Raw genomic sequence first — 115,343 nt, 5'->3', positions numbered from 1 at the left:
CTGGGCCTCCGGCACCGCGGTCATGCCGATGATGTCCGCCCCCCACTGGCGCCACACCCGGCTCTCCGCCTTCGTGGAGAACCTCGGCCCCTCGATGGTGATGAACGTCCCCCCCTTATGCACGGTGCCCCCCACCGCCTTCACGGCCTGATAGACGTATTCGCTCAGGTGGGGGCAGAAGGGGTCGGCCATCGAGATGTGGACCACCAGGCCGTTGCCGAAGAAGGAGTAGGCGCGCTTGCCCTTGGTGGCGTCGATGAGCTGATCGGGCACCACGACGTGGCCGGGGGCGAACTCCTCGCGCAGGCTCCCGCAGGCGCTGACGGCGACGATCCGCTCCACCCCGAGGGTTTTCAGGGCGTAGATGTTGGCGCGGCTGTTGATCTCGCTGGGGGAGATCCGATGGCCGCGCCCATGCCGGGGGAGGAAAGCCACCCGCCGCCCCTCCAGCGTCCCGACGATGATGGCGTCGCTGGGATCCCCGAAGGGCGTCGAGATCCGCACCTCCTCCACGTCCCGCAGGGCTTCCATTTCATAGAGGCCGCTGCCCCCGATGATGGCCAGCTTCACCGGCTCCCGCGCCATGGGTCCTCCCTTTGTGCAGGGTGAGCGCCTTTTATGGTAACGGGAAACCATCCTCCATGCAACCTGCGCCTCCATTCCAACCCGGACAGGGCTTGCGCAGGCGCTCCAGTCGGATGATCGCTTTCGGCCACGGAACGGCAGGGCAGCGGTTTCGCCGTCGCCCCGCCCACGCATTCGATTCGAACATAACCCCTCGATCTCCCTGTAAGGGAGCGCTTGTCTTTGATAACGATCGCCGGGGGTGTGTCCCAAGATCGCAGGACAGCTGCTCGCAGTTGTCCGACTCGCCGGGCAGGAGGCGTCCCCCTTGCCCGCCCGTCCTGCTCGTGTTAGTCTTCTTAACAAGTTCTCTCCCGGATCCATCCGCACGCGCGGAGGATTCCGTCCACCGCGAGAGGGGCGGATCCGCAAATCCTGAAGTGCGAAGCTGCAGGAGGCGCCCATGGTTGGAAAGCGCATGCCTCGTGCTTTGCCCTGGCTGGGCCTGGCGGCGCTGGTGGCCCTGACCGCGTGCCGCCCCACGCGCTCCCGCTCCGGCCCCGTGCCCACGGCAACCCCTCCGGGGTTGCTCTTCGGCGCGCCGACGGCGACCGCGACGGTCGCGCCCGCGATGCCGCCCACGCCGACGCTCCTGCCGGTCACCCCCATCATGCCCGAAGGCGCCCCCACGCCCACGCCCTTCTTCTCCCCGCTTCCTCCTCCCACGCCGGTCGCTCCGGCCCCCACCGCCGCGCCGCCCGCCCAGGTGACCCACGTGGTCCAGCCGGGGGAGACGTTGTTCCGCATCGCCCTCCGCTACGGGACCACGGTGGAGGCCATCGCCCGGGCGAACAACCTGATCAACCCGGACTTCATCGTGCCCGGGCAGCGGCTGGTGATCCCGGTCTCCGCGCCGGCCACCGGGACGCCCACCGGGGGCGAGCGGGTTTACATCGTCCAGCCCGGGGATAACCTGTTCCGCATCGGGCTGAAGTTCAACATGCTGTGGACGGTGATCGCCGCCCGGAACGGGATCACCAACCCCAACGCGATCTACCCCGGCCAGCGGCTGATCATCCCCAGCCCATAAACCATGGGGACGTCTCCGGAACGCATGGATCCGATCGCTGCCGAGGTCCCCCTGGAGAGTCGGAGGATCTACGAGGGCCGGATCCTCAACCTGCGGGTGGACCAGGTCCGCCTGCCCTCCGGGGGAACGACGCTGCGGGAGGTGGTGGAGCATCGCGGCGCCGTCGCCATCGTGCCGGTCCTGGACGACGAGCGCGTGGTCCTGGTCCGCCAGTTCCGTTACGCCGTGGGTCAGGTCTCGCTGGAGATCCCCGCCGGCACCCTGGAGCCGGGGGAAGATCCGCTGACGTGCGCCCGTCGGGAGCTGGCGGAGGAGACCGGCTATCAGGCCGCCCGCTGGGAGCGGCTGGGGACCATCTGGCCCACGCCCGGCTACAGCACCGAGGAGATCGTCCTCTTCCTCGCCCGCGATCTGACGCCGGGTCCCGCTCATCCGGAGTTCGATGAAGCGCTTCGGGTGGTCCCCTTGCGCTGGGCGGATCTGTGGGAGGCCATCGAGGATGGACGCCTGCGGGACGCCAAGAGCATCGTGGCCCTGACCTGGGCGGCCCGCCGGCTGGGGAGGATCTGAGATGGCCGAGCAGGCGGCCTCCGTTCGGACCCCACGCGCCTTCCCGATCTTCCCGGCCGCCGTCCTCCTGCTGATCCTCGGGCTGGGGCTGGTGACGGCGGGGGCGCTGGAGTGGATCTACGCCGGGCGGATCTGGCCCGGGGTGTTCATCGGCGCCGTGCCGGTGGGTGGGCTCACCGAAGCGGAGGCGCAGGCGCGCTGGCAGGCCACCCTGCCGGACCCCCAGCGTCCTTTCCTGACCCTCCAGGGCCCTGGGCTCCAGCGGACCCTCTCGCTGACGGACCTGGGCGCCTCTGTGGACATCCCGGGCACCCTGGAAGAGGCGATGCGGGCCGGCCGCGGCCGCGGATGGCTCGACGTCTGGGATCGCCTGTGGATCTGGTGGGCCGGATATGGGGTGGCCCCACGGGTGGTGGTGGAGCTCGAACGCCTGGAGGCGCAGATCGAGGCCCTGGCCACCGCCATCGATCGCCCCCCGCAGGACGCCGCCCTGGAGATCCGGGAGGGGGAGGTCCGGGTGATCCCCGCGCGGGCGGGGATCCGGCTGGACCGCAGCGCCACGCGGGCGCGCCTGCTGGAGGCCCTCTCGGCCTTGCAACCCGTGACGCTTGCCCTCCCGGTGGAGACCGTGCCCCCCTCTCTGACGGAGGTCGAGCCGGCGCGGACGCAGCTGGCGCAATGGCTGGAGGGGCCGATCCATCTCTTCGTTGCGACGGACACGTTAACGGTCACGCTGCCCCTGAGCGCCACCGGCCCGTGGGAGCTCTCCCCCGCCGCGCTGGGCCGCATGATCGCCCTGGAGCGGGTGGAGGCGCCTACGCCCCATCTGGAAGCCCGGCTGGAGGAGGAGCGCCTGCAGGAGTGGCTCTCGCCCATCGTGCAGACCCTGCAGGCGGATCCCGTGGACGCCCGCTTCGTTTTCGATGAAGGCTCGCGCCGCCTGATCCCCATCGCGCCCTCCCGCTGGGGCTATCGGGTGGACCTCCCGACCACGATCGCCCGCATCCGGGAGAGCCTCCGCGGGCCCACCCGGGAGGTCCCCATCGCCCTCACCCTGATCCCCCCGCGCTATCCGGAGACCGTGACCGCGGAGGATCTGGGGATCACCGGGCGGATCGCGCAGGCTGTGACGAACTTCAAGGGCTCTCCGCCGTCCCGGGTGCGGAACATCACCCTGGGCGCCGCCCGGATGCACGGCGTCATCGTCCCCCCGGGGGAGGTGTTCTCCTTCAACGCCCACCTGGGGGATGTGAGCGTGGATACCGGCTTCGAGGAAGCCCTGATCATCTACAACGGGCGGACGATCCGAGGCGTGGGCGGGGGGCTCTGTCAGGTTTCCACCACTCTGTTCCGCGCCGCCTTCTTCGGGGGCTTCCCCATCGTGGAGCGCTGGCCTCACGCCTATCGGGTCGGCTGGTATGAGCGGACCTTCGGGCCCGGGCTGGACGCGGCCATCTTCAGCCCCTATGCCGATTTCAAGTTCCGCAACGATCGGGAGACCCCCATCCTGATCACGGCGAAGGTGGACCCCGAGGCGGGGATCCTCACCTTCACGATCTACGGGGCGGACGACGGCCGCCGAGTGTCCATTGAGGGCCCTTTTGTCTCCAACATCGTCCCCCACGGGCCGGACATCTACGAGGAGGACCCCACCCTGCCGAAGGGCCACGTCGTTCAGGTGGATTGGGCGGTGGACGGGGCCGACGTGCTGGTGAAGCGCCGGGTGGAGCGGAACGGCCAGATCCTCTATGAGGACCGGGTGTTCACCCGCTACCAGCCCTGGCGGGCGGTCTTCAAGGTCGGCACCGGGGAGCCGTGAAGGCCCCTCACGGGCGGACGATCAGCTCGCTGATCAGGAGGCTGTTGTTCACCGCGCTGGAGTAGCCCGGGCTGAGGACGATGACGCGGGCCGCCGGGTTGCCCTCCGGGTAAAGCCCGGTGCGCAGCTGATAGGTCCCGGGCGGGGCGTTCCCCGGGATGGGCAGGGCCAGGGGGTCGCGGACGATCTGCCCGGGCTGCCAGGCGGGGATCGGCGGGTTGGGCTGGGCGTCCCGCTGGGCGACGATCTGGCCGTTCGGGCCGATGAGGTGGACGAAGATCACCAGGGGCTGATCCACCCGCTGCAGGGAGCGCCACTCCAGCGTCGCCGCCACCACCTCTCCAGGCCGGAACGTCCGCTGCGGCAGGTCCGCGGCGTCTAACATCACCCAGTTGGCGAAGTTGGCCCCGATCTCCACCCGCGTCCCGGCGCTGACGGTGAGGGTGAGGGGCTGGCCCACCCCCAGCAAGGCCCCCGGCGGCGGCGTCTGCTCCAGGATCCGCCCGGGCGGCTCCGGGCTCCACACCCGCTCCACCCGCACGTCCCATCCGTAAGAGCGCAGGCCGTTCAGGATGTTGTCGTCCAGCGTGTAGCCGATCACGTTGACCACCGGGAAGACCGGGCCGCCCCGGTTGACGGTGACCCGGATGGGCTCCCCGGGGTGAAGGACGGCCCCCGGCGGAGGGTCCTGCTCGATCACCGCGCCGGCGGGCTGCTGGGGATCCTCCACCTCCCGGACGACGGTGAACCCCAGGCCGAGCCCGGCGGCGCGGGCCTGGGCCTCCGCCACGGCCAGCCCCCGCAGGTCGGGGACCTGGACCGTGGGGACGATGGTGGGGGGCGGGGTGGGCGTGGGAAGGCCGGAGGGGCCGCCCAGGTAGGCCCGATAGACCATGATCCAGAGGGGGATCAGGCCCAGCAGGGCCAGGGCCGCCAGCACGCCGAGGAGCCAGAGCACCCAGTCTCGCTCCTCCGGCAAGGCGGGCGCCGGGGAGATCGGCCGGGTGGTCGCCTCCCGGGCCGGCTCCGGCGGAGGGGCCGGCGTGGCGGCCGGATGACGGCGGAGGAGCACCTGGGCCAGCTGGTCGGCGTTGCGGTAGCGACGGGCGGGCTCCTTCTCCAGGCACGTCAGGATGATCGCGGCCACGTCCTCCGGCAGGGAGGGGTTGAAGCGCCGGGGGGAAGGCGGCCGCTGCGTCAGATGGGCCTGGATCAGCTCCGCCGGCGTGCCGGCCTCGAAGGGAAGGCGGCCGGTGAGCATCTCATAGAGGATGAGCCCCAGGCTATACACGTCGGAGGCCGGCGTGGGGGGGCTGCCGGCCGCCTGCTCCGGCGAGAGATACTGCGGGGTCGCCCAGGTGGTGCGATCGGGATCCCGGGACCACAGGACCGCGGCGATCCCGAAGTCCGCCACTTTCACCTCCCCGGAGCGGGAGACCAGGATGTTTTGGGGCTTGAGGTCGCCGTGGACGATCTGGTTGCGGTGGGCGTAGCCCACGGCGGCGCAGATCTGCAGGAACAGCTCCAGGGCGCGGTCGAGGGCCAGGGGCGCCCCGTGCCGGATGAGGGTCTTGAGGTCCCATCCGTCCACGTATTCCATCACGAAGTAGGGCTGCTCGTTCTCCCATCCGAAGTCGTAGACGGTCACCAGGTTGGGATGGGAGAGGTTGGCCAGGAGGCGGGCTTCCGCCTCCAGCTGACGGCGCAGCTCCGGATCCCGGAGGCGATCGTCGCGGAGCACTTTCACGGCCACCGGGCGCTGGAGGACGGTGTCGAAGGCGCGGTAGACCACCGCGAACCCGCCGCGGCCCAGCGTGCCCAGGATGCGATACCTTCCGGCGAACAGGTTCTCCGCCATCTTCACCTCGATGAAGACGGAGGATATCTCAGCGGCGGGCCGCTGACCCCGGGCCCGTCCCGGATCCCATTATATGCTCGGACGTTCGAAAGGCACGGGGATCACTCCGGCCTCGGGGGAGGGGCTTCCTGGGGGATCACCGTGAACACGCGGAGCTGGTTGTGGCGCAGCACGTGAACCGCGAGGGGCTGCCCGGGAGGCCAGTGGGCCAGGAAGCGATGGAGCTCCCCCAGGCTCCTCACCGGCTGGTCCCCCACCCGGACCAGGATGTCGCCTTCCTGGAGGCCGGCCCGGGCCGCGGGACCCCTTCGATCCACCTCCACGATCTCCAGCCCCGCGGCCTCCGGAGGCCAGGGGATCGGGCGGACCTGGACCACCAGCCCCAGGTAAGCGCGGCGGATCCGTCCCTCTTTGATGAGCAGCGCCGCCACCCATTCCGCGGTGTGGCTGGGGATGGCGAAGGCGATGTTCTCCGCTCCGAGAAGGGTGGCCACGCAGACGCCGATGACCTGGCCCCGGCTGTCCACCAGCGGGCCGCCGGAGTTGCCGGGGTTGAGGGCCGCGTCGGTCTGGATGATGTCCTCGATGATCCGCCCGCCGGGACCCTGGAGCGCCCGGCCCAGGCCGCTGATGATCCCGGCGGACACCGTGAACTGAAAGCCCAGGGGGTTGCCGATGGCGACCACCAGCTGCCCCAGCCGCAGGCGCGAGGAATCCCCCAGCCGGGCCGCCGGGAACGTCCCCTCGTGCTCCACCCGCAACACGGCCAGATCCGTGACGGGGTCCTCCCCGATCACCCGCGCCGGGAACGTGCGGCCATCGATGAGGGTGATCTCCGGATGGCGGATGGGGCGGATCACGTGGCTGTTGGTCAGGAGATAGCCGTCCGGGGTGATGAAGAAGCCGGAGCCCATCAGCTCGACCGCCGGGCGGCGCCGGGGCGATTCCGCCGGCCGGATGCTCACCACCGCCGGGCCCACCTGCTCCACCACCCGGATCACCGTCCGCGAGTAAGCGTCCAGCTCTTCCTCTTCGGGCGTTGTCATTTGGCCTCACCTCAACCTTCCCGCGCTCCGCGCTTCCCGGATTCCCGGATGGCGCGAGGGGATCGGCTTTCAAAATCAATCCGGACGCCCGAGAACACAGGGCCTTCCGGATTTTCTAAGCAGGTGGATATGTGGGGCAACTGCGAGCAGTTGCCCTACATGCGGAAAAACTGGAAAACCCCGCCGAGAACGGGCGAGGCCTCGGCACCGGACGGGATGACGGTCGAAATGAATGGCTTTCGCCCCGGGCCCTCCGTCTTCGATGATGCAAGGGTCGCGGCGGAAGCCGTTCCTACGAAAGACGGTTTTTGTAGGAGGATCTTTCGCCCCGAACCTTCCGCCTTCGATGACGCAAGGGTCACAACGGACACCACCCCGACAACCCCAAACCCCTGGCTCTCGATGACGCAAAGGTCGCGGCTAAAGCCGCTCCTACCAAAAGACGATTTTTGTAGGAGGGGCTTTAGCCCCGAATCTGTCTTCGAGGCCGCAAAGGGTCCTGGTGAAGGCCATCCCTGCAACCCTGAACCTCCGTCTTCGATGACGCGAAGGTCGCGGCGAAAGCCGCTCCTACCAAAAGACGATTTTTGTAGGAGGGGCTTTAGCCCCGAACCTGTCTTCGAGGCCGCAAAGGGTCCTGGTGAAGGCCGTCCCTGCAACCCCGAATCTCCGTCTTCGATGACGCAATGGTCGCGGCGAAAGCCGCTCCTACCAAAAGACGATTTTTGTAGGAGGGGCTTTAGCCCCGAACCTCCGTCTTCGATGATGAGATGGTCGGAATGGAAGCCGCCTCGACAACTCCGGACCTCCAGTTTTCGATGACACAAAGGGTCGCGGCTGAAGCCGCTCCTACCGTTCGAACCCTGTCTTCCCGATCCCGCAAAGGTCGCCGCGAAAGCCGCTCCTACAAACATGGATGCCGAAATGAATTTCGGATTACGGAGGGGGCTTTCGCCCCGAACCCTTCGGCTTCGACGGCGCAGGGGTCGCGGCGGAAGCCGTTCCTGCGAAAACCGGTTCGGCTCCCGGCCTCTTCCCGCCTGTCCCAGCTCAGGTTTGAACCTCAGAGCGATTGCCACCCCTCAAATTAATCGTGGGCCGAACGGCTGTCAATGCCGGCGCCGGGAACCATGAGGGCGCCTGGTCCTGGGCCCCGGAGCGGGCCGGCGGGTCCGCGAACACGAGATGTGTGGTGCCCTTCCAGGAGCTCAACGCGCGCCTGGATGAATACCTGGCCCGGGAAGGCTGGCGCCCCGAGGAAGTGCGCCGCTCGTGGATGACCGATCTGATCTTCGGCCGGGATCCGGCGGAGGCGCGGCGAAAGCGCGCAGGGCGCCCGGAGGAAGCGCTGCGCGCTCGAGGGATCCGGATCGGCACCCCCGCTGCGCTTCAGGAACAAGCGGAGCGGCTGGGGGAGGCCGGGGTCTACCGGGTGATGCTTCAGTGACTCGAGCCGGACGATCCGGAGGGACCGGAGCGGCTGGCGCGCGCCCTCCTGGGGGAGTAAGATCATCATGCCAGGCACCGTTGATCGGCGCGTCGAGCTCAGGAGGTGATGGCGGATGCGCCTGTGGGATGTGCGCGCAGGTCTCCAGGCGCTCCAGACGCTGGGGCGGCTGGCCGAACAGACCAAAGCGGCCCTCGCCCGACGGATCCAGGGAGAGCCGCTCCCTGAAAACGCCCAGGCCACCCTGCACCACGCCCTGGACCACCTCTCCGAAGTGCGGGAGGGGTTCATCCTCAGCTTGCGGACCTCCGCGGTCCCTTCCTTCGCCGAGCTGCGCGCCCTGGTGGAGCGGGTGATGATGGACTGGTCCGCCTGGGAGGCCGCCGGGTTCCGGTTCATGCCGGCCTTCCAGCTGGCCCGGCCCGGAGATCAGGTCTTCTTCTTCCACCACGCTTACATCGCCATGGGGATCCTGCCCCGGCTCCCCGATTACGCGGTGACCTTCCCTCACCAGCGCCGGCCCACCTACGCGGACATCCCGGTGCCGGGCACGCCCGGGGAGGTCCTGGACCGCATCGAGGAGATGGAGCACGTGGTCTGGGTGGCGGAGAACGCCGATCTGGAGTCGGCCCCTGCGGATTCCGTCCGCCGCACCTACGCCTTCTTCGAGGCCAGCGCCTGGCTGGTCGCCACGGAGCTCTCCCGGTGGATGGGCCGGCGGGGATGGCCCGGCCTCCGGCCGGAAGGGTAAGGGGAGGAGGGGAGGATCCCCTCACTCCGGGACGCCGGGCTCCCGCAGCCGCCGCTCCAGCTCCTCCACCCCCGGGATCGTCGTCGCGCCCGTCCAGACGTGAACCAGACGGCCCTGGGCATCGAACAGAGCGAGGGAGGGGGTGAGCCGCAACCCCCACCGCTGGCCGAAGGCCCGCCCGGCCGGGCTCAGCGCCTCCACGTAGAGCACCTTTCCACCCTGCCACTCCCGCTCGAGCCTGCGCACGGCAGGCTGGATGGAGAGGCACCCCAGTCAGTAGTTCGAGAACCAGTAGACCAGGACCGGCCGTCCGCTCCGCCAGGCGGCTGCGATCTCCTCCTCCGAGAAGAAGGGCGCGGACGGCTGCGCCCGTCGGGACAGCCCGAAGGCGATTAGGGCGATCAGGAGCAGGAGCCAGATCCCCCAGCCGATCCCGCCCGCGCGTCGCAGCCCCAGCACGACGGCCAGCCCGAGCAGGGCCGCTCCCCCGAGAACCAGGAACGAATAACGGTTCACCACCTCCAGAGGCCCCATCCTTCCCCTCCCGGAGAGGCTATCGCACGATGATCCGTCGCCGCACCAGGGTATACCATCCGGTGATCCCATCCAGGCGGTCCGCCGGGGTGTTCAATAACGCCCCCACCTGGATCCCGGAGATCCGCTCGTCCACCGCGAACGTGTAAACCGGATAGTAGAGCAGGATGGCCGGCGCCTTCTTCTGGAAGAGCTCCTGAAAGCGCCAGTAAAGCTCCCGCCGGCGGGCGATGTCAAAGACCCGGCGGGCCTCCTCGATCACCTCGCTGATGTCCCGATCCCGGAACCCCCCGTAGTTCTGCCCGGTTTCCACCTGCGTCTCGTGCCAGAGCGGGTAAGGGTCCGGATCCCCGGGGACCATGATCTCCACCAGGGCCGCGTCGAACTGGCGAGGGGCCAGCACCTGTCCCACCAGATCCCCGGGGATGGGATCGACGTCCACCTTCACCCCGATCTCCTCCCATTGTCGAGCGATCTCCTGGGCCAGCACCTCATGGAAGCCATCCGCGCTCGCGGCGAGGCGGAACCGGAGCACCTGATCCCCCTTCTGCCGGATCGTCCCGCCCTCCGGGATCACCCATCCCCGTGCTTCCAGAAGGGCTCGGGCCTTCGCCGGATCATAAGGGACCGGCGGGAGCGCGGGATGGCGCGCCCAGTTCCCCGGCGGGATCGGGCTGTCCGCCACCACGCCCTGGCCGGCCAGGAACCGATCGATCAGCCGCTGGCGATCCAGGGCCAGCCAGAGGGCCTGCCGCACCTCGGCCTCTCGGAAGAGGGGAGAAGCGTGGTTCAGCAGGATGGCCTCGTAACCGGAGAGCACGGCGGAGAACAGGTTCAGCGAGGGCAGGGCGCGGACCTGATCCAAATCCGTGGGGAAGATCCGGGCGATGCCCTGCACCTCCCCCGCCCGGTAAGCCTGAAGGGCCGTGCGGGTGTCCGGGAAGATCCGGAACTCGAGGCGCTCGAGCAGCGGCGGACCCCGGAAATACTGCGGGTTGGCGGAGAGGACGATCTGCTGGATCCGCCCCTCCTCGACGCGGACGGCCTCCACCCGATACGGCCCGGTGCCGATGGGGTTCAGGTGGAAGGGATGGGTGTTCAGCTGGGCCGGCGGGACGTCGCGGAGGCGATGGGCCGGCAGGATCCCGAAGGTCAGCAGATCGGGGAAAAGCGCCAGGGGCTCCGGCAACCGGAACTGCACCGTCAGGCTGTTGACCGGGACGACCTCGATGGATCGCCAGAGACGGGCCCGTTCCGGCGGACCGGGCAGCTCCTCGGACTGGAGCAGGCGCACCGTGAAGAGCACGTCCTCCACCGTGAAAGGAGCCCCGTCGTGCCAGCGGACGTTCGGGCGCAGGTAGAACGTGTAGCGCAGGCCGTCCTCGGAGACCTCCCAGCGCTGGGCCAGGTCGCCCACCGGAAGCCCCTGCTCGTCCAGCCGAACCAGGCCGTTGAAGATCAGGCGCGTGAGCTCTCCCTCGGGATCCCCAGGCTGGACCTGGAGGGGATTCAGGGTGGTGATCGGACCCACGATCGCCTCCGTGTAATGTCCCCCGCGGGCCGGGACCGTCTCCACGCCCGCCCGCAGGATGAGGGAGAGCATCATCGTCCCCAGGCCGAGGGCGGTGAGGGTCAGGAGGATCAGGGGGAAGTAGAGCCCGCGCGCCAGGGTGGGATCACGTGGACGGGTGGCCATCGCCTTCCTTCAGCCGGTGGGGGTGCCGGTCACGATCACGTTCACCACCGCCAGGACCAGGAAGAGGACGGCCAGGAAGATCGTGAGGTTGAAGACGGTGCGCTCCAGGCCCCGCCGTTTCCGGGGCACTCCCACATCCCCCAGGCCGAACACCCCTCCCAGCTGCGAGGAGCCGGCCTGCAGCAGGATGATGGCGATCAGGGCGATCGCCAGCAGGATCTGCGCGATGTTCAACGCCGTAGCCACCGCTTTCCTCCCTCGAAAGGTTCCCGCTCCCGACCGGAGCCCCTCCATTATAACCTGATCCCCGCCTCCACGACAGATCCCCTCCCCCCACCGGACAACACCCCCGCCCCCCACCGCTCCCATTTCTCTGTTTGAACTTTGTAATATCGCGCGAAAGCGCTCATATTCGGCGTATTTCTCGCGAATGTTTCAGCGAAAATTTCGATATAGTGCAATATATACGCAAAACAATTCGGGAATATTGGCCTCGTGGATCCACTGGGCTCTTACGGAATTCTGAGGCGCGTGTGGTAGGATGGGGATGGATCTCCTCTGGAGCGCCTCGGGGAAGCTCCGGCAGGGCTTTTCCTCGTTTCGCGGGCTGGTCGTTTCCGGGTGAGCCGTTGGGTCCTGCGCGCCGCGAACCGCTGGAGGCGTGAGCGTCTCGGATGTCCTCTCGGCCTCATCCCTGCCCGACCCCCTGGGGGGTCGGGCCTCCGGAGGGAAGCGGAGATGCGCGGGCTTCGACATTTCGACCGGAACGTTCGTCTCTTCCTGATCGCCCTGGCCCTGCATGGGTTCAGCAGCGCCATCTATGGTCTCTGGTTCAACCTGCATGTGCTGGAGGGGGGCGGATCCCGGGAGCTCCTGGGTCTGCTGAACGCCCTGCCCTCCGCCCTGGCTTTGGGGATCGGCCTGCCGGCGGGCCGGTGGATCGATCGGATCGGCCGTCGGCCGGCGATGCTCCTGGGCGTCCTCCTGATGGGCCTGGGCACCATCGGGGTGGGCCTGGGGACGGGCCCCTTGCCCCTCGGGCTGGGCGTGGGCTTGATCGGGGTGGGATACAACCTGTTCGTGATCGCCCACGCGCCGTTCCTGGCGGAGAACGCCTCTGAGGCGGAACGGGCGGCCCTCTTCGCCCTCTCCTCGGCGGTCCTGTTCTGGGCCGGCTTCGCAGGCGAGCTGGCAGGGGGCGCGTTGCCGGATCTTTTCCGGGTGCTCGGGTCGGTGGGGCCGACGCCCTACGCCGGTCCCATCCTGTTCACCGCCCTCATCGACTTCGCCTCCCTGGGGCCGCTGCTCGCCATCCGGGAGGCCCCTCGCGCTCCGATGACCGCCAGGCCGATGCGCGGCCAGGGGCGACCCCTGCGGGCACCGGTTTTCCACATGGCGGTCCCGAACCTCCTGATGGGGATCGGGGCGGCCCTCAGCATCCCCTTCCTGAACGTCTATTTCCACGAGCGTTACGGGCTGCCGGATGAGATCCTGGGCGCGCTCTTCGCCCTGGCCTCCGCCCTTACCGGGCTGGCCACGTTGCTGGCCCCGGCCCTGGCTCGTGGGATCGGGCGCATCCCGACCGTGGCCCTCACCCAGGGGCTGTCGGTGGTCTTCCTGATCGGGATGGCCCTTGCGGATCAGGCCCCGCTGGCCGCCCTGGCCATGATCCTGCGCGGGGCGCTGATGAACATGGCTTCTCCGCTCTTCACCGAGTTTTGCATGGAGCAGACCCCTCCGGCCGAGCGGGCGACGGTGAGCAGCATCCTGAACCTGACCTGGGAGGCCGGCTGGATGATCGGGGCCGCCCTCTCCGGGCTCCTGCAGGCCCGCTACGGCCTGACCGCGATGCTCCTCGGCACCGCCGCGCTGTATGGGCTGGGGACCCTCCATCAGTATCTGGCCTTCGCCCCCCGGGATCGCGCCCTGGCTCCCCAACCCGCTCCGGCCCTGCGGCGCCCGGCCGGGTGAGGGCCTGCCCCGCCCCGGAAGGGACCGTCCATGAATCCGGTCCGGAGGCCCCGCATGCCCGCGTTCGCAGACGGCCTTTCCCTGTATGGACAGATCCGCCTCCACCGGGGTAGAATAGGAGCGAGAGGGCCCGGGGGCAGGCGGAGGATCCCTCCGAAGGGGGGAGTATGGTTCTGGATCAATTCGGCCGTCACATCCGATATCTCCGGATCTCCCTGACCGACCGCTGCAACCTCCGCTGCGTCTATTGCATGCCGGAGCAGATGGTCTTCCTCCCCCGGGAGGAGCTCCTCACCGATGACGAGCTGATCCGTCTGGCCCGCCTCTTCGCCGAGCTGGGCTTCGACAAGATCCGCCTCACCGGCGGGGAGCCCACCGTCCGTCCCCATCTGGTGGAGCTGGTCGCCCGGATGGCTGCCCTCCCCGGGATCCGGGAGATCTCCATGACCACCAACGGCCTGCGCCTCAAGGCCCTGGCCGAGCCCCTGGCCCGCGCCGGCCTGAAACGGGTCAACGTCAGCCTGGACACCCTGGACCCCGAGAAGTTCCGCCGCATCACCCGGTGGGGCCGGCTGGAGGATGTGTGGGAAGGCATCCTGGCCGCCGAGGCCGCCGGGCTCACCCCCATCAAGCTGAACGCCGTGGTGGTTCGGGGCTATAACGATTCAGACGTCATCGACCTGGCCGCCCTCACCCTGAGCCGCCCCTGGCAGGTCCGCTTCATCGAGGTGATGCCCTTCGCCGACGTCGCCCCCTTCGCCCAGCAGGCGGTGGTTTCCACCGCCGAGATGATCCGCGTCCTGGAGGGCGAATTCGGGCCGCTGGAGCCGGTCGGCGACGGCCGTCTGGACGGCGAGGCCCGGGTGTATCGCATCCGGGGGGCGGTGGGGACGGTGGGGTTCATCAGCCCGGTCAGCGAGCCTTTCTGCGCCCAGTGCAACCGGGTCCGCCTGACGGCGGAGGGACGGCTCCGCCTGTGTCTCTTGCGGGATGATGAGGTGGACCTGCGGACGCCGCTTCGCAGCGGCGCCGATGATGAGGAGCTGAAGGCCCTGATCCGGGCCGCCATCTGGCGCAAGCCCTGGGGCCACGGCCTCCCCGAAGGCGTCATCCCCACCGCGCGCGTGATGAGCCAGATCGGCGGGTAGAAGCGGCCTGGCTGAACGGCCACGCTGGACGACCGATGGGAAGGGAACATCCCCGCGCGCCCGTTCAGGGCCTCACTTCCACCATCCCCACCGTCTGCCCGCTCTCCTCCCCGACGGCGACCTCCAGGGGATAACGCCCCGGGGCGCAGGGCACCGGCACCGGATACCGGACCCGCCATCGCTCCCCCGGTTGCCAGATCGCCTCGGGTTGCGCCGGGTTCCACGGCCAGACCCCCTCGGCCTCCCCGAGGCGAACCCGCACCCAGGCCGCCGGAGGCGGCCCCTCCACCCGCCACCAGAGGGCGATGGTGAGCGTCCGGCACGCGCGGGGCTCTCCTTCGAGATCCACGTGGGTCAGGGCCAGGCCCGGCCATCGGGCCCGCGGCGGCTCCGCCCACCGGGGATCCTCATAGGGACGCGACGGGGCCGCTCGGACCACCGGGTTCAGCCGGGCGTCCAGCCAGACCTCCCCGCCCCGGTAGACCACCAGGCGCGGCCGATACCGCCCGGGGGGCGTCCCCACCTGGGCCATCACCTCATAGCGGGCCAGGATGGTGCGCGGATACGGCCACCGGGCCGTGTCCCACGTCTCGCCCCCCAGCGCCCCGTCCCACTGCCCCCACACCGTGCCGTCCTCCCGCTCCAGCCGGAGAGAAGTCCGCAACCCGGACGGGAGGGGCCCGGTCGTTCGCCATCCCACGATCACCGGAAGGGGGCGATCGATGGGGAGCTCCCCTCCCGGGAGGCCGTAACCCAGCCAGCGCAGGTTCGACCCGATGGGCTGGCCCGCGTGACCGAAGAGGGCCTCCGGCTCCGCAGGCAGCGGCCGAAAGCTTCCCCAGAGGAACCGTCGCACCCGGATCCCCCCGCTGAAGGTCCACGTCTCCACCTCATCCCCCACCCAGTCCAGGGCTGCCGCCGCGACCTGGGCAGGGTCGTTGATCTCATCCCCCCACTGCACCAGCCACGCTCCCGAGGTCCCGGAGAGGACGGCGTTCAGCGTTGGGGTGACTGTCTCATAGTCCAGCACGTGGCGCACATCGGCCACGGGATCCGCGGGGAGCGGGACCGGGATGGTGGACCGGGCGTAGACCTGATAGGCCGGGAGGGCGAACCCGCTCACCAGCACCACCGCTTCCCCCGGCCCTCGCCGGGCCTCCACCGTTCGCACCGCCCCTCGCCAGTCGTCCTTGGTCTGCTCCGCGTGGCCCAGCGCCCAGAGGAGCGCCGGCCCGACGAAGAGGCCCCAGGCCAGCCATCCGGGCAGGAGGGCCCAGCGGGCGCGCCGGGTCCCTTCCGCCCAGCCCAGGGCCACCGCCAGATAGAAGGCCACCGTCACGCCGATGAAATAATGCGGGTGGAACTTGGGGCTGCGGTAGAGCAGGCCCAGCCCGATGGCGAGGGGGAGGAGGCTGAGCCAGACCCATCGAACCCGTATCGCCCGCGAGCGGATCCCCATCAGGAGGCCGGCGACGAGGAGGAGGGCTCCGGCGATCAGGCCCGGAAGCCACGGGGAGCCCGGTGGTGGAAGAAGGCCTGCCATCCGGGCCTGCAACGCCTGGGCCTGCCCGAGGGTCCCCAGGGCCCGGATCAGATCCAGCCGTCCCGGCCAGAAGGCCCCCTGGGTTTGACCCACCCACAGGGCGTGGAGGGCCCCTGGAGCCGCCCCCAGGGCGATGATCAGCGCCCACGGCCAGCGAGCCCGCCCGCGCGCCCCGAGGAGGAACAGCCACCCGGGCACCATCCAGAGCATCGCGTAATGGGTGTAGACCCCGGCCAGGACCGCGAGGGCGGTCCCCCCCAGCCAGCCCCGGAGTTCCATCCACAGCGCCAGGGCCGTCCACATCCCCAGGGCCGAATACATGCGGACCTCGCGGGACTCCCAGATCCAGAAGGGGAGGGTGGCCGCCAGGGCCAGCCCGAGGAGCCCTGCCCATGGGGATCGCCCGAGGCGGGCCGCCGCCGCCCCGAAGAGGGCCACGGTCAACACCCCCACGCCCACCGAAAGGAAGCGGGCGCTGAACTCGGAGGAGCCCGCGAGAGCCATCCAGAGCCGGAGGATGAGATAGAAGAGGGGAGGATGCGCTTCCAGGGGCTGCCAGACCCCGGAGCGGGCCAGGGCGATGCTGAAGGCCTCGTCATACCACAGGCTCGGGCCGTCCAGACGGTAGACCCGCAGCCCGAAGGCCAGCGCGAGCAGGAGCAACGCGGCTCCGGGCCATGCCAGCCATCGGCTCCGATGCATCGGCTCCTCCTCCTCAACGAGCGCGCAGCGCCCGGAAGACTTCCTCCACCTGCGCGGCGATACGCTCCCAGGCGAAGATTTCGGCCAGCCGTCGCGCCCCCTCCTCCAAACGGGCGCGCGTCTCCGGCTCCGCCAGCACCCGGCCCAGGGCCCGCGCCAGGGCCGCCGGATCCTCCGGGGGAATCAGGAGGATGTTCTCCCCCTCCCGCAGCTCGGGGATCGGGACCCGGGGGAAGGTGCTCACCACCGCCCGCCCGTGGGCCAGGGCGGCCATCAGGGTGCCGCGGCGGAAGGAGACCCCGTCCCGATAGGGCAGGGCGCAGACCTCCACCGCGGCGAAGGCCAGGGAGATCTCCTCAGGCGGACGGTAGCCGGTCTCCCACACCGCATCCTCCAGCCCCAGCTCCCGGATCCGCTGGCGACAGGCCGCCGCGTAACCCCGCTGGCTGGGATCGCTGGGCGCCACAGAGGCCCCGATGTGGACCAGGCCGATCGCCATCCCCTCCTGGCGGAGCCTGGCGATGGCCTCCAGCAACACATCGAAACCTTTCGATGGATGGAGAAAGCCGAAGAAGCCCACCAGCGGCCGGTCAACGGGAAGCCCCAGCCGCCGCCGGGCCTCCGGGGGATCCGGGAGGTCGGGAGGAGGCTGGATGTTGCTGCCGATGGGGATCCGCCAGAGGGCCCGGAGGCCCTGGGCGCGCAGCCGGAGCTCGTCCTCGTGGTTGGTGACGATCACCCCATCGGCGGCGCGGGCCAGGAAGCGCATGCTCCACTCCCGGAGCGGGCCCGCCTTCGGGAAGAGATAGGGGACCCGGAGGTCGTGAAAGGTGACCACGAGGGGCGCGTCACCGATCCAGCGTCGGGCGAGGGCCGGCCACAGGTTCATCGCCCCGCCCAGCCCGTAGGCGGCGGCCTGATACTGCAGCAACACCCCCTCCGGCCGCCAGGTCCGCAGGGAGCGCCCCAGCGCCCACCAGGCGGTGAGGTCCCACCGGCGCACCACCCGATGGACCGGCACCGGGGAGCCGGCCTCCCCCATGCCCCGCCGGTCCGTCCACACCGCCACCGTGTGCCCCCGGGCCTGCAGGGCCCGGGCCAGCTCGCGGGTGTAGTCCCCCACGCCGCCGGGGAGCGGCGGATATTCGCCGGTGATCAGCGCCAGCCGCAAGGAGACCTCCCTTCTCTCCGGCTCATCCTGGATCGCATCTATGGTATAAATGAGGCGAAGAATCCAGAACAGGGGGAAGGGCGGTGCGCCTTTCGGTGATCATACCCGTTTACAATGAACGGGCCACCATCCGGGAGATCCTGAGACAGGTGCGGGCGGTGGGCCTGGCGGACGAGATCATCGTGGTGGACGATGGCTCCACCGACGGGACGCGGGAGATCCTCCAGGAGGAAGCCCGCAACGGGGACATCCGGGTGATCTTCCACGAGCGGAACATGGGGAAAGGGGCGGCGGTGCGGACCGGCATCGCCCACGCCACCGGGGACATCCTCCTGATCCAGGACGCCGATCTGGAGTATGATCCGCGAGACTACCCCCAGCTGATCCGCCCGATTCAGGAGGGACGGGCGGCGGTGGTCTACGGCTCCCGCTTCCTGGGCCCGCGCAAGGCCATGCTCTTCTGGCACATGATCGGCAACAAGTTCCTCACCATGGTGACCAACCTGCTCTACGACGCCATCCTGAGCGATATGGAGACCGGCTACAAGGTGTTCCGCGCCGACGTGATCCGGAACATCCCCCTGCGGGCCCGGGGGTTCGAGTTCGAGCCGGAGATCACCGCCAAGGTCCTCAAGCGAGGCTACCGCATCTTCGAGGTCCCCATCTCCTACTACGGGCGGGAGTTCAAAGAGGGCAAGAAGATCCGCCCCCTGCGCGACGGCCTGAAGGCCCTGTGGACCCTTATCAAATACCGGTTCACGGATTAGGCGAACGCAGGCACGATGAGCGCCTCCCTCCCTCCTTCCGAAGAAGGCCGGCTGATCGAGGCCGCCCGGTCCGGCGACCTGGAGGCCTTCAACGCCCTCATCCGGGCCTATCAGGACCGTCTTTACAACGTGGCCTTCCGGATCATGGGCGATCACGATTCCGCCTGGGACGCGGTGCAGGAGGCCTTGATCTCGGCCTTCCGGGGGATCCAGGGGTTCCGCGGGGGATCCTTCCTCGCCTGGCTGATGCGCATCGTCACCCACGCCTGCTACGATGAGCTACGCCGCCGGCGCCGCCGGCCTCAGGCTTCCCTGGAGGCGCTGTTCGTAGCGGACCAGACCCCGGAGACGGAGATGACCCTGCCCCCGGTGGAGGGGCCGGAGTTCTACGCGGAGCGTCGGGAGCTGGCGGAGCTCCTCCACCGGGCGATCCAGACCCTCCCGGAGGATCAACGCATCGTCCTGGTGCTCTCCGACGTCGAAGGATACTCCTACGAGGAGATCGCAGAGATCCTGAGGGTGCCCCTGGGGACCGTCAAATCGCGCCTGAGCCGGGCCCGGATGCGGGTGCGGGATTTCCTGCTCGCCCACCGGGAACTTTTGCCCGGCCGGGCTCGTCCTTAAATAAGGGGAAAACCTCGATGCCCGTTCGATTCCGGTTCGATGAACATCAGTGGGTCCGGGAGCGGCTCTCGCTCTATCTGGACGGCCGCCTGGATCCCGAGGCGCGGGCGCGGGTGGAGCGCCACCTGGCCGCATGCGCCGCGTGCGCCCGGTCATGGGAGACCCTGCGATGGACGGTGCAGGCCCTCCGGGCCATGCCGCGGGTCCCGGCGCCCCGTCCTCTCGCGCTGCGGCCGGAAGACATCGCCCCGGCTCCCCGTCCGGTCGGGTGGCTCCGCCGGGCCGCGTGGGCCATGGCGGCGGTGTTCCTCCTCGTGCTGGGCCTGGATCTCGCGCGGACGCTGGGGCAGGCCACCGCTCCGCTCCCCACGGCCCTGGCCCCCATGGCTCCCGCGGAGGCCCCGGCGCTGCGTGCCCCGAAAGCGGAGGAGGCCACTCCCGCGCCGCTGTTCGGCCTGGCCGTTCCCTCCGAAACCCCCGTGGCGTCCCCGACGCCGATTCCCCCGGCGCCCGCGCCTTCTCCCTCCGCGCCGCCCTTCTGGCCCTCGCCGTGGCGGCTGATCGAGGCCCTTCTGTTGCTGGGGATCCTGGGGGCCCTGGCCCTGGACCGCTGGGGACGGCGCCCTCGATAGCGCTCCCGGATTCCGGGCAAGAGGTGCGTTCGAGTAGAATCCTGGAGGAAGGTCACCTCGTGCGCTTCGGCGGAGGCGGACGGTGGGCCGCAGGCCCGCGGTGACCTCAGTCGTCGATGTGAGGGAAAATCCGGGAAAGCGGGGAACGTTCGGCGATGGGGACGCCGTTGCGGATCGCCATTGATGGGCCGGCCGCTTCGGGGAAGAGCACCCTGGCCCAGCGGCTGGCGGCCCATCTCGGCTACACCTACATCGACACCGGGGTGATGTATCGGGCGGTCACCTGGGCTGCCCTGCGCTGGGGGATCTCCCCAGAGGACGCGGAGGCCCTGGCCCGTCTGGCGGAGACCCTGGAGCTGGACATCCAGCCCCCCACCGTGGCGGATGGCCGTCCTTACACCGTGATCGTGGAGGGCGAGGATGTCACGTGGGAGTTGCGGCGGCCGGAGGTGGACGCCGCCGTCTCCCAGGTCTCCGCCCATGCCGGCGTCCGCCAGGCCTTGAGCCGGCGGCAACGCCAGCTGGGGTTGCGGGGGCGGGTGGTGATGGTCGGCCGGGACATCGGCACCGTCGTTCTCCCGGAGGCGGACCTGAAGATCTACCTGGACGCGGATCTGGAGACCCGGGCGCGACGGCGATATCAGGAGCTCCGGGAACGGGGGCAGGCGGTTTCCTTCGAGGAGGTCCTGGAAGCCATGCGGCAGCGGGACGCGCTGGATCAGGGGCGGGAGGTGGCGCCCCTCCGTCCGGCCCCCGACGCGGTCGTCCTGGACACCACCGCCCTGGACATCGAGGAGGTGTTCCGGAAGGTGGTGGCGCTCATCGAGGCCCGATGCCGGGAGGACTCCCGTGTGGCGCGTTGAGCTGCACGCCCACACCCGTTACTCCCCGGACAGCCTGCTGGAGCTGGAGGAGTTCCTGGAGATCTGCCGGCGCCGCGGGCTGGATCGGGTGGCGGTGACGGATCACAACACCATCGAGGGGGCATTGCGGCTGAAGGAGAAGGCGCCGGAGCGGATCATCATTGGGGAGGAAATCCGGACCCGGGAAGGCGAGGTGCTGGCTTACTTCATCGAACGGGAGATCCCTAAGGGCCTCCCCCTGCTGGAGACCATCGAGCGGATCCGGGAGCAGGGCGGGGTGGTGGCCCTCCCCCATCCATGCGATCGGGCCCGGGGCTCAGCGGTGGGCCGGCGGACGGCGGAGGCCATCCTTCCCCTGGTCGATGCGGTGGAGGTCTTCAACGCGCGGTGCCTTTTCCCCGGCGACAACGCCTGCGCGGCGGCGCTGGCGGCCCGCTTCGGCAAGCCGGGGTTCTCCGGGAGCGACGCCCACACCGCCTGGGAGCTCGGGCGGGCGTGGACGGCGCTGCCGCCCTTTGAGGACGCGGAGGGTTTCCGGCAGGCCCTGTCGCACGCGCGCCTCACCCGCCGCCTCAGCCCTCCCTGGGTGCATCTGCTCTCCACGTGGGCGAAGTGGCGGCGCCGTTTATAGCGCCGGCCAGATCAGCCAGCCGGCCTCCGGATGACGTTCCACCCGCATCGGGATCCCGTAGGCAGCTTCCAGCAGCGCGGGCTGGAGCACCGCCTCGGGCGGACCCCCGGCGAGGGCCCGGCCCTCCCGGAGCAGAAGCAGCTGGTCGCAGAACCGCGCCGCCAGATGCAGATCGTGGATCGCCAGCACTCCCGCCATCCCTTCTTCCTGCAGCAGGCGGCGGATCATGCGCAGCAGGCGGACCTGATACTTCAGGTCCAGGTGAGCGAAGGCCTCGTCCAGCAACAGGATACGGGGGGTCTGGGCGAAGGCCCGGGCGAGCAGAAGGCGCTGCCGCTCCCCTCCCGAGAGGGTCTCCACCCGGCGCTCCGCGAAGGCCTGTGTGTCGGTGCGGATCATCGCCCGGGCGATCGGGAGATGATCCGGATCCGCGAGGGGGCCCCGCCAGGGATGATAGGGGGTTCGCCCGAAGGCGACGACCTCCTCGCCGGTGAAGGCCTCCGGCAACGTCGCCCCCTGGGGGACCACCGCCACCCAGCGGGCGCGTTGCTCCGGCGGCAGGGCGTGGAGGGGCACCGTCTCCCAGAAGATCGTCCCGCCCTGAAGCGGGAGCACGCCGCTTAAGGCCCGGATCACCGTGGTCTTGCCGGCCCCGTTGGGGCCGATCAACCCCAGGGCCTGCCCCGGCGCCACCGTGAAGCTCAACCCCGGGATCACCACTCGCTCCCCATACGCCACCCGGAGGCCCTCGACGCGCAGCATCCTCTCCCCTCCCGGAGCGATTCGGAGACTCAGTTTACCCGCGCCGGCCTCCCCTTCGCAACCCCCACCGGATCCCCCGGGGACCTTTTATCATCGAAAACGACCATATTGTGAAAAATATCACTTGACAAGTTGAGTTGAAGGGATTAACATGAGGATGCTAACACGTGTTACCAGTGATCGGATTCCCGCGGCAGAGGGGATAAGATGGGGAAGCCTCGGCGGGCTCCGACGGCGGAGGATGTGGCCCGTCTGGCGGGGGTCTCCCGCACCACGGTCTCGCTGGTGCTCAACGGGGTGGTGGGCGTTCGGATCCCGGAGGAGACCCGGCGGCGGGTGCGGGAGGCGGCGGCGCGCTTGGGCTATCGCCCGCACGCGGCGGCCCGGCATCTGGTGCGCGGGCGCGCGGAGGTGATCGCCCTGGTGTTGCGGCAGACCCCCGATCAGGTCTTCGCCGATGCCTTCCTCCCCGAGGTCCTCCGCGGCCTGAGCCGCGTGCTGCGAAAGGCGGGCTTTCATCTGTTGATCTTCCCCCTCTCCCCGGATCACCCCCCGGAGGAGACGGTGGCGTTGCTTCAGGAGCGCCGGGTGGATGGGCTGATCCTCTCCGGGCCTCGCTTTGAGGATCGGGAGTGGCTGGCGCGCTGGAGCCAGGAGACCCCCGTCGTCCTCCTGGGCCGCCTGAGCGACACCCCGATCCCCTCCGTGGACGTGGACAACGTTCAGGCCGCGGCGGAGGCGGTTCGCCATTTAATCCGCCTGGGCCACCGGCGCATCGGGCTGATCACCAACGCCCCCCTCTCTTACACGGCGAGTTACGAGCGCTGGCTGGGTTATCGCCAGGCCCTGGAGGAGGCCGGTCTGCCCTACGAGGAGGCATGGGTCGCCTTCGGCGCCTTCACCCCGGCCAGCGGCGCGGCGGCTATGGAGCAGCTGCTCCGGCTCCCGCATCCCCCCACAGCCGTCTTCGTGGCCAGCGACGTGGTGGCCTTCGGAGCCCTGCAGGCCATCCGGCGCCGCGGCCTGCGCATCCCCCAGGACATCGCCATCGTGGGCTTCGACGATGTTCCCCTCTCCGCTTATGTGGATCCCCCGTTGACCACCGTGCACCTGCCGGCGGAGGAGCTGGGGCTCCACGCAGGCCACCTGCTCCTCCGGTGGATCGAGGAGGGAAGGCCTCCCACGCAGGAGATCCGGCTGGCCACCGGGCTGATCATCCGTCAATCCTGTGGCGCAGGAGGTGGAGCATGAAGCGCATCGGTCTGGCCCTCGTGGTCCTGATGCTCGCGCTGAGCGCATGCGTGCCGGCGGCCACCCCCACCCCCGAACGCATCGTGGAAACCCGGGTGGTGGAGCGGACGGTGGAGAAAACCGTCGAGGTCACCAAGGTGATCCCCACCCTGACGGTCATCGGCCCGTGGGCGGGGGCGGAGATGGACCAGTTCCTCCCGGTCCTCAAGGCTGCGGAGGAGAAGCTGGGCGTGAAGATCCAGTATCGGATCTACCGCGCGGAGGACCTCTCCCAGGTCCTGCCGCCCCAATTCGAGGCGAAGCAGGCCCCGGGCGATGTGATCTTCATGTGGGAGTGGTGGGTCCGGGAGAACAAGGACCACGCGGTGGATCTCACGGACCTGTGGCAGAAGGAGGCGAACCAGTTTGTCCTCCAGCCCACCACCGTGGACGGCCGGGTTTACGCCGTCCCATATGTCCTGTGGGTGAAGCCGGGCTTCTGGTATAAGAAGTCCTTCTTCCAGAAGCACAACCTGCAGCCGCCGACCACCTGGGAGGAGTTCCTGGCTCTCCTGGACAAGATCTCGGCGATCCCTGGGATCAAGAAGGCGATCATCACCGGCGACGGCGTGGGCTGGCCGGTGGGGGACATCGTGGAGCACTTCCTGATCACCTTCGGCGGGCCGGAGCTCCAGCAGAACCTCATCGCCGGCAAGGTCCGCTTCACCGACCCCCAGGTCCGATCCATTTTCGCCGAGCGGCTGGTGCCCCTCCTCGGCAAATACTTCAGCGATCCGGTGGAGTGGACCCAGGCCATCGACCTCTGGTGGAATGAGGAATACGGCCTGTTCTTCATGGGGAACTGGCTGACCGGCATGGTGAAGGATCCCAACGATCTGGGGGTCTTCACCCTGCCCGGAGCCCGCGGCGTGGTGGGCGGGACGGACTGGGCCTTCATCCCCAAATACAGCGAGAACGTGGAGGCGGCCAAGCAGCTGATCGCCTTCATGATCAGCAAGGAGGGGATGGAGGTCCGGGCCAAACAGGGTGGCAAGCTGGCCGGCCGCAAGGACATCTCCCCGGACGTCTACCCGCCGGCGGACCGCGCCCTGGCGGAGGCGCTGGCCAAAGTGGAGCAGCCGACGGTGCCGGACCTGGATGACGCCGTGGGTGGCGACTGGCAACGTCTGTTCTGGGATCAGATGAAGCTCCTCTGGGTCCGCCCCCAGGCCCTGGACAGCGTGCTCCGGCAGCTGGACGCCAAGTTCCCCACGAAGTGAGAGCAGGCGAGGGGAGGGCCTGAGCGGGCCCTCCCCTCCTGGATCCGGCGGGCCGCCCGAGAGGGGAGGGGAGCGAATGAGGCTCCATCGCGTTCGATGGGAGCGCATACGGCGCTGGGGGGCGTTCCTGGCGTTCACCGCCCCCGCCCTTGCCCTGATCTCCCTGCTGATCGTCCTGCCCGCGATGCAGACGGTCGCCCTCAGCTTTACGGACAAGCGGGGCGCTTTCGTCGGCCTGAGGAACTTCATCGAGGTTCTCTCCGATTCGGACACCCTGAACCTCGCCGGTTTCCCCCCCGGGCCGCCGCCCTGGGGTTCCCTGGTGCACAACGCCGTCTGGATCCTGCTCCATCTCCCCCTTACCGTGGGGCTGGGCCTGATCCTGGCGGTGCTGCTGGAGCGGGCCCGGGGGGCCACCTTCCTGAAGTCGGTCATCTTCCTGGGAATGGTCACCCCGATGATCGTGGGCGGGGTGATCATCCGCTTCCTGTTCGATGAGAACGCGGGGGTGGTGACGGCGATCATGCGGGCGGTGGGGCTGACGGCGCTGGGACGGAGCTGGACCGCCTATCCGGAGACCGCGCTCCCCGCCCTCATCCTCGGATCGGTCTGGCTCTGGGCCGGCTTCAGCATGATCCTCTACAGCGCCGGCCTGGCCACGATCCCCCGGGATTACTACGAGGCCGCCGCGGTGGACGGGGCCGGCCCCCTCCAACAGTTCTGGTATATCACGGTCCCCAGCCTCCGACCGGTCACCATGGTCATCGTGGCCATGACCATCCTCTGGGAGCTGAAGATCTTCGACATCGTCTACACGGCAACCCTGGGCGGGCCGGGCGGGGCCACCATGGTGCTTGCCCTCCAGATGTATTTCTACGCCTTCCGCGCCCTGGAGTTCCCGCGGGCGGCGGCGGTGGCGACCATGCTCAGCCTCTTCACCCTGATCGTCGGCCTCTGGTTCGTGCGGACCCTGAGGTCCTCGGAGTGAGCGGCCATGCGGCGATGGGGACGGGAGCTGTTGATCAACGCCCTGGCCTGGGGGATCGGGCTGGCCTGGATCGTCCCCTTCCTCGGGATCCTGATGAGCGCCCTGCGCCCCCAGAGCGAACTGATCCACGGCTGGTGGCAGTTCTCTTCCTTCACCATCTCTCTGGACAACTTCGTCAAAGCCTGGAACCATCCCACCGCGCCGATGAGCCAGGGGATCCGCAACTCATTGCTGGTGGTGATTCCTTCCACGATCCTGCCTCTCTTCATCGGGGCCATGGCCGCTTACGCCATGCTGCGCTTCCCCTTCCCGCTTCGGGATCCGCTCTTTTTGGTCATCGTGTTGCTGATGGCCATCCCCCAGCAGATGGTGGCTGTTCCTCTGTTCCGGTTCCTGCGGGATCTGGGGCTGATCAACCATTACGCGGGATTGATCCTGGTGCACACCGCGTGGGCCCTGCCCTGGGTGACCCTTTTCCTGCGCAACTATTTCTCCACCCTGCCTCCGGAGATCGAAGAGGCGGCCAGCCTGGACGGGGCCAGCCGGTTCCAGATCTTCACCCGAATCGTGTTGCCCCTGAGCCTCCCCGGCCTGGCCTCGGCGGCCGCCCTGCAACTGACCTGGGCCTGGAACGACTTCTTCATGGCCCTGATCCTGATCTACGATCCGGAGAAGCTGGTGGCCACCCAGCGCATCCCGCTGTTGCGAGGGCAATATCACATCGACTGGGGGGTGCTCACCGCCGCCTCCATCCTGACCATGAGCGTGCCCATCCTGGTCTTCGCCCTGCTCCAGCGCTACTACATCCGCGGCCTGATCGGATGGACGCTGAAATGAGCCCGGGGCAGGGCCCGCAGGCGCCTCCCAGGCCTTATCCCCTGCAAGGAGAGCCCGCGATGCACGAGCCGGTGTCTGTGACGCCCCGCTCCCTGGACGCGCTGCGTCCGGTGGTGGGAGAGGAGGAGGTCGAAGCGCTGCGGGAGCTGGCCGCGCCGCTGCGCGGCATGCGCGTGCTGCATGTGAACGCCACCGCCTTCGGCGGCGGCGTGGCGGAGATCCTGAGCACCCACATCCCCTTGTTGCGTGATCTGGGCCTGGAGGCGGAATGGCGGGTGATCCATGGCGACGAGGCCTTCTTCCGGGTCACCAAGGCCATGCATAACGGCCTGCAAGGGATGGAGCTTCCCTTCCCTCCCGAGATGCAGGAGATCTGGCGGGAGGGGAACCGGCGCAACGCCGCGCAGCTGGAAGGAGCTTACGACGTGATCTTCATCCACGACCCCCAGCCGGCCGGCATCCCGGCGTTCCGGGAGCGGCGGGGGGCCCGGCTCTGGATCTGGCGCTGTCACATCGACACCCGGACCCCACATCCGCCCTTCTGGTCTTTCCTGCTCCCCTATCTCTCCATCTACGACGCGGCGATCTTCACCATGGCCGAATACGTGGGGCCGGATTTCCCGGTCCGCCGGGTGGCCTTCATCCCGCCGACCATCGATCCCCTCTCCCCAAAGAACGCCCCGATGAAGGAGAATGAAGCTCGCGCCATCGTCGCCCGCTTCGGGGTGGACCCCCAGCGGCCCCTCCTCCTCCAGGTCTCCCGCTTTGATCCGTGGAAGGATCCCATCGGGGTGATCGATGCCTATCGCCTGGTGAAACGGGAGCGGCCGGAGGTCCAGCTGGCCCTGGTGGGTTCCATGGCCCACGACGACCCGGAGGGCTGGTGGTATTACGACCGCACGCTCCGGCACGCGGGGGAGGATCCGGACCTCCACGTGCTGCACAACTTCCATGGGGTGGGGGCTTGGGAGGTGAACGCCTTCCAGCGGGCAGCCGCGGTGGTGATCCAGAAATCTCTGCGGGAGGGGTTCGGGCTGACGGTGACCGAAGCCCTGTGGAAGGGCAAACCGGTCATCGGAGGCCGGACCGGCGGGATCCCTCTGCAGATCCGCGATGGGGAGACGGGATTCCTGGTGGACAGCGTTGCGGCGTGCGCGGAGAAGGCCCTCTATCTCCTCTCCCATCCGGAGGAGGGGCAGGCGATGGGGGCGCGCGGGCGGGAGCATGTGCGACGCCACTTCCTCTGCACCCGGGGCCTCCGGGACGAGCTCGCCCTCCTGCGGGAGCTGATAGCCGGGTAAGGGATGGGCTTCCCCTTCCGGCGGGCTTCGGCTAAGATGAAAACCCCTACCTTCCGCTGGAGGTCCGGTGATGAAAGCGGTGATCCCGGTGGCCGGGTTCGGGACCCGGCTGCGGCCGCACACCTACAGCAAGCCGAAGCCCCTCATCAACGTGGCCGGCAAGCCCTTCCTGGGCTACATCCTGGAGAAGCTGGCCGCCCTCAACCCGGAGGAATACATCTTCATCGTGGGCTACCTGGGCGAGCAGATCCAGCAGTATGTGGACAGCACCTATCGCCTCCCCGCCCGCTACGTGGAGCAGAAGGAGCTCCTCGGCCAGGCCCACGCCCTCTGGCTGGCCCGGGACTACATCGACGGCCCCATCGTGATCATCTTCGCCGACACCCTCTTCGAGGCGGACCTTCGGGACCTGGATCCGAAAGATGCGGATGGGATCGCCTTCGTGAAGGAGGTGGAGGATCCCCGCCGCTTCGGGGTGGTGGAGCTCGACGCCCGGGGCTATGTCACCCGCTTCGTGGAGAAGCCGGCCAGCCTGGAGAACCGCCTGGCGGTGATCGGGATGTATTACATCCGCAACGGCCCCCTGCTGGTGAAAGCCTGCGAGGAGCTGATGGCCCGAGGGATCCGCACCCGGGGCGAGTATTTCCTGACGGACGCCCTGAACATCTTCCTGGAATACGGCCAGCGGCTGCGGGTGCGCGAGGTGAACGTCTGGGTGGATTGCGGGACGCCGGAGGCGGTGCTGGAGACCAACCGCTACCTGCTCGCCCACGGCCACGACAACTCCCGGGAGGCCCAGCGCGAGGGGGTGGTGATCATCCCACCCGTCTTCATCTCCCCCACCGCCCACGTCCGCCACGCGGTCATCGGCCCCTACGCCACCATCGCGGACGGCTGCTTCATCGAGAACGCCATCATCCGCGACTCCATCGTCGACAGCGGGGCGCGCATCGTGAACGCCATCCTGGAAGGATCCCTCATCGGCCGCGACGCCTACGTGGGCGGACGGTTCCGCCGCTTCAACGTGGGGGACTCCTCCAGCATCGATTTCACGTAGCGGAGGCGCCCTCCTTCGCCCCATCCAGGGGCGGGAGGTCCTCCAGGGAACGCAGCCCGAAATGCTGGAGGAAGAGGAAGGTGGTCCCGTAAAGGATGGGGCGGCCCGGCCCTTCCGACCGCCCGACCTCCTCGATCAGCCCGCGGGCGAGGAGGGTGCGCAGCACCCCATCGCAGTTCACCCCGCGGATGGCCTCGATCTCCGCGCGGGTGATGGGCTGGCGGTAAGCGATGATGGCCAGCGTCTCCAGGGCGGCGGGGGAAAGCCGCGGGCCTGCGGTCAGGCCCAGGAAGCGGCGCACGTCCTCCGCCGCCTCCGGCGCGGTCACCAGCTGCACCCGATCCCCCTTCCGCTGCAGCCGGAGCCCCCGATCCTTCAGGCGCTCCGCCAGCCCCCGCAGCGCCTCCTCCACCGCTTCCGGGGTGGCCTCCAGAGCCCGGGCCAGCTGAGCGACGGAAGGAGGCTCCTCCGCGACAAACAGCAACGCCTCCACCCGCGCCTCCAGGGAGAGCTCCCCGTTGGGCTGGATCAGCGGCCGGGGGAACCATTCCCGCTCCGGCTCGGTCACGGCTCCCGACCTCCCGAACTCCATCCGATTTCCATCCATAAGACCCTCACGCCGCCGATCAGGCCGAGGCCGGCGGGCGCCGCTCCCCCCGTGGATAGGGAGCATGGCGGATGCGGACCACCGGCTGGCCCCGCAGGCGCAGGCCCATCTTCTCCTCCACCACCACCCGCGCGATCTGCAGGATCTCCTCCGCCTTGCGGGGAACGTCCACCTCGGGCGCGGTGAGGACATCCAGCTCGACCTGCAGCCCGTCCCGGTGCGGGATCACCCGGGGCCGCACCTCGATCACATCGGCCAGCTGATCCAGATGATACCGCAGCCGCTCCCGGATGGAATCCACGGCCACGGCCACCGTCGCCCCGCTCACCCCCGGGACCCGGATGATCCGCCGCGGGGGCCGGACCTCCAGCACCAGCCACAGGAGGAGCAGGGCGTCCACCACCAGGGCCAGCAGGATCCCCACCCCATAGCGGATCTCAGGGCGGATCTGGCTGAGACTCTCCGCCAGATTCCCCAGGCCGGCCTGGAGCAGGCGGGCCAGCTCCACCGGCGTGATGAGGACCACGCTGCAGAGCGGGATGGCCAGCAGGATCATCAACACCACCAGGACGCGGTTCAGCGTGTTCATCGCTTGCCTCCGCAGGGAGATCCGGAAGCGGTCATGCCGCGCTACTCCGCCTCGATGGGAACGGGCGGCGCCATCGCCTCCAGCAACGCGCGGGCCCGCTCGACGTCCCGATGGATCTGCGCGACCAGGTCCGCGACCGACGGGAACCGGCGCTCCTCCCGCAGGCGTTCGATAAAGTGCAGCGTCACCCGCCGGCCGTAGAGATCGCCGTGCCAGTCCAGCAGATGGGCCTCGACGATGCGCTCCTGGCTCTGATCGAAGGTGGGCCGGACCCCGATGTTGACCACCGCCATGCGGCGGATCCCTTCCGGCAGATCCGCCCAGCACGCATACACCCCGTCCGCCGGGAGGGCGTGCTCCGGCCAGATGGCGAGGTTGGCGGTGGGGAAGCCCAGGCGCTGCCCCCGGCCGGCCCCGGCGATGACCTCTCCGCTGACCGCGAAGGGACGCCCCAGGCACTCCGCAGCGGCGCGCACGTCCCCCTGCCGCAGCGCCTCACGGATCCGGCTGCTGCGCACCGGGCGACCGCCCAGATGGAACTCCATGGCGACGTGAACCGTGTAGCCGTGCTGGCGGCCCAGCGCCTCCAGGACGGGCAGGGTCCCCTCCCGCCGATAGCCCAGGGCGAAATCCGGGCCGGCCCAGAGGGCCCGCATGCCGATGCGGACCAGCTGCTCCACGAACGCCGCGGCCCGGATGCGGGCCGTCTCCGGCGTGAAGGGGAGCTGGACCAGCAGGTCCACCCCCAGGCGGGCGATGTAGCGCCGCTTCTCCTCGGGGGACGTGAGGTAGAACGGCGTCTCCCCGCGCAGGACCACGGCGGGGTGCGGGAAGAAAGTGACCACCACGGCGCGCCCGCCTGTCGCCCGGGCCATGGCCACGACCTGGGCGATGAGGGCCTGATGACCCAGGTGCACGCCGTCGAAGGCGCCCACCGTCACCACGGAAGGGAACGGCTCCACCTCCTCCAGATCCTGGACGAAACGCATCCGCGGCTCCTTTCCCACCGGTTCCCTGCTCATGGATCCTCCGGAAACACCCGCACGGGCTGCCAGCGGTCCCCCCGCCGCTCCAGCAGGGCGATCAGCTCCCCGTCCGGCCCGTGGACCCGGAGGCGGGGGCCGGGATGGGGGAGCGCGGCCGCCGGGAGGGCCTGGCCGTGGCGCAGCCGGACGAGGAGCGCCTCGCCCGGGGTCACCGGGGGCCAGTCCGGCAATGCCTCCCCCACCGGGCGCAGGTAAGCCGTCCAGGATCCCGCCCGGGCGGCGGCCTCGAAGGCCTCCCAGGGGACCGCGTCGGCCAGGGTGAAGGGCCCGCTGGCCAGGCGCCGCAGCGCCGTCAGATGGGCTCCGCATCCCAGGCGCTCCCCGATGTCCCGGGCCAGGGCGCGGATATACGTGCCCGCGGAGCAGTCCACCTCCAGGACCGCCCATGGAGGGTTCCACTCCACCAGCCGCAGGGCGTCGATGCGCACCCGGCGCGGCGGGGGAGACACCGGCTCGCCCCGGCGGGCCTTCTCATACAGCCGCTCCCCGCCCATCCGGATGGCGGAGAAGGCGGGGGGGATCTGATCGATCTCCCCGATGAAAGCCTGCAGGACCTCCTCGAAGGCCTCCCGCGAGATCGCCACCGGCCGCTCGAACAGGACCCGTCCTTCCGCGTCTCCCGTGTCGGTGGCGATCCCCAGGCGGAGGGTGGCCCGGTAACGCTTGTCGTGCCGGAGCAGGAACTCCGCCAGCCGGGTGGCCGGCCCGATCAGCATCACCAGCACCCCGGTCGCCAGGGGATCCAGGGTCCCGGCGTGGCCCACACGCCGGACGCGGGTCAACCGCCGGACCCGCTCCACAACGTCGTGGGAGGTCCAGCCCTGGGGTTTGTCCAGCACCAGCAGGCCTGCGGGCCCTTTCATCGCCGGGCTCCTCAACGGCGTCCTTTGCGCTCCCGGGGGAGGGCGTAGCCCAGGCGGCGCAGCTGCTCCGGATCCCGCCGCCAGTTCTTGCGGACCTTCACCCAGAGCTCGAGGTAAACGGCGTGGCCCAGGAGGGCCTCGATCTCCTGACGGGCCGCCGCCCCGATGCGCTTGAGCATCTGCCCGTTCTCGCCGATGACGATGGGCTTGTGGGTCTCTTTCTCCACATAGATCGTGGCGGCGATGTAGGTGAGGTTCGGGTTGCGATCCACCCAATCGGTGATCTCCACCGCGATCCCGTGGGGGACTTCCTCCCGCAGCAGGAGCAGGGCTTTCTCCCGGATGAGCTCCGCCACGATCATCTGCATCGGCTGGTCCGTCAGCATCTCCGGGTCGTAATAGCGGGGCCCCTCCGGGAGATGGGCGATGATCCGTTCCAGCAGCTGATCCAGGTTATCCCCTCGGATGGCGGAGATCTGGACTTCCTCCCAGGGGAAAGGGGGTTCGGCGTCCGGCGGGGTAGGGGCCAGGGCCCGGTAGGCAGCCAAGTGGGCCTCCCGGTCGGATTTCAGAAGATCGATCTTGTTCAGGGCGAGGATCACAGGCTTATCCGCCGCCTGCTCCTTCAGCAGCTCGGCGATCATGCGATCCTCCTCATCCGGCCACTGGGAGGCGTCCACCAGGAAGACCACCACATCGGCGTCCGGGATGGCCCGGCGGGCCACCTCCACCATATACTCCCCCAGCTTGTGGAAGGGCTGATGGATCCCCGGGGTGTCCATGAAGATCACCTGGGCGTCGGGCCGGGTCAGCACGCCCAGGATGCGATGGCGGGTGGTCTGGGGCTTCGGGGAAACGATGGCGATCTTGGTCCCCAGGTAGGCGTTGAGCAGGGTGGACTTGCCCACGTTGGGCTTGCCGATGATGGCCACGAAGCCGGCCTTATGGCCCGGGGGGACCTCCTCGTATTCCGGGATCCCCGGGATCGAGGGCTCGGGCTCCTGGGATGGATGGACGTTCACAGCGCTCACGCCTCCGGTTCGCTGAGATCGGCCTGTCGGCCAGGGTCCGGAAAGGACGCCATTTATTTATGTTACCCCAGGTTGTGCTCAAAGAGGAGACTTCACCGGCGCTGGGGTGTGTCTAAAATCGCAGGACAACTCCACCCCCGGCCGCGGCCCCGCTCTGGAGATCGCTTCTCTTCGGAATTTGTCGGCTCATTCCATGCGGAACCGTTCGGCGGCCATGGCGTAGAGGCGGCGCCAGACCAGGCGGTTGATGGCCGCGACGGTGAGGATCATCGTGAGGGTGGCGGCGAACAGCATGGGGTAATCCCCCTGGCCGGTGGCCTGAGCGATGAGGGCCCCCAGGCCCAGGGTGGCGTGGGCCCGGCCGGCGAACTCCACATACTCCGCCACGATGGTGGCGTTCCACGCCCCGCCGCTGGCGGTGATCAGACCGGTGATCAGGTAGGGGAAGATCGCCGGCAGGATCAGCACCCGCCAGCGCTCCAGGCCCCGGAGCCCCAGGATCTCCGTGGTGAAGATCAGATCCCGGGGGATGGCGGAGGCCCCGGCGATGACGTTGAACAGCAGATACCACTGCGTGCCCATCAACATCAGCAGCACGGCGGCGATCTCGATCCCCAGCGGGAGCCGGAGCACGAAGAGCAGGATCACCGGGAAGAGGGCGGTGGCCGGGATGGAGGCCACGACCTGGACGATGGGTTGCAGCCGTGCCGCCAGCGAGCGGTTCATGCCGATCCACACCCCCACCGGCACCGTCCAGGCCAGGGCGATGATCTGGGCAGACAGGACGCGGGCCATGGAGGCCAGGGTGGCCAGGCCGAGGAGGGGCAGGGCCGAGGCGGGCAGCGCGCTGAGCAGGTGATAGGCCTGCACGACGCCATAGCCCAGGCCGAGGAGGGCCAGGGCTGCGAAGGGCAACCCCACCAGCCAGGGCGGGATGGGGTTCAGCGCCGGCCGGACGGCCAGCTGCTCGCTCAGGCGGCCCAGCGCCGCATCCACGCGCTCCACCAGGGGCTCCCAGACCCGTTGCAGGAACCACTCAGACAGCGCGGCGCGCTGCCACAGGTCATAAAGCCAGGAGGAGGGCGCCTCGTCGCTTTCCACCATCTCCACGCGGAACTTGTCCGCCCAGGCCAGCAGGGGGCGCCAGATCAGCTGATCCATCCCCACGATCACCGCGATCAGGGCGAGCAACCCCCACCCCAGGGCCTGCAGATCTCCCTGTTCCGCCGCCATCTGCAGGTAGGTCCCCAGACCGAGCAGCCGGAAGTCCCGGGCGCCGACCGTGAAGGTCTCCGCCGCCATCAGGAAGAACCAGCCCCCGGCCCAGCTCATCATGCTGTTCCAGATCAAAGGGATGGCGGCGTGAGGCAGCTCCAGATGTCGGAAGCGGAGCCAGGGGTTCAGCCGGAAGATGCGAGCCGCCTCTCGAAGATCCCCCGGGATGGTGATCAACGACTGGTAGAAGCTGAAGGTCATGTTCCAGACCTGGCTGGTGAAGATGAGGACGATGGAGGCCAGCTCCACCGCCACGCCCTCGGGGAGGATGGCCGTCAGGGAGAGGGCGACCACAGGAAGGAAGGAGAGGATCGGCACCGACTGGAGGACGTCCAGGATGGGGAGGATGACCGCGCTGGCCCAGCGCCGGGTCGCCGCGAGGTAGCCCACCGTCAGGGAGAACAGGAGGGAGAGGATATAGGCCATTGCCATGCGCAGGAGGGAGCGCAGGGCGTAATACGGCAGGAGCTCCGGGGCCAGCTTCACCGCTGGCCCGGAGATCGCGGCCGGGGCCTGAACCGCCAGGGCCATCCCCAGCACCAGAAGCGCCCCCAGCAGCAGCAGGATGACCAGATCCGCGCCGCTCAGGGCCACACGGATCGGGATGAAGGCACCGAAGAAACGCCGCATCCCCCATGGCTCCGTCCGGGATCCCTCACAAAGGCCGGAACCATTTTACCGCCAAAGGCAGAGGGTCCCGGTCCCCGTTCAACCGGCAGGCCATTTCGGGGAAGCCGCTTTGACACAAAAGCCCATCGCTCCCATAATCCACTGGAGGTTTGAAGGCATCCCTTGCGGCGCCCCGGAGCCCGGCGGTCGTGAAGCGCCCGGCCGCGAGGGCGTGAAGGATTTCCCACCTGTGGGTTCAAACTCGGCCGGAGGGTGGACGGTGAAGGCTCGCACCGCAGATCGCGTAACGCATTTCACCGAATCCGTCATCCGGGAGATGACCCGGTGGGCGCATCAGTTCGGAGCCATCAACCTGGCTCAGGGGTTCCCGGATTTCCCGGCCCCGGAGGCTCTGAAGGAGGCGGCCGCCCGGGCCATCCTCGAGGACCACAACCAGTATGCCATCACGTGGGGGAGCCCCCGCCTGCGGGCCGCCATCGCCGAAAAGTATCGCCGCTTTTACGGCATGGAGCTGGACCCGGAGCGGCATATCACCGTGTGCTGTGGGGCCACGGAGTGCATGATCGCCACCCTGCTCGCCCTGCTCAACCCGGGCGACGAGGTGATCATCTTCGAGCCCTTCTACGAGAACTACGGACCGGACACCTGGATCAGCGGGGCGAAGCCGGTCTACGTCCCCCTGCATCCGCCCGACTGGACCTTCGACCCGGACGCGTTGCGGCGGGCCTTCTCCCCCCGCACCCGGGCCATCATCCTCAACACGCCGCACAACCCCACCGGCCACGTGTTCTCAGAGGAGGAGTTGCGCTTCATCGCCGAGCTGTGCCAGCGCTACGATGCCTACGCCATCACGGATGAGATCTACGAGCACATCCTCTACGATGGCCACCGCCACATCCCCATCGCCACCCTGCCCGGGATGTGGGAGCGCACGGTCACCATCAGCGGGATGTCGAAGTCCTACGCGGTGACCGGATGGCGCATCGGCTGGTGCATCGCCCCGGAGGACCTCACCGGCGCGATCCGCAAGGTCCACGACTTCCTCACGGTGGGCGCGCCGGCCCCCCTCCAGGAGGCGAGCGCGGTGGCCCTGCGGTTCCCGCCCGCCTATTACGAGGCGCTGCGGGCGGATTACGACCGCCGGCGGCGGCTGCTGGTGGACGCCCTGGAGGAGCTGGGGTTCGAGGTCTGGCGGCCTCAAGGAGCTTATTACGTGATGACGGACTTCCGGGCCTTCGGCTTCGAGGACGACACCGCCTTCGCCATGCACCTGGTCCGGGAGATCGGCGTGGCCGTGGTCCCCGGCTCCAGCTTCTACGCCCACCCGGAGCGAGGGCGCAGCCAGGTCCGCTTCGCCTTCTGCAAGCGGGAGGAGACCCTGCGGGAGGCGGTGACGCGTCTCAGCCGGTTGCGGGCGCGCCGGGCGGCGTCGGGGGCTGCCTGAGAACTCCCCTCACTCGGATCCCGAGGCCGGGCGAGGGCGCGCCGGCACCCCGTAGACCAGCGTCTCCGGCGGGACGTCGCGGGTCACCACAGACCCGGCGCCGGTTTTGGCTCCGCGTCCCACCCGCACCGGGGCCACCAGCATCGTGTCGCTGCCGATGAAGGCCCCGTCCTCGATCACTGTGGGATGCTTGCGCACCCCGTCGTAGTTGCAGGTCACCGTCCCCGCCCCGATGTTCACATCGGCGCCCACCGTGGCGTCCCCCAGGTAGCCGAAATGGTGCATCCGGGTCCGCGGGCCGACGACGCTGTTCTTGATCTCGGCGAAGTTCCCCACCCGCACCTCCTCCGCCAGCCGCGTCCCCGGGCGGAGATGGGCGAAGGGCCCCACGTGGACGCGATCCGCCAGCACGGCGCCCTCCACGACCGACGCCTCCACCACGCAATCATCCCCGATCACCGCGTCCCGCAGGATGGTATTGGGCCCGATGCGACAGCGGCGGCCGATCCGCGTCTCCCCCTCGATGTAGGTGTCGGGGTAGATCACCGTGTCCGGGCCGATGACCGCGTCCATCCCGATGTAGACACGCTCGGGGTCGATCAGGGTGACCCCCTCCAGCATCCAGCGGGTGTTGATCCGCCGGCGCAGGATCCGCTCGGCCTCAGCGAGCTGAACCCGGGTGTTGACCCCTAAGGCTTCCTCCGGATCCTCCAGGAGCACCGCCTCCACCGGCTCGCCGTCCGCCGTGGCCAGGGCGACGAGATCCGTGAGGTAGAGCTCGCCCTTCACCGGGCTGGGCTGCAGCCGGGCCAGGGCGGGCCAGAGCCAGGCCGCCCGCACCGCGTAGACCCCCACGTTGATCTCCGAGAGGTGTTGCTCCTCCGGGCTCGCCTCGGCCTGCTCCACCACCCGCACCACCCGCCCGGCTTCATCCCGGACCACCCGGCCGTAGCCGGTGGGATCCGGGAGTCGGGCGGTGAGGAGGGTGAGCGTGGCTCCCTGCGCCCGGTGAGCCTCCATCAGGTGCCGGTAGGTTTCGGGACGCACCAGCGGGAGATCCGCATAGGTGATCAGGAGGTCGGAGGCCTCCTCCCGCAGGAGCGGCTCGGCCCACCGGACGGCGTCGCCGGTGCCCCGGGGGACCGGCTGCAGGACGAAGCGCACCCCCGGGCCGGCCGCCTCCCGGACCAGGTCCGCAGCCGGTCCGATGACCACCACGGGAGGATGGGGCGATCCGGCCGCCCGCAGGGCCTCGATGCTGTGCCGGATCATCGGGCGGCCGGCCAGGGGATGGATCACCTTCGGCCGCTCGGAGCGGAAGCGGGTGCTGAACCCCGCCGCCAGGATCACTCCCGTCCACGTCATCGCCAGATCCTTTCGGTTTGCTTTCAGGGGGACATCCTCCTCGCCACCGCGTTCCCGGTTGCGGCGCACCGGCGCGGGTCCGTTCTCCCCGGATGCCTCACCGCGGCCGGGCGCGCCGCTGGCCGACCCAGTAGCCGATCGCGCCCCCGGCCAGCAGCAGCGCGAGGAACCCGGCGGCGAGCAGCAGCGCCTCCCCCAGGCGGGTGAGATCGAGGCCGGAGGCGCTCGCCGCGGCAGGGGCCGGCGAAGGGGTGGGGGCCGGGGACGCGGCAGCCGGGCGGAGCCCGAAGAGCAGGGTCACTTCCGCGTTCCATGGCAACCAGACCTCCCGTCGCGGGGAGCCGGAGGCCTGGTAGCCGGCCGGATCGTCCAGGGCGAGGAGATAGTAACCCGGCTCCAGATCCCGGGCGCAGGCCGGCTGGCCGGCCTGGGAGATCAGAGTCTGCTGAAAGCCGCGCCCGTTCACCAGGGCGATGCGCACCCCCGCGATCCAGGGCTCCCCCTCTTCCTTCTGGTCGTTCCCGTTCCGATCCTCGAAGGCCCCGGTGCACAGCGCCCCCGGCTGGCGCGCCACCGGCGCGGGCGTCGGCGAAGGAGCGGCCGGGGCAGCCTGCGGCGGCCGGATCAGGAGCTCCTGGCCGACGATCAGCAGGTCCGAGTCCAGCCCGTTCAGGGCCCGGATCTCGTCTACGGTGGTGCCGTAGAGCAGGGCGAGGCCGAAGAGGGTGTCTCCCTCCTGCACGGTGTGGACGATCGAGCCATCGGGGCGCGGGGTGGCGGTGACCGCCGCCTGGGCCAGGGCCCGGGGTCCGGAGCCGGCCAGACCGGCCACTGTGAGGCCCATCAGGGCGAGCCCGATCCATGCCGCGAGCAGCCAGCCAGCGGTTCGACGCATCGATCTTCCCTCACCTTGGGCTGAAGAAAGGGTGCAGCGGGGGCATTTTAGCAGAAGCCGGAACGGGGGGAAAATCCATGGAGGATTCCGGCGTTGCCTGCGCAGCGGGGAGCCTTTCGATGGACGGAGGCGCCATGCACTGGTCGATGGTGGAGGGGACGCCGCTGGGGACGCTGTGGGTGGTGGCGGGGGCGCGGGGCGTGCGGCGGGTGATCTTCGGGGAGGACGCCGCTTCAGAGTGGGCGGCCCTTCAGGCGGCCCACCCCGAGCTGATCCGATGGGACGAAGGCTTGGCCGCCCAGGCCATCGCCCAGATCCTGGAGTATTTGCGGGGGAAACGGAAAACGTTCACCGTCCCCCTGGATCCGGAGGGCACGGCCTTTCAGCAAGCAGTCTGGCGGGAGACGCTGCGCATCCCGTATGGGCAGACGATCTCGTATGCGGAGCTGGCGCGGCGCATCGGGCGGCCGGGGGCGACCCGGGCCGTGGGCCAGGCCCTCGGGGCGAACCCCCTCCCGATCCTCATCCCCTGCCACCGGGTGGTCGCCTCGGACGGGAGCCTGGGGGGCTACACCGGGGGGCTCTCCCTCAAGCGATGGCTCCTCCTGCTGGAGGGGAGTGCAGGAGCCCTCCCCGCGCAGAAGCGCTGACACCTCCGTCCCGGGGGTCCGGGCAGGCGCCCCCTTGGGGCGTTTCCATGCTGCTCCCCCGCGGCCGGGAGAGGCGAGCCTCCGGGCCGCCCCTCCCGGCCGAAGTTCCCCGGGTTTATCCTTGCGGCGGGCGATTCGAGGACCCGTTGTTCCCACCCGCGACGGCCTGCCGGACCTGGTGATAGAGCTCCTCCAGCCGCTTGGGCAGCTCCCGGGGCGGGATCGGGCCCAGCCAGCAGGCATCGGCCTCCACCTCCTGGCTCCGCCGCCGGATCAGGCCGTCCATGTAGTAAACCGCGATGGCCACCACGATGTCCCGGGTCTCCGGGTTCGACTTGATCCGGGCGCAGAGCTCGAAGGGATCGCCATCCGGCAGCTCCTCGCCGATCAGCACGATGTCCGGATGGCGCGCCGTCACCTGCTCCAGGGCATCCGCCATCGTGCCCGCCTCCAGGATCTCCCACGGCACGTTGCGCAGGCCGATGCGGTAGAGCAGCCGCATATCCGGGTTTTGTTCCACAATCAGGAGTCTCATCGCCCACCTACGCGAACAGGTAATCGGGGAAAGGGGTCTCGTCCCGGGCCGCCCGATGCTCCAGCCACCGGGCCGCCGCCGCGGCGAAGCCGGTCAGGTCCTTCGCCCGCACCCGGAGCAGCCACTGGCGCTCCTCCTCAGTGAGGTCGTAGCGGGCCAGCACCTCCGCCCGGCGGGGGCCCAGCAGCTCCTCGCGGATCCGCTCGTCGATCAGGGCCCAGCCCACCAGCTCGTCGATCGCCGCCGCCGACATGGTCATCGCTCCTTATCGAGGAATCTCTGCAGGACCGGGAATCACGAAGGACTGTCGCCACCCGCCGGCGGGTTGGCCAGCCGGAAGACGGCCCCGACCAGCCAGACCGCGAGCAGGGCCAGGCGGAACGCCTGGGGATGGGTCATCAGCCAGGTCGCCAGCGCGAGCCCACGGGCCTTCATGGCGCTTCCTCCCGAAAGGATTCTGGCTCCATCGTAACGAGGGCCTCTCACGGAACTCTCACGGGGATGGGCAGGGATTTCTGACGAATCAAGGGCGCGGTTAAGGGATTCTGTCAGGGGTTCGGGGCTCAAACGGGGGGCGCCCGCGCCGGCGGGCGAGGAGAGGGCGGCGCGATGGGCCAGGCCCTTCGATCCCGCACCGGTCGATCCCCCTCGCCGCGTCCGGGGGCCGCCTCCGGGGGAAGGGCGGATCACGGGCGGCCGGTCGGGCTCCGGGCGCGGCGGATGGACTCATACAGGGCCTGGGCCTCCGGGGAGGGCCGCAGGCCCAGCTCCCGCTCCAGGCGGGCCGCATACTGCCGGTAGAGATCCAGGGCGGCGCCGGGCTGGTCCAGGGCGAGGTAACAGCGGAGGGCCCCCAGGCAGGCGGCCTCCAGGTAAGGGTCGGCCTGCAGGGCCTGCTGGAACCAGGCCAGGGCCGCCGCCGGCTCCCCCGCCGTCAGGGTCGCCTCCGCCAGGGTGAGGAGGGCCTCCAGATACTGGGCCCGCAGCCGCTCCCGGCGCTCCACCGCCCACTCGGCGTTCCAGCCGCTCAGGTAGTCCCCCCGGTAAAGCTCCACGGCCGCCCGCAGATGGGAGAGGGCCTCGGGGGTCCCCCGGGCGGCCCGGGCCTGCCGGAGGTGGGCCTCGAAGATCTCCACGTCATACCAGTGGGGCTGGCGGCGGTCGAAGGCGTAGCGGCCCTCCCGGAAGACCAGGACCTCCCGCTTCAGGATCCGCTTGAGGCGCCACTTGGCCGAGTGGAACTGACCGGTGAGGCGGGCCGGGTCGGCGTCGGGCCAGAGGGCCGCCCCGATCTCCTCCCGGGTCGCCGAGCCCACCGAGAGCATGAAGAAGAACAGCTCCCAGGCCTTGCGGCCCTCGGGCCAGGCCACGCGCTGGCCCTCGATCCACACCTCCCCGGGGCCGAAGGCCCGGATCTCCATAGGGGGCGAGGCGGCCCGGGCGGAGGCCCGGCGGGACCGCCCAAGCCGGCGCAGGGGGTCCCAGATGCGGGGCCACTCCACCCCCCGCCGCCCGGCCACGCGGAAGAGCCGGTCGGCCCGCCGGAGCTCCGGGAGCAGGGGGGCGACGAGGAGGTCCGGCCCGTTGAGCCGGGCCGCCTCGGCGAGCTGCTGGAGGGCGTCCCGCTGGCGGTGGGCCAGGAAGTAGGCCCGGGCCATCAGGAAGTGCCCCCACACCCGGGTGGGCAGGTCCGCCCCCTGCAGGCGCTCCAGGGCCGGGGCCATGCGGGAGAGGCCGTCCAGGGCCTGCCCGGCCTCCACCTCGGCCATCCCCCGGGAGAGGGCGGCCACCGCGGCCAGGGTCTGCACCCCCAGGCGGGTCGCCATCTCCGCCGCCTCCCGCAGGGGGGCGAGGGCCTGGCGGGGCTGCCCCTTCAGCCGCAGGGCCCGCCCCAATCCCTCCAGGCCGTAGGCGGTGAGGTAGGCGTTGCGGATCTCCCGGGCGATCTCCAGGGCCGCCCGGTAGGCCGCCATGGCCTCCTCCAGCCGCTCCTCGTCCCGGGCCAGGTCCGCCAGGCCGATGAGGAGGAAAGCCTCCATCCGCCGGTTCCCCACCTGGCGGGCCAGCCCCAGGCCCTCCTCGTAGTAGCGCCGGGCGGCCTCGAACTGGCACCGGGCGTAGGCCGTGTAGCCCAGGTTGTTCAGCAACACGATGAGAGGACGGGGGTTCTCTAAGGACCGGGCCAGGGCCAGGGCCTCCTGGAGGTAGAGGTCCATCTCCACCAGCCGGTCCTGGGCCCGCAGGGCCTCGGCGAGCTCGATGAGGGTGTTCACGAGGTCATAAGGGGCCTCCAGGGAGCGGAACAGGGCCATGGCCTGGCGGAGGTCCTGCTCGGCCTCCCGGGGGCGGCCCTGGGCGAGGCGGGCGAAGCCCCGCGGCCGGTGGGCGGCGGCCAGGGGGTGGGTCCACTCCGGCCGGCAGGCGGCGAGGGCGGCCTCGGCGGCGGCGAGGGCCTCGGCGTGCCGGCCCATCAGGTTCAGGGTGGAGGCCCGCTGGATCTCGATCTCCACCCGGACTTGGTCGTCCCCCGGCCCGCAGGCCGCCGCGGCCTGGTCCAGGAGGTGGAGGGCGGCCTCCGGCCGGCCGGTATCGGCGAGCATCTTGGCCTGGTAAAGCAACAGGCGCGGGGCCTGCCGGAGGCGGGCGGGGGGCAGGGCCCGGAACCACCGGCCCAGGGTCTCCAGGCGCCCGGCGGCGAAGACGCTGCGCACCGCCCCCTCCATGGCCTCGACGGCGGCCTCCAGGTCCCCGGCCTCTAAGAAGTGAGCGACGGCGGCCTCGGCGTCGCCGCGGTCGGCGAACCACCGGCCCGCCCGCTGATGGAGGACCCGGTAACGGGCGGGGTCCCAGGAGCGCAGGCGGAGGTTGAGGAACTCCCGGAAGAGATGGTGATAGCGATACCAGGGGCCCTCCGCGGTGGTCTCGACCTGGATCAGGAAGAGCTGGCGGCGGTCGGCCTCCTCGATCCAGCGGGCGGAGTCGTCCCGGGCGCGCACGGCGTTGCAGGCGGCGACGTTGAAGAGGGGGAGGATGGCGGTCTCCAGGAGGAAGTCCTGGAGCTCGGGGGGCTGGCGGCGCAGGACCTCCTCCTCGAGATACCGGTAGAGGGCGCCGGGCTCGCCGGGCCGCAGGGGGCGGTAGGCCCCGGTCTCCCGCAGGTGCTCCACCAGGAGGAGGATGGCGGTGATCCACCCCTCGGTCTCCTGGGCCAGGGCCCGGGCTTCCTCCTCGGAGAGCTCCATGGCGTAGTGGCGGGCGAAGAGGGTGCGGACCTCCTCAGGGGTGAAGGCGAGGTGGCGGGCGCCCAGGCCGGTGGCCTGCTGGCGGGCGACCAGGGGGGTCATCGGGAGGCCGTAGGGGCCGCGGCTGGCCAGCAGGATGTGAAGGTGCTCGGGGGCGCGCTCCAGCAGGTGGCGCATCAGGATCTGGATGCCAGGGTGCTCGGCCACCATATGGTAGTCGTCGAGGATCAGGGCGAAGTAGTCGGGGATGTTCTCGAGCATATCGTTGATCATGGCGGTGGCCACCGTCTCCGGAGGGGCGCCGGCCCGCAACACCCCCAGGGTGAGGCGGCCGAAGGCAGGGAACCGCTCCCGGAGGGACGCCACCAGGTGCTCCACGAAGCGGTGGAGGTTCCGGTCCGTCTCATCCAGGCTATACCAGGCGACGGGGAGGTCGGTGTCGTGATAGAACTGGATGAGGAGGGCGGTCTTTCCGTAACCGGCCGGTGCGGAGAGCAGGATGAGGGTCTTATCGATGTTCTCGTGCAGGAAGTTGAGCAAGCGAGGACGCTCCAGCAGCGGCCCGCGCCGCACCGGCGGGTAGATCTTGGTTCTGGCAATGGGGAGCTCCGCAATCATGGCACCCCCCTGCGCTCCGGCAGGCGGAGCCCAGCGGCTTCCCCCAACCCCCGCCGGGCCCCGCCCGGAAGACCCCTCTCCCGCGCCCCCTCCCGGGCAGCAGCCTCCCGTCCCATAAAGTTGGAGCGATGTTGGTGCTTGAAGTATAACCGGGAGCTCGCGGATCGGCAAGGTGGGTGGCCTGCGGGCCGGCGCTCAGCGGGTGACGCAGGCGCGGACGTGGTTGCTCTCGGTCTCGTTGCCGGCCTTGTCGTAGGCCTTCACCCAGAACTCGTGGCAGCCCAGCAGGCGCTCCCGCTCCACCCGGTTGAAATACCACTTCGCGTTGAAGGGCGGCGCATCGCGCACGGCGAAGGGCTGCCCGTCGGCGTAGAACTCCACGCGGTCCATGGCGTAGTTGTCCGAGACCTCGGTGACCACGCTGATCCATTCCTCCGAAAGCTTATACGTCTCCCCCTCCCGCGGATACACCACCCGCACCGTGGGTGGGGTGCGGTCCACGGTCACCGGGACCACGGCGGTGTGCACGCTCCCGTCGTGGCGGACCACGGTGAGCTGCAGGGTGTAGAGGCCGTCGGCGAAGCCGGAGGTGTCCCAGTTCTCCAGGAGCCCGTTGTCCACGGCGTTGCCGTGCTCCGGGCCGATGGGGATCCAGGCGGTGGGGTTCAGGCCGGCCCCCACGGCCAGCCGGTAGAAGGCCACATCCCCCCGGGCGTTGCCGAGGATGGGGACGATCCCGCGGACGTAGGCGTAGGGGGCGGGGTTGAGGATGGCGACGTCGCCGGCCGGCTGAGCGAACTGGGTGTCGTATTCCGTGGGCGGCTGGGGGATGCCGGCCTCCCGGGCCCAGCCCAGGGCCTCCGGCGGGACCACCAGGAAGACCTTCTCCTCCACCTTGTCTGGAGGCGTGCTGGCGGTGGCCAGCTTGCCGGTCTCCCGGTTGATACGGAAGGCCTGGTGCAGGTCGCAGATCTCTTGAGGTTCCGTCCCCGGGATGAACAGCTCCTTCACCGTCGGGCAGTAGGGGCCGGGGAGCTTCCCGGAGACGGCGCAGATGGTCTTCTCGATCAGGCCGGGGGGCCGCTGGAAGGGCTCCACCGGGAGGTCCCGGTGGGCGTATTCCATCACGTCGTGCCAGATGGGGGCCGCCCCAGCGATCCCGGAGACGTTCCGCATCGGGCTGTTGTCGGTGTTCCCCACCCACACGCCCACCGCCAGCTGCGGGGTGTAGCCGATGGTCCAGTTGTCCCGGAAGTCGTTGGTGGTCCCCGTCTTCACCGCCGCGGGCCGGGAGAGCTCCAGGACGTTGCCGCGCCCGAAGGCCTCCCAGCGGGCGGCCTTGTCCGAGAGGATGCTGGTGATCAGGTAGGCCACCCGCGGGTCCAGGATGGCCTGGACCTCCGGCTGGCGGTATTCCCAGAGGACCTTCCCGTCGGGGGTCTCCACCCGGAGCACGGGGACCGGGTCCAGCTCCCGGTAGCCGGGCCGGCGGCGGTCTTCGGGGACGGGGGCGCCGGCCATGAAGCCGTTGTTGGCGAAGACGCTGAAGGCGTAGACCATGTCGATCAGGCGCACCTCGCCGCCGCCCAGGGTGAGGGCCAGGCCGTAGTAATCCAGGCCTTTATCCAGGGTGGTGAGTCCCATGCGGTGGGCGAGGCGGATGACGTTGGCGATCCCGGCCATCTGCAGGGCCTCCACGGCCGGGATGTTGTAGCTGCGGGCCAGGGCTAGCCGCATCCGCTGGGGGCCATGGAACTTGCGGTCGTAGTTCTCCGGGGCGTAAGGCGGCATCCCCGGCCCCTGATCGAAGGTCTTGGGGACATCCCAGAACAGGTGGGAGGCCGGCACGCCCTGGCTGAGCAGGGTGGCGTAGGTGAAGGGCTTGAAGGCGGAGCCCGGCTGCCGCAGGCCGTCCACGGCCACGTTGAAACGGCCGTCGATGGATTCGTCCCAGTAATCCACGCTGCCGACCATGGCCAGGATCTCGCCGGTCTTCGGCCGGATGGCCACCAGGGCCCCGTTGGTCACATTGCGCTTTTCCGCCTTCAGCTTCTCGACGTGGCGGCGGACGGCCTGCTCGGCGTATTGCTGGAGGTCCCAGTCCAGGGTGGTGTAGACCCGGAGCCCGCCACGGTGGACCAGTTCGGGTCCGAAGCGCTCCTCCAGCCAGCGGCGGACGTAAAGGGAGAAGTGGGGGGCTTTGATGTCGAAACGCGCGGCGGGCTGGCGTCGGATCTGGAGGGGCTGGGCCTTGGCGGCCGCGGCCGCCTCGGGGGAGATGTAGCCCTCCCGCACCATCGCGTCCAGCACGATCTCCTGACGGCGCTTGGCCTCCTGGGGGGCGTCGATGGGGTTCAGGCTGGGGAACTGGGGGATGGCGGCCAGCATGGCGGACTCCGCCAGGTTCAGCTCCCACACGTGCTTGCCGAAGTAGATCTGGGAGGCGGCCTCCACCCCGTAGGCCAGGTTCCCGTAGAAGTTCGTGTTCAGATACATTTCCAGGATCTGATCCTTCGAGTAGCGGCGGGAGAGCTCCAGGGCCAGCAGGATCTCCTTGAGCTTGCGGGTGTAGGAGCGCTGGTAGCGCTCCTGGGGATCGATCAGGGTGTTCTTCACCAGCTGCTGGGTGATGGAGGAGCCGCCCTGGACGACCTCGCCGCCGGTGCGCAGGTTGATCCAGAAGGCCCGCAACAGGCCGCGAGGGTTGATCCCCGGGTTCTCGTAGAAGGAGCGATCCTCGATGGCGATGGTGGCCTGGCGCAGGGCCAGGGGGATCCGCTCCAGGGGCACCCAGGTGCGGTCGCCCCAGGTGGGGTCGATCACCTCGTAGAGGAGCACGCGGCCGGTGCGGTCGTAGATCTTGGTGGTCTCGAAGGCTCTGGCGCTGGCCTCGATGCGGGCGGGGTCGGCCTGGCGGATCAGGCTGACGTAAAGGGCGGCAGCCCCGGCCGCGCCGGCCGCGCCGAACAATCCCATCCCGGTGAGGCCGAAGATCCCCAGCGCCAGCGCCAGGCGGACCCATCGGGCGGCCCCCTGGTGGCGGCGGGCCCGCCGCATCCGTCGTCGCTCCAGCAGCCAGCTGAAGTCCCCGGGTCGAAGGGCCATCGCATCCCATCCTCTCTCGCAAAATGCGGGAACGCTTCCGCTCAGAACACCCATCAGGGGCTTCCGGGTTTCTGCATCCCGCTCCCCTCGCATGGATCATTCTACCGCACAGGCGAACGGATGCCCCATCCGGTTCCGGCCAGTTCCGGCCAGGGCCGGCGGGGTCCCGGCCGCGCTATAATGAAAGCGGGGCCTCGGCCCGCGCTCCGCATCGGTGCGGACCTCCGGGCCCGCTGGATGTTCACCACCTTTCCAGAGGGGGAAGGCCATGAGCGGCCGCTATGCGTTCTTCAAAGGTCGCATCGTGCCCATCGAGGAGGCGGTGATCAGCGTGCGCACCCACGCCTTCAACTACGGCACCGGCGTCTTCGAAGGGATACGGGCCTACTGGAACGAGGAAGAGCAGCAGCTCTTCATCTTCCGGCCCCGTGAGCACTACGAGCGACTCCTCGCCTCCGCCCGCATGCTCCTGATGAGCTTCCCCTACACCCCCGACGACCTCACCCGCATCACCGTCGAGCTGCTTCAGAAAGAGGGCTACCGGGAGGACGTCTACATCCGCCCCATCGCCTACAAGGCGGACGAGGTCATCGGGGTCCGTCTGCACAACCTCAAGGAGGAGCTGACCATCTGGACCACCCCCTTCGGCCACTACATCGAGCGGGAGGCGGCCCACGTGATGGTCTCCTCCTGGCGGCGGATCAACGACAACGCCATCCCCGCCCGCTCCAAGATCACCGGGGCCTACGTGAACTCCGCCCTGGCCAAGAGCGAGGCCATGCTCAACGGCTTCGACGAGGCCATCGTGCTGACCGAGGACGGCCACGTGGCCGAGGGGAGCGCCGAGAACCTCTTCATCATCCGGAACGGCGTCCTGATCACCCCGCCGGTGACCGATGAGATCCTGGAGGGGATCACCCGGCGCACCATCATCGAGCTGGCCCACAACGAGCTGGGGATCCCGACGGTGGAGCGCCACATCGATCGCACCGAGCTGTATTACGCCGACGAGATGTTCCTGTGCGGCACCGGCGTCCAGCTCGTCCCGGTGGTCTCAGTGGACCGGCGGCCGGTGGGCAACGGGGAGATCGGGCCGATCACCCGGCGGCTCCATGATCTCTACTTCGATGTGGTGCGGGGGAAGGTGCCGAAGTATCGGAGCTGGTGCGTCCCGGTCTATGTGCCGGAGCCGGTAGGGGCCGCCCGCGGATAGGCGCGGGCTCGGGCAACCAGGGCCGGAGGGCGCCCGGGAGCCCCTCCGGCCCTTGATTTTCTCTCTTCTAAGGAAAGGGCTGCTCCTCGGCGGGCCCTATGGCCGAGGATCCTCCAGGTAGCGCACCAGCAGCCGCACCCCGAATCCGGTCCCTCCCTTGGGTATGTAACCCCGGGCCTTCTCCGCCATATCCATCGGGGCGATGTCCAGATGGGCCCAGGGGACGCCCTCGGGGGCGAACTGCTTGAGGAACATGGCGGAGGTCCCCAGCCCACCGTAGCGACCCCCGCTGTTCTTGACGTCGGCGACGTCGCTCTTGATCCGCTCCAGGTAATCCTCCCACAGGGGCATGCGCCAGAGCCGCTCGCCGGTGGCCTCGGCGGCCCGCAGCAGCGCAGCGGCCAGCTCCTCGTGGTCCGAGAACAGGGCGGCGGCCACATCCTGGCCCAGGGCGATGATGGCTGCCCCGGTCAGGGTGGCCACGTCGATCACCGCGCGGGGCGCGTAGCGGGCGGCGTAAGAGAGGGCATCCGCCAGGATCAGCCGTCCCTCGGCATCGGTGTTCACGATCTCGATGGTTTTGCCGTTGAGGGCCCGCAGGATATCCCCGGGCTTGTAGGATTTGCCGGAGGGCATGTTCTCGCAGGCGGGGGCGAGGGCCACCACCGGGACCGGCAGCCCCAGCGCGGCGGCGGCCAGGGTCGCCCCGAGCACCGCGGCCGCGCCGGCCATATCCCCCTTCATCGTGAGCATGCCTTCCTCGCTCTTGAGGTTGAGCCCGCCGCTGTCGAAGGTGATCCCCTTCCCCACCAGGACCACTGGCCGCTCCAGGCGGCCCTCCGGCGCGTATTCCAGGATGATGAAGCGGGGAGGCTCCTCGCTGCCGCGGGCCACCGCCGTGAGGGCTCCCATCCCCAGGGCGGTGATCTGGTGCTCATCCAGGACCTGGACCCGCACGCCGACCTCGGCGGCCAGCCCGCGGACCTCCTCGGCCAGCCGGCGAGGCGTCATATCGGAGCCCGGCTCGTTCACCCAGTCCCGCACCCGGTTCACGAAGCGGGCGAGGGTCTCGGCGCGGCGGGCGCCTGCGGCGATGGCCGCTTCCTTGGCGGCGTCGAACTCCACCAGCAGAAGGGTCTCCGGCCCTGATCCTCCGGCGTTCTCCTTCTTTCGCTGGTAAGTGTAAAGGCCCAGCAGGACCCCCTCCACGGTGGCCTGGGCGGCTTCCTCCGGGGAGAGCCCGCCCCGGCCCGCTCCGTGGACCACCGTCGCCAGGGTCCGCACCCGCAGGTCCCGGGCGCGCTGGGCCGCGGCGGCGGCCGCGTGGCGGACTTTTTCGGCGTTAAAAGAAGCCTCCGGGCCCAGCCCGACCAGGATCACCCGGGGCGCGGGGATGCGCCCGTCGGTGTAGAGGACCAGGGTCTCTCCCAGACGGCCCCGAAAGTCCCCGGCGGCGAGCACCCGCGAGATCCGACCCTCCAGGGCGCGATCCACGGCCGCCGTGGCCCCGCCCGGCGTCGTCACGCCCTCGAACAGGTTCACCACCACCGCATCCGCCTCCACCTCCTGAACGGCTCCGATCCGAACTTCCACGCGCATGGGCATCCCTCCCGTGTATGCCAGGTTCGGAGGGAATTATAGTGCGGGAGGAGGAGACCCCTATCGTGCCAGCTGCGCCTTGAACATCCTGAAGACCCGAGGCTTTTTGGTTTTTGAGAGCCATGAGCGGATCCGCAGACGGAAGCCCCGGTCGGCCCTGGGGCTCATCCCCAGAACCCCTTAATTCTGAACCGATCCCCCAACGCCCTTATCCGGTTCCGTAGATCCCGGGTTCAAGCCATCATTCGCGGCTAAAGCCGCTCCTACCGGATAGGCTTTGGGCTCGACTGGGGTATTACCGGTAACGAGGCCGGAACTCCTGCCCCGAGCGCCGTTTGAACGTGGAAAACCTGTAAGTCTCTCCTACCGGAAGTCGGCTGGGGCCAGGCGGGCCCGGAGGGCCCGAATTTGGGCTTCCACGGCCGCCCGGGCCGTCCCCCCCACGGCGGCCCGTCGCTCCACCGCGGCCTCGGGGTCCAGGGCGGCGAAGACGTCCGCTTCGAAAGCCGGGTGATGCCGGCGCATCCGCTCCAGGGGAAGGGCGCTCAGGGCCTCCCCCTCCCGAAGGGCCTCCTGCACCAGCGCGCTCACCGCCCGATGGGCTTCCCGGAAGGGCACGCCTTTGCGCACCAGGTAGTCGGCGAGCTCCGTGGCCAGCATGGCCTCCTCCAGGGCCGCGCGCATGCGTTCCGGCCGCGGCCGCATGGTCGCGATCAGGCCGGGCATCACGGCCAGCACCGCCCGCAGCGTGTCCACCGCATCGAAGACCGGCTCCTTGTCCTCCTGGAGGTCCTTGTTATAGCCGGAGGGCAGGCCCTTGAGCACCGTGAGGAAACCGGTGAGATGCCCGATGAGCCGGCCGGCCTTCGCCCGGGCCAGCTCCAGGGCGTCGGGGTTGCGCTTCTGGGGCATCAGGCTGGAGCCGGTGGTGTAGGCGGGATCCAGCTCGATGAACCCGAACTCCGCGCTGGCGAACAGGACGAGGTCCTCGGCCAGGCGGCTGAGATGAACCCCGATCATAGCAGCGATGAAGAGGAATTCGGCGACGAAGTCCCGATCGGAGACCGCGTCCAGGCTGTTGGGGGAGACCTGACGGAAGCCCAGCTCCCGGGCCAGGGCCTCCCGGTCGATGGGGAAGGGCGTGCCGGCGAGGGCGCCGCTGCCCAGGGGGAGGGTAGCCAGGCGGGGGAAGGCCTCCTGCAGCCGCTCCCGGTCCCGTTCGAAAGCCCAGGCGTGGGCCAGGCACCACTGGGCGTAGCGGATGGGCTGGGCCCGCTGCAGATGCGTGTAGCCCGGCATCAGGAGATCCGGGTGCGCCTCCGCCTGCCGCACCAGGGATTCCTCCAGCGCGCGCAGCCTGCCCTCCAGCTCCGGCCACTCGTCCATCAGGAAAAGCCGGAGGTCCGTCGCCACCTGGTCGTTCCGGCTGCGCCCGGTGTGGAGCTTGCCGGCGGCCGGGCCGATGAGCTCCGTGAGCCGCCGTTCGACCGCTGTGTGGATGTCCTCATCGGTGGGCCGGAAGAGGAAGAGGCCGGCGTCCAGCTCCTCCCGAACCCGTTGCAAGCCCTCCTCGATGGCCTGCTGCTCCTCGGGGCTCAGGATCCCGGCCCGGGCCAGGGCCCGGGCCCAGGCGATGGAGCCCCGGATGTCCTGGGGATACAGGCGACGGTCGAACGGCAGCGAAGCGTTGAGCCGCTCGAAGGCCGGATCCAGCGGCAGGTTCTCCGCGGTCCCCCAGAGGCGCATCCTCGCTCCTTTCTCGACCCGGATTTCGCGGGTGTGGGGTCCGCAGGGCGCGGACCCCACACTGAGGGGTTCGAAGATCGGGCTTCGTGCCGATCCGAAAACCGGTGGGGCCAGCCTCCCGGCCCGTGGGGGGCCTCAATCCCGCTCTTCGGGAGCGCGGGGAGCCCCGCGCAGCCCGCGGCGGACCAGGCCGTGCACTTTGAGCGGGAGCCCGAACAGCCGGATGAAGCCGGCGGCGTCCTTGTGGTCGTAGGCCCCCACGGTATCGAAGGAGACGATGTCCTCCCGGTAGAGGCTGTAGGGCGAGCGCCGGCCCACCACCCACACGTTCCCCTTATACAGTTTGAGGCGGACTTCCCCGGTCACGTTCCGCATCACGACCTTCACGAAGGCGTCCATAGCCTCGCGCAGAGGGCTGAACCACCAGCCGTAGTAGACCAGCTCCGCGTAGCGCAGGGCCAGGGCCTGCTTGAAGTGCATGGTCTCGCGGTCCAGGCACAGGGTCTCCAGGGCCCGCAGGGCCTCCACCAGGATGGTGCCACCCGGTGTCTCGTAAACGCCGCGGGACTTCATCCCCACCAGCCGGTTCTCCACCAGATCCACCCGTCCGATGCCGTGCTTGGCCCCCAGGGCGTTGAGGGCCTCCATCAGGGGCACCAGGCCCATCGGCTGGCCGTTGAGGGCCACCGGGACCCCCTGCTCGAAGGCCAGGGTGATGGTCTCAGGGGTCTCCGGGGCGCGGGTGGGATCCGTGGTCCAGAGGAAGACGTCCTCCTCGGGCTCCCAGTCCGGGTCCTCCAGGGGGCCGCCCTCGTGGGAGACGTGCCAGAGGTTCCGATCGCGGCTGTAGCGGCTGGTGCTCCACTCGATGGGCACCCCGTGGGCGCGGGCGTATTCATAGGCCTCGCGGCGGGAGGTGATGGACCACTCCCGCCATGGGGCGATCACCCGCAGATGGGGCGCCAGGGCCTGGTAGGCCAGCTCGAAGCGGACCTGGTCGTTGCCCTTGCCGGTGGCTCCATGGGCCACGGCGTCCGCTCCCTCCTCCAGGGCGATCTGGACCTGATGTTTGGCGATCAGGGGGCGGGCCATCGCCGTCCCCAGCAGGTATTTGCCCTCATAGACGGCGCCGGCCTGCACCGTGGGCAGCACGTAGTCCCGCAGGAACTCCTCGCGCAGGTCGCGGAGGATCACCTTGGACGCCCCGCCGGCGTAGGCCCGCTCCTCCACCCCGCGCAACTCCTCCTCCCCCTGGCCGATGTCAGCGCAGAAGGCGATCACCTCGCACCCATACGTCTCCCGCAGCCACGGGATGATGGTGGAGGTGTCCAGTCCGCCGGAATACGCCAGCACCACCTTGCGAACCATAGGAGCCTCCTCGGAAATTCACGTGGGGTTCCGGGATCCAGGGTTCCGCTGTTGGCCTTCCGCTCCGGCCTCATCCTCCGGGAAGGCGTAGACCACCGCCACTTCGTCGCAGCGCTCCCGCAGGGGGCAGCGCACGCAGTCCCGCCAGACCTTCTCGGGGAAACGTTCCCGCTCCGTCACCGCGAAGCCCAGGCGCTCGAAGAAGGGGACGGCCCGGGTGAGGGCGAACACGACCCGGGCCCCGGCCGCCCGGGCGCGCCGGACCAACGCCTGGACGATGGCGCCCCCCGCGCCGTTGCCTTGATAATCCTCGGCCACGGCCAGGGAGCGGATCTCCACCAGGGTCGGGCTCATCCAGACCAGGGAGCCGCATCCCACCATCCGGCCCTCCGCCTCCGCCACGATCCAATCCGACAGGGTGGCCACGATCTCCTCTTCGGATCGTGGCAGCAACAATCCCCGCCGGGCGTAAGCGTCCACCAGGGCGAACAGGGCGGGGATGTCCTCCGGTCGGGCCGGTCGGATCCGCACCATCGGATGCCTCCGGTTCAGGCGTTAGGAAGGGCGGGAGGGAAGAGCCGCCCGCATGGCCTCCTCCAGGATCCCCAGGGCCTCGTCGATGTGGGCCCGCTCGACGATCAGCGGGGGGACCAGGCGCACCACCGTGTCGCCGGCGGTGGTGATCAGCAGGCCCCGCTCCAGGGCGGCGGCGACCACGGCCCGGGCGTCCCCCTCGATCTCGATCCCCACCAGCAGGCCCCGGCCCCGGATCTCCTTCACGCCGGGGAGCGCCAGAGCCTGCAGGCGCGCCATCAGGTATTCCCCCACCTCCCGCACGTGGGCCAGGAAGGCGGGATCGCACAGCCGTCGGAACACGTGGAGGGCCACCGCCGTCACCAGGGGTCCGCCGGCGAAGGTGCTGCCGTGATCCCCGGGCTGGAGGGCCGTGGCCACCGCCTCCCGCATCAGGACGGCCCCGATGGGCAGCCCGTTGGCCAGGGGCTTGGCGACCGTCAGCAAATCCGGCTCCACCCCATATGCCTCGTAGGCCCACAAAGTCCCCGTGCGTCCCAGGCCGCACTGCACCTCGTCGAAGATGAGCAGCGCGCCGACCTCATCGCAGCGCGCCCGCAGAGCCCGGAGGAACTCCGGGGTGGCCACGTTCACCCCGCCCTCTCCCTGGATCGGCTCCACGATCACCGCGCAGGTCGCCTCCGTGATGGAGGCCCGGGCCGCCTCCACGTCGTTGAAGGGGACGAAGGTCACCCCGGGGATTAAGGGGGCGAAGGGCTCGCGGTAAGCGGGCTTCTCGGTCACGGAGAGGGCGCCCATCGTGCGGCCGTGGAAGCTGTGGGTGAAGGCGACGAAGCCGGTCTTGTGGGGGCCGAAGCGGAGCCGGGCGAACTTGCGGGCGAACTTCAGGGCCGCCTCGGCGGCCTCAGCGCCGGAGTTGCAGAAGAAGACGCGGTCGGCGAAGCTGTGGGCGACCAGGGCCTCCGCCAGGCGCAGGTGGGGCTCGGTGTGGTAGAGGTTGCTCAGGTGGACCAGCCGCCGGGCTTGCTCGGCGACCACCTGGGCCACCCCGGGATCCGCGTGGCCCAGGGCGCAGACAGCGATGCCGGCCACGAAGTCCAGGTAGCGCCGGCCGTTCGCGTCGTAAACATACATCCCCTCGCCGTGGGTGAAGAGCACGGGAGGGCGCCGGTAGGTGGGCGCCAGCACCCGTTCCGCCAGGGCGATCAGGGCCTCTGCCTCCATCGCTATGCCTCCGCGAGGATCTCGGTGCCGCCGGCCTCCAGGCCGCTCAGGTTCGTGATGCGAACCCGTCGGACGCCGGCGGCGAGGGCTTCCAGGGCCGAGCGCACTTTGGGGATCATGCCGTCGCGGATGACGCCGGCGGCGATCAGCGCCTCCGCCTCCCGGGCGCGGAGGGAAGGCCGGACCATCCCTTCCGCTTGCACCCCCGGGACGTCGGTCAGGAAGACCAGCTCCTCGGCGGGGAGGGCCGCGGCGATGGCCGCCGCCATCTGGTCGGCGTTGACGTTGTAGAGGCCGCCGGGCCCCAGGCCGATGGGGGCGATCACCGGCAGCAGCCCCTCCGCCAGCCAATGCCGGAGGCGCTCCGCATCCACCGCCGACGGTTTCCCCACCCATCCCAGCTCCGGCAGGGGCTCCACCCGCACCAGGGCCAGGTCGGCCCCGCACAGGCCCAGGGCGGGGAGGCCGGCCTGGGTCAGGGCCGCCACCAGGGACTTGTTGGTCAGCCCCGCCAGGGTCATCACCGCCAGCTCCCGGGTCTCGTCGTCAGTCACCCGCAGCCCGCCGATGTAGCGCGGGGTGAGCCCCACCCGTTGCTGCCAGGCGCTCACCGCCTTCCCCCCGCCGTGGACCAGGAGGGGCAGCGGTCGCATCCGGCGCAGGGCGGCGATCAGGCCCTCCAGGAAAGAGGGCTGGTCCAGCTCGTGGCCGCCGATCTTGATCACTCGCATCGTCTCTCCCCTCCTCACCGCCGCGCGCTCACAGAAGGCCCGCCGTCTCCTCGATCCCGAACATCACGTTGAAGTTCTGGACCGCCTGTCCGGCGGCGCCCTTGATCAGGTTGTCGATGGAAGACGTCACGATGACCATGCCGGCCTCCGGCACGCCGGTCACCGAGAGCACGCAGAAGTTCGTCCCCACGCTGTGGCGGAGCGTCGCCAGCGTCCCGCGAGGCAACACCTTCACGAAGGGCTCGCGCCCATACACCTCGGTCAGCAGCTCGTGGACCATCGCCTCGGTCCAGCCGGGGGCGAGGGGGACGTAGATCGTGGCCAGGATGCCCCGGGCCACCGGGAGCAGCTGGGGGGAGAACACCAGGGGGCCGAGGCCGCCGTGAACGGCCTGCAGCATCTGTTCCATCTCCGGCAGATGGCGGTGAGCCCGGCCGATGCTGTAGGGGCTGAGGTTCTCATCCACCTCCACGAAGTGGGTGGTGAGGGAGGGCTTGCGGCCAGCCCCGGAGACCCCGGACTTCGCGTCCACCACGATGGGGCCGGGCCCCACGGCCCCGGCCTGGGCCAGGGGGAGCAGGGCCAGGAGGGTGGCGGTGGGGTAGCAGCCGGGGTTGGCGATCAGCGTCGCCTCCCGGATGGCCGCCCGGTTCCATTCCGTCAGGCCGTAGACCGCCTCAGGCAACAGCTCGGGGACGGGATGCTCTTCCCGATACCATCGGGCATAGGTCGCAGGGTCCTTCAGGCGGAAGTCGGCGGAGAGGTCGATGACGCGCACGCCGGCGGCGTGGGCCTGGCGGGCCACCGAAGCGGAGATCCCGTGGGGCAACGCCAGGAACACCGCGTCCACCTGATCCAGGGGGGCTTCCGCGAAGCCCACCACCGGGAAGTCCTCCGTAGTGGGGAAGAGCTGGGAGAGGACGTTGCCGGCGCCGCTCTCCGAGGCGGCGAAGACGATCTCCACCGCCGGGTGTCGCCGCAGCAGGCGGAAGACCTCGAACCCGGCGTAGCCGGTCACCCCGTAGATTCCCACACGCCACATCCCTGCGCCTCCGGATCCAGAGCGTTCGGGAAAACAAAAACCCCCCGGACATCGAGTCCGGGGGGTTTGCGCGATCCTTGGGAGGATTCGATCAAGGGCCAATCACCCGCCTCCCCGCACCGGACCCGATGCCCGGCAGGGTCTCCAGACGACGGATGCGTGGGAAGCGGATGAAAGCCACCGTCATGCGGATCCTCATCCCAGGATTTGGCCTTAATCATAATCAGGTCGCTGGGATCTGTCAAGATAGGGGCTCTGGCTTGACGCCCCTGCCCGGGCCCTATACAATCCCTTCGGCAAGGAGGTGGGGGCGGTGGGGTGATGTGCGCTCGCCCCCCGACGGCGGCCTGTCCTGTCGGCCCGAGGGCGCTCCCCTGCGGCGCGGGAGGTCCCATCGGATCTAAACCTGAGGTCCGAGGATGTCGGAGGCCGAACCTCGAAGGCCGGAAGCCCTGAGCGCGGAGTCGATCGCGCTCTCCAGAGCCCAGGTGGGATCCCTGATCGCTAACACGGCCACGTGCCAGGAGGCGGCCATCTCCCACCTTGCGGCCAACCAGGTCCACGCCCAGCGCGCGGCCTTCGGAACAGCGCGGGGCGTGCGCATGGAATTTCGGGAAAGCGCGGTCGGGCTGGCCTCCTCCCGGGAGGCGGAGCTCCACGAGAGCTGGGCCGGCCTGGTGCTCGCCCGCAACCTCCGGATGCACGGCGGGCGGGCCGGGTTGATCCTCGCCCGCTCCGTGGAGGGAACGCCCGCCGGCCCGCAGGCCTCATGGATCGGCCTGCTCCTCGGCCTCCTCCTGGGCACGCTCCTGGGCTGGACCCTGAGCCGCCGGGTCCGTGCGATGAAATCCAGGTCTGGGGGATGAGGACGGCCCCCAGGATCCGCAGGTTTTTCCAATCCTTCTTTGAGGTGAGAGGCGATGGCCGAGCTGGTGCTGAACGCGAAACCTCGAAACGTGATCGGGAAAGCCGTGAAAGCCCTCCGCCGCCAGGGATGGATCCCGGCAGTGCTTTACGGGCGCCACATCTCGCCCCTCCCCATCCAGGTCGAGGGCCGGGAGCTGCAACGGGTTCTCTCCCAGGCCCGGGGCGGCGCCCGGCTGATCACCCTCCAGGTGGACGGCGAGACTCACCTGGCGCTGATCCGCGAGGTGCAGCGCGAGCCCATCCGCCGGGAGATCCTCCACGTCGATTTCCAGGCCATCGAGATGACGGAGAAGATCCGGGTGGAGGTCCCGGTGATCTTCAAGGGCGCCTCCCCGGCGGTGGAGCGGGGCGAGGGCGTCCTGGTGCACGGCCTGACCCACGTGGAGATCGAATGTCTTCCCAAGGACCTCATCGAGGCCATCACCGTGGATCTGAGCGTCCTGGATCGGGTGGATGCGGCGATCTACGTGCGGGATCTTCAGGCGCCGCCGGGGGTCACCATCGTGAGCGATCCGGACGAGCTGATCGCGCTGGTGACCGCGCCCGCGGCGGAGGCCATCGAGGAAGTCCCGCTGCCCGCGGAAGCTCCCGAGGTCGAGGTCATCGGACGCGGGAAGAAGGTCGAGGAGGAAGAGGAGGAGTGACCGCTCCCCCCGCATCCCCCCGTCGATGGCGTGGCGGGCCCCTCCGGAGGCCCGCCACGCGTTTTCCCGGAGGCGTCGACGGTCCGCAAAGGGAGGCCCGAACGCGCGAATGCGGAGGAGAGTCTTTCTGGTCGGCGCAGGCCGACCGTCGGCCGAAGGCTCTCACGCCGATTGAAATCGGCCCCTCAAGGCGCTTGCGCGCCGGGCGTCGGCCTTCGCCGACGCGGAGCGTGCTTTTTCGGTCGGCGCAGGCCGACCGTCGGCCGAAGGCTTTTGTGCCGATTGAAATCGGCCTTCCAAGGCGCTGCGCGCCGGGCGTCGGCCTTCGCCGACGCGGAGCGTGCTTTTTCGGTTGGCGCAGGTCGACCGTCGGCCGGAGGCCCCTGGAGGCCGAATTCATTCGGCGTGCAGGCCGCCGGCCGAAGGCTCTGTGCCGATTGAAATCGGCCTTCGCCGACGCGAGGAGGGTCTTTCTGGTCGGCGCAGGCCGACCGTCGACCGGAGGCCACCGGAGGCCGAATTCATTCGGCGTGCAGGCCGCCGGCCGAAGGCTCTGTGCCGATTGAAATCGGCCTTCGCCGACGCGAGGAGGGTCTTTCTGGTCGGCGCAGGCCGACCGTCGACCGAAGGCCACCGGAGGCCGAATTCATTCGGCGTGCAGGCCGACGGAGGCCTTCCCGGGTTGGGTTCTATGGACCCGCCCGGCCTCTCCGGGCTGAACTCATTTGGCGCGCCCGGCGTAGAGGGCCCGATATACGGCGAGGTGTTCGACGACCCGCTCCAGATATCGGCGGGTCTCCTCCAGGGTGATCCGCTCGTAGAACAGGTCGGGATCCCCCCGCGCCGTCGCCCACCAGCGCGCTGCGTTCCCCGGCCCCCCGTTGTAAGCGGCCAGGGCCACCCACAGGTTCCCCCCAAAGCGATCCCGTTGCTGGGCCAGATAATAGGCCCCGAAGGCGATGCTCACCGCCGGACGATGCAACCAGGACTCCCGATACGGCTGGCCCAGCGCCTCGGCGATGGCCTGCGCCGTGGGCGGGATGATCTGCATCAGCCCGCGGGCCCGGGCCGAGGAGACCGCGTAGGGATCGAACAGGCTCTCCTGGCGCATCACCGCATACAGCAGGAGAGGCGGCAGATGGCGACGTTGCGCCTCCTCGAGAACCCGATCCGGATAAGGCACGGGATAGGCCAGCCGGGCCAGGAAGGGCGGCGCCTCCCGGGGATCCACCCGGAGGCGGGCGAGCAGCTGGGCGGCTGCCTGGACGGCCAGGGCGTCTGCCCCCTGCTCCCGGAAGGCCAGGGCCAGGGCATACAGCGCCAGGGGATCCTCCACGCGCTGCCGCAAGGCGGTCCAGAGCCCGCGCGCCTCCTCCACCCAGCCCACCCGCCAGGCCTCCGCGCCGGCCTGCCAGAGGGGATCCGTCAGCCCCACGGACGGCGAGAGGGGAAGCGTCCCGGTGATCCCCAGGCGGGCCCGCAGCCATTCCTCGGCCTCCGCCCGGCCCGCCTCCGGATCCGGGAGTTCCAGGGTTTCGGGCAGGTCGGTGAGGTCCTCGCCCTGCAGAAGCATGCGGGCCCGCTCCCCGAGGAAGCGCCCGGAGGCCTGGGCGACGACAGCCTGCCACTCCGCCTCCGCCCGCGCGCGATCCCCGCGGGCCAGGGCCACCTTCCCCAGCCAGAAGCGAGCGGCCAGGGCCTCCGGCGCCTCCGGATACCGGCTTCGCAACGCCTCCCATGCCGCGGCCGCCGCGTCGAGATCCCCACGGCCGTAGGCCAGCACCCCCTGCCGATGCCGGGCCTCCGGCGCGCGCGGATCCGCCGGGAAGCGCTCGGCGAGGAGACGATAGAACCCCTCCGCCGCTTCCTCCGCTCCGTTCCGCTCCAGGAGGCGGGCGGCCTCATAGAGCAGACGAGGGGTGAAGGGATGGGTCGGGAAACGGGCGAGGAACTGTCGCCAGAGGGCCACGGCGGACTCCACCGCCCCGCTTCGGATCCACAGCCGCCCTTTCTCCAGCCATCCCTCCGCCCAGCGGGAGGCCTCCGGGTGATCGCGGATCAGGGCGTCGAGATGAGCGTGGGCGGCCTGCAGGTTCCCCAGGTCCCGATAACAGAGGGCGGCCTCGTAGTGGATGTCCCCGTGGTCCGGGTGGGCGGCGATCCAGCGCTCGAAGGCCTGGACAGCCGGGAGACACTGCCCGGCGGCGGCGTCGATCCGGCCCCGCAGATCATCCGGCACCGGGATCCCTGCCTCCACCAGGCGGACCAGGGCGTTGTAGGCGGCAAGGGTATCGGGAGCCTCCCGGATCAGCCGCTGGAGCCGGGCGTAGCCCTCCGGGGTCTGGCCGGCGGTGAGAAGCACCTGGGCCGCCCGCCATTCGATATACGCGCGGTAGGCGCGGTTTTGGGCGAAAGCCAGGATGGCCTCATATTGCTCGAGGGCGGCCGGGTAGGCCTGGAGGGCCTCCAGGGTCTCCGCCAGCCGCTCCCGGAGGGCAGCCTCCTGGCTGGGGTCCCGGGCCGCGGGCAGGGCGGCCCGCAGCTCCGCCGCGGCGGCCTCCAGCCGGCCCGCCTCCTGCAGGGCGAGGGCGCGGCGCATCCGGAGCTCCACCGTCAGGGGAGAGCCCATGCCGAGGGCGTGGCCATACGCCTCGGCGGCTCCGGCCGGATCCCCGGCCGCCCGCCGGGCGTCTCCCCGGAGCGTCCAGACCCCGCGGGCCCACTCGGGGGGCAGCTCCTCCACGGGGGCCTGGGCGAGGACCCGGGCGGCCTCCGCCGGCTGCTCGGCGGCCAGCAAGGCCCGTCCCCATCCGACCCACGCTTCGCCGGCAGCCTCCGGAGGCAAAGCGCCCTGCAACGCTGCCGCATAGGCGGCGGCAGCCTCCTCAAACGCTCCCACCCGCATGGCCCTGCGCCCTCGATCCAGCCACTCCCCGGGAAGGGGCGTGGGGGTCGGCGTCGGCGAGGGGGTAGGCGATGGGGTCGCCGGGACGGTGGGGGAAGGGAGCGGCGTCCGCGTCCGGGAGGGAAGGGAGGACGGCCGCGGCCATCTCGCCAAGAAAGCCGCCAGCCCGAACAACACCACGCCCATCACCGCCCAGCGCCACCATCCTCGGAAGGATCCCTGCCGGTGCATCCGAAGCCCCTTTCCCTGTGGAGTGCTCTTAGACGCAGCGCCTCTCTCCCACCGCAGCCATCCGGGTTGGAATTTAGTTTATCCGATCCCAACCCAACTCCCAATCCCCCAGGGTCGGGGAGGACTTCACCGTCTCCGGTCTGGTTTATAATCAAGTTAGATCATCAGGGCGGATTGACGAAGCGATCGATGGAGTCCTCCGGGAAGGAAGTCGAGATCCGATTCGCGTGGCGCTCGGTTCAGGGCCCTCAGGTGGTCGCCCGGTTCCGGGCGGCCGTAGAGGGGGAGGATCCGGCGATGCGGCGGGTTCTTTGTCGCCTGATGGCCCTGGAGGAGGTGCAGACGCCTCCGGGCGTAGAGGATCCTTTGCTCCGCCCCGAAGGCCTCCGAACGCTGGAAGGGAAGCGCGTGAAGGTCCCCGAGGAAGCCCTCCACGGTCTCATCCTCCCCCTCAAACGGGAGACCCTGACCGGGGGCCTGCGGATCCCCTATTTCTTCGATTGAGGAAGGTGGTCTTGCAAGCGCAGAACACTGGCTCAGGAGGTCAGAATGCCTGCGAAGAAGCCCACACGTAAGACGACGCGGAAGGCGGCGCTGAAGAAGGCGGCCCGTAAAACGACCCGGAAGGCGCCCGCGCGCGCGGTCTCCCCACGCCGCCGGGGGGCCCCGGCGGCGGAGGCCCCGGCCCAGCCCTTCAAGATCACCTATGCCACCCTCGCCGTCCCCAGCGAGGAGCTTCACATCCGCTACGAGGTCGCCCTGGGGAAGGTCCGGGAGAGCCTGGGCGGGACCGTCCCCATGGTCATCGGCGGGCAGCCCCGCTACGCCGAGCGCACCTTTGAGGATCGCTCCCCGATCAACACCGACTGGCTGCTGGGGATCTTCCAGCGGGGGACCCCTGAGGACGTGGCGGACGCGGTGGCGGCGGCGAAGGCGGCCTTCCCGGCCTGGAGCCGCACCCCCTGGACGGAGCGGGTGAAGATCCTGCGCCGGGCGGCGGACCTCATCAGCGAGCGGGCCTTCGAGCTGGCCGCGCTGATGAGCCTGGAGGTGGGCAAGAACCGCCTGGAAGCCCTGGGGGATGTGGAGGAGACCGCGGATCTCATCCGCTACTACTGCGACCAGATGGAGGCCCACGACGGCTACGTCGTGCCCATGAAGCAGGAATCCCCCAAGCACCACAACCGCAGCGTCCTGAAGCCCTACGGGGTGTGGGCGGTGATCTCCCCCTTCAACTTCCCCCTGGCCCTGGCCGGCGGCCCCGCTGGGGCGGCCCTGCTGGCCGGCAACACGGTGGTGTTCAAGCCGGCGTCGGACACCCCCTACGTGGGCTATCAGCTCTATGAGATCTTCCGCGACGCCGGGGTGCCCGAGGGGGCCTTCAACTACATCACCGGAAGCGGGAGCGAGGTCGGCGACCCCCTGGTCCTGCACCCGGACGTGGCCGGGATCACCTTCACCGGCAGCTATGAGGTGGGGATGTCCATCTACCGCAAGGTGGCGGCCTCGACCCGCTATCCCAAGCCCATCATCCTGGAGATGGGAGGCAAGAACCCGGTGATCATCAGCCGCCACGCGGATTTAGACCGGGCGGCCCTGGGCTGCATGCGCTCGGCCTTCGGCCTCCAGGGCCAGAAGTGCTCGGCGGCCTCGCGGATCTACGTGGAGCGCCCGGTGCGGGACGCCTTCCTGGAGAAGTTCCTGGACCTCACCAGCAAGATCCGCATCGGCGACCCTACCCAGCGGGACGTGTTCCTGGGTCCGGTGATCAACCGGACCGCCTATGAGAAGTTCCAGCGGTATATGGAGATCCTCCGCCGCGACGGCGTGGTCCTCTTCGGGGGCAACGTCCTGACCGAGGGGGAGTTCGCCAAAGGCTACTTTGTGGAGCCCACGGTGGTCGACGGCCTCCCGCCGGATCACCCCCTGCTCCGGGAGGAGATGTTCCTCCCCATCACCTGCATCGTGACCGTGGATTCCCTGGAGGAGGCCATGCGCTACGCCAACGCGGTGGACTACGGTCTGACCGCCGGCTTCTACAGCAACGACCCGGAGGAGATCCAGTGGTTCTTCGATCACATCGAGGCCGGCGTGACCTACGTCAACCGGGCGGCGGGGGCGACCACCGGGGCCTGGCCCGGCTACCAGCCCTTCGGGGGCTGGAAGGCCAGCGGCTCCACCGGCCGGGGCGCCGGCGGACCGTATTACTTGATCCAATACATGCGCGAGCAAAGCCAGACGGTGATCGACTGACCGGCCCCGCCGGCCGGAACTTCCCGGAGGGACGCGGCCTGCGATGCTGAGCGGCGTGATCTTTGAGAGCGACGGGTATCGGCTGCTCGGGCGCTTCTACCGGGCGGATGGGGAGGGACCCCATCCCACGCTGGTGATGGCCCACGGCATCGCCGGCGTGGAGCTCAACCTGGACCTGGCCGACGCCCTCCGGGATGCGGGGTGGAACGTGCTGGTCTTCCACTATCGGGGATGCTGGGGAAGCGAAGGCCCCTACCGCCTCACCACCCTGGTGGAGGATGTCCGGGCCGCCGTCGATTGGGCCCTGGCCCAACCGGCGGTGGACCCCCATCGTCTGGTCCTGCTGGGCTACAGCATCGGGGGCTGGGCCGCGGTGCTCGCCGCGGCCCAGGACCCCCGCCCCTTCGCGCTGATCACGCTCTCTACGGTGAGCGACCTGCGGGCCTGGACGCCGGATGAGGCGATGCTCGCCGACTGGGTCCGCTTCATGCAGGGGATGACGGTGGAGCGCCTGCGGGAGGACCTGCGGGCCTGCGCCGAAGGGCTTCAGCCGGTGGAGGTGGTCGATCGGCTCTCCCCGCGGCCGCTCCTCATCGTCCACGGGACCGCGGACCCGGTGGTGCATCACCGCCAGAGCTTGACCCTCCATCACCGGGCCGGGCTGAACACCGACCTGGCCCTCATCGATGGGGGAGATCACCGCTACACCGGCCGGCGCCGGGTGATGATCCAGCGCATCCAGCGATGGCTCGAACAGATCCGCTCGACCTGATCATCCAGATCAACTTCGTCATCGTCGCCGCGCTGCTCATCGCCGCCTTCTCCCTGCTGGTCTACCTGCTCGCTTATTACTTCCAGAGCCGGAGCGCCCGGGGGGCGGCGTGGCTGCTGGCCTCGGTCTCCATCGTCTACCTGGGCGACCTGGTCCTCTTCTTCGTGGCCGATCCCCGGTCCGCGGAGCCGTGGCTCCGGCTGCAATGGCTGGGCATCGCCATCGCCCCGGCGGCCTACGCGCATCTGACCGATGCCTTGCTGGAGCGCACCGGCTCCTTCTCCCCGTGGCGCCGCTGGGCGGTCCGGGGGGCCTACGCCCTGGCCTTCCTCTGGTTTCTGCTCGCCCTGTCGAGCGATCTCCTGGTCCACGACGGGACGGCGGATGGCCGGGCCTTCCATCTGTGGGCCGGCCCCCTCTTCCCCCTGTTTTTGATCTACTTCATCGGAGGGGTGGGCTGGGGGATCGTGAACGCTTGGCGGGTCCGGCAACGGACGCTGATCTCCACCCACCGGCGGCGGATGACCTACCTGGCCCTCACGATGATCGCCCCCGCCGTCGGGGTCTTCCCCTATCTGCTTCTGGCCGGGCGGACCCTCCCGGCTTACCCCCTGGTCTTCTGGGGGATGGTGGGGATCAGCAACCTGTTCATCGGGACGATGCTGTTCGGCATGGTCTACGCCGTCGCCTACGTGGACGTGCTGGTGCCGGACCGGATCGTCAAGCAGCGCTGGATCACCTACCTGCTGCGCGGGCCGGTCCTGGCCACCCTGGTGGCCCTGGTGATGTTCGGGGTCAGCCGGCTGAGCCACGCCCTGGGTCTGCCCCTGGCCCTCCTTCTCCCCCTGGCCGCCGTGGGCACGATCGTCAGCTATGAGCTGCTCAGCGATGCGATCCGCCCCTTCTTCGAGTGGCTGTTCCTGCGGCGGGACGTCTCGGAGCTGGCGCGGATGCGCCGGCTGAGCGAGACGATGATCACCGCCCGGGATCTGCGGCAGTTCCTGGAGGGGATCCTGGCCCTGATCTGCGAGACCCTCCGCTCGCCCACCGGGTTCGTGGTGCGTCGCACCCCGGAGGGGATCGAGCCCGTGGCCGCCTTCGGCGACATCGCGCATGCCTCCATCGAGGCCACTCTGGCGGAGGTGGAGCCCTCCTCGAACGGGCCGGTGCGGACGGACGGCTTCTGGGTGTGGCCCCTGCGGAGCCGGGCGGAAGGGATCCTCCTGGGGGCCATCGCCGTGGCCGCTCCATCCATCGAGGTCTCCCCCGAGGTCCTCCACGAGGTCCTCCCCGTCTGGATCGCCCGGGCCGCCGCCGCCCTGGAGGACCGGCTGATCCAGGAGCGGGCGCTGCAGGCCCTGGAGCAGGTGGCCGAGGAGGCCCGTCGCCTGCGGTGGGCGGAGCGGGAACCCTCCACCCTCTCCCTCATCGAACATCCAGAGTTCACCACCTGGGTCCGGGACGCCCTGGCGCACTACTGGGGCGGCCCCCGGCTGCTCCAGAGCCCCCTGCTGCAGCTGCGGGTGGTGCAGCAGGCGATGGAAGCCCACGACGGTAACCCCATCCGCGCCCTGCGGGCCGTGCTGGCCGAGGCCATCGAGCGGCTCCGCCCGGATGGGGAGCGGAAGCTGACGGCGCCGGAGTGGTTGCTCTACAACCTGCTGGAGCTGCGCTTCCTCCAGGGCCGCAAGGTCCGCGAGATCGCCCAGCGGCTGGCCCTGAGCGAGTCGGACCTCTACCGCAAGCAGCGGGCGGCCATCGAGGCGGTGGCCATGGTCCTGGCGGAGATGGAACGCCGGGCCGCCCGCTTGACGGAGGAAGAGCCCTCCCCGCCCCCGCGCGCGCCGCATCCCGCCCGGGGCGGAGGCCGGGAGATCCCACCGGAGGAGGATGGAGCGCCCCGATGATACGGATCGGATTGGACGCCCGGTTGCTGGCATATCGACGGGAAGGCATCGCCCGTTACATCCTGGAGCTGGCCTCCCGACTCCCCCAGGTCATCCACGATCCCGACGTCCGCCTGGTGATCTTCCAGAGCCGCAAGGACCCCAACACCTGGGCCGCCGGGCCTCAGGTGCGGGTCGCCCATGCCTGGACCCCTCCGCATCATCGCTGGGAGCAGCATGTGTGGCCGCTGGAGGTGAGCCTGCGGCGGGTGGCCATGCTCCACAGCCCCGACTTCATCCCCCCGTTCTCCGGGTCGTTCCGGAAGGTCATCACGGTTCACGACCTGCACTTCCTGAAGTATCCGAATTTCATGACGGGGGAGAGCCGGCGCTACTACGCCGGGCAGATCGAGCGGGCGGTGGCCGTGGCCGATCACATCATCGCCGTCTCCTGGACCACCCGAGCGGACCTCATCGCTCACCTGGGGGTTCCGGAGGACCGGATCACGGTGATCTACGAGGGGGCCAGCGCGGTGTGCCGCCCGCTTCCCCCGGAGCAGGTGCGGGAAGCTCTGGCGCGCCTGAGCCTGGAGCCGGGGTATGTGCTGTTCGTCGGGACCTGGGAGCCCCGGAAGAACATCCCCATGCTGTTGCGGGCGTATGCCCGGTTGCGGGAGCGCCGCCCGGACGCCCCGCCCCTGGTGCTGGCCGGCCGGCGGGGCTGGCTGTATCAGGAGATCCTGGAATGGCCCCACCGCCTGCACATCGCCGATCATCTGCGCTGGATCGAGGGGCCGGACGATCAAACCCTGGCGATCCTCTACAACGGGGCGGCCTTCCTGGCCTTCCCCTCGCTGTATGAAGGCTTCGGCCTGCCGGCCCTGGAGGCCATGGCCTGCGGCACCCCGGTGGTGGTCAGCGACCGGGGGGCGCTGCCCGAGGTGGTGGGAGAGGCGGGGATGGTCCTGCCCGCCGAAGATGAATCGCGCTGGGCCGAAGCCATGGAGGCGCTCTTAGAGGACGCGGCGCAGCGGGAGCGGATGCGCCGCCAGGGGCTGGAGCGGTCCGCCGCTTTCTCCTGGGACCGCGCCGCCGCCGAGACCTGGGCGGTTTACCGCCGCGTTCTCGGCCGTTAAACATCATCTGGTAGGAGCGGCTTCAGCCGCGACCCACTTTTGCTCAGGATCGAGGTCAGCGTGATCCTGTTCCTGGCCCCCGAGCTCCCGGATCCCCCTAATAAAGGAGGCTCCATCCGGGCCTTCCACGTGTTGCGCCGGCTGGCCCGGCTGGGGCCGGTCACCGTGCTGGCCCTCTCGGAGCGCCCGGGGCCGCCGCCGCCCTCCTGGCAGGCCCTGACCCACGAGATCCGGCTGTTCCCCTGGCGTCCGCGCCCCCTCCCGGTCCGGCTGCGCCAGCTGCTGACCTCCTCGCGGCCTGATCTCGCCTTCCGATATCGGACCCCCGCCCTGGTGGAGGGGATGCGGGCGCTCCTGGCCCGGGGCTCGGTCGCCCTCATCCTCATCGAGGGGCTGGAGATGGCCTGGGCCGTGGAGGCCCTGCTCCCGCGCCCCCCGGGATCCCGTCCCTTCCTCCTCCTGGATGAGCTGAACGCCGAATACCGGCTGCAGGAACGGTTGTTCCGGGCGGATCAGCGCGATCCGCGGCGATGGATCGGGGCGCTCTATTCGGGGATCCAGGCCCGGCGGCTCCGCCGCTACGAGGCCTGGGTGGTGCGCGGCGTGGACGCGGTGATCGCGGTCTCGGAGCCCGACGCCCGGGATCTCCATGCCCTGGGGATGGCCCGCATGCCGGTGGTGGCGCCCAACGGGGTGGACACCGCGTTCTTCCGGCCCGAGGCGGTCCCGCCGGCTCCGCTCCCGGAACCGGCCTTCGTGTTCACCGGGTCGATGGACTACCGGCCGAACATCGACGCGGCCCTCTGGCTGGCCCGGGCCGTCTGGCCTCGGGTGCGAGCGGCCCTCCCCGCGGCGCGCCTGTTCCTGGTCGGCCGGCGCCCGGCTCCGGCGGTGCGCGCCCTCAGTGAGATCCCGGGCGTGGAGGTGGTCGGGGAAGTGCCCGACGTGCGGCCGTATCTGGCTGCCGCGACGGTCTATGTGGCGCCCCTGCGGGCCGGCGGGGGGACCCGCCTCAAGGTCCTGGAGGCGATGGCGATGGGGAAAGCCATTGTCAGCACCCCGATGGGGTGCGAGGGGTTAACGGTGCGGGATCAGGAGCATGTGTGGCTGGCCGATGGGGAGGCGTTCGCCGAGGCGATGATCGCCTTAGCCACGGATGAGGCCCGTCGCCGGCAGCTGGGGGAGGCCGCGCGCCGCCTGGCCGTCGCCCGTTACGACTGGGAACAGACCCTGGCGCCCCTCGAGGCCATCGTCCGTCCCCTCCTCCCCCGGTAGGACGACGGCTCGCTGTGGTCCCGGTCTCCGGGGAAGGCATGGCCAGCCGGCTATCATCATGATAGAGCGCGCCGCACAGGATGCCTCGATGAAGGGCTTCACCCACTTCATCTCCGCCCTTGCCGCGGCCACGTTTTTCCCCGAGGTGGTGCAGGCGGCGGCCCGGGGGGCGATCTGGCCTGCCCTGGCCGGGATCGCCGCGTTGCTCCCGGACGCCCTGGATTTCCGTCTCGCCCGATGGCTGGAGCAGCCGGATCTCTCCGTGGATTTCGAAGCGGATCCGCCGGATCCCGGGGTCATCGCGGAGGGGATTGTGGCGGCGGTGGCGATGGCCTGGCGGGAGGGGCGGGCGGTCCGCCTGATGTTGCACACCCTGCGCCTGGGGCCGGACGCCTGGCGGCGCTACCGGGTGCGGTTCGACATCGGGGGTGGGGCGGTGGAGGTGGAGGTGGGCCCGGTGGTGAACACCGGCGGGCGGCCGATCCCGGGGAGCGAGGGAGCGGGCGGGCGGGCCCGCCGTCCCCTCCCGGTTCCCGTGCGGTATGACTACGATCCGGAGATCACGGTGGACGTCTTCTCGGGGCCTTCGCTGGCCTTCTGCCCGGAAGGGAAGGCGGTGCGGGTGGAGTTCCTCCCCTGGCATCGCGCGTGGAGCCATTCGCTGGTGCTGGCGGCCGTCTTGGGGATGGGCGTGGGGGCGATCGGAGGGGGGTGGCCGGGGGTGATGGTGGGGCTGGGGTATGCGTTGCACATCGTGGAGGACCAGCTGGGGTGGATGGGGAGCAACCTCTTCTGGCCCTTCACCCGTCGTCGGATCCCGGGGTTGCGCTGGATGCGGAGCGTGGATCCGTGGCCTAACTTCAGCGCGGTCTGGCTGAGCCTGATCGTGATGCTGTGGAACCTGGATCGCTTTGCGGGGGCGCCGCGCCTGCCGGCGGGTTTCCCGCTGTTGGGCCTGCTGGTGCCGCTGCTCATATGGGCGGTCCGCCGTCATCCTGCCCTTCGCCTCCCGGAGGCGCCCGAGGAGGAAGGGGAGCCCGAACCCTGAGCCCGTCCCGAATCGTTCGTGTGGTATCTTAGAGGCGGGTTCGGTCGTCGTTCTCCCGGTGCGCTTCCGGGCCGGGGAGCACGACGGATAAGGGGTTCCGGCATGCGGCGCCTCTTCCGATTCTCGCCCTCTGTCCTCGGAGCATTCCTCCTCGCGCGCTTGCCCGCTTTGATCTAGCTCGGTTTCAATCCCACGCTGGTTCGATTGAGGCTCGTCTGTATCAGGGCTTTTACCCTGGCCAGGTCCCAGTTTCAATCCCACGCTGGTTCGATTGAGGCGGAAGACGTATTCGTTCTGCTGCAGCCCGACCTCCGAGTTTCAATCCCACGCTGGTTCGATTGAGGCGCTGGAGGGATTCGAGATCCTCAGCGTCCCGGCCGGGGTTTCAATCCCATGCTGGTTCGATTGAGGCGGGTATCTTCCCGTGATCCCGCCGCCGCCGCCCCCGCGTTTCAATCCCACGCTGGTTCGATTGAGGCCTGGTTCCTCGGTATCGCGCGATCCCGCTCGGAAGCTAGTTTCAATCCCACGCTGGTTCGATTGAGGCGGCTACCAAACACCTTCCCCTCGGTGGTTCACATACTGGTTTCAATCCCACGCTGGTTCGATTGAGGCTCTGGCGGTGCAATGTATCTCTCCCCTGGACACGATTGTTTCAATCCCACGCTGGTTCGATTGAGGCTGGTTCCCGCCGTCGGTGGATCTCACTGCCATTGGCTGTTTCAATCCCACGCTGGTTCGATTGAGGCTCCCCCTTGGAGGACCTGGCCGCCTTCATTGGAAAACACGTTTCAATCCCACGCTGGTTCGATTGAGGCCTCGATTCCCATCTACCTGTCCCCCTTCCAGGCCGCCCTGTTTCAATCCCACGCTGGTTCGATTGAGGCTACTCCAGCACTGGGAGGATAAGCGATGCCGGATGCGGTTTCAATCCCACGCTGGTTCGATTGAGGCCACAAAGCACACCGGCATCCCGGATATGCTCGTTTGTTTCAATCCCACGCTGGTTCGATTGAGGCACGGGCCTCTCGCGCCGCGCCCTGGTCTACACACTCCAGTTTCAATCCCACGCTGGTTCGATTGAGGCGTCGTAGCCGCGGAGGGCGATACTTGCTGGTTCCTGTTTCAATCCCACGCTGGTTCGATTGAGGCCTTCTGCCGTCGGTGGTGGCCGTCCCGGCCGGCGATCGTTTCAATCCCACGCTGGTTCGATTGAGGCTGCAAGAAGGACGGAACTGTGCTGAGGGTCCGGATCCGTTTCAATCCCACGCTGGTTCGATTGAGGCTCCGGGCGGGAGATTGTCGCACCCCGGCCAGCTGAAGTTTCAATCCCACGCTGGTTCGATTGAGGCAAGTATCATCTTCACCGGTTTATCATCGGCTTTCTGAGTTTCAATCCCACGCTGGTTCGATTGAGGCCTCGAGAATCCCCAAGACCCTCTCACCGCCGATGAGCAGTTTCAATCCCACGCTGGTTCGATTGAGGCCTGGATGCGGAAGCCCATCACCTGATCGATATCATCGTTTCAATCCCACGCTGGTTCGATTGAGGCCCCCCGGTATCTCGTCATCTCGCCGAAGGACGAGAAGTTTCAATCCCACGCTGGTTCGATTGAGGCCCCCCGCCGGCGCCGAGCAAAGAAGAGCAGATAGAGTTTCAATCCCACGCTGGTTCGATTGAGGCTCTCCCCGCTGCACCTGAACTTTCGCTCCTTCAACAAGTTTCAATCCCACGCTGGTTCGATTGAGGCGAAGTTCGCGCCCTTCCCGGAACTGGAGCTGCTCACGTTTCAATCCCACGCTGGTTCGATTGAGGCCCAGGCCGTCAAGTGGGAGTTTGTGGCCCGCATCCCCGTTTCAATCCCACGCTGGTTCGATTGAGGCTTACTTCAAGCGCTCTCAGCTGGCCGACCGGGCCTTCGTTTCAATCCCACGCTGGTTCGATTGAGGCCCGCTACGTCGGGGAGGCCCGCGATCGCATGATCGCGGTTTCAATCCCACGCTGGTTCGATTGAGGGTCGACAAATACTCCCGCGCGGTCGAGGTCTACCGCGGTTTCAATCCCACGCTGGTTCGATTGAGGCCACCCGGATCGCCCACGCCGGAGCCCCCAAGCGCACGTTTCAATCCCACGCTGGTTCGATTGAGGGGGGCTGGGATTCGTGTGGGTCGAACGGGTCTGGAATGTTTCAATCCCACGCTGGTTCGATTGAGGACATTGGAGCGAAGGACAGGCCTCTCGCGCCGCGCCCGTTTCAATCCCACGCTGGTTCGATTGAGGCGTCGCGGATGACCGCGCCGCGGGCCCCGGTGTTAGGGTTTCAATCCCACGCTGGTTCGATTGAGGCATCACGATTGCCCCCCGCATGTTCGAACGTAATCCAGTTTCAATCCCACGCTGGTTCGATTGAGGCGCGGCGCTTCGTGCGGAGGAAGCGGAAGCGCTGCGGTTTCAATCCCACGCTGGTTCGATTGAGGGCGATGTAGGGCGCCAGATGGCGGTAGATCTCCTCCGTTTCAATCCCACGCTGGTTCGATTGAGGACGTTTTTCCCGCTTCTTCGCTCGCCGAAGTCCGGGAGTTTCAATCCCACGCTGGTTCGATTGAGGAGAATCCTTTAACGTTTGGCGACTTTCCTTTAACGTTGTTTCAATCCCACGCTGGTTCGATTGAGGACGCTGATATCCGCCGTGGAGAACCTCGCGAGCCGCCGTTTCAATCCCACGCTGGTTCGATTGAGGGCAGCTCGCCGGTTATCCACATCCTCCGCGCCTCTTCAGTTTCAATCCCACGCTGGTTCGATTGAGGCGGTGGGCGATGAGGTGATCAACATCGCCCGCGATAAGTTTCAATCCCACGCTGGTTCGATTGAGGATGGATCCTGCGGGCACTGAAGGTGCTCAATGAATCCGGTTTCAATCCCACGCTGGTTCGATTGAGGCCGGTATCTCGCGGAGGCACGCGATCGCATGATTGCGGTTTCAATCCCACGCTGGTTCGATTGAGGATGTAGAGCACCGTCAAGCCTGCAATGACAATCAAAACGTTTCAATCCCACGCTGGTTCGATTGAGGACGTTTTTCCCGCTTCTTCGCTCGCCGAAGTCCGGGAGTTTCAATCCCACGCTGGTTCGATTGAGGAGAATCCTTTAACGTTTGGCGACTTTCCTTTAACGTTGTTTCAATCCCACGCTGGTTCGATTGAGGACGCTGATATCCGCCGTGGAGAACCTCGCGAGCCGCCGTTTCAATCCCACGCTGGTTCGATTGAGGACAGATCGTGGAGTCGGTCCGCCAGGCGTTCTCCCAGCGTTTCAATCCCACGCTGGTTCGATTGAGGACGCGACCAGTGACGAGAATTCGGTGGCAGGCGCATGCAGGGTTTCAATCCCACGCTGGTTCGATTGAGGACGCGCTCCCTTCGTAGCTCCCGATTGGCGCTAATCGGTTTCAATCCCACGCTGGTTCGATTGAGGATTTGAATTTGCAGTGGTAGCAAGTTTTCCACAGCTGAGTTTCAATCCCACGCTGGTTCGATTGAGGATGGTGGAGATCGTTTCGGCGCAGGTGAGGAGCCCGGGTTTCAATCCCACGCTGGTTCGATTGAGGAATTGCCTTCGCGAGCGCCTCCACCATCGGGACCGGGAGTTTCAATCCCACGCTGGTTCGATTGAGGACTTCTCTCCGCGATCGAGGAGGCCCTGTTCGTGAAGGGTTTCAATCCCACGCTGGTTCGATTGAGGAACGGATGGGCTGCGGCTGCGGCTCCCGGGCGGGCGGGTTTCAATCCCACGCTGGTTCGATTGAGGACCTGCCCGGGGATGGGAGGGCCCCACGTCCAACCGTCGTTTCAATCCCACGCTGGTTCGATTGAGGAACGGGGAGGATGTTCGGATCTATGCGGAGCCCTACTGGTTTCAATCCCACGCTGGTTCGATTGAGGAGAGGCCTACTGGCCGTATTCATTCCCGCCCATCGTCCAGTTTCAATCCCACGCTGGTTCGATTGAGGAATGAGATGCTGGTGCTGACGAACGAGAACGCAAAAGTGGTTTCAATCCCACGCTGGTTCGATTGAGGAGGGAACGCGAGTCGTAGTGAAGACGGCGGTGGGATAGAGTTTCAATCCCACGCTGGTTCGATTGAGGAGGGCGGGTTGGTCCCGTGATCCTGATTGGCTTGAGTGGTTTCAATCCCACGCTGGTTCGATTGAGGAGAGGAGGGTGGAAGAGCGGTTGGGTATCAGGGTCCGGTTTCAATCCCACGCTGGTTCGATTGAGGAGCAGTTTCAGATATGTCGCTACCGTCAAGTGAACCCAGTTTCAATCCCACGCTGGTTCGATTGAGGACAAATCCGTCAGCCAGGCCTTCACCCGGCTGGTTTTGTTTCAATCCCACGCTGGTTCGATTGAGGAGATCCGGCTGAGGACGGCAACGAGATCGTGGAGTTTAGTTTCAATCCCACGCTGGTTCGATTGAGGACGGCATAGGCGTGTTGCCCAGCCGGCAAGACGCGCCTGCGTTTCAATCCCACGCTGGTTCGATTGAGGAAATGACCACAATTGCCTTCACCATATCCAGGACGCCAGTTTCAATCCCACGCTGGTTCGATTGAGGACCTATCCTCTACCTGCTTCTTGACTTCCAACGCCACAGTTTCAATCCCACGCTGGTTCGATTGAGGACGACCCCGTTCCTGACCCCGGCTCCGACCCCTACCCCCGTTTCAATCCCACGCTGGTTCGATTGAGGAGAGGGGTCGGAGTCGCCTCCCCCTCGTACTCCCTCGTGTTTCAATCCCACGCTGGTTCGATTGAGGAACAGTATTCTCGAACACCGTAACAGCCCGATCCGCCGTTTCAATCCCACGCTGGTTCGATTGAGGATCGTGGTGTAAACACTCGCCTGTTGTGCCGGATGAAGTGGTTTCAATCCCACGCTGGTTCGATTGAGGACTCTCCATTGCGCGCCTCATAGAGCCCGACCAGCCGCGTTTCAATCCCACGCTGGTTCGATTGAGGATGACGTCTGGAATCTGAACGCCCAGGACGTCAGTAGCGTTTCAATCCCACGCTGGTTCGATTGAGGAACCTTATCCGTGCACGCCAGGAGAACGATCAAATCGAAGGTTTCAATCCCACGCTGGTTCGATTGAGGACTCTCCATTGCGCGCCTCATAGAGCCCGACCAGCCGCGTTTCAATCCCACGCTGGTTCGATTGAGGATGACGTCTGGAATCTGAACGCCCAGGACGTCAGTAGCGTTTCAATCCCACGCTGGTTCGATTGAGGAACCTTATCCGTGCACGCCAGGAGAACGATCAAATCGAAGGTTTCAATCCCACGCTGGTTCGATTGAGGATCAATTGCCAGAATCCAGAAAGGGAGGGGATCAAAAGTTTCAATCCCACGCTGGTTCGATTGAGGACTTGTCTTCTATGCGTTCCAGGCGCGTCAGGATCTCGGTTTCAATCCCACGCTGGTTCGATTGAGGAGAGAATCTGGACGCGTTCGTGCGCGAGATGGACTCGCGTTTCAATCCCACGCTGGTTCGATTGAGGACCGCTCTATTTGCTCCTCGACGCAGAAAACGACGACGGTTTCAATCCCACGCTGGTTCGATTGAGGACTCCAGCGCGCGGAGATGGGCCTTGAGGTCCTTGACGTTTCAATCCCACGCTGGTTCGATTGAGGACGGAAAGGAGGTGAATCGCGATGAAGCGAAAGAAGGCGTTTCAATCCCACGCTGGTTCGATTGAGGACCCTTTACAAAGAGCGAGACCTCCGTCGGCGGGGCTTGGTTTCAATCCCACGCTGGTTCGATTGAGGACGAAGTTCGGCATCGCCCCCGAAGATGCCCCATTCCCGGTTTCAATCCCACGCTGGTTCGATTGAGGATAGAACGAGTATGGAATCGGCGTATCGGGGAGTACTGTTTCAATCCCACGCTGGTTCGATTGAGGACTTGGGCTCAGGATCCGCGGCTGGTTGGCGGTCTTCCGTTTCAATCCCACGCTGGTTCGATTGAGGAAAGGCCTTCAGAAAGGAAACGATGAACCGATGTAGCGTTTCAATCCCACGCTGGTTCGATTGAGGAGACCTATCGCGCGATCGCCGGCGCGATCAGCACGACGGTTTCAATCCCACGCTGGTTCGATTGAGGAAGGTGGTGCTGAAGGGCTCTTCCGCGGGCGGCGATCGTTTCAATCCCACGCTGGTTCGATTGAGGAAGAAATCCGCCAGCGTCATGCCGCACCTCCTGTTGTGTTTCAATCCCACGCTGGTTCGATTGAGGAGAAGTAACGACGTAATTTAGCGCGATCGCTTTCGCCTGTTTCAATCCCACGCTGGTTCGATTGAGGAATCTTGCCTTTAGCGTAAGCCCGCTCGATCGCGTTTTGTTTCAATCCCACGCTGGTTCGATTGAGGACTGCGGGAAACCATCCTCCCGCTTTTCCCGTCTCAGGTTTCAATCCCACGCTGGTTCGATTGAGGAGATCCGCTTCCCACGCATTTTTGATCCCCCCTTGCTGGTTTCAATCCCACGCTGGTTCGATTGAGGAGGCCGTGAGACCGTTCTTGGCCAGCTCCTCCATCACCGTTTCAATCCCACGCTGGTTCGATTGAGGATGATCAACGACGATCCGCTCGTCGTCGATGCCGCACGTTTCAATCCCACGCTGGTTCGATTGAGGACCGGGAGGTCCCCTGGGACGCCCTGCCGGGCGTGATTGGTTTCAATCCCACGCTGGTTCGATTGAGGATGGATAGTCGTAATATGGATAAAGGAAACGAAACTCAGTTTCAATCCCACGCTGGTTCGATTGAGGAACTGCTTGCCCACCACGCGCCAGCCCTCCGGGCCGTGTTTCAATCCCACGCTGGTTCGATTGAGGAGTGGAGCCAGAGCGGGGTGGTGTTGTCCGCTAACAAGTTTCAATCCCACGCTGGTTCGATTGAGGAGGCCTTCGCTGTGGCCATCTTCGTCGCCTACGAGAAGGTTTCAATCCCACGCTGGTTCGATTGAGGAATGCTGGATAACGACGCCAGCGCCGCCACGTTTTACGGTTTCAATCCCACGCTGGTTCGATTGAGGAGCCATCCAGAGGAAGCCCCCCAGGGCGATCTGCCGGAGTTTCAATCCCACGCTGGTTCGATTGAGGACAATTCCATTGTAGCGCAATTCGCAATTGCTTGTCAATGTTTCAATCCCACGCTGGTTCGATTGAGGATTGTGACCTCAAATACCGAACTGCCTTCTGGAGGAAAGGTTTCAATCCCACGCTGGTTCGATTGAGGACGGCGTCTCCCGCCAGCGGGCCCACTACATCCTGAAGGTTTCAATCCCACGCTGGTTCGATTGAGGATCATTGAGCGAATTAAGCGATCTCCACCTGCAGACTGGTTTCAATCCCACGCTGGTTCGATTGAGGAACCTCCTGCAGGCCGGGGATGAACTTCTTGAACGTGTGTTTCAATCCCACGCTGGTTCGATTGAGGAAGGCCATCGCGGAAGCGGCGCGCCTGGCGAAAGATCGTTTCAATCCCACGCTGGTTCGATTGAGGAACCTTGCTCAGCGCGCCGGGCTGGTGCAGCCCGCCAAGTTTCAATCCCACGCTGGTTCGATTGAGGACCAGGTTTTCCGCCCCCCATTATACCCCTGATTCTGGTTTCAATCCCACGCTGGTTCGATTGAGGATGTTTAATGCTTTCGGGCAAGTTGTTGTCCGGGTGGAGTTTCAATCCCACGCTGGTTCGATTGAGGATTTGTGCAGATGGAACCTGGCCGGGTGATCCGGCTAAGTTTCAATCCCACGCTGGTTCGATTGAGGAGCCAGGGCCTCGATGTTCGAGAAGGCCGGCTTTGGCGGTTTCAATCCCACGCTGGTTCGATTGAGGAAGGAGCGGTTTGATCCGCTGTGGGGCCGGATGATTTGTTTCAATCCCACGCTGGTTCGATTGAGGACCTCGATTGCAGATAGGAGGGCCTGGACTACTTCCTGTTTCAATCCCACGCTGGTTCGATTGAGGAGGATTGAGCCGCTATCTCGATGAACCTGAATGGTGAAGTTTCAATCCCACGCTGGTTCGATTGAGGAGCGTTGCTTCCCCCTCGTATTCCATTGTCGGAACAATGTTTCAATCCCACGCTGGTTCGATTGAGGAACCCCACCTTTCCGCCAGCTCCCCGTGCTTGATGAAGTTTCAATCCCACGCTGGTTCGATTGAGGACGCGGGGACCTCGAGGCCATCGCGCGCGTGCTGTCGCGTTTCAATCCCACGCTGGTTCGATTGAGGACTTGTCCAGGTCAGCGAAAAGAAGGCCCGCGGTATTCGTTTCAATCCCACGCTGGTTCGATTGAGGACAGCTGGGCATAGAAGGAGACGTCGTAAGCGTTCTCCGTTTCAATCCCACGCTGGTTCGATTGAGGACGATCAGGCACGCCATCCGCTCGCTCATCGCGCCCCCGTTTCAATCCCACGCTGGTTCGATTGAGGATTTCGCTTCTGCTCGGGCGTGAGGTTGGGGCCTTCCTGTTTCAATCCCACGCTGGTTCGATTGAGGAACACGGTGACCGTGTCCCCCAGTCCGTAGTCGATGAAGTTTCAATCCCACGCTGGTTCGATTGAGGAGATCTCCGTCTCGCCAAGGTTGTGGACCAGGATCACGGTTTCAATCCCACGCTGGTTCGATTGAGGATTCTTTGTGTCGCTGCCGGCGGTGTACTGGGCGCTGATGTTTCAATCCCACGCTGGTTCGATTGAGGATTCTTTGTGTCGCTGCCGGCGGTGTACTGGGCGCTGATGTTTCAATCCCACGCTGGTTCGATTGAGGACAGGATCCGGCACTCCAGGCCCTTGATAATCTCGACAAGTTTCAATCCCACGCTGGTTCGATTGAGGACGCCCGCATCCCCTGGCATGGGGGCGGGTATCACGCATGTTTCAATCCCACGCTGGTTCGATTGAGGACACAACGAGCTCAAATGCGAGCTTAGGGAGGGCACGTGTTTCAATCCCACGCTGGTTCGATTGAGGAGCCGTGATGCTGGCGCGGGCGCGTCCGGTGCTACCGGTTTCAATCCCACGCTGGTTCGATTGAGGACAGCGCTTACCTCTCCGAGCTGGCGCAGTGGCAATATCGTTTCAATCCCACGCTGGTTCGATTGAGGACCGCGAAGGGTCCTGATCGCCTTCAGCATCTTCAGCAGTTTCAATCCCACGCTGGTTCGATTGAGGAGCCACCGTCTTCCAGATCCCTCCCAGGACGAACGTCAGTTTCAATCCCACGCTGGTTCGATTGAGGTCAATGGCTGGACCTACCCGACCGAGTCGGAAATTGGTTTCAATCCCACGCTGGTTCGATTGAGGAAATTGGAAGACCTGCACGATCCATCAGAAAGTCCAGCGTTTCAATCCCACGCTGGTTCGATTGAGGATGGACGGCAAGAACCTCCCCGCCCCGCACAGCGTTTAGTTTCAATCCCACGCTGGTTCGATTGAGGAGTTTTTGAGCCGAGCATCCACTTCAACGACCACGATGGTTTCAATCCCACGCTGGTTCGATTGAGGCCAAACGGATCGCGCCCATCTCGTTCCAGGCCGTCGAGTTTCAATCCCACGCTGGTTCGATTGAGGAGGTGATGTCCACGCCGGACATCCCGACGGTCTCGGTGGTTTCAATCCCACGCTGGTTCGATTGAGGAGGTGATGTCCACGCCGGACATCCCGACGGTCTCGGTGGTTTCAATCCCACGCTGGTTCGATTGAGGATCGCCAATGCGCTCGCGGCGTTCCTGCCGGACTGGCAGGGTTTCAATCCCACGCTGGTTCGATTGAGGAGCCGATTCAGGCTCTCCCAGCGGCGTCGCAGTTTGGCGTTTCAATCCCACGCTGGTTCGATTGAGGACAGTATGCGGGCCTGCCGACGTTCATCGTGAGCGGGGGTTTCAATCCCACGCTGGTTCGATTGAGGAGCTGTCGTCTCATCCGCAACGATCTGAAAGTTATTGGTTTCAATCCCACGCTGGTTCGATTGAGGACGGACCAGGGGCCAAAGGATGAAGCGGGGTAACATCGTTTCAATCCCACGCTGGTTCGATTGAGGATCAAGAGCCCGATTACCTTCATCGACCACCTCCCTTAGTTTCAATCCCACGCTGGTTCGATTGAGGACTGCCCAGGATTCCCCCTCCTGCTTATGGGAGGACGGAGGTTTCAATCCCACGCTGGTTCGATTGAGGACCCTCCGCAGCGATTACGATTTTCCCTTCGTTTAACTGTTTCAATCCCACGCTGGTTCGATTGAGGATTGTTTGTGCAGAACCATCCCCGACGCCGACGTCGGTGGTTTCAATCCCACGCTGGTTCGATTGAGGACGGTATGGAACGCTAACCGAATAGGTCCCCGTCCCAAGTTTCAATCCCACGCTGGTTCGATTGAGGATTTCCCACGATGGTCTTCACTACGACGCGTGTTCCTAGTTTCAATCCCACGCTGGTTCGATTGAGGACTTTACAACTGGTCTTCGGCGGTCCTTCGGGCGCTTTGTTTCAATCCCACGCTGGTTCGATTGAGGAGATCAGCCAGACCGCATAGCCGACCCAGACAGCCCCCCGTTTCAATCCCACGCTGGTTCGATTGAGGATGGAGCAGTTGGTGGGGCTTCCGCTTTGGATTTACCAGGTTTCAATCCCACGCTGGTTCGATTGAGGAGGGTGGTTTCGCTCTCATTCCAGGGAGCGGGTTCCGGTTTCAATCCCACGCTGGTTCGATTGAGGACAAGTGCCCCCATGACCGTTACCTAAGCGCCGCTGTAGTTTCAATCCCACGCTGGTTCGATTGAGGAGTTCGAGATGATCCGGTAGCGATACTTTTCCGCCAACGTTTCAATCCCACGCTGGTTCGATTGAGGACCCTTAAGCAAACCTTCGGTGGATGAGCTGGGATGGGGTTTCAATCCCACGCTGGTTCGATTGAGGACCGTTCGCGCCGTCGACAAACAGTTCCACGATGTGCCGTTTCAATCCCACGCTGGTTCGATTGAGGACCAGCACAAGCCCGTGATCGAGGTGCTTTGATATGGCCGTTTCAATCCCACGCTGGTTCGATTGAGGACTTCCAGATCTCCGTGATTGTGCTGATCCTGATCCTGCGTTTCAATCCCACGCTGGTTCGATTGAGGATTCTGCTGTCCCGCCAGGTCCTCGTCGGCGTCCCCCGTTTCAATCCCACGCTGGTTCGATTGAGGAAAGACGCACCGGCAACCGGGAGGTAGATTGTCGCACCCGTTTCAATCCCACGCTGGTTCGATTGAGGACGTATTCGAGATGCGAGACGGCCCCGCCCGGCCCGGTTTCAATCCCACGCTGGTTCGATTGAGGACCACCCTCATGCCCACTGCCCCGGTGCTCTCCTTGAGGTTTCAATCCCACGCTGGTTCGATTGAGGACACACGAGGCTTCGACCTCAACGAGTCGATAGCCGTCGTTTCAATCCCACGCTGGTTCGATTGAGGACCACGAGTGGGTCATCCGCTTCTCGCGGGATGGTCTAAGTTTCAATCCCACGCTGGTTCGATTGAGGATCGAAATTCATAATGGCCACCACACGAGGGTATGTGGGTTTCAATCCCACGCTGGTTCGATTGAGGATTGGGCCTAAATCCGTTCGCCTGGCCCCGTTTGGCCGTTTCAATCCCACGCTGGTTCGATTGAGGACTCAACGATCCGGAAGACGACGATATCGAAGTCCCTCGTTTCAATCCCACGCTGGTTCGATTGAGGACCACGACTTCTTCCACAGCCCCACTCGCCCGGAGCAGGTTTCAATCCCACGCTGGTTCGATTGAGGACGCTCCCGGGTGGCCAGGCGAAACGCCCGCTGCGCCTGTTTCAATCCCACGCTGGTTCGATTGAGGACCGCTACGAGCGCGGGCGATGCGTCTCCCAGATGTCGTGTTTCAATCCCACGCTGGTTCGATTGAGGATCTTCCACAAAGGCATCATAAATGTCGCGAAGATGCTGTTTCAATCCCACGCTGGTTCGATTGAGGAGCGATCTCCTCGAGCGGATCGGTGTTGACGCCAAACGGGTTTCAATCCCACGCTGGTTCGATTGAGGAGTGTGGACCGGACGGTGGACAGGATCCGCCTTTGCCGGTTTCAATCCCACGCTGGTTCGATTGAGGAGATTTCCACGAATCCCCTCCCTTCCCGCCTGGCCAACGTTTCAATCCCACGCTGGTTCGATTGAGGAAAGGGCACAATAGAGTTCCCCTGGCTCGCCCGACTCCGTTTCAATCCCACGCTGGTTCGATTGAGGATTGTAAATGGCTGGACCTATCCCAGCCAGTCGCACATCGGTTTCAATCCCACGCTGGTTCGATTGAGGACAGCGACCCAGGGCATCTGAGAATTTGCGGATGTAGTGTTTCAATCCCACGCTGGTTCGATTGAGGAGCCGTCGGCAGCAGTGGCTGGAGGAGAATCACGTTCGTTTCAATCCCACGCTGGTTCGATTGAGGACTTTGATCGAGTCCCTCTCCGGAACGCATGCGGCGCTGTTTCAATCCCACGCTGGTTCGATTGAGGACCGTCCGTTTCCGATCTGCTCCAGCTGGGCCTCCAGCGTTTCAATCCCACGCTGGTTCGATTGAGGAGCCCAGCGTGATCCCATCGGCGCTCCCGGCCAAGCTGGTTTCAATCCCACGCTGGTTCGATTGAGGATGAATCAGGTGCGGGCTGCCGCAGCTGCAGATCTGAGTTTCAATCCCACGCTGGTTCGATTGAGGACCCCATTGTGTCCTCTGCGCCCATGGTCCACCTGGTGTTTCAATCCCACGCTGGTTCGATTGAGGACGGCGTATGAGCTACCGGGATGAGCCCTGGTTCCAGGGTTTCAATCCCACGCTGGTTCGATTGAGGAGAAAGTCCAGCACGCCGCCCTCGTAGCGCACATACTGTTTCAATCCCACGCTGGTTCGATTGAGGACATCCAGCGCCACGAAGGCCAGGCCATCCGCCACATCCGTTTCAATCCCACGCTGGTTCGATTGAGGACGATCCGCAAGTTTGCCGCGTCCCCAGAGGATGCGGAGGTTTCAATCCCACGCTGGTTCGATTGAGGAATCAACAGCGTGTAATCCGAAACCCCGGATCTCAAGAGTTTCAATCCCACGCTGGTTCGATTGAGGACGATCCCGTGCTGCGCCTTCCACCACCGCAGCACCTCGGTTTCAATCCCACGCTGGTTCGATTGAGGACGACTTTCGTTTCCCGCGCCATTTTTTAACCCTCCGTGTTTCAATCCCACGCTGGTTCGATTGAGGCTCCCGGGGCCTGCGGGGCGAGGAAGAGCGACGGGTAGGTTTCAATCCCACGCTGGTTCGATTGAGGACTGGGGATGTGCTCCGCGGTGGCCCCGGAAAGCGGGGTTTCAATCCCACGCTGGTTCGATTGAGGAAAGGGCTCCGTGGAGTTTGCGGATGTTCCCTACTGGGGTTTCAATCCCACGCTGGTTCGATTGAGGAATGAACCGGATCCGCTTCATGCCTTCCCCCAAAACAAGTTTCAATCCCACGCTGGTTCGATTGAGGATGTCAGGTTCCACGATCCTCTCCGTCATCCCCGAAGGTTTCAATCCCACGCTGGTTCGATTGAGGAGCTTTCGCGTGAGCAGGAACAGCGCCACCAGTCCCACGTTTCAATCCCACGCTGGTTCGATTGAGGAAGATGAAGAAGTGATCCGCCTCGCTCATGACAAAGAGGTTTCAATCCCACGCTGGTTCGATTGAGGACCGCCCACCGAAGCGCCGCCATGCGTCACAGCCCTACGTTTCAATCCCACGCTGGTTCGATTGAGGAACGGACAACCAATCAGCCCTCAGTCCACCCCGACGCGTTTCAATCCCACGCTGGTTCGATTGAGGAGAGGACAGGCAGGGGATCACCCCGCCGGCCCCTCAAGTTTCAATCCCACGCTGGTTCGATTGAGGAGCCCATCCCGCCAGCCCAGGTCAATCGCCAGCGAGAGTTTCAATCCCACGCTGGTTCGATTGAGGAGCGCCGATTCCAAACCCTCTCAACCCACACAAACCCTGTTTCAATCCCACGCTGGTTCGATTGAGGAGTCGCTTCAAGTAACATTCCACCTTCCGGAGGAACGGTTTCAATCCCACGCTGGTTCGATTGAGGAACCTTGTCCGCGATGTATTTGAGGTTGTCCACCACCGTTTCAATCCCACGCTGGTTCGATTGAGGATCCGCTTCGATCCCCGGTTTGCCCGCCATTCCCCCAGTTTCAATCCCACGCTGGTTCGATTGAGGATCGCGGAAGGCGACTGCGATTGGGTGGTTGGCGTTTTCGTTTCAATCCCACGCTGGTTCGATTGAGGATCACGACTCACCTCCTACGCAAGCTTCCAAGCCCAAGTTTCAATCCCACGCTGGTTCGATTGAGGACAGCTTAGGCGAGGAGCCCCCCGATTCCCCGGTTTATGTTTCAATCCCACGCTGGTTCGATTGAGGATTATCACACTGGCGGGCGGCCAGCAGCGGCTCCGCAATGTTTCAATCCCACGCTGGTTCGATTGAGGATTGAACAGCCAGCGGCAGCAGCTGCGTGAGCAGCTGCGTTTCAATCCCACGCTGGTTCGATTGAGGATTGCACCTGGTTGGTGTGCGCTTCGTTGGTTTGTGGAGTTTCAATCCCACGCTGGTTCGATTGAGGATTGTTGAGGTCCCCCACGGGTATCGACTCGTTGAGGTTGGTTTCAATCCCACGCTGGTTCGATTGAGGACTGCATGTAGTCTCCGATGTCCTCCACGCGATCGCGCGTTTCAATCCCACGCTGGTTCGATTGAGGACTCCATCTGGCCGGGAAGCCTTATGCTGCTGCCGGGAGTTTCAATCCCACGCTGGTTCGATTGAGGAGGTGGTTCACGTGCTATTCTGTTCGCTGCGAGATGCAGTTTCAATCCCACGCTGGTTCGATTGAGGATGTTCGAGATTTAGCCATATGACGTGTTGCGTCATAGTTTCAATCCCACGCTGGTTCGATTGAGGAGGATTGGCCCAATCTGCCAGGCCAGCCGCCCACACCGTTTCAATCCCACGCTGGTTCGATTGAGGAGGCCATCCGGCTGGCTCGGGGGCTGCTCAAGAAAGCAGTTTCAATCCCACGCTGGTTCGATTGAGGAGCTGCGGAGGAACAAGTGGCCAATTTCCAAGTCCGAGTTTCAATCCCACGCTGGTTCGATTGAGGACCACCAGGGGCTGGCCGGGAAACGGTAGTGCACGACAGTTTCAATCCCACGCTGGTTCGATTGAGGAACGTTTGGCCTGGGCCAAAAACCTAACTAACGACCGTTGTTTCAATCCCACGCTGGTTCGATTGAGGATTCCCGAGCAAGTTTTTCCCGCCAGCCCGAGAAGGGGTTTCAATCCCACGCTGGTTCGATTGAGGACGCTTCCTCGTCCTCTCGCCCAAGGATGAGATGGCCCGTTTCAATCCCACGCTGGTTCGATTGAGGAGCCAGCTCATACAGCTTGTCCATCACCATCTGGGAGGTTTCAATCCCACGCTGGTTCGATTGAGGTGGCGCCCTACATTGCCCAGCACAAGCCCGTGATCGGTTTCAATCCCACGCTGGTTCGATTGAGGAGGGCGCTATAATAAGGGCGTAGTAAGTAGGGGCCTAAGTTTCAATCCCACGCTGGTTCGATTGAGGAGCCTCCCACAGCCAGGATGGAGGAATTGGACTCGGACGTTTCAATCCCACGCTGGTTCGATTGAGGACGGGAGGCGGTCCGGTTGGCAAAGCAGCTGCTGTGCAGTTTCAATCCCACGCTGGTTCGATTGAGGACGGGATGCCAAACCGCCTGGCCCAGTCCATCAGCCAGGTTTCAATCCCACGCTGGTTCGATTGAGGACGCGCTGGAATACGTCGTAGGGGAGGGCTGGGAAGTCGGTTTCAATCCCACGCTGGTTCGATTGAGGATTCCTGGCGCGCTGCAGCAGATCAGTGAGAAGAAAGCCGTTTCAATCCCACGCTGGTTCGATTGAGGATTTGACGCCAGGACATACGGTTGGGGAAACTGGACCAGTTTCAATCCCACGCTGGTTCGATTGAGGACTGGTTTAGAAGGTTGAGAACCACAGACAGGAGCGCCGTTTCAATCCCACGCTGGTTCGATTGAGGAGAGTCCCGGCGGGGCACATCGAGCTCTACACGACCGGAAGTTTCAATCCCACGCTGGTTCGATTGAGGACTGGCGGGAAACCTACCTAAGGAGGCGCGAAATGGCGTTTCAATCCCACGCTGGTTCGATTGAGGAGCATTCCGGCCAGGGATCTCTTCTCGTCGGCGATGAAGTTTCAATCCCACGCTGGTTCGATTGAGGAATTCCTTGGTGGCAAAGGCTCTTTAGGGCCTGGGAGGTTTCAATCCCACGCTGGTTCGATTGAGGCGCCGAATGTATCGACTGGGGATCCTATCCTTCGAAGGTTTCAATCCCACGCTGGTTCGATTGAGGATCCTGTTCTGGGCGGGCGGCATCTATCTTGTTCGTGGTTTCAATCCCACGCTGGTTCGATTGAGGACCGGATGTCCAGCGGCTCTCCCAGGCCGTGATTCGCTGTTTCAATCCCACGCTGGTTCGATTGAGGAACCGGCACCCCGCGCTCCCGGCACCAGCCCACAATCCGTTTCAATCCCACGCTGGTTCGATTGAGGACGTTGGTATCAGCCTCCCACTCCACGACCAGGGTCAGTTTCAATCCCACGCTGGTTCGATTGAGGAGTGTCCAGACCGAGCAGACTCTGCGCATCAGTGAACGCGTTTCAATCCCACGCTGGTTCGATTGAGGATTCACCACGTCCCGAATGCCAAACCAGTTGTTTTGCCGTTTCAATCCCACGCTGGTTCGATTGAGGAGCGCTGTCCACGATCTCGTTCACCTCATCCGACAGCGGTTTCAATCCCACGCTGGTTCGATTGAGGACCGCTTTGACTTCTCTCTCCTTGAGCTCCCGCTCTTTCGTTTCAATCCCACGCTGGTTCGATTGAGGACGCTCATCTATCGCCACGTGCGCGAGCGGGAAGAGCGTTTCAATCCCACGCTGGTTCGATTGAGGAATCCGCAATGCGCCATCTGCTCTCCCCTGAACCGTAGTTTCAATCCCACGCTGGTTCGATTGAGGAGCGCATGGTTTGACGACATCGCGGTCAACGACACGACGTTTCAATCCCACGCTGGTTCGATTGAGGAGAATTCCTTCGTTGAGAAGCAGAGTGCTGAATAAGTCGTTTCAATCCCACGCTGGTTCGATTGAGGACCTCCACTGCAGCCTCGAAGGCCGCAGTGGCGTCGTGTTTCAATCCCACGCTGGTTCGATTGAGGAGTCGCGGAGAACGACGTGTCGCTCGTCATTATCGATTGTTTCAATCCCACGCTGGTTCGATTGAGGAGATTATATCACGCCCACCGCAAACGAAACAAGCCCCCGTTTCAATCCCACGCTGGTTCGATTGAGGATGTGGCAATTCATCGGCACCACGCGTGTGGGCAATGTTTCAATCCCACGCTGGTTCGATTGAGGAGCGCGAGCGGGAAGAGCAGGCGGTGGGGTAATCCGCGGTTTCAATCCCACGCTGGTTCGATTGAGGACTCGTCGTCCGTCCAGGGCGGGTTGAGATCACCTACCGTTTCAATCCCACGCTGGTTCGATTGAGGACGGCGTCCAGGCGGAACCGGTGAACGGACTCTGGCTCGTTTCAATCCCACGCTGGTTCGATTGAGGACCCTATCGTGAGGGAGGTGCCGCGATGCAGATTATGGTTTCAATCCCACGCTGGTTCGATTGAGGATCGTCGGTGATTGTCCTTTGCAAGAGCGCCTCCATCCACGTTTCAATCCCACGCTGGTTCGATTGAGGAGGGCCGGCGGCGCGGCGGGCGGGGGAGATGGGACAGAGTTTCAATCCCACGCTGGTTCGATTGAGGAGCGAGGTAGATCACAATCAGCGCCGCCCGGCCCAGGGGTTTCAATCCCACGCTGGTTCGATTGAGGACCCAGACGCCGCGCCCGGGCCATCCGGCGTATGATCTCGGTTTCAATCCCACGCTGGTTCGATTGAGGATCGCTGCTCGACGAATCCATCGCCATCCCCGCGCTGTGTTTCAATCCCACGCTGGTTCGATTGAGGAAGGTGCAGGAGGCCGCCGCGCAGGCGACAGAGGCTGCGGTTTCAATCCCACGCTGGTTCGATTGAGGACCTGCGATTTCAGGGGGTGAGTGGGGGAAGGGAGAGAGAACCCCCTTCGGAAATCCAGTTCGCCCTAAATATAGCATCGATCGTGCGGTTTGTCAAGGGGTGCGGGCTTCTCCACGGATGTGGGGACGACGGGGGTCCGCGGAAGCCTTTTCCGAAACATGGGATCAGATCCCTATGGAGGGATCTTTTCGGATCGAAAGGGAAGCGGATGGTTGGGGATGGGGGGAGAAGAGAGGGGTTCGAAGGGATCATTTTATAAACCTTCCGCGGACCCCCGGTGGCCGGATTTTCCATGGAGGTCCGCGGAAGGTTTCTGCGCCCACTGAACGCAAGGTCGAGGCCAGACGCCACGGCCAGAGGGCTAAAAGCCTCGCGCCTCCCGCCACAACCGGTCCAGCTCAGGGATCCGCGCCTGCTCCCGCTCCCACCACTCCGGATCCAGCTGCGCGTCCAGCTCCTCCACCGTCTTGCCCTGTTGCTCCACCCACGTGAAATACTTCAGGTTGTGCCACCGCCGCCGGTTCTCCTGCGTCCCCTCCTGGATCCAGTCCAGCCCCTGCCCATGGAAGATGTGCACCAGGCGCACCGTGGCCTCCACCTCGTCCATCGGCCCACACTGCCGCGTGAGCTCCGCCAGCACCGACCGATACCGATCCACCCCGTCCGTGGCCACCGTCACGATGACGTCCTTCGGCCCGAACCGGTAAAACTTCGCCGTTTTGATCGCCCCCAGCACGTTGGCGATCCCGCTGATGCCGAACATCTGCGACAGCCGCATCACCTGCTCCTCCGAAACCCCCCAGCGCATTAGCACCTTCCACCCCGCCTCCTCCGCCAGCAACTGCAACCCCTTCTTGCACGACAGATCATCCACGCACATCAACGCATCCATGTTCATCACGTGATGGATCCACGTCACATGCTTGTCCCCGATCCCCTGGATGTCGTGAACCCCATATCCGTTCAGATACAGGGTGGGGCACTGGATGGGCTCCACGCCCACCACCCGACAGGTCGGCCAGACCTGCTTCAGCCGATCCCCCGCCCCGATGGTCCCCGCCGAACCCATCGCCGAAACGAAGGCCGCCACCTTCCCCTCCCCAATCCCCCGCTCCCGCAGCTCCGCCGCCAGGTCCACAATGGTGTTGCCAGTGACGTAATAGTGAAACCGATAGTTCCCCATCTCGCTGAACTGGTTGAGCACCCGCACCCGCGGGTCGGCCGCCGTCAGCTCCTTGCACTTGTCGTAGATCTCCTTCACGTTGCTCTCCGAGCCCGGCGTCCGGATCACCCGCGCCCCATAGGCCTCGATCCGCTCGAAGCGCTCCCGGCTCATCCCCTCCGGCAGGATCACGATCCCCTCAAAGCCCATCCGTCCCCCCACCCAGGCCCCGCCGATCCCATAATTCCCCGTGGACGGCCACACCAGCACGTGCTCCCCCGGCCGCAGGCCCTCCAGGAGCACCTTCTCCATCAGGATGGAATAGGCCGCCCCGACTTTGTGCGAGCCGGTGGGGAAATCCTTGGCGTAGATCACCACGATGGGCGCCTCCACCCCGGTGAGCGCCCGGGGGAGAACCTCGTAATAGATCCGACCCTCCGGATCCCGCCAGGTGATGTTGAAAAGGTTATAAGGATCCAGGGGATCGCGCTCCCGCACCGCCAGGGCCCGCGCCCGCACCTCCGGAGGCTGGCGCGAGGGATCCCGCATCTCCTCAAAGGTGGGTCCGAAGAACGGCGCGCGCATGGACATCTCCTCCCGTGGAATCATTTCTTGGGCTTCGATCTTAGGCCCACGAGCGCCCTCCGGCAATCCTGCCGGAGGCCCCGTGTTGCACGACGCCGGGCCGCGCGGTAGGATGGGGAAGACCCGGCAGCTCCGCCGGATGGATCCGGGAGAGGTGTCGATGGCTTCCTCCGCCTCGTCTCCGCGAATAGCGGCCGCGTCGGATCGAACCGGTCGCCTGAGCCGCTGGCTGGCCCGGGAATGGATCTGGGCCTTCGTCCTCCTCTACGGCCTCTTCGTGGGGCTCCCCTGGCTCGCCCCCATCCTGATGCGCCTGGGCTGGGAGACCCCCGCGCGGTGGCTGTATGCCTTCTACAGCCTCTTCTGCCATCAGCTCCCCCAGCGCTCCCTCTTCCTCTTCGGCCTCAAGCCGATGTATTCCCTCTCGGAGATCCGACAGGTCTGGCCGTATGAGGATCCCCTCCAGCTGCGCGCCTTCATCGGGGACCCGGTCTTCGGTTACAAGGTCGCCTGGTCGGACCGCATGATCTCGACCTACACCAGCTTCTGGCTGGCCGCCCTCCTCTTCGCCCTGAGCGGGCGCCGCTGGCGGCCGCTGCCGTGGTGGGCCCTCTTCCTCCTCACCCTGCCCATCGCCCTGGATGGGACCTCCCATCTGATCAACGACCTGCTGTATGGGATCGGCGAGCGGGGCTTCCGCTATGACAACGCCTGGCTGGTCGCCCTGACGGGCGGGAGGCTGCCCGAATGGTTCTACGTCGGCGACGCCCTGGGCTCCTTCAACTCCTGGATGCGCTGGATCAGCGGGGTCCTGTTCGGGTTGGGCGCCGGCGGCTTCGCCCTGCCTTACGTGGACCGATCCTTCCGGGAGCTGGGGGAAACCGAAGCGTGAACGAAGAGGACCGATGAAGGCGACGGCGAGGATCCGGTGGACGTTGCCTCCCTGGGTGATGGGAGGGTTGCTGGTGAACCTGGCCACGTTCACCTGGGCCACCAACATGATCCTGGGGCGGTGGCTGCGGGACAGCATCGGACCCTTCACCCTTTCGGCCCTCCGCTTCGCCCTGGCGGTCCTCTGCTTCGGGGTCCTGCTGCGAGCCCGGCCGCCGACGGAGCGCCGGCCCGGGCCGGACCTCCCGTTGCTGCTCGCCATGGCCTTGACCGGTGTGGCCTTCTTCGCCCCCACCCTCTATGGGGGTCTGCGCGAGACCACCGCCGTCAACGCCACGCTGATCAACGGCCTGGGCCCGCTGATCACCGGCCTCCTGACGGCCCTCCTCATCCGGGAGCCCTTCTCCGCGCGGCAGGGGATCGCCGCCCTCCTGGGGCTGATCGGGGTGGGGATCGTGATCTCCGGCGGCTCCCCGACGTTCTGGCGCTCCCTGCAGGGCCGGCGCGGGGATCTGATGGTGCTGGCCGCGCTGACCCTGTGGGGGCTTTACTCGGTCCTCGGGCGCCGGGTCATGGCCCGCCGCTCCGCCCTCTCCACCACCGCCCTCTCCATGGCCCTGGCGCTCCCCCTGCTGATCCCCGCCGCGCTGATCGAACAGCGCTTCCTGCCGCTGCGGGGAGGCCCGGAGGTGGCCCTGGCTGTCCTTTACATCGGGATCGCCCCCACCGTCCTGGGCTTCCTGGCGTGGAACGCGGGGGTGCGCCGGCTGGGCCCGGGCGGCGCGATGATGTTCTACAACACGCTGCCCCTCTACGGGGCGCTGCTGGGACACTTCCTCCTCCGGGAGCCCCTCGGCCTCGCCCATCTGATCGGCGGGGCCCTGATCCTCGGCGCCGGTTTGTGGGCCGCCGCCTCCCCGCCGGCAAGGGCCCCCCGCTCCGAGCGAAACGACAAAACGGACTATGCTTCATGAGAGCACACCGCTTCGTTCCCGGCATCCGTGTTCATTGATCCTGTGTGAGAAGGAGGAAGCCCGATGGCCCGTTCCCTTCCGCCGGAGGCCCTGCGCCGCACCGTGGATCCGAACACCCTGCCGCTGCGCTCCACCGAAGAGCATCCCCCCCTCGCCGGCCTGATCGGGCAGCCCCGGGCGGTGGCCGCCCTGGAGTTCGGGCTGGACATCCCGGACCAGGGTTTCAACATCTATGTGGCCGGTCCCCCCGGCGTCGGCCGCATGACCGGCGTCCAGATGTTCCTGGAGGCCCGGGCGAAAAACCAGCCTACGCCCCCCGACTGGTGCTACGTTTACAACTTCCAGGACCCCTCCCGGCCGCGGGCCCTGCGCCTGCCGCCCGGCCGGGGCCGGGAGCTGCAACGGGACATGCAGCGGCTCATCGAGGGGGTGCGCCGGGAGATCCCCCGCGTCTTCGAAAGCGATGAATACAACGCCCGCCGCGAGGCCATCCTCAAGGAGATCAACCAGCAGCGGGAGGAGATCCTCAGGCGCCTCAACCAGCGGGCCATGGCTCAGGAGATGATGGTGGAGGTCACCCCCATGGGCATCGCCGTGATCCCCCTCCTGGGCGGACGGCCCATCACGGACCAGCAGTTCGCCGCTCTCCCTCCGGCCATGCAGGAGCTGCTCCGCCGCCGCCGGGAGGCCTTCGAAGAGGAGGTCAAACAGGCCCTCAAGGAGATCCGCCAGCTGGAGCGGGCCGCCCAGGAGCGGCTGCGCCGGCTGAACCGGGAGGTGGCCCTCTTCGTGGTCGAGGGGCTGATGGACGACCTCTTCGAGAAATACCGGGACCTCCCCGAGGTGATCGCCTACCTCAAGGCGGTGCAGGAGGACATCGTCGAGAACGTGGACCAGTTCCGGAGCCGCGAGGAGGGTGCCCCGGGGCTTCCCTTCCCCCTCCCCCTGCCGGCCTTCGGGGATCTGGCCCTGCGCAAATACACCGTGAACGTGCTGGTGGACAACGCCGAGCAGCAGGGAGCCCCGGTGATCATCGAGTGGAACCCCACCTTCCCCAACGTCTTCGGCCGCCTGGAGAAGGAGAGCCTGCTCGGGGTGCTGCACACCGACTTCACCCTGATCCGCGCCGGGGCGCTGCACCGGGCCAACGGAGGCTACCTGGTGATGCCCGTGGAGGGGGTTCTGGTCAACCCCTTCGTCTGGGAGGGCCTCAAGCGCGCCCTGCGGCAGCGGGCCGTCGAGATCGAGGAGCCCGGAGAGCGCATGGGGTTGCTCACCACCCGCACCCTGGACCCCGAGCCCATCCCCCTTCACGTGAAGGTCATCCTCATCGGCAGCCCGCTCCTCTACCACCTGCTGTATCTCTACGATGAGGAGTTCAGCGAGCTCTTCAAGGTGAAGGCCGACTTCGACATCGAGATGCCCTGGGACGAGAACGGGATGCGGGATTACATCGCCCTCATCGGTACCCTCTGCCGGAAGGAGGATCTGTGCCATCTGGACGCCGGGGCGGTGGCCCGGGTGATCGAATACGGCGGGCGGCTGGCCGAGGACCAGACCCGCCTCTCCACGCGTTTCGCCGAGGTGGCGGACCTGGTGCGGGAGGCCAGCTTCTGGGCCCGCAAGGCCGGCTCCCCCCTGGTGACCGCCGAGCACGTCCGCCAGGCCCTGGAGGCCAAGGTCTATCGCTCCAACCTCATCGAGGAGCGCATCCGCCAGCTGATCGCCGAGGGGACCCTGCTCATCGATGTGGAGGGCGCGAAGGTGGGCCAGGTCAACGGCCTCTCGGTGCTGGACCTGGGGGACTATCGCTTCGGCCGGCCGAACCGCATCACCGCCACCGTCGCCCTGGGACGGGAGGGGGTGATCGACATCGAGCGGGAAGCCCGCCTGGGCGGCCCCATCCACACCAAGGGCGTCCTCATCCTCAGCGGCTACCTGGCCTCCAAATACGCCCAGGACAAGCCGCTGACCCTCTCCGCCCGCCTGGTCTTCGAGCAGTCCTATTCCGGGGTGGAGGGCGACAGCGCCTCCTGCGCGGAGCTGTGCGCCCTGCTGTCGGCCCTCGCCGACGTCCCCATCCGCCAGGGCATCGCCATCACCGGCTCCATCAACCAGAAGGGGGAGCTGCAGGCCATCGGGGGGGTGAACGAGAAGATCGAGGGCTTTTACTACACGTGCAAGGTCAAGGGGCTCACAGGGGAGCAGGGCGTGATCATCCCCGAGGCCAACGTCCGCAACCTGATGCTCCGGGAGGAGGTCGTCGAGGCGGTGCGGGAGGGGAAGTTCCACATCTGGGCCGCCCGCACCGTTGACGAGGCCATCGAGATCCTCACCGGCATCCCCGCGGGGGAGCGCGGGCCCGACGGCCGGTATCCGGAGGGGACGATCAACGCGCGCGTGGATCAGCGGCTCCGGGAGATGGCGGAGACCCTGCAGCGCTTCGGCCGCGAGGAGCGAGGGGAGCGCAAGGCCCCCGAGGCCCGCGAGGAGGGGCGAGGCAACGCTGGAGGCGGCAACATGTCCGTCGAATGAATTCGGCCTCCGGAGGCCTTCGGCCGACGGTCGGCCTGCGCCGACCGGGAAAATCCTTCGCGTCGGCGAAGGCCGACGCCTGGCGCGTCAGCGCCTGAAGAGGCCGATTTCAATCGGCGCAGAGCCTTCGGCCGATGGTTGGCCTGCACGCCGAATGAATTCGGCCTCCGGAGGCCTACGGCCGGCGGTCGGCCTGCGCCGACCGGGAAAGCGTTCTTTGCGTCGGCGGAGGCCGACGCCTGGCGCGCAGCGCCTTGAGAGGCCGATTTCAATCGGCGCAGAGCCTACGGCCGGCGGTCGGCATGCGTGCCGAATGAATTCGGCCTCCAGGGGCCTTCGGCCGACGGTCGGCCTGCGCCGACCGAGAAAATCCTTCGCGTCGGCGGAGGCCGACGCCCGGCGCGTCAGCGCCTTAAGAGGCCGATTTCAATCGGCGCAGAGCCTTCGGCCGGCGGTCGGCCTGCGTGCCGAATGAATTCGGCCTCCGGAGGCCTACGGCCGACGGTCGGCCTGCGCCGACCGGGAAAACCCTTCGCGTCGGCGGGGCCGACGCCTGGCGCGCAGCGCCTTGAGAGGCCGATTTCAATCGGCGCAGAGCCTACGGCCGGCGGTCGGCATGCGTGCCGAATGAATTCGGCCTCCGGAGGCCTACGGCCGACGGTCGGCCTGCGCCGACCGGGAAGGGGTCTTGCGTCGGCGGAGGCCGACGCCCGGCGCGCAGCGCCTGGGAGGGCCGATTTCCAATCGGCGCAGAGCCTTCGGCCGGCGGTCGGCCTGCGTGCCGAATGAATTCGGCTTCCGGAGGCCTACGGCCGACGGTCGGCCTGCGCCGACCGAGAAAACCCTTTGCGTCGGCGGAGGCCGACGCCTGGCGCGCAGCGCCTTGAGAGGCCGATTTCAATCGGCGCAGAGCCTTCGGCCGACGGTCGGCATGCGTGCCGAATGAATTCGGCCTCCGGAGGCCTACGGCCGATGGTCGGCCTGCGCCGACCGGGAAAGCGTTCTTTGCGTCGGCGGAGGCCGACGCCTGGCGTGCAGCGCCTTGAGAGGCCGATTTCAATCGGCGCAGAGCCTTCGGCCGGCGGTCGGCCTGCGTGCCGAATGAATTCGGCTTCCGGAGGCCTACGGCCGACGGTCGGCCTGCGCCGACCGGGAAAATCCTTCGCGTCGGCGAAGGCCGACGCCTGGCGCGCAGCGCCTGAAGAGGCCGATTGCAATCGGCGCAGAGCCTTCGGCCGGCGGTCGGCATGCGCCGACCGAAAAACATCCTTCTTGCGCCTTGAAAGATGGATCTTCACAATTGAATTCGGGCCGCGCTGAAGCCAATGCGTAAGCCGAAATTCGTTTCGGCATCCATCCTGCCGGGGCGGCTTCGCTGAGACCCTTGTGCCATCAAAGGCGGAAAGTTCGGGGCTAAAGCCCCTCCTGCAGAAACCATCTTTTTGTAGGAGCGGCTTTAGCCGCGAACTCTTGCGTCGTCAAAGACCGAGGTTTGGGACTGAAGCCAATGCATGAGCCGAAATTCATTTCGGCATTCATCCTGCCGGGGCGGCCTTGTGCCATCAAAGGCGGAAAGTTCGGGGCGAAAGCCCCTCCTGCAGAAACCATCTTTTTGTAGGAGCAACTTTAGCCGCGAACTCTTGCTTCCGCCGCAACCCTTGCGCCATCGAAAGGTGAACGGGCGTGCGGATTGACGTCGTGACGTTGTTCCCGGAATACTTTGAGAGCCCCCTGCGGGTCAGCATCCTGAAGCGCGCTCAGGAGTCTGGACACGTTCAGATCGTGATCCACAACCTGCGCGCCTTCGGCATCGGACGGCATCGGGTGACCGATGACACGCCTTACGGCGGGGGCGGCGGGATGGTCATGCGGCCGGAGCCGATCTTCGACGCCGTGGAGCATATCCTGGCGGAGGTCCCGGAGGCCGAGCGTATGCAGATCCCCATCATCCTCCTGGACCCGGCCGGGCGGCGCTTCACCCAGGAGGTGGCCTGGGAGCTGGCCGGCCATCCCCGCCTGGTGCTGATCTGCGGTCATTACGAGGGCGTGGACGAACGGGTGCGGGAGCACCTGGCGACCGACGAGATCTCCATCGGCGACTTCGTCCTGACCGGCGGCGAGCCCGCCGCCCTGGTGATCCTCGACGCTGTGGTGCGCCTGGTGCCCGGCGTGCTGGGCGATCCGGAGGCCCCGCGGCACGACTCCTTCGCGGGGAGCCTCCTGGAGCATCCCCACTACACCCGCCCCGCCGTCTATCGGGGCTGGGAGGTCCCCGAAGTCCTGCGCTCCGGCCATCACCAGGCCATCGCCCGGTGGCGCCGGATGCAGTCCCTCCGGCGGACCTGGGAACGTCGCCCGGATCTCCTCCTCCGGGCGGCCCTCACCGAAGAGGAGCGCTCCTGGATCGCCCGCTGGGAAGCGGAGCGCCGCGCCCTCCTGGCCCCCCTGCTCGAAGGGGCGCCCCCTGGGGAGCCCTCCGCACCCTTGCCGGATGAAGCGCGCGGTTGACATCCTGGCCGGGAGATCGCCATGGCCCCTCGGACCCTCTCCCAGCTGCTTCAGGCCCTTCCTTTCCCGTATCGTCACACCGGTGGCGACCCGTGGATTCAGGACGTGGTGACCGACTCCCGGCAGGTCCGGCCGGGAGCCCTTTTCGTGGCCTACCGCGGGCTGCAGCACGACAAGCACGCCTTCATCCCCGACGCCCTGGCCCGCGGGGCGGCGGCGGTGGTCGGGGAGCGGCCCCGGGAGACGCTCCCTCTCCCGGAGGACGTGGCCTACGTGGAGGTTCCCAGCGGACGGGAGGCGCTGGCCTGGCTCTGCGCCGCCTTCCACGACTTCCCCTCCCGCCGGTTGATCCTGATCGGTGTGACGGGGACCGACGGCAAGACCACCACCGTGAACCTCATCCACTCCATCCTCACCGCCGCCGGGGTCCGGGCGGGGATGATCAGCACCGTGAACGCCGTGATCGGGGATCGGGTCTATGAGACCGGCCTCCACACCACCACGCCCGAGGCCCCGGAAGTCCAGCGCTATCTCCGCGAGATGGTCGAGGCGGGCCTCACCCACGCCGTGCTGGAGACCACCTCCGAGGGCCTGGCCCAGCACCGGGTCACCGCCTGCGACTTCGACATCGCCGTCCTCACCAACCTCACCCACGAGCACCTGAACTTCCACGGCACATGGGAGAACTACCGGGCCGCCAAGGCCCGCCTGTTCGAGATGCTCCGGGCTTCCGCCCGCAAAGGGCTCCCCAAAACCTCGATCCTGAACGCCGAGGATCCCTCTTACGATTACTTCCGGCGCATCCCGGCCGATCGCTACCTGAGCTACGCCCGGGAGAAGCCGGCCGACCTGACGGCCGAGGAGGTCCGCTTCGAGCCGGGCCGCACCCGCTTCATCGCCCGCACGCCGGTCGGCGCCATCCCCATCGAGACCGTCCTGGTGGGGGAATACAACATCTCCAACATCCTGGCCGCCGTGGGGGTTGGAGTCGCCCTGGGGTTGCCGCCGGAGGCCATCGCCGAGGGCGTGCGGCGCCTCCCGGGCGTCCCGGGCCGGATGGAACGGATCGACGAGGGGCAGGATTTCATCGCCATCGTGGATTTCGCCCACACGCCGAATGCCCTGGAGCAGGCCCTGAAGACCGTCCGGCGCATGACCTCGGGGCGGGTGATCGTGGTCTTTGGCAGCGCCGGGCTGCGGGACGTGCAGAAGCGGGGGATGATGGGCCGCGTGGCCGGACGGCTGGCGGACCGCATCGTGATCACCGCCGAGGATCCCCGGACGGAGGATCTGGAGGCCATCCTGGAGGCCATCGCCGAGGGCGTGCGGGCAGAAGGGCGCGTGGAGGGTGTGGATTTCTGGCGCATCCCGGACCGGGCCGAGGCCATCCGCTTCGCGGTGGACCTGGCGGGGCCGGGCGATCTGGTGATCGCCTGCGGCAAAGGCCACGAGCCCTCGCTGTGTTACGGGACCGTGGAATATCCCTGGGATGAGCGGGAGGTCATGCGCGCCGCCCTGCGGGAGCGGCTGGGGAAAGGCCGCGACCTGATCCGGCCCTGGTGCTACCTCCGCGCCCTGCAGGAAAAAGCTTCTTCCGGCTGATCCCCTTCCCCCGGCCTATCGCTCCCAGTTGAACGCCTCCATCAGCGCCGCCAGCGCCTGGCGGTTGGGGATCAGGACCGCCGCGCCCCCCGGCGTCTGCCAGGGGCGGACCATGGAGGGCTCCACGGCGAGCAGGCGGATCCGCTCCTCCGGCACCCCCCGGGCGAACTGGGCGATGGCCAGCATCTCCGGGATCGTCAGATCCGTCTGCACAGAGTTGCCCAGGGTCCGCAGGATCTCCGGGATCTGGGGCAGGGTCTGAAGGGAAAGGACCTTCGCCCGCAGGGCCATCAGTACCTGCTGTTGCCGCTTCAGCCGCCCGAAATCGCTGTCCGCATGCCGGGTCCGCACATACTTCAGCGCCAGCTCCCCATCCATATGGATCCGCCCGGCCGGGATCACCAGGCGCTCCGTGCGATAGTCATCCGTGGGGTAAGCGTTGTCCACGATGGTGCGGGGCACATCCACCTCGATCCCGCCCACCAGATCGATGATCCGCTTGAAGCCGTTGAAGTCCAGGAGGACGTAGCGGTGCACCGGGACGCCGAAGTTGTAAGCCACCGTCCGCTTGGCCAGCTCCCCGCATCCGCCGAGGTGGTAATAGTCCCCGTAGAAGCACGCGGTGTTGATGCGGCTCTGGGAGATCCCGCGCTCCTCCAGCCCGGGGATGGGCACATAGAGATCCCGGGGGATGGAGAGCACGGAGATCGTATCGCTGATGGGGTCCAGGCCGATGAGCATGATCCCATCGGAGCGGACCGGGACGTCCTGTTCGTCGGGCCGGCGATCCACGCCCAGCACCAGGATGTTCAGACGGCCGGGGACCGGCCATGCGGGCGCCGGGTTGAGCCACTCGATGGGATTGAGCATCCGCCCCACCTCGGAGATGGGCGGCAGGCCCAGCGGGCCGCCGCCGGAGCCTCCCGCGCCGGCCATCGCCCGCCAGCGCTGGGCGCGCGCGGCCATCACCACGGCGATCCCCAGCCAGGTGGAAAGCAACGTGGAGGCGAGCAGGACCGCCACGAACAGCCGGTAATACCGCCCGCCTGAGGCCGGGCGGGGAGAGGTCGATGTCGCGGAATTCACAGCCTCCTCCGTCCCTGGGTTTCGACCTGCCCTTGCAGAACCCTCTGCGGGCCTTCTGCGTTCTCACACCGACCCTCTATTGTAATCCACCTTGTGGGACAACTGCGAGCAGTTGTCCCACGATTTTGGGACACATCCCCGCTCCTGCGGAAGGAGCGCAGCCGCGCTGGGCCCTGCCTTCCGGCGCCTGGGGTGTCAATGATAATTGACAAATTGACCGGAATCCATTACCATCGCGGTGTGTTCCACGGGAGGGATGCGATGGGACGGCGTGTGCGGCTGGAGGGTGGGGAGAACCGGGTGCGGGAGATCCGGGAGGGGCAGGGGATGAGCCAGGCCGAGCTGGCGCGGCGGGCCGGGCTGAGCCGGCAGGCCCTCAGCGCCATCGAGGCCGGCCGGTATCTGCCCAACGTGGCGGTGGCCCTCCGCCTGGCCCAGGCCCTCTCGTGCCGGGTGGAGGATCTGTTCCCGGCTCCCCCGGCGGCGCAGATCCTGGAGGCCGAATGGCCGCTCCCGGTCCGGCGGGGCCAGCCGGCGACGCGGCGGGTGGGCCTCGCTCGGGTGGGGGAGCGCCTCATCGCGTGGCCGTTGCAGGAAGCATGGGGGTTTCACGCCCCGGCCGACGGCTTCCTCGTGGAAGGCGGACGCCCCGGACGGGTCCGGGTGGCCCTGCGGGTCCCCCCGGCGATCCTGGAGCGGACGCTGCTCATCGGAGGGTGCAACCCGGCCCTGGCGCTGCTGGCCGCGCATCTGAGGGAACGGTTCCCGGAATATCGCCTGCGCTGGATCCCGATGAACAGCCAGGCGGCGCTGCAGGCCCTGGCGCGCGGGGAGCTCCACATCGCCGGCACCCATCTCGCGGATCCGGTGCGGGGGATGGACAATCTCCCGGCGATCCGTCGCATCCTGGCCGGGCGCCCCGTGGCGGTCGTCACCCTGGCCCGCTGGGTGGAAGGAGTGATGGTGCCTGCCGGCAACCCCGGTCGGATCCATCACCTCCAGGATCTGGCCCGGCCCGGCTTGCGGGTTCTCCTGCGGGAGAGCGGGGCGGGCAGCCAGCGGATCCTGGCGTGGCGGCTTCGTCGGGAGGGCGTCCCGCCCTCGGCCCTTCCCGCCCTCCGCTGGCGGGCCCGGGATCATCTGGAGGTGGCCGCGGCGCTCACCGCCCGGCTGGCCGATGCGGGGCCAGGGGTGTTGCCCGTCGCCCGGATCTTCGGGCTGGGGTTCCTGCCCCTGGCGGAATCCCGTTACGACCTGGTCATCCCGGAGGCGTTCTTCCGGACCCCTGCGGTGGAGGCTTTGCTGGAGGTATTGAGCGGCCGCCGCTTCCGGGAGGAACTGGAGGCCATCGGCGGCTTCGATCCTGGACCTGCCGGCGCCCTGGTGGCCCGGCTGGAGACGTGAGGCGGTGCCCTCATGCGTCGCATCCGCATCTTCCTGCTCAGCGCGGCGATCCTGGCCGCCTGCGCCGGGAAAGGTTCTCCCCCGGATCCGACCGCGAGCGCTCCCGCGCGGGAAGGGGAGGTGATCGTGTTCGCGGCCGCCTCTCTCACCGAGCCCTTTCGGGAGCTCGCCGTGCTCTTTGAGCAGGAGCATCCCGGGGCGAAGGTCATCTTCAACTTCGGCGCTTCCTCCATCTTGCGAACCCAGATCCTGCAGGGAGCGCCAGCAGATCTCTTCGCCTCCGCGGATGAGAAAAACATGGAGGAGGTGGCGCGGGCCGGCCGGGTGGCGGAGGGTCCGTGGATCTTCGCCACCAACCGATTGGTGATCGTGGTGCCGGCCTCCAACCCCGGCGGCGTCGCCGCCCTGGCGGACCTGACCCGGCCCGGCCTGCGCCTGGCTTTGCCCGGACCGGAGGCGCCCATCGGGGCTTACGCCCGGGAGGTGCTGGCCCGCGCCGCCCGGGATCCGGCTTACGGGCCGGATTTCGCGGAGCGGGTGCTGCGGAACGTGGCCTCCTCAGAGCCCAACGTCAAGGCCGCCCTGGCCCGGGTGGCCCTGGGGGAGGCGGACGCCGCCTTCGTCTACCGCACAGACGTGACGCCGGCCTATCGGGAGAAGGTGCGGGTGGTGGAGATCCCGAATTCCCTGAACGTGATCGCCCGCTATCCGATCGCCCTTTTGAAGGAGGCGCCGCATCCCGTCGCGGCGCGCGCCTTTGTGGATCTGTTGCGTTCCCCCCGGGGCCAGGCGGTCATGCAGCGCTGGGGGTTTGGCGCGCCATAGGCGGACCTGTCGTGGGGAGGTTGCGCATGGTTACGGATCGCATCGCCGCGTTTCCTCGCCGGGGCGGAGCGAGGCCGCAGGTCTTCCTGCGCTCCGGGATCTGGTTGTATGTGTGGAGCCTTCCCCTGGCCCTGTTCCTGATCAGCCCCTTCCCCATCCTGATCTTCTATCTCCTGAGGATCCCTCTCTGGGAGGAAACGGGCTCCGCCCTGGTCCGTCAGGCGTTCCAGCTCACGCTGCAGACCAGCCTGGCGACCGTGCTGGCCGCCCTGGTGCTGGGAACCCCGCTGGCGTATCTGCTGGCCCGGCAACGGTTCCCGGGCAAGACGCTGGTAGAAGGGCTGGTGGAGCTGCCCATCGTCGTCCCGCCGATCGCCGCGGGGGTTTTGCTGCTGCTGGTTTTCGGGCGGCAAGGGGCGCTGGGCCCGCTTCTGGAGCGGATGGGGATCTCGTTGCCTTTCACCCCCGCCGGGGTTGTGACGGCCCAGCTGTTCATCTCCGTGCCCTTCTACATCCGGGGAGCGCGCCTGGGGTTCATGATGGTGCCGAAGGAGCTGGAAGAGGCCGCCGCCGTGGATGGAGCGTCTTCGATCCGCATCTGGCAGCACGTGAGGTTGCCCCTGGCCTTCCCGGGCATGTTCTCCGGCCTGATCCTCTGCTGGGCGCGGGCGGTCGGGGAGTTCGGCGCCACGTATCTGTTTGCCGGGAACATGCCCGGGCGCACCCAGACCATGCCGCTCGCCATCCTGTCGGCCATGGAGAGCGACCTGGGAGCCGCGCTCCTGCTGACAGGGATCCTGACGGCGCTCGCCTTCGCCACCCTCCTCAGCGCCTGGCTGCTCGTGGGAGGCCGGGGGGAATCTTCGCTGGCCCTTTAGCGGCGTCCCCCCACCGGGTAGCGGCAGACCTTCAAGGCCTCCTTCTTCACCTCGTCCGTTCCTCCAGCTCCCTCCGGGAGGCTTCGTCTAACTCGGTGGCGCGGATGTCGATCCCCTTCATCTCCTGGGAGAGACGCACCATGGTGGAATAGGCCTTCAGTCGCTGCAAGCGCGCGTATTCATCGAAGGGCAAGATCACCGCCGCCGGCTCGCCCCGCCGGGTTATGATCACCGGTTCCTCCCGGGCGCGCTTGAGCAGCGCAGAGAAATCTTTCCTGGCTTCAGCGATGGAAATCTTCAGAGCCATTTTGAGGCTCCTTCCTCCTATAGTCCAGAGGAGACCGCGGATCACGCTCAGGCGGAGCGTCTCCCTCAGTAGCGCAGCAGGGCGGCCGTGCCGAGCTCCCGCAGGCGGGGATGGCCCTCGACGATCTCCACCTGGCCGCCGTTCTCCAGCACCGTGGCGATCAGCCAGTCCACGGCGTCCGGCAGCGTTTCGAAGGCCGCGCCGCAGAAGGGGCAGGATGCGCGCGGGATCGTGGTGAGGAAGCCGCAGCCGGCGCACCGGTAAGCCGGAGCGTGGAAGCCGTCGGCCACCAGCAATACCTGCACCCGGCCCTCGGCAGCCGCCCGCAGGGTGTCCTCCAGGTTGATCACCCCGTTGGCCCCTTTGGACGCCGCGGTGATGGCCGTCTCCACCAGGGCGAACTCCCGCTCCCGTTCGACCTGCTGGAGGACGCGCAGGGCCGCCTCCCGGAGCTCCTCCTCATCCGCCATTCGGTCCCCCGGGATCGTCCCGGCGATGCGATCCCGCCAGGGGGAGGGCAGGAGCTCCCGGAACTCCACGACGGTCGGGTCCGCCCCGCCGAGGAGCAGGTAGCGGGGCTGGTGGCGTTCACAGAAGCCCACCGTCAGCTCGGCCGCCTCTTTCAGGTTGCGATAGGCCACCTCGTCTTCGTGTCGCTGGAGCTTCTCCGCTCCCCAGCCCCCCTGCTTGTGGCGCTTGATGGGCTCCCCGCGCAGCTCCAGGGTCTCCCGGAGCTCCCCCATCTGGTAGAACAGCAGGCGGATATGGGTCTTGTCCACCAGCGCGATCAGGAAGCGGCCGTAAGCGTCCCAGAGCTTGGCCAATGGAAAGACATAGGGCTTGCGCCCTACGAAGGCCAGGTTGGGGGTGGGAACGGCAAGGGTGAAGACCCGCCACAGGCCGCGAGCCTGGGCGGAGAACACGGCCAGGCCCCGCCCCGAGCCATCGTATTCCCGTTCGACGAAACGCTGAACCGCCTCCACATCGGCCCGGGAAACCTGGTCCTCCACGCGCTCCAGCAGATGCCGCAGGTTCAACCGGTAATGATCCTTGGTCTGATGGCGGGGATCTACATTCAGGTAGAGGCTCAGGACGGGGACATCCGGGCTTTCCAGCGCAGCCAGCTCCCGCAGATCCCGCTCGGTAAACATGGTCGACCTCCCTCACCCGGTTTTCCCATCGTGCCGGACAGCGAGGAAGCGCGCGGGAGAACCTCTTCTCACTTAAATTGTAGCCCCATCCGGAGAGGGCGGCCGGAGCCGGACCATCTCCTGGAACCGCCGGGCATCCTCCCACATGGACACGTTGTTGAAGAACACGAAGGCCTCCCGGAACCCCTGACAGCGGGCCCAGAGCTCCTCCAGGTCCGCGTCGGTGTAACGATAAGCGTATCCGGTCCGGCCGTGGAGGCGGAAGTAGGCGACGTCGCCGGTGACCGGGGCGCTCGCCAGAGGATCTACGGCATGGATCAGCCGGTAGCGCTCGCAGATGCGACGGATCACCGCCTCCGGCCAGTCGCCCCGGGGCTCCCAGGCCAGCCGGAAGGGGACCTCCCGGACGCGTTCGAGGAAGGCTTCCAGGTTGCGGAGGTGGGCAGGGGTCGGGGTGAAGGAGGCCGGGCACTGCAGCAGCACGACCGCCGCGCTTAGGGCCTTCGCCGCCTCCACCGTGGCAGCCCATCCCCGCTGCACCACCGGCGTGTCCTGAAAGGCGCCGGCCTGAGGGCGTTCCTCAGGGGCCAGGGGGTGCCGCAACCGGCGGTAAGTCGGGCTGCTCGCCGGGTGGGTGACGAGCTGCCACGCCTTAATGGTGAAAACAAAATCCGGCCCCGCCTCCTCGCGCCATCGCCGCAGCGTCTTCGGCTGGGGCGGATCGTAGAACGTCTGCTGGACCTCGACAGCCCGGAACATCCGGAAGTAAACCGATCGCGCTTTGGGGAACCCGCAGCATCCGATGTGGATGATCCCCATGGGTCGGCAGACCTCCCGGGCGAAGATCTCTCGCCCCTACGATGGTTCTTCGATCCGGATGACCCGGCCGCCGGCGGCGCGGATGAGGCGATCCCGAATGGCCAGCCCCAGCCCCTCGGCCCCGAACTCCCGGGCGAGGATCAGATCCAGCCCCCGCTGGTCCAGCTCCCGGAGCGCCGGATACAGCCGGCGGGCGATGCTCGCCAGGTCCGCTTCCGAGCCCAGGATCGCGACCTCAACGGGCAGGTCGGCCACAGCCGCGCGGTCCTCCTCCGCAATCAACAGCCCCACCCGGTGTCCCTGCTGGACGTAGTGGCGAGCGATCTCCCGCAGGTGCGGGCGCAGCCTCTCTTTCGGCCCCAGCAGGACCACCAGCTCCGTGCGGGGCGCATAATGTTTGGGCAGCATCCCGGGGGAAGGCGCGGGACCCGCCACCGCGCGGTCGAACACAGCCACCGGCCCGAGAACGGCCTCCAGGGCCTCGCGGGGCAAGCCCCCTGGTCGGAGAATGGTGGGCACCGGCCGGGTGAGGTCCAGCACCGTGGACTCCACCCCGATGGCCGTGGGGCCTGCGTCCAGGATGAGATCGATGCGGCTCTCCAGGTCCTCCAGGACGTGCCGGGCGGTGGTTGGGCTGACGTGGCCGAACCGGTTGGCGCTGGGGGCCGCGATGGGCGTCCCTGCCGCTCGGATCAGGGCCAGGGCCACCGGATGGGCGGGCATCCGCACCGCTACCGTCGGCAGGCCGGCGGTGGCGAGATCGGGGACCGCAGGTTGCTTGGGCAGCACCAGGGTCAGGGGGCCCGGCCAGAAGCGCTGCGCCAGGGTCCAGACAGGGGGAGGGATCTCCCGGGCCAGCCGGGGTAGCATCTCCAGGTCCGCGATGTGGAGGATCACGGGGTCGGTGGGCGGCCGACCCTTCGCGGCGAACAGGCGCTCCAGGGCCTTGGGGTTGAGGCCGTCGGCCCCCAACCCGTATACGGTTTCCGTGGGGAAGGCCACCAGGCCGCCCTCCCGCAGGATCTCCGCCGCCCGGGCGATGGTCCCCGGATCCGGGCGCTCGGGGTCGATCGAGATCACCCGCGTCATCGTCCCGTCCTCCGGAAGGGATTTTGGGAGGGGGCTCAGGGAAAAGCAAGATGAGGACCAAGCCCGGAGCGAGGAGGGACGACCGCTTGCGGCGCCTCATGGCCGGCCTGGGGGGACCGCCGGAAAGCCCGATCGCAGGGGCTTGCCGGGTTGTCGAGCTCCTCGGATTCCCGTATAATTGAAGTCGCGGATGCCACCTTAGCTCAGCCGGTAGAGCACCCGCCTCGTAAGCGGGGGGTCGCGGGTTCGAATCCCGCAGGTGGCTTTCCAGACCCCGGTGATTCCCTCGATGCGGGAACATCCTTCTTCAGAATCAGCGGAAAATCGGAGAAGCGTCCGGATTCCCCCCTGGATGCCCTCGCCCGGATGGGCGCATGGGATCCGCGAGGGATGGCATCTTCTGCGCCGCGTATGGGGATGGCTGAGCAGCCCCTGGGGGATCGGCATCCCGGCGGCGCTGCTTGCCCTCGGCCTCCTCTGGATGCTTCTGGCCTCCCAGGCGCCGGAGCCGCGCGATCCGGCCTATGGCCTCTGGGTGGCCCGGGCCCGGCTGCGCTTCGGCGCCCTGTTCGATCCGCTGGAGCGCCTGGGTCTGTGGGCCCTGAGGGAGACGCCGGGCTGGCGGCTGGCATGGGCCGCCCTGGGGCTGAGCCTGCTGGTCCACGCCCTGGAGGCGGCCGCGGCCCGGCGTCGGTGGGCCGCCCTTAGCGCGGCCGCCCTCCTGGGGGCCATCCTTGTGGGGATCGCCGGCGAGGCCCTTCCGCCTCCGCTCTCGGTTTCCCTGGCGCCGGGGGAAGGGCGGTCCGTCGGAGCGTTCTGGCTGACCCTGGAGGAAGGGCGGATCGTCCTCTGGGAGCAAGGGAACCCTGTGGGGGGGCTGACCTTCGCGCCGAACCGTCCTCTACGTCTGGGACCTTACATCGCCCTGGCGTGGCGCGAGGGCGCCGTGCTGGAGCTCCGGGCGGCCGGGCCGGAAGGGCCGCTGACGCTGCGCGCCGCCCTGGACGCCCCACCGGTTTCCAGCCTGTTGTTGCATCCCTCTCCGGAAGGCGAGGCCTTCGCCGCCCTCCCCCAGGCCGGTTGGATCCTCCGGCTGAGCCTCCCGCGGACGCTGACGGTTTTCCGGGAAGGGACCGGCGAGGTGGTCTGGCAGGAGGCGCTTCCATCGCTCCGCGACGGCGAGACGCTGGAGCGGGCGCTGCCGGGCGGCTATGCCCTCGCGCTCACCGCCCGCCCGGTCTATCGGATCGTGCTCCTCTCGCCCCTCGTCTTCGCCCAGTGGGTCCTGAGCGGGGCGATGGCCCTGATCGGCCTGCTCGCCGGTGCCCTGCAGATCCTCCCTGCCGCTTTCGCCCGTCGCTCCCGCTCGCCCGGGCATGCGGAGCCGGGTCCGCCGACGGCGTAACATTTCCCGAAGGAAGGTGTTTTCTTTTCAGAAGAAGCCCTCTCCTTCTGTGGGCTTTCAACGAGGAGCCCGGACGCCGGCGGACGGGGCGAGGCCCTCCGGAGGGGCCGAGGGGGTCGTTTTTCGCACCCCGCGCGCTGTCCGACATGAAAGCCCATCGAAGGGGGATCGGAGTCCTCAGGCTTGAGATGCGAGGAGTGGGCATCGAGAGGAGGCTTTTCGAGATGACGCGCGTGGTGATCACCGGGATGGGGGCGATCACGCCCCTGGGGAACGATGTGGAGACGTTCTGGCGGAACGTGGTGGCCGGGCGCTCGGGTGTGGGTCCGATCACCCTCTTTGATGCCTCGGCGATGAAAACCCGTATCGCCGCCGAGGTCAAGGGGTTCGACCCGGAGGCGTGGTTCGGCCGCAAGGAGGCCCGCCGCATGGATCGCTACGCCCAGTTCGCCCTGGCCGCCACCCAGCAAGCCCTCCAGGACGCTCGCCTGGATCCTGCCCATGTGGATCGGGAGCGGGTGGGGGTGATCCTGGGGACGGGGATCGGCGGGATCGGGGCCCTGGTGCAGGGCGTGGAGACCTTGATGACCCGGGGGCCGGACCGGATCAGCCCGTTCATGGTCCCCATGATGCTGGCGGACACCGCGCCGGGCCTGATCGCCATCGCCTATGGCTTTCGCGGCCCCAACATGGCCGTGGTCACGGCCTGCGCCAGCGGGACCAACGCCATCGGCGAGGCCATGCATCTGATCCGGCGGGGCGATGCCGACGTGGTGATCGCCGGCGGCGCGGAGGCGGCCATCCTCCCGGTGGCCGTGGCCGCTTTCAACGTGATGGGCGCCATCTCTACCCGCAACGAGGAGCCGGAGCGGGCCTCCCGTCCCTTCGATCGGACCCGGGACGGCTTCGTGATGGGGGAGGGAGCGGGGATCCTGATCCTGGAGCGGCTGGAGCACGCCCGGGCCCGGGGCGCCCGGATCTACGCGGAGGTGGTGGGCTACGGGACCTCGGCGGATGCCTATCACATCACCGCTCCTCTGGAGAACGGGGAGGGAGCGGCTCTGGCCATGCGCCGGGCCCTGGCCGATGCGGGCCTCTCGCCCCGGGACATCGATTACATCAACGCCCACGGCACCAGCACCCCGCTCAACGATAAGAGCGAGACCCAGGCCATCAAGGCGGTCTTCGGGGAAGCGGCTTACGATGTGCCGATCTCCTCCACGAAGTCCATGATCGGCCACCTGTTGGGCGCGGCGGGGGCGGTGGAGGCCATCGTCTGCATCCGCGCCATCACCGATGGCGTCATCCCGCCCACGATCAACTACGAGCACCCCGATCCGGAGTGCGACCTGGATTATGTGCCGAACGTGGCGCGACGCAAGCCGGTGCGGACGGCCATGTCGAACTCCTTCGGCTTCGGAGGCCACAACGCCTGCGTGATCTTCCGGCGTTATGAGGATGGCGCGTCGTGAACCTTCCCCTTTCTGAATCCTCGCGGAATCCCTGACCAGGGGGAGTCGGATGGCCCGTTACGCGCACATCGTGGGCTGGGGGATGGCGGTCCCCCAGCGGGTGGTTACGAACCACGAGCTGGCTCAGTTTGTGGACACCTCGGACGAGTGGATCGTGACCCGCACGGGGATCCGGGAGCGGCGGGTGGCCGGCCCTCAGGAGAGCACCGCCACCCTCTCCATCGCCGCCGCCGAGGAGGCGCTGGCGGTGGCTGGGATCAACCCCCGGGATGTGGACCTGATCCTGGTGGCCACGGTGACCCCCGAGCACCTCTTCCCGGCGACCGCCTGCCTGGTCCAGGACGCCTTGGGGGCCTCAAGGGCAGGGGCCTTCGATCTGCTCGCCGGATGCTCCGGCTTCATTTATGCCCTGCACATGGCTGCCGCCGCCATCCGGGCCGGGACCCATGACATCGCCCTAGTCATCGGGGCCGAGACCCTCTCCCGCATCGTGAACTGGCGCGATCGCAACACGTGCGTGCTCTTCGGGGACGGGGCAGGGGCGGTGGTGCTGAAAGGGAGCGAGATCCCCGGCGGCGTGCTGGCCTCCATGATCCGGGCGGACGGCTCCGGGGGGGAGCTCCTGATCCTGCCCGCGGGCGGCAGCCGGATGCCCATCTCGGAGGCGGTGGTGCGGGACGGCTGTCACTTCGTCCGGATGAACGGTCGGGAGGTCTTCCGGTTCGCCACTCGGGTGATGGAGAAGGCCACCCGGGAGGTGGTCGCTCAGGCCGGGCTGCGCCTGGAGGATGTGGATCTGATCATCCCGCATCAGGCCAACATCCGGATCATCGAGGCCGCGGCGAAGGGTCTGGGATTGCCGATGGAGCGCTTCTTCGTGAACATCGATCGTTACGGAAACACTTCCTCCGCCAGCATCCCCATCGCGCTGTGCGAGGCCGCGCAGCAGGGGCGCCTGAAATCCGGGGACACCGCCGTGATGGTGGCCTTCGGCGCCGGCCTGACCTGGGCCGCCGCCGTGGTCCGGTGGGGGATGCCTCTGGCGCGTCCCCGGCCGCCCTGGCTGGAGCGTCTGGGCCGCATCACCCTCTACCTGCCGGCCCAGCTGCACTCCCGCCTGATGCGTCTCTGGCGGCGCTTCGACGCCTGGCTGAGCCGCTTCCTCCGGCAGGAGGGCGAATAAAAGCAGGGGTTGTCTTTTCCTCGCGATGGCCCCGGCCGCGTCGCAGGGCGCGGAGAGACCGCTTCCCCTCCGCGATCCCCGGATAAGGGGTGTGTCCCAAAATCGTAGGACAACTGCGAGCAGTTGTCCTACAAAGCGGCCAGGCCCGACAAAATTGGGACACACCCCGGATAGGTGTCTCGGCCCGGAGGATCGATTTCGACCTACAATGGAGGGGGTCGCCGTAGCCCGGGCCGAAACGGATTTCAGCTTACACCCGGATCGTTGATCCATCATCCCGACACCGGATTCGCTCCCGGTGATGGAGGCCGAGCGGTGAGGTCCACGATGTCCATGCGACCACGCACCAAAATCGTCTGCACCCTGGGCCCTTCTACGGATCATCCGGAGGTCCTGCGGGCGATGATCCGGGCGGGGATGAGCGTGGCCCGCATCAATTTCTCCCACGGCGACCACGCCGCCCATGCCCGACGCATCGCACTGGTGCGCCAGGTGGCCCAGGAGGAAGGCGCGATCGTCGCCATCCTGGGGGACCTCCAGGGCCCGCGCTGGCGGGTCGGCGTCATCGAGGGAGGTTACATCTCCATCGCCCCGGGCCAGCGCATCACCCTGACCACCCGTCCGGTCCCCGGCAGCCCTCAGGAGGTCCATCTCCCCCATCCGGAGCTGGTGGCCCTGGTGCAGCCCGGCCAGATCCTCCTTCTGGACGACGGGCTGCTGGAGTTCCGGGTGGAGGAAGTGAACGGGACGGACGTGGTCTGTCGGGTGGTGCGTGGGGGAACGCTGAGCTCCCATAAGGGGATCAACGCGCCGGGCCTCCCGCTGACCCTGCCCGCCCTCACGGAGAAGGACCGGCTGGATGTGCGGTTTGCGGTGGAACAGGGGTTGGATTACCTGGCGCTCTCCTTCGTGCGCACCGCGGAGGATGTCCGCGCGTTGCGAGGCCTCCTGCAGGAGCTGGGGGCCTCAATCCCGATCATCGCCAAGATCGAGAAACGGGAGGCTCTGGATAACATCGAGGCCATCCTGGAGGCGGCGGATGCGGTGATGGTCGCCCGGGGGGACCTGGGAGTGGAGATCCCTCCGGAGGAGGTGCCCATCCATCAGAAGCGGATCATCCGGTTGTGCAACCGGGCGGGCAAGCCGGTGATCACCGCAACCCAGATGCTCAACTCCATGGTGAGCCATCCCCGTCCGACCCGTGCGGAGGCCAGCGATGTGGCCAACGCCATCCTGGATGGGACGGATGCGGTGATGCTCTCCGCGGAGACGGCCACCGGCACCTATCCGGTGGAGGCGGTGCAGATGATGGCGCGCATCGCCCGGATCGCGGAGGAGGCCATGCCTCACCGCCGGTGGCTGGACCTCATCGGGGAGCCTGCGGAGGTCACGGAGGCCATCAGCCGGGCGACGGTGGAGATCGCTGAGCAGATCGGGGCCCGGGCCATCGTCACCTCCACGATGTCCGGCTACACGGCCCGGATGATCGCCCGTCACCGCCCCTCGGTGCCCATCCTGGCGGTGACGCCGGTCCCGGCCACCCTGCGGCGGCTGGCCCTGGTGTGGGGGGTGCAGCCTGCCCTGATGCCGGCGGTGCGGAACACCGATGAGATGCTGGGGGCGGCCAGCCAGGCGGCCCTCCAGAGCGGCCTGGCCCAGCCCGGGGATCTCCTGGTGATCACCGCCGGCGTCCCCTTCGGCCGCCCCGGCCATACGAACCTCCTGAAAGTCCATCGCATCGAGCCGGCTCCCACGTCCAACGGCTCCACGTCCGCATGAAAAAACAGGGGATGGGAAGCCCTCACCGGGCTCCCCATCCCCTCGTGAGGAGGCCAGCGGATCAGGCCCTTGCCTTGTGGAGGGCCTTCAGGCAGCGGGTGCAGATGTGGATCCGGCGTGTGACCCCGTTCAGGGTGACCCGCTTCTTCTGAACGTTGGCCATGAACCGCCGGCGCTCGGCGTGATTCGAGTGGCTGACGTAGTTGCCGAAAGCCGTCCCTTTTCCGCAGAGCTCACAGCGTGCCATGGGGCTTCCCCCGGTTCGTAGGATGAGGGCAGGTTGCCGCTCCTGATCCATCGCCTCGTTCGCCTAAGCGTCCTCCCCAGGCCTCTGTTAGCGCGCGGGTTATTGTAACCGGGCCTCCTGTTTGCGTCAACCCACGGCCCCTTCGCGACGCTGGAAATCCATAGTGTTTGACATCCCCTTCCTCCCCCCCTAAGATGGATCTGAGCGTTCGCGAAATCCGAGGAAGGAGGTTCTCCAATGAAACGCCTGATGGGAGTGGCGACCCTCGGCGTTCTGTTCCTCGGCCTGGCCCTGGGGGCCTGCGCGCCTCAGAAGCCTCCTCTGGGCAGCGAGCAGAACCCCCTGGTGATGGTCTTCGTCCCCTCCGGGGAGTCTGAGGAGATCAAGCGGGGGGGCGAGCAACTGGCCGAGCTGTTGAGCAAAAAGCTAAACATGAAAGTCAAGATCAACCTGGCCAGCAGCTTCGCCGCTGCGGTGGAGGCCATGGGGGCCAGCCAGGCCCAGATCGGATGGCTGAACACCTTAAGCTACCTCCTGGCCCACGAGAAATACGGCGTGGAGGTGATCCTGGCCACCGTCCGCTTCAACCAGACCTACTACACCGGGCAGATCATTGTGCGGGCGGACTCCGGGATCAAGAGCCTCGCCGACCTCAAAGGCAAGGTGATGTGCTGGGTGGATCCCCTCTCCACCTCCGGCTATCTGATGCCCCGCATCCTGCTCAAGGCCAACGGGGTGGACCCGGACAAGGATTTCGCCGAGACGGTGAACGCGGGCTCCCACCCCAACGTGGTCAAGGCGGTCTACAATGGGGATTGCGACGCCGGGGCGACCTATGTGGACGCCCGGGGCGCGGTGGAGAAGGATCTGCCGGATGTGAAGGAGAAGGTGGTGGTGCTGGCCACCACGGCGAAGATCCCCAACGACAACGTCAGCGTGGTCAAGGATCTGCCGGCGGACCTCAAGGAGAAGATCCGGCAGGCGCTGCTGGAGATCGCGGCCTCGGAGGAGGGCAAGCAGGCCCTGAAGACGGTCTATCAGATCGAGGGCCTGCAGAAGGTGGACGACTCCTTCTACGATGAGTTCCGGGCTCAGCTGAGCGCCTCCGGCTACAAGCTGGAGGATCTGGTGAAGCCGGCCAAGTGATCCCGAAGCGGGGGACCGGCCTCCCGGTCCCCCGCCTGTCAGATCCGGGGATCCCTCCGCCGGGTTCTTCCGCCCATGCGATGAGGAAAATCCCGATGTTCTCCCCGACCCGACCCCGAGAGATCCGGGGGCACCTCCCATGCCGCTGATTGTGGAGCGTTTGACCAAGATCTATCCGGATGGGACGCGGGCGCTGCATGAGGTCAGCTTCACGGTGGAGGATGGGGAGTTCGTGGCCATCATCGGGCTCAGCGGGGCGGGGAAGAGCACGCTGCTGCGCTGCATCAACCGCCTGATCGAGCCCACCTCCGGCCGGGTGATCTGGAACGGGATCGACATCACCGCCGCCTCCCCCCGGGAGCTGCGGAAGATCCGGCGCCAAATCGGCATGATCTTCCAGCAGTTCAACCTGGTGAAACGGGCGACCGTCCTCACCAACGTCCTCGCAGGCCGTCTGGGATATGTCAACCCCTGGCTCAGCCTGCTGGGCTACTTTCCTCCTTCTGAGGTGCAGCGGGCGATGCGGGCCCTGGAGCGGGTGGGGCTGGCGGATCTCGCCGACAAACGAGCCGACGAGCTCTCCGGTGGCCAGCAGCAGCGGGTCGGCATCGCCCGCGCCCTGATGCAGGAGCCCCGCCTGCTCCTGGCCGACGAGCCGGTCGCCAGCCTGGATCCCGTCCTTGCCCATTCGATCCTCCGCTACATCGAAGAGCTGAACCGGAAGGACGGCGTCACTGTCCTCTGCAGCCTGCACTTCCTGGATCTGGTCCATCGTTACGCGACCCGGGTGATCGGGCTGAAGGATGGGATCAAGGTCTTCGACGGGCGGCCGGACGAGATCGATGACCGCCGGTTCAAGGAGATCTACGGTCAGGAGGCCGAGCGCATTGGCGGCTGAGCGGCGTCCTCCGCGCGGGTATGCCCTTCTCCCGGCGCTGGCCTATCAGGCCCTGGGTCAGCGATCCATGGCCGCGGTCTGGGTGGGCGTCTCCCTGGCTCTGATCGGGCTGGCGGGATGGCGCGGGCATCCCGGGCTGTGGCTGGGGGTGGGGCTGTGGGGGCTGGGGACGATCTATGACGCCTGGCGGCGGCTCAGCGGCCGGCGGCCCCGTCTGTGGCCCGCCACCCTGGCCGCGCTGGCCGTCCTCTACGCGGTGGGCTGGGAGGTCACGGAGATCGACCTGCGCGCCCCTTTCGTGCGCTTCGAGAAGATGCGCCCCTATCTGGTCGCCCTGACCCAACCCGATCTCCTGACCTATCCCACGGAGCGACAGGTGCTCCGGATCCCGGTGGAGGTCCCGTGTCGGAGCGCGCCCCAGCCGGTGACCGTTCGCGAGGGGGTGGAGGCCCGGCTCTCCGCCGGTTGCGCCCAGGCTGGCGACGCGCTGACCCTGGAAGGGGAGGGCTTCCCGCCCGGAGTCCCGCTGGAGCTCTGGTGGGTGAATCCCATCGGCGAGCGCCAGCGGATCCTGCAGGGAGGGCGCCCTCTGTCGGTGCAGGCGGATGGGGCCGGACGCTTTCGAGTCGCCTTCCTGGCTCCCCGCGCGGTTCCTCCCGGGTTCGAGCCGCCCCCCGGCCAGTCCCAGACCCACTTCCTGGAGATCCACACGGTGCGGGTGATCGGAGGCCCGCGGCCCAGCGAGGCCCTGCTGGAGGTGGCGGAGAAGATGGGGGAGACGGTGGCCATCGCCCTGCTGGCCACCACCTTCGCTGTGCTCATCGCGGCCCCCTTGTCGTTCCTGGCTGCGCGCAACCTGATGGGAGGCTCCCTTCCCACCCGCCTGATCTATTACGGGATGCGGGCTTTCTTCAACATCGTCCGGTCCGTGGAGCCTCTGATCTTCGGGATCGTGTTCGTGGTCTGGGTGGGCCTGGGCTCTTTCGCCGGGATGCTGGCCCTGATGGTCCACTCCATCGCCGCCCTGGGGAAGCTTTTCTCCGAGGTGGTGGAGCACATCGATCCGGGGCCGGTGGAGGCCCTCACCGCCACCGGGGCGACCCGCCTCCAGGTCATCCGTTACGCCGTGGTGCCTCAGGTGGTGCCGGAGTTCATCTCCTTTGCGGTTTACCGCTGGGACATCAATGTCCGCATGTCCACGATCATCGGGTTCGTGGGGGGCGGGGGGATCGGCTTTCGGTTGAGCGAGTGGATCCGCCTGAGCGCATATCGTCAGGTGGCCACGGCGGTGATCGGCATCGCCCTGGTGGTGATGGCCCTGGACTTCGTGAGCGCTCAGGTGCGCCGCCGGATCGTCTGAGAGGCGTTGCGGCATCCCGCGAGGGATCTGAACCGCTATGCGTCGACCGCGTCTGTGGATCCGAATCGCCATCGGGTTTCTCGTCCTCCTGATCTATGCCTGGTCCTGGCGAATGGTGGGCGTCGATTTGGGGAAGTTCGTGGAGCCCCAGGCCGCCCAGCGCGCCCGGGAGATCTTCACCGCTTTCATCACCCCGGAGATCCTGGTCCCGGAGCGCGGCCTGCAGCGCGTGGAGGGGGCGTTGCAAGTGCCATGCGCGGCGGGGAGCGTGCCCGAGGAGAGGACAACGGGAGAGGGGCCCCGCCTCTTCTTCCCGTCCTGCGCCGCCTCAGGGGAGCGGATCCGGGTTCGGGGCGAAGGGTTCCGCCCGAACAGCGAGGTGGTGGTCCGCTGGCGCTTTGCGCCCAGCCCCCAGTTGCCCCTGGGAGGCGAATTGCTGGCCGGGCGGA

Annotated in this window: 84 protein-coding genes, 1 tRNA gene and 1 CRISPR repeat array (2 of these 86 cut by a window edge); of the genes, 47 read left to right on the top strand and 38 right to left on the bottom strand. The window is 67.4% G+C overall.

Features of this window, described 5'->3' with window-relative positions; all coding sequences use genetic code 11:
- Nucleotides 1-585, bottom strand: the 5' portion of a protein-coding gene (gene mtnP, locus KNN16_RS10215; protein ID WP_299284569.1) for an S-methyl-5'-thioadenosine phosphorylase. It extends 297 nt beyond the left edge of the window; 585 of the gene's 882 nt are visible here — the first part of the coding sequence; its start codon is at nucleotides 583-585; its stop codon lies beyond the left edge, outside the window.
- A gap of 442 nt (nucleotides 586-1,027) precedes the next feature.
- Here mtnP and KNN16_RS10210 point away from each other — a divergent pair, with 442 nt between their 5' ends.
- Genes KNN16_RS10210 through KNN16_RS10200 form a run of 3 tightly spaced genes read left to right on the top strand, consistent with a single transcriptional unit; the run spans nucleotide 1,028 to nucleotide 4,043 of the window.
- Complete coding sequence (locus KNN16_RS10210) at nucleotides 1,028-1,654, top strand: LysM domain-containing protein (protein ID WP_303896741.1); 627 nt, start codon at nucleotides 1,028-1,030, stop codon at nucleotides 1,652-1,654.
- A gap of 24 nt (nucleotides 1,655-1,678) precedes the next feature.
- Nucleotides 1,679-2,224 (top strand): NUDIX domain-containing protein, encoded by a 546-nt coding sequence (locus KNN16_RS10205; RefSeq protein ID WP_303896739.1) that lies wholly within the window; start codon nucleotides 1,679-1,681, stop codon nucleotides 2,222-2,224.
- A gap of 1 nt (nucleotide 2,225) precedes the next feature.
- Nucleotides 2,226-4,043, top strand: coding sequence for a VanW family protein (locus tag KNN16_RS10200; protein WP_303896738.1), 1,818 nt, complete (start codon nucleotides 2,226-2,228; stop codon nucleotides 4,041-4,043).
- Nucleotides 4,044-4,050: 7 nt separating this feature from the next.
- Here the strand turns inward: KNN16_RS10200 and KNN16_RS10195 are convergent, their stop codons facing one another.
- Both KNN16_RS10195 and KNN16_RS10190 read right to left on the bottom strand, forming a co-directional pair.
- Entirely contained in the window at nucleotides 4,051-5,901 is a 1,851-nt protein-coding gene (locus KNN16_RS10195) for a protein kinase (protein ID WP_299284581.1), read from the bottom strand.
- 101 nt (nucleotides 5,902-6,002) lie between these two features.
- On the bottom strand, nucleotides 6,003-6,947 hold the full coding sequence (locus tag KNN16_RS10190; protein ID WP_303896735.1) for a S1C family serine protease: 945 nt from the start codon (nucleotides 6,945-6,947) through the stop codon (nucleotides 6,003-6,005).
- 1,192 nt (nucleotides 6,948-8,139) lie between these two features.
- On the opposite strand from KNN16_RS10190, the gene KNN16_RS10185 reads away from it, so the two are divergent.
- Nucleotides 8,140-8,394, top strand: a complete 255-nt coding sequence (locus tag KNN16_RS10185; protein ID WP_303896734.1) for a hypothetical protein — start codon at nucleotides 8,140-8,142, stop codon at nucleotides 8,392-8,394.
- A gap of 115 nt (nucleotides 8,395-8,509) precedes the next feature.
- The gene (locus KNN16_RS10180) at nucleotides 8,510-9,145 is read left to right on the top strand and encodes a hypothetical protein (RefSeq protein ID WP_303896733.1); all 636 of its coding nucleotides are present in this window, start codon (nucleotides 8,510-8,512) and stop codon (nucleotides 9,143-9,145) included.
- A 21-nt stretch (nucleotides 9,146-9,166) separates the two neighbouring features.
- On the opposite strand, the gene KNN16_RS10175 is transcribed toward KNN16_RS10180, so the two are convergent.
- The 4 genes from KNN16_RS10175 to secG form a co-directional block, all read right to left on the bottom strand.
- Nucleotides 9,167-9,355 (bottom strand): hypothetical protein, encoded by a 189-nt coding sequence (locus tag KNN16_RS10175; protein ID WP_303896732.1) that lies wholly within the window; start codon nucleotides 9,353-9,355, stop codon nucleotides 9,167-9,169.
- A 63-nt stretch (nucleotides 9,356-9,418) separates the two neighbouring features.
- Nucleotides 9,419-9,679, bottom strand: coding sequence for a hypothetical protein (locus tag KNN16_RS10170; RefSeq protein ID WP_303896730.1), 261 nt, complete (start codon nucleotides 9,677-9,679; stop codon nucleotides 9,419-9,421).
- Between the two features lie 19 nt (nucleotides 9,680-9,698).
- A complete protein-coding gene (locus KNN16_RS10165) occupies nucleotides 9,699-11,375 on the bottom strand; it encodes a peptide ABC transporter substrate-binding protein (RefSeq protein WP_303896728.1) in 1,677 nt (558 codons plus the stop codon).
- A 9-nt stretch (nucleotides 11,376-11,384) separates the two neighbouring features.
- Nucleotides 11,385-11,621 (bottom strand): preprotein translocase subunit SecG, encoded by a 237-nt coding sequence (secG, locus tag KNN16_RS10160; protein WP_159461721.1) that lies wholly within the window; start codon nucleotides 11,619-11,621, stop codon nucleotides 11,385-11,387.
- A 492-nt stretch (nucleotides 11,622-12,113) separates the two neighbouring features.
- Here secG and KNN16_RS10155 point away from each other — a divergent pair, with 492 nt between their 5' ends.
- Together KNN16_RS10155 and moaA are read left to right on the top strand one after the other, a co-directional pair.
- Complete coding sequence (locus KNN16_RS10155) at nucleotides 12,114-13,346, top strand: MFS transporter (RefSeq protein WP_303896726.1); 1,233 nt, start codon at nucleotides 12,114-12,116, stop codon at nucleotides 13,344-13,346.
- A 167-nt stretch (nucleotides 13,347-13,513) separates the two neighbouring features.
- Complete coding sequence (moaA, locus tag KNN16_RS10150) at nucleotides 13,514-14,494, top strand: GTP 3',8-cyclase MoaA (RefSeq protein WP_303896725.1); 981 nt, start codon at nucleotides 13,514-13,516, stop codon at nucleotides 14,492-14,494.
- A gap of 64 nt (nucleotides 14,495-14,558) precedes the next feature.
- Here the strand turns inward: moaA and KNN16_RS10145 are convergent, their stop codons facing one another.
- The gene (locus KNN16_RS10145) at nucleotides 14,559-16,739 is read right to left on the bottom strand and encodes a glycosyltransferase family 39 protein (RefSeq protein ID WP_303896724.1); all 2,181 of its coding nucleotides are present in this window, start codon (nucleotides 16,737-16,739) and stop codon (nucleotides 14,559-14,561) included.
- Nucleotides 16,740-16,752: 13 nt separating this feature from the next.
- Nucleotides 16,753-17,910: a glycosyltransferase gene (locus tag KNN16_RS10140; protein WP_299284014.1), complete on the bottom strand. Its 1,158-nt coding sequence runs from the start codon at nucleotides 17,908-17,910 to the stop codon at nucleotides 16,753-16,755.
- An 83-nt stretch (nucleotides 17,911-17,993) separates the two neighbouring features.
- Here KNN16_RS10140 and KNN16_RS10135 point away from each other — a divergent pair, with 83 nt between their 5' ends.
- The 5 genes from KNN16_RS10135 to KNN16_RS10115 all read left to right on the top strand — a co-directional run bounded on the left by KNN16_RS10135 (nucleotide 17,994) and on the right by KNN16_RS10115 (nucleotide 21,427).
- Nucleotides 17,994-18,677 (top strand): glycosyltransferase family 2 protein, encoded by a 684-nt coding sequence (locus KNN16_RS10135; protein WP_299284016.1) that lies wholly within the window; start codon nucleotides 17,994-17,996, stop codon nucleotides 18,675-18,677.
- Nucleotides 18,678-18,692: 15 nt separating this feature from the next.
- On the top strand, nucleotides 18,693-19,301 hold the full coding sequence (locus KNN16_RS10130) for an RNA polymerase sigma factor (RefSeq protein WP_299284018.1): 609 nt from the start codon (nucleotides 18,693-18,695) through the stop codon (nucleotides 19,299-19,301).
- Between the two features lie 17 nt (nucleotides 19,302-19,318).
- A complete protein-coding gene (locus KNN16_RS10125; RefSeq protein WP_303896723.1) occupies nucleotides 19,319-19,933 on the top strand; it encodes an anti-sigma factor in 615 nt (204 codons plus the stop codon).
- Nucleotides 19,934-20,088: 155 nt separating this feature from the next.
- Entirely contained in the window at nucleotides 20,089-20,796 is a 708-nt protein-coding gene (cmk, locus tag KNN16_RS10120; protein WP_303896722.1) for a (d)CMP kinase, read from the top strand.
- Nucleotides 20,783-21,427 (top strand): PHP domain-containing protein, encoded by a 645-nt coding sequence (locus KNN16_RS10115; protein WP_303896721.1) that lies wholly within the window; start codon nucleotides 20,783-20,785, stop codon nucleotides 21,425-21,427. The genes cmk and KNN16_RS10115 overlap by 14 nt, the downstream gene beginning before the upstream one ends.
- On the opposite strand, the gene KNN16_RS10110 is transcribed toward KNN16_RS10115, so the two are convergent.
- On the bottom strand, nucleotides 21,422-22,189 hold the full coding sequence (locus KNN16_RS10110) for an ABC transporter ATP-binding protein (protein WP_299284026.1): 768 nt from the start codon (nucleotides 22,187-22,189) through the stop codon (nucleotides 21,422-21,424). The two genes, KNN16_RS10115 and KNN16_RS10110, sit on opposite strands and share 6 nt — an antisense overlap.
- 207 nt (nucleotides 22,190-22,396) lie before the next feature.
- Here KNN16_RS10110 and KNN16_RS10105 point away from each other — a divergent pair, with 207 nt between their 5' ends.
- The 6 genes from KNN16_RS10105 (at nucleotide 22,397) to KNN16_RS10080 (ending at nucleotide 28,882) form a co-directional block, all read left to right on the top strand.
- Complete coding sequence (locus KNN16_RS10105; protein WP_303896720.1) at nucleotides 22,397-23,440, top strand: LacI family DNA-binding transcriptional regulator; 1,044 nt, start codon at nucleotides 22,397-22,399, stop codon at nucleotides 23,438-23,440.
- Entirely contained in the window at nucleotides 23,437-24,699 is a 1,263-nt protein-coding gene (locus KNN16_RS10100; protein ID WP_303896719.1) for an ABC transporter substrate-binding protein, read from the top strand. Before KNN16_RS10105 ends, KNN16_RS10100 begins: the two co-directional genes overlap by 4 nt.
- A 76-nt stretch (nucleotides 24,700-24,775) precedes the next feature.
- A complete protein-coding gene (locus tag KNN16_RS10095) occupies nucleotides 24,776-25,687 on the top strand; it encodes a carbohydrate ABC transporter permease (RefSeq protein ID WP_303896718.1) in 912 nt (303 codons plus the stop codon).
- 6 nt (nucleotides 25,688-25,693) lie between these two features.
- A complete protein-coding gene (locus KNN16_RS10090) occupies nucleotides 25,694-26,524 on the top strand; it encodes a carbohydrate ABC transporter permease (protein WP_303896717.1) in 831 nt (276 codons plus the stop codon).
- Between the two features lie 59 nt (nucleotides 26,525-26,583).
- Entirely contained in the window at nucleotides 26,584-27,825 is a 1,242-nt protein-coding gene (locus tag KNN16_RS10085) for a glycosyltransferase (protein ID WP_303896716.1), read from the top strand.
- 70 nt (nucleotides 27,826-27,895) lie between these two features.
- A complete protein-coding gene (locus tag KNN16_RS10080) occupies nucleotides 27,896-28,882 on the top strand; it encodes a sugar phosphate nucleotidyltransferase (RefSeq protein ID WP_299284030.1) in 987 nt (328 codons plus the stop codon).
- On the opposite strand, the gene scpB is transcribed toward KNN16_RS10080, so the two are convergent.
- The 6 genes from scpB to KNN16_RS10050 all read right to left on the bottom strand — a co-directional run bounded on the left by scpB (nucleotide 28,875) and on the right by KNN16_RS10050 (nucleotide 34,923).
- Nucleotides 28,875-29,414 carry an SMC-Scp complex subunit ScpB gene (scpB, locus tag KNN16_RS10075; protein ID WP_369685898.1) on the bottom strand — a complete coding sequence of 180 codons (540 nt, stop codon included), beginning with the start codon at nucleotides 29,412-29,414 and terminating at the stop codon, nucleotides 28,875-28,877. The genes KNN16_RS10080 and scpB overlap by 8 nt on opposite strands.
- Nucleotides 29,415-29,508: 94 nt before the next feature.
- Nucleotides 29,509-30,078: a hypothetical protein gene (locus tag KNN16_RS10070; RefSeq protein ID WP_299284034.1), complete on the bottom strand. Its 570-nt coding sequence runs from the start codon at nucleotides 30,076-30,078 to the stop codon at nucleotides 29,509-29,511.
- Nucleotides 30,079-30,119: 41 nt separating this feature from the next.
- The gene (locus KNN16_RS10065; RefSeq protein ID WP_303896714.1) at nucleotides 30,120-31,100 is read right to left on the bottom strand and encodes a bifunctional riboflavin kinase/FAD synthetase; all 981 of its coding nucleotides are present in this window, start codon (nucleotides 31,098-31,100) and stop codon (nucleotides 30,120-30,122) included.
- On the bottom strand, nucleotides 31,097-31,987 hold the full coding sequence (truB, locus tag KNN16_RS10060; protein ID WP_303896712.1) for a tRNA pseudouridine(55) synthase TruB: 891 nt from the start codon (nucleotides 31,985-31,987) through the stop codon (nucleotides 31,097-31,099). The genes KNN16_RS10065 and truB overlap by 4 nt, the downstream gene beginning before the upstream one ends.
- Before the next feature lie 11 nt (nucleotides 31,988-31,998).
- Nucleotides 31,999-33,018, bottom strand: a complete 1,020-nt coding sequence (era, locus tag KNN16_RS10055) for a GTPase Era (protein WP_299284040.1) — start codon at nucleotides 33,016-33,018, stop codon at nucleotides 31,999-32,001.
- Between the two features lie 186 nt (nucleotides 33,019-33,204).
- Nucleotides 33,205-34,923 (bottom strand): ABC transporter permease subunit, encoded by a 1,719-nt coding sequence (locus KNN16_RS10050; protein WP_303896711.1) that lies wholly within the window; start codon nucleotides 34,921-34,923, stop codon nucleotides 33,205-33,207.
- 316 nt (nucleotides 34,924-35,239) lie between these two features.
- Between KNN16_RS10050 and KNN16_RS10045 the strand changes: the two genes are divergently transcribed.
- Entirely contained in the window at nucleotides 35,240-36,367 is a 1,128-nt protein-coding gene (locus tag KNN16_RS10045; RefSeq protein ID WP_366972964.1) for an aminotransferase class I/II-fold pyridoxal phosphate-dependent enzyme, read from the top strand.
- 9 nt (nucleotides 36,368-36,376) lie between these two features.
- Here the strand turns inward: KNN16_RS10045 and glmU are convergent, their stop codons facing one another.
- Together glmU and KNN16_RS10035 are read right to left on the bottom strand one after the other, a co-directional pair.
- Nucleotides 36,377-37,732: a bifunctional UDP-N-acetylglucosamine diphosphorylase/glucosamine-1-phosphate N-acetyltransferase GlmU gene (glmU, locus tag KNN16_RS10040; protein WP_303896710.1), complete on the bottom strand. Its 1,356-nt coding sequence runs from the start codon at nucleotides 37,730-37,732 to the stop codon at nucleotides 36,377-36,379.
- Nucleotides 37,733-37,829: 97 nt separating this feature from the next.
- A complete protein-coding gene (locus tag KNN16_RS10035; RefSeq protein ID WP_303896709.1) occupies nucleotides 37,830-38,627 on the bottom strand; it encodes a LysM peptidoglycan-binding domain-containing protein in 798 nt (265 codons plus the stop codon).
- A gap of 134 nt (nucleotides 38,628-38,761) precedes the next feature.
- Here KNN16_RS10035 and KNN16_RS10030 point away from each other — a divergent pair, with 134 nt between their 5' ends.
- Complete coding sequence (locus KNN16_RS10030; protein WP_303896708.1) at nucleotides 38,762-39,277, top strand: methylated-DNA--[protein]-cysteine S-methyltransferase; 516 nt, start codon at nucleotides 38,762-38,764, stop codon at nucleotides 39,275-39,277.
- Nucleotides 39,278-39,392: 115 nt separating this feature from the next.
- On the opposite strand, the gene KNN16_RS10025 is transcribed toward KNN16_RS10030, so the two are convergent.
- The 5 genes from KNN16_RS10025 to KNN16_RS10005 all read right to left on the bottom strand — a co-directional run bounded on the left by KNN16_RS10025 (nucleotide 39,393) and on the right by KNN16_RS10005 (nucleotide 46,777).
- A complete protein-coding gene (locus KNN16_RS10025; protein ID WP_303896707.1) occupies nucleotides 39,393-39,812 on the bottom strand; it encodes a two-component system response regulator in 420 nt (139 codons plus the stop codon).
- A gap of 7 nt (nucleotides 39,813-39,819) precedes the next feature.
- Nucleotides 39,820-40,065, bottom strand: a complete 246-nt coding sequence (locus KNN16_RS10020) for a hypothetical protein (protein ID WP_088571851.1) — start codon at nucleotides 40,063-40,065, stop codon at nucleotides 39,820-39,822.
- Nucleotides 40,066-40,106: 41 nt separating this feature from the next.
- Nucleotides 40,107-40,247 (bottom strand): hypothetical protein, encoded by a 141-nt coding sequence (locus KNN16_RS10015; protein ID WP_303896706.1) that lies wholly within the window; start codon nucleotides 40,245-40,247, stop codon nucleotides 40,107-40,109.
- 251 nt (nucleotides 40,248-40,498) lie between these two features.
- Nucleotides 40,499-43,672: a tetratricopeptide repeat protein gene (locus KNN16_RS10010; RefSeq protein ID WP_303896704.1), complete on the bottom strand. Its 3,174-nt coding sequence runs from the start codon at nucleotides 43,670-43,672 to the stop codon at nucleotides 40,499-40,501.
- Between the two features lie 195 nt (nucleotides 43,673-43,867).
- Nucleotides 43,868-46,777 (bottom strand): penicillin-binding protein, encoded by a 2,910-nt coding sequence (locus KNN16_RS10005; RefSeq protein WP_303896703.1) that lies wholly within the window; start codon nucleotides 46,775-46,777, stop codon nucleotides 43,868-43,870.
- A 268-nt stretch (nucleotides 46,778-47,045) separates the two neighbouring features.
- Here KNN16_RS10005 and KNN16_RS10000 point away from each other — a divergent pair, with 268 nt between their 5' ends.
- A complete protein-coding gene (locus KNN16_RS10000) occupies nucleotides 47,046-47,990 on the top strand; it encodes a branched-chain amino acid transaminase (protein ID WP_299287267.1) in 945 nt (314 codons plus the stop codon).
- 96 nt (nucleotides 47,991-48,086) lie between these two features.
- Here KNN16_RS10000 and KNN16_RS09995 read toward each other — a convergent pair whose 3' ends face one another.
- The 7 genes from KNN16_RS09995 to argC all read right to left on the bottom strand — a co-directional run bounded on the left by KNN16_RS09995 (nucleotide 48,087) and on the right by argC (nucleotide 56,234).
- A complete protein-coding gene (locus tag KNN16_RS09995) occupies nucleotides 48,087-49,589 on the bottom strand; it encodes a leucyl aminopeptidase (protein WP_303896702.1) in 1,503 nt (500 codons plus the stop codon).
- Nucleotides 49,590-49,952: 363 nt separating this feature from the next.
- Complete coding sequence (gene argH, locus KNN16_RS09990) at nucleotides 49,953-51,335, bottom strand: argininosuccinate lyase (protein WP_303896701.1); 1,383 nt, start codon at nucleotides 51,333-51,335, stop codon at nucleotides 49,953-49,955.
- 135 nt (nucleotides 51,336-51,470) lie between these two features.
- Nucleotides 51,471-52,703 carry an argininosuccinate synthase gene (locus KNN16_RS09985; RefSeq protein ID WP_303896699.1) on the bottom strand — a complete coding sequence of 411 codons (1,233 nt, stop codon included), beginning with the start codon at nucleotides 52,701-52,703 and terminating at the stop codon, nucleotides 51,471-51,473.
- Between the two features lie 18 nt (nucleotides 52,704-52,721).
- Nucleotides 52,722-53,237, bottom strand: a complete 516-nt coding sequence (locus tag KNN16_RS09980) for an N-acetyltransferase (RefSeq protein WP_303896698.1) — start codon at nucleotides 53,235-53,237, stop codon at nucleotides 52,722-52,724.
- A gap of 21 nt (nucleotides 53,238-53,258) precedes the next feature.
- Complete coding sequence (locus KNN16_RS09975; RefSeq protein ID WP_303896697.1) at nucleotides 53,259-54,461, bottom strand: aspartate aminotransferase family protein; 1,203 nt, start codon at nucleotides 54,459-54,461, stop codon at nucleotides 53,259-53,261.
- A 2-nt stretch (nucleotides 54,462-54,463) separates the two neighbouring features.
- Nucleotides 54,464-55,192: an acetylglutamate kinase gene (gene argB / locus KNN16_RS09970; RefSeq protein ID WP_299287895.1), complete on the bottom strand. Its 729-nt coding sequence runs from the start codon at nucleotides 55,190-55,192 to the stop codon at nucleotides 54,464-54,466.
- Nucleotides 55,193-55,220: 28 nt separating this feature from the next.
- Nucleotides 55,221-56,234 (bottom strand): N-acetyl-gamma-glutamyl-phosphate reductase, encoded by a 1,014-nt coding sequence (gene argC, locus KNN16_RS09965; protein ID WP_303896695.1) that lies wholly within the window; start codon nucleotides 56,232-56,234, stop codon nucleotides 55,221-55,223.
- A gap of 419 nt (nucleotides 56,235-56,653) precedes the next feature.
- Between argC and KNN16_RS09960 the strand changes: the two genes are divergently transcribed.
- Together KNN16_RS09960 and KNN16_RS09955 are read left to right on the top strand one after the other, a co-directional pair.
- Nucleotides 56,654-57,100 (top strand): hypothetical protein, encoded by a 447-nt coding sequence (locus tag KNN16_RS09960; RefSeq protein ID WP_303896693.1) that lies wholly within the window; start codon nucleotides 56,654-56,656, stop codon nucleotides 57,098-57,100.
- A gap of 54 nt (nucleotides 57,101-57,154) precedes the next feature.
- Nucleotides 57,155-57,805, top strand: coding sequence for a 50S ribosomal protein L25 (locus KNN16_RS09955; RefSeq protein ID WP_303896692.1), 651 nt, complete (start codon nucleotides 57,155-57,157; stop codon nucleotides 57,803-57,805).
- Between the two features lie 721 nt (nucleotides 57,806-58,526).
- Here the strand turns inward: KNN16_RS09955 and KNN16_RS09950 are convergent.
- Nucleotides 58,527-60,941 carry a tetratricopeptide repeat protein gene (locus KNN16_RS09950; RefSeq protein ID WP_303896691.1) on the bottom strand — a complete coding sequence of 805 codons (2,415 nt, stop codon included), beginning with the start codon at nucleotides 60,939-60,941 and terminating at the stop codon, nucleotides 58,527-58,529.
- Between the two features lie 189 nt (nucleotides 60,942-61,130).
- Here KNN16_RS09950 and KNN16_RS09945 point away from each other — a divergent pair, with 189 nt between their 5' ends.
- The 7 genes from KNN16_RS09945 to KNN16_RS09915 all read left to right on the top strand — a co-directional run bounded on the left by KNN16_RS09945 (nucleotide 61,131) and on the right by KNN16_RS09915 (nucleotide 69,311).
- Entirely contained in the window at nucleotides 61,131-61,445 is a 315-nt protein-coding gene (locus KNN16_RS09945) for a hypothetical protein (RefSeq protein WP_299288583.1), read from the top strand.
- Nucleotides 61,446-61,490: 45 nt separating this feature from the next.
- Entirely contained in the window at nucleotides 61,491-63,194 is a 1,704-nt protein-coding gene (locus KNN16_RS09940) for an aldehyde dehydrogenase family protein (RefSeq protein WP_303896688.1), read from the top strand.
- 43 nt (nucleotides 63,195-63,237) lie between these two features.
- Nucleotides 63,238-63,966, top strand: a complete 729-nt coding sequence (locus KNN16_RS09935) for an alpha/beta hydrolase (RefSeq protein ID WP_303896686.1) — start codon at nucleotides 63,238-63,240, stop codon at nucleotides 63,964-63,966.
- Nucleotides 63,939-65,873 carry a histidine kinase N-terminal 7TM domain-containing protein gene (locus KNN16_RS09930; protein WP_303896684.1) on the top strand — a complete coding sequence of 645 codons (1,935 nt, stop codon included), beginning with the start codon at nucleotides 63,939-63,941 and terminating at the stop codon, nucleotides 65,871-65,873. The genes KNN16_RS09935 and KNN16_RS09930 overlap by 28 nt, the downstream gene beginning before the upstream one ends.
- Nucleotides 65,870-66,988, top strand: a complete 1,119-nt coding sequence (locus KNN16_RS09925; RefSeq protein WP_299288622.1) for a glycosyltransferase family 1 protein — start codon at nucleotides 65,870-65,872, stop codon at nucleotides 66,986-66,988. Before KNN16_RS09930 ends, KNN16_RS09925 begins: the two co-directional genes overlap by 4 nt.
- A 60-nt stretch (nucleotides 66,989-67,048) precedes the next feature.
- Nucleotides 67,049-68,263 carry a glycosyltransferase gene (locus tag KNN16_RS09920; RefSeq protein ID WP_303896681.1) on the top strand — a complete coding sequence of 405 codons (1,215 nt, stop codon included), beginning with the start codon at nucleotides 67,049-67,051 and terminating at the stop codon, nucleotides 68,261-68,263.
- A gap of 88 nt (nucleotides 68,264-68,351) precedes the next feature.
- Nucleotides 68,352-69,311, top strand: coding sequence for a metal-dependent hydrolase (locus KNN16_RS09915; RefSeq protein WP_303896679.1), 960 nt, complete (start codon nucleotides 68,352-68,354; stop codon nucleotides 69,309-69,311).
- Nucleotides 69,312-69,492: 181 nt separating this feature from the next.
- Nucleotides 69,493-87,588: direct repeats of the CRISPR family, unit length 30 nt; unit sequence GTTTCAATCCCACGCTGGTTCGATTGAGGA.
- 361 nt (nucleotides 87,589-87,949) lie between these two features.
- On the opposite strand, the gene KNN16_RS09910 is transcribed toward KNN16_RS09915, so the two are convergent.
- Nucleotides 87,950-89,335 carry a PLP-dependent cysteine synthase family protein gene (locus KNN16_RS09910; RefSeq protein ID WP_303896678.1) on the bottom strand — a complete coding sequence of 462 codons (1,386 nt, stop codon included), beginning with the start codon at nucleotides 89,333-89,335 and terminating at the stop codon, nucleotides 87,950-87,952.
- A gap of 160 nt (nucleotides 89,336-89,495) precedes the next feature.
- Between KNN16_RS09910 and KNN16_RS09905 the strand changes: the two genes are divergently transcribed.
- The 5 genes from KNN16_RS09905 to KNN16_RS09885 all read left to right on the top strand — a co-directional run bounded on the left by KNN16_RS09905 (nucleotide 89,496) and on the right by KNN16_RS09885 (nucleotide 97,845).
- The gene (locus KNN16_RS09905) at nucleotides 89,496-90,227 is read left to right on the top strand and encodes a DUF2085 domain-containing protein (RefSeq protein WP_303896677.1); all 732 of its coding nucleotides are present in this window, start codon (nucleotides 89,496-89,498) and stop codon (nucleotides 90,225-90,227) included.
- Between the two features lie 13 nt (nucleotides 90,228-90,240).
- The gene (locus KNN16_RS09900) at nucleotides 90,241-91,200 is read left to right on the top strand and encodes a DMT family transporter (protein WP_303896676.1); all 960 of its coding nucleotides are present in this window, start codon (nucleotides 90,241-90,243) and stop codon (nucleotides 91,198-91,200) included.
- Nucleotides 91,201-91,263: 63 nt separating this feature from the next.
- The gene (locus KNN16_RS09895) at nucleotides 91,264-93,735 is read left to right on the top strand and encodes a Lon protease family protein (RefSeq protein ID WP_303896675.1); all 2,472 of its coding nucleotides are present in this window, start codon (nucleotides 91,264-91,266) and stop codon (nucleotides 93,733-93,735) included.
- A gap of 1,683 nt (nucleotides 93,736-95,418) precedes the next feature.
- Nucleotides 95,419-96,243, top strand: coding sequence for a tRNA (guanosine(37)-N1)-methyltransferase TrmD (gene trmD / locus KNN16_RS09890; RefSeq protein ID WP_299284202.1), 825 nt, complete (start codon nucleotides 95,419-95,421; stop codon nucleotides 96,241-96,243).
- A 21-nt stretch (nucleotides 96,244-96,264) separates the two neighbouring features.
- Nucleotides 96,265-97,845, top strand: coding sequence for a UDP-N-acetylmuramoyl-L-alanyl-D-glutamate--2,6-diaminopimelate ligase (locus tag KNN16_RS09885; RefSeq protein ID WP_303896673.1), 1,581 nt, complete (start codon nucleotides 96,265-96,267; stop codon nucleotides 97,843-97,845).
- Between the two features lie 15 nt (nucleotides 97,846-97,860).
- On the opposite strand, the gene KNN16_RS09880 is transcribed toward KNN16_RS09885, so the two are convergent.
- Nucleotides 97,861-98,931 carry an LCP family protein gene (locus KNN16_RS09880; protein WP_299284196.1) on the bottom strand — a complete coding sequence of 357 codons (1,071 nt, stop codon included), beginning with the start codon at nucleotides 98,929-98,931 and terminating at the stop codon, nucleotides 97,861-97,863.
- Nucleotides 98,932-99,192: 261 nt separating this feature from the next.
- On the opposite strand from KNN16_RS09880, the gene KNN16_RS09875 reads away from it, so the two are divergent.
- The 3 genes from KNN16_RS09875 to KNN16_RS09865 are packed head-to-tail and all read left to right on the top strand — an operon-like array spanning nucleotide 99,193 to nucleotide 102,038.
- The gene (locus KNN16_RS09875; RefSeq protein ID WP_303896670.1) at nucleotides 99,193-100,335 is read left to right on the top strand and encodes a substrate-binding domain-containing protein; all 1,143 of its coding nucleotides are present in this window, start codon (nucleotides 99,193-99,195) and stop codon (nucleotides 100,333-100,335) included.
- A 12-nt stretch (nucleotides 100,336-100,347) separates the two neighbouring features.
- Nucleotides 100,348-101,160 carry a molybdate ABC transporter substrate-binding protein gene (gene modA, locus KNN16_RS09870; protein WP_303896669.1) on the top strand — a complete coding sequence of 271 codons (813 nt, stop codon included), beginning with the start codon at nucleotides 100,348-100,350 and terminating at the stop codon, nucleotides 101,158-101,160.
- A 26-nt stretch (nucleotides 101,161-101,186) separates the two neighbouring features.
- Nucleotides 101,187-102,038, top strand: coding sequence for an ABC transporter permease (locus KNN16_RS09865; protein WP_303896667.1), 852 nt, complete (start codon nucleotides 101,187-101,189; stop codon nucleotides 102,036-102,038).
- A gap of 46 nt (nucleotides 102,039-102,084) precedes the next feature.
- On the opposite strand, the gene KNN16_RS09860 is transcribed toward KNN16_RS09865, so the two are convergent.
- The 4 genes from KNN16_RS09860 to KNN16_RS09845 all read right to left on the bottom strand — a co-directional run bounded on the left by KNN16_RS09860 (nucleotide 102,085) and on the right by KNN16_RS09845 (nucleotide 105,404).
- Nucleotides 102,085-102,345: a type II toxin-antitoxin system Phd/YefM family antitoxin gene (locus tag KNN16_RS09860; RefSeq protein WP_303896665.1), complete on the bottom strand. Its 261-nt coding sequence runs from the start codon at nucleotides 102,343-102,345 to the stop codon at nucleotides 102,085-102,087.
- A 65-nt stretch (nucleotides 102,346-102,410) separates the two neighbouring features.
- Complete coding sequence (locus KNN16_RS09855) at nucleotides 102,411-103,496, bottom strand: Vms1/Ankzf1 family peptidyl-tRNA hydrolase (RefSeq protein ID WP_299284182.1); 1,086 nt, start codon at nucleotides 103,494-103,496, stop codon at nucleotides 102,411-102,413.
- 72 nt (nucleotides 103,497-103,568) lie between these two features.
- Nucleotides 103,569-104,315, bottom strand: a complete 747-nt coding sequence (locus tag KNN16_RS09850) for a DUF72 domain-containing protein (RefSeq protein WP_303896662.1) — start codon at nucleotides 104,313-104,315, stop codon at nucleotides 103,569-103,571.
- A gap of 36 nt (nucleotides 104,316-104,351) precedes the next feature.
- Complete coding sequence (locus KNN16_RS09845; protein WP_299284176.1) at nucleotides 104,352-105,404, bottom strand: L-threonylcarbamoyladenylate synthase; 1,053 nt, start codon at nucleotides 105,402-105,404, stop codon at nucleotides 104,352-104,354.
- Between the two features lie 192 nt (nucleotides 105,405-105,596).
- Here KNN16_RS09845 and KNN16_RS09840 point away from each other — a divergent pair.
- From KNN16_RS09840 to pyk, 5 genes are all read left to right on the top strand, one after another.
- Nucleotides 105,597-105,669 (top strand) — tRNA-Thr (locus KNN16_RS09840).
- Between the two features lie 87 nt (nucleotides 105,670-105,756).
- Nucleotides 105,757-106,809 (top strand): hypothetical protein, encoded by a 1,053-nt coding sequence (locus KNN16_RS09835; protein WP_303896659.1) that lies wholly within the window; start codon nucleotides 105,757-105,759, stop codon nucleotides 106,807-106,809.
- A gap of 224 nt (nucleotides 106,810-107,033) precedes the next feature.
- On the top strand, nucleotides 107,034-108,281 hold the full coding sequence (gene fabF / locus KNN16_RS09830) for a beta-ketoacyl-ACP synthase II (protein ID WP_303896657.1): 1,248 nt from the start codon (nucleotides 107,034-107,036) through the stop codon (nucleotides 108,279-108,281).
- A gap of 49 nt (nucleotides 108,282-108,330) precedes the next feature.
- Entirely contained in the window at nucleotides 108,331-109,464 is a 1,134-nt protein-coding gene (locus tag KNN16_RS09825) for a beta-ketoacyl-ACP synthase III (RefSeq protein ID WP_299284168.1), read from the top strand.
- Between the two features lie 327 nt (nucleotides 109,465-109,791).
- A complete protein-coding gene (pyk, locus tag KNN16_RS09820; protein WP_299284165.1) occupies nucleotides 109,792-111,243 on the top strand; it encodes a pyruvate kinase in 1,452 nt (483 codons plus the stop codon).
- 61 nt (nucleotides 111,244-111,304) lie between these two features.
- On the opposite strand, the gene rpmB is transcribed toward pyk, so the two are convergent.
- Nucleotides 111,305-111,490: a 50S ribosomal protein L28 gene (gene rpmB / locus KNN16_RS09815; protein WP_273089479.1), complete on the bottom strand. Its 186-nt coding sequence runs from the start codon at nucleotides 111,488-111,490 to the stop codon at nucleotides 111,305-111,307.
- 237 nt (nucleotides 111,491-111,727) lie between these two features.
- Here rpmB and KNN16_RS09810 point away from each other — a divergent pair, with 237 nt between their 5' ends.
- From KNN16_RS09810 to phnE (KNN16_RS09795), 4 genes are all read left to right on the top strand, one after another.
- The gene (locus tag KNN16_RS09810; RefSeq protein ID WP_303896655.1) at nucleotides 111,728-112,636 is read left to right on the top strand and encodes a phosphate/phosphite/phosphonate ABC transporter substrate-binding protein; all 909 of its coding nucleotides are present in this window, start codon (nucleotides 111,728-111,730) and stop codon (nucleotides 112,634-112,636) included.
- A gap of 139 nt (nucleotides 112,637-112,775) precedes the next feature.
- Complete coding sequence (gene phnC / locus KNN16_RS09805; RefSeq protein WP_088571808.1) at nucleotides 112,776-113,534, top strand: phosphonate ABC transporter ATP-binding protein; 759 nt, start codon at nucleotides 112,776-112,778, stop codon at nucleotides 113,532-113,534.
- Nucleotides 113,524-114,894 carry a phosphonate ABC transporter, permease protein PhnE gene (gene phnE, locus KNN16_RS09800; protein ID WP_303896654.1) on the top strand — a complete coding sequence of 457 codons (1,371 nt, stop codon included), beginning with the start codon at nucleotides 113,524-113,526 and terminating at the stop codon, nucleotides 114,892-114,894. Before phnC ends, phnE (KNN16_RS09800) begins: the two co-directional genes overlap by 11 nt.
- 37 nt (nucleotides 114,895-114,931) lie before the next feature.
- Nucleotides 114,932-115,343 carry the 5' portion of a phosphonate ABC transporter, permease protein PhnE gene (phnE, locus tag KNN16_RS09795; RefSeq protein ID WP_299284159.1) on the top strand. 737 nt of this gene lie beyond the right edge of the window, so 412 of the gene's 1,149 nt are visible here — the first part of the coding sequence; the start codon lies at nucleotides 114,932-114,934; the stop codon falls past the right edge of the window.

It is taken from the genome of Thermoflexus hugenholtzii (assembly GCF_018771565.1).
GTDB lineage: Bacteria > Chloroflexota > Anaerolineae > Thermoflexales > Thermoflexaceae > Thermoflexus > Thermoflexus hugenholtzii_A.
The sequence above is the reverse complement of the archived record's forward strand: the minus strand, read 5'-3'. Positions and strand labels throughout refer to the sequence as shown.

Bases quoted from the DNA above. Each gene is read 5' to 3' on its own strand.
- glmU (WP_303896710.1), bottom strand. From the start codon at position 37,732: ATGACGTGGACGGGAGTGATCCTGGCGGCGGGGTTCAGCACCCGCTTC.
- KNN16_RS09955 (WP_303896692.1), top strand. From the start codon at position 57,155: ATGGCCGAGCTGGTGCTGAACGCGAAACCTCGAAACGTGATCGGGAAA.
- KNN16_RS09845 (WP_299284176.1), bottom strand. From the start codon at position 105,404: ATGACGCGGGTGATCTCGATCGACCCCGAGCGCCCGGATCCGGGGACC.
- KNN16_RS09900 (WP_303896676.1), top strand. From the start codon at position 90,241: ATGAAGGCGACGGCGAGGATCCGGTGGACGTTGCCTCCCTGGGTGATG.
- KNN16_RS10030 (WP_303896708.1), top strand. From the start codon at position 38,762: ATGCACTGGTCGATGGTGGAGGGGACGCCGCTGGGGACGCTGTGGGTG.
- phnC (WP_088571808.1), top strand. From the start codon at position 112,776: ATGCCGCTGATTGTGGAGCGTTTGACCAAGATCTATCCGGATGGGACG.
- KNN16_RS10020 (WP_088571851.1), bottom strand. From the start codon at position 40,065: ATGTCGGCGGCGGCGATCGACGAGCTGGTGGGCTGGGCCCTGATCGAC.
- rpmB (WP_273089479.1), bottom strand. From the start codon at position 111,490: ATGGCACGCTGTGAGCTCTGCGGAAAAGGGACGGCTTTCGGCAACTAC.
- KNN16_RS09855 (WP_299284182.1), bottom strand. From the start codon at position 103,496: ATGTTTACCGAGCGGGATCTGCGGGAGCTGGCTGCGCTGGAAAGCCCG.
- KNN16_RS09875 (WP_303896670.1), top strand. From the start codon at position 99,193: ATGGGACGGCGTGTGCGGCTGGAGGGTGGGGAGAACCGGGTGCGGGAG.
- KNN16_RS09865 (WP_303896667.1), top strand. From the start codon at position 101,187: ATGGTTACGGATCGCATCGCCGCGTTTCCTCGCCGGGGCGGAGCGAGG.
- KNN16_RS10045 (WP_366972964.1), top strand. From the start codon at position 35,240: ATGACCCGGTGGGCGCATCAGTTCGGAGCCATCAACCTGGCTCAGGGG.
- KNN16_RS10205 (WP_303896739.1), top strand. From the start codon at position 1,679: ATGGATCCGATCGCTGCCGAGGTCCCCCTGGAGAGTCGGAGGATCTAC.
- KNN16_RS10145 (WP_303896724.1), bottom strand. From the start codon at position 16,739: ATGCATCGGAGCCGATGGCTGGCATGGCCCGGAGCCGCGTTGCTCCTG.
- KNN16_RS09935 (WP_303896686.1), top strand. From the start codon at position 63,238: ATGCTGAGCGGCGTGATCTTTGAGAGCGACGGGTATCGGCTGCTCGGG.
- KNN16_RS10100 (WP_303896719.1), top strand. From the start codon at position 23,437: ATGAAGCGCATCGGTCTGGCCCTCGTGGTCCTGATGCTCGCGCTGAGC.
- cmk (WP_303896722.1), top strand. From the start codon at position 20,089: ATGGGGACGCCGTTGCGGATCGCCATTGATGGGCCGGCCGCTTCGGGG.
- KNN16_RS09950 (WP_303896691.1), bottom strand. From the start codon at position 60,941: ATGCACCGGCAGGGATCCTTCCGAGGATGGTGGCGCTGGGCGGTGATG.
- KNN16_RS10005 (WP_303896703.1), bottom strand. From the start codon at position 46,777: ATGGCCCTTCGACCCGGGGACTTCAGCTGGCTGCTGGAGCGACGACGG.
- KNN16_RS09985 (WP_303896699.1), bottom strand. From the start codon at position 52,703: ATGGTTCGCAAGGTGGTGCTGGCGTATTCCGGCGGACTGGACACCTCC.
- KNN16_RS09930 (WP_303896684.1), top strand. From the start codon at position 63,939: ATGGCTCGAACAGATCCGCTCGACCTGATCATCCAGATCAACTTCGTC.
- KNN16_RS09825 (WP_299284168.1), top strand. From the start codon at position 108,331: ATGGCCCGTTACGCGCACATCGTGGGCTGGGGGATGGCGGTCCCCCAG.
- KNN16_RS10190 (WP_303896735.1), bottom strand. From the start codon at position 6,947: ATGACAACGCCCGAAGAGGAAGAGCTGGACGCTTACTCGCGGACGGTG.
- KNN16_RS10080 (WP_299284030.1), top strand. From the start codon at position 27,896: ATGAAAGCGGTGATCCCGGTGGCCGGGTTCGGGACCCGGCTGCGGCCG.
- KNN16_RS10125 (WP_303896723.1), top strand. From the start codon at position 19,319: ATGCCCGTTCGATTCCGGTTCGATGAACATCAGTGGGTCCGGGAGCGG.
- KNN16_RS10165 (WP_303896728.1), bottom strand. From the start codon at position 11,375: ATGGCCACCCGTCCACGTGATCCCACCCTGGCGCGCGGGCTCTACTTC.
- KNN16_RS10095 (WP_303896718.1), top strand. From the start codon at position 24,776: ATGAGGCTCCATCGCGTTCGATGGGAGCGCATACGGCGCTGGGGGGCG.
- KNN16_RS10200 (WP_303896738.1), top strand. From the start codon at position 2,226: ATGGCCGAGCAGGCGGCCTCCGTTCGGACCCCACGCGCCTTCCCGATC.
- KNN16_RS09895 (WP_303896675.1), top strand. From the start codon at position 91,264: ATGGCCCGTTCCCTTCCGCCGGAGGCCCTGCGCCGCACCGTGGATCCG.
- KNN16_RS10000 (WP_299287267.1), top strand. From the start codon at position 47,046: ATGAGCGGCCGCTATGCGTTCTTCAAAGGTCGCATCGTGCCCATCGAG.
- KNN16_RS09905 (WP_303896677.1), top strand. From the start codon at position 89,496: ATGGCTTCCTCCGCCTCGTCTCCGCGAATAGCGGCCGCGTCGGATCGA.
- KNN16_RS10170 (WP_303896730.1), bottom strand. From the start codon at position 9,679: ATGGGGCCTCTGGAGGTGGTGAACCGTTATTCGTTCCTGGTTCTCGGG.
- KNN16_RS09835 (WP_303896659.1), top strand. From the start codon at position 105,757: ATGCCCTCGCCCGGATGGGCGCATGGGATCCGCGAGGGATGGCATCTT.
- KNN16_RS09860 (WP_303896665.1), bottom strand. From the start codon at position 102,345: ATGGCTCTGAAGATTTCCATCGCTGAAGCCAGGAAAGATTTCTCTGCG.
- KNN16_RS09850 (WP_303896662.1), bottom strand. From the start codon at position 104,315: ATGGGGATCATCCACATCGGATGCTGCGGGTTCCCCAAAGCGCGATCG.
- KNN16_RS09810 (WP_303896655.1), top strand. From the start codon at position 111,728: ATGAAACGCCTGATGGGAGTGGCGACCCTCGGCGTTCTGTTCCTCGGC.
- KNN16_RS10050 (WP_303896711.1), bottom strand. From the start codon at position 34,923: ATGCGGCGTTTCTTCGGTGCCTTCATCCCGATCCGTGTGGCCCTGAGC.
- KNN16_RS10065 (WP_303896714.1), bottom strand. From the start codon at position 31,100: ATGAGCAGGGAACCGGTGGGAAAGGAGCCGCGGATGCGTTTCGTCCAG.
- KNN16_RS10110 (WP_299284026.1), bottom strand. From the start codon at position 22,189: ATGCTGCGCGTCGAGGGCCTCCGGGTGGCGTATGGGGAGCGAGTGGTG.
- KNN16_RS09885 (WP_303896673.1), top strand. From the start codon at position 96,265: ATGGCCCCTCGGACCCTCTCCCAGCTGCTTCAGGCCCTTCCTTTCCCG.
- KNN16_RS09980 (WP_303896698.1), bottom strand. From the start codon at position 53,237: ATGGTGCGGATCCGACCGGCCCGACCGGAGGACATCCCCGCCCTGTTC.
- KNN16_RS09945 (WP_299288583.1), top strand. From the start codon at position 61,131: ATGGAGTCCTCCGGGAAGGAAGTCGAGATCCGATTCGCGTGGCGCTCG.
- KNN16_RS10070 (WP_299284034.1), bottom strand. From the start codon at position 30,078: ATGAACACGCTGAACCGCGTCCTGGTGGTGTTGATGATCCTGCTGGCC.
- KNN16_RS09940 (WP_303896688.1), top strand. From the start codon at position 61,491: ATGCCTGCGAAGAAGCCCACACGTAAGACGACGCGGAAGGCGGCGCTG.
- KNN16_RS10035 (WP_303896709.1), bottom strand. From the start codon at position 38,627: ATGCGTCGAACCGCTGGCTGGCTGCTCGCGGCATGGATCGGGCTCGCC.
- argH (WP_303896701.1), bottom strand. From the start codon at position 51,335: ATGCGCCTCTGGGGGACCGCGGAGAACCTGCCGCTGGATCCGGCCTTC.
- KNN16_RS10010 (WP_303896704.1), bottom strand. From the start codon at position 43,672: ATGATTGCGGAGCTCCCCATTGCCAGAACCAAGATCTACCCGCCGGTG.
- KNN16_RS09925 (WP_299288622.1), top strand. From the start codon at position 65,870: ATGATACGGATCGGATTGGACGCCCGGTTGCTGGCATATCGACGGGAA.
- truB (WP_303896712.1), bottom strand. From the start codon at position 31,987: ATGAAAGGGCCCGCAGGCCTGCTGGTGCTGGACAAACCCCAGGGCTGG.
- KNN16_RS10090 (WP_303896717.1), top strand. From the start codon at position 25,694: ATGCGGCGATGGGGACGGGAGCTGTTGATCAACGCCCTGGCCTGGGGG.
- argB (WP_299287895.1), bottom strand. From the start codon at position 55,192: ATGCGAGTGATCAAGATCGGCGGCCACGAGCTGGACCAGCCCTCTTTC.
- KNN16_RS10025 (WP_303896707.1), bottom strand. From the start codon at position 39,812: ATGAGACTCCTGATTGTGGAACAAAACCCGGATATGCGGCTGCTCTAC.
- KNN16_RS09915 (WP_303896679.1), top strand. From the start codon at position 68,352: ATGAAGGGCTTCACCCACTTCATCTCCGCCCTTGCCGCGGCCACGTTT.
- KNN16_RS10015 (WP_303896706.1), bottom strand. From the start codon at position 40,247: ATGAAGGCCCGTGGGCTCGCGCTGGCGACCTGGCTGATGACCCATCCC.
- KNN16_RS09995 (WP_303896702.1), bottom strand. From the start codon at position 49,589: ATGCGCGTGGAAGTTCGGATCGGAGCCGTTCAGGAGGTGGAGGCGGAT.
- KNN16_RS10195 (WP_299284581.1), bottom strand. From the start codon at position 5,901: ATGGCGGAGAACCTGTTCGCCGGAAGGTATCGCATCCTGGGCACGCTG.
- KNN16_RS09910 (WP_303896678.1), bottom strand. From the start codon at position 89,335: ATGCGCGCGCCGTTCTTCGGACCCACCTTTGAGGAGATGCGGGATCCC.
- KNN16_RS10130 (WP_299284018.1), top strand. From the start codon at position 18,693: ATGAGCGCCTCCCTCCCTCCTTCCGAAGAAGGCCGGCTGATCGAGGCC.
- KNN16_RS10210 (WP_303896741.1), top strand. From the start codon at position 1,028: ATGGTTGGAAAGCGCATGCCTCGTGCTTTGCCCTGGCTGGGCCTGGCG.
- KNN16_RS10105 (WP_303896720.1), top strand. From the start codon at position 22,397: ATGGGGAAGCCTCGGCGGGCTCCGACGGCGGAGGATGTGGCCCGTCTG.
- KNN16_RS10155 (WP_303896726.1), top strand. From the start codon at position 12,114: ATGCGCGGGCTTCGACATTTCGACCGGAACGTTCGTCTCTTCCTGATC.
- modA (WP_303896669.1), top strand. From the start codon at position 100,348: ATGCGTCGCATCCGCATCTTCCTGCTCAGCGCGGCGATCCTGGCCGCC.
- KNN16_RS09975 (WP_303896697.1), bottom strand. From the start codon at position 54,461: ATGGAGGCAGAGGCCCTGATCGCCCTGGCGGAACGGGTGCTGGCGCCC.
- fabF (WP_303896657.1), top strand. From the start codon at position 107,034: ATGACGCGCGTGGTGATCACCGGGATGGGGGCGATCACGCCCCTGGGG.
- moaA (WP_303896725.1), top strand. From the start codon at position 13,514: ATGGTTCTGGATCAATTCGGCCGTCACATCCGATATCTCCGGATCTCC.
- pyk (WP_299284165.1), top strand. From the start codon at position 109,792: ATGTCCATGCGACCACGCACCAAAATCGTCTGCACCCTGGGCCCTTCT.
- KNN16_RS09960 (WP_303896693.1), top strand. From the start codon at position 56,654: ATGTCGGAGGCCGAACCTCGAAGGCCGGAAGCCCTGAGCGCGGAGTCG.
- KNN16_RS10085 (WP_303896716.1), top strand. From the start codon at position 26,584: ATGCACGAGCCGGTGTCTGTGACGCCCCGCTCCCTGGACGCGCTGCGT.
- argC (WP_303896695.1), bottom strand. From the start codon at position 56,234: ATGTGGCGTGTGGGAATCTACGGGGTGACCGGCTACGCCGGGTTCGAG.
- KNN16_RS10180 (WP_303896733.1), top strand. From the start codon at position 8,510: ATGCGCCTGTGGGATGTGCGCGCAGGTCTCCAGGCGCTCCAGACGCTG.